Genomic DNA, 115,343 nt, shown 5'->3' with positions numbered 1-115,343 from the left:
TTACTAAAAATACGCCTTTACATATTGCTTCAGTAAGCAAGGTTATTACAGCAACCGCTATTTTAAAACTCGTAAATGCAAAAAGACTTGACTTAGATCAAAAGGTAAATACCATCTTGATAGAGTTTCCGTATCCTGATGTTACGATACAAACATTGCTGAATCACAGAAGTGGTATGCGTAATTATGCCTATTTTACGGATCGTGACAAAACCATCTGGGATAGACATAACATATTGACCAATCAAGATATCCTGACTATCATGGCCACAAAGGATATTGGTTTAGAATTCAAAACCGACACTCGTTTTAGTTATTGTAATACTAATTATGCCATGTTGGCATTAATTATTGAAAAAATTACAAAACTCCCTTACAAAGATGCCATGAAACAAATCATTTTTGAACCATTAGGCATGAAAAACACCTATGTTTTTGATTATGAAAGAGATAAAGACACTGCTGTTACTTCCTATAAAGGCAATAAAGTCGAAATTGGAAAGGATTATTTAGATGCTATTTATGGAGATAAAAACATCTACTCTACGCCTGGTGATTTATTAAAATTTGATAGAGCAAGAAATAGTTCCGCTTTCCTAACACCAAAGTTGCTAAATCTAGTATATAAAGGCTACAGCAACGAACGCAAAGGGACAAAAAACTACGGTCTTGGTATCAGAATGATCAACTGGGAAACGGGTCAAAACTTTTATTTTCATAATGGCTGGTGGCATGGCAATACCTCAACATACATTACTTTGAAAAAAGAAAGTGTTACCATAATTGCGTTATCCAATAAATTTACCCGAAAAACATACGATGTAAGGAAGTTAGCTGTTTTATTTGGTGATTATCCGTTCAAAATAAGTGATGAATAGTCTTTTAGGAATGATTTTTGAAATAGAGTTAGAAGTTTAGCAGTCGTAATTCAAGTTTAAAAGTGTACATTTGCAAACTCAAAATTCAAATTTTGGATTTTTAAATAAAAAAGGGGTCGACTGGTTTTGACAGCAAGTCGAATTGAGAAGTAAGCACGTCGAGAACTGGGACAATTCTCGTTAATAAAAGGTTTCAAAACACATACACGGCGAAGGAAACTACGCTCTTGCTGCATAATCTGAATCATAGTAAGATTAGCCTCGTCCCTATCAGATAGGGAAGCAGGATTTACCTCGAAAGCTTTGGTTTATAGCGGTCGATAAAGGTGAATCGTAAATTTAAACCTAGATTTCCATAAGCTTCGGGTGGATTTCGAAATTAAGAAGATAAGTATTGTGTGGCTGTTTCTGGCCTAGCACTCTATCGAAAACCCAATCAGGAAATAAGCGCGTAGAAAGCTTTTTAGTTGCTTGTTTGGACCCGGGTTCGATTCCCGGCGACTCCACAGAAAACCTTGTAATCAATTAAATTACAAGGTTTTTTATTTTTAGCTGCAATTTTGTTGATTATTTAAGTGTTAAAAACTCTTTCTTTTATAAGCATCTTATGCCTTATTTATATAAGAAAGTCCGTACTTCCTTAATTCATATGAATGAGGTAACGACAAAAAAAATCACTAAAGACAAAAGCCAATAGAAATTTGAATTTTCTTACAATACTATCTTTTATTTATTTACATGAAAAGATTTAGGATCTATCACCGGTAGAATGGCATTATGCAAATAAGTGCCTTTAAATGTCGAAAACATAATACCTCTAAGCGTTGAAATAGATATTGAATTCATAGCTATTATTATATCAGAAGGCAATTTTACTTCTTTTTCAATCGCATAATTTGCTAAATCTTCAATTTCAAATACCAAGTTAACCGAAAGATTGGCTAAAATAGATTGCTCATCTTCTACAAAAATGGCAACGGTTGGTTTAATAACATTCAAATTTTGATCGATATTAACCAAATGCTCTATATTGATATTGAATTTAAAAATAACATCATCCGGAAGTGCATAATCTATAGCCGTTAAACTTGACTGAGCAATTTCGATGTTCTTTAATCTAAAATTGATATTTTGTGATATATCCATGTTTACGCTGTTAATGAATAAGAATGCGCTATATCTAGCTTTGTAAAATTAAGCAAGCTGGAAAAATTAAAACTTCTCTTAAGTCCACCAGAAGATGCAACTTCAATATGCACATTTTTTATGGCTATCTTTTCATTAAGTTCTGAATCCACCAATTTAATAGGCAACACATCTTCCAATAACAACAGTGTGTCGGTAGTAAAATTATGTGTACCGCTTAGCCATTTACTTATTTCTGAATTGTTCTTATTTATTTTTTTGGCAAATTCCGATTTTTTTAAGCCAGTAGCTTCAATAGCCTCTGCAATTTTAATTGCCAATCTCATTTTACGCTCTGTTCTTTCTAATTCTTCATTAGAAATAGTTGCTATAAGAGAATCTAATAAGGGGCTATTGTAGGTTTTGGGTGTGTTTTTAGATTTCATACGAAGTTACTATTTGTTTTTTATTGGAATATGGTATCCTCATTTTCCGTTTTTATTTATTTTTACTGAATCTTGGTGATTTCATAATCTTCAAAATTAAAGGTTAAATCCCCTTCAAAATCCATAAAGTTGGGTTTAGTAATATCTTTATCTTTTAATCTTTGAGTAATTTCTTTTGAAAGATGTCTTAAAAAATAATTTTCTGCTTCTAGTTTTTTATCTTCTTGTAATGCTCTTATTGTTTTAGGTTTAAAACCACCTCCACCTAAAATAACAATATCATTACCATATCTAATACAATACAATCTTAATTTAGAATTTGGGTCGTCATATAACGCACAAACACCGTCTCCAGGAACACCCTCGTTTATTTTGAAAAACTGCTCCCTTGCTCCTGTTTTCTTTCCAATGGTAAGTAGCCTTTGAACGATGTCTTTTATTTCAAGATTATACGCTGAAATATTCTCTTCAATGAATTTGTCAAATAATGTTTTTTCTTCCTCTTCAATATACACGGAATATATGGATGAATGTGTTCCACTAAAGTTTTCAAGTTTTACTACTGTACATTCCATAGTTGTATTGAGAGTGCAAAGATAAATAAATATTTCACTTATAAGTGAAATTTAATAGTAATTAACAGTATTAGTAAAATAAGAATAAAACAATATTCTTTTGAAAATCCCTTTACTAAAACGGATTGTAAATCCGCTACATAAGGATTTTGGGTGTCTTTTTAGATTTCATACTAAATTAATATTTGTTTTTTATCGGAATATGGAATCACGTTTTTGACCACTTTCAACATCAAGAATATAAACGTGTTTACCAAAGTTGTCTTTGACATATTCGTTTTGTTCTATTGGTGATGCTTGTTGTGTTTTATTCATCTTTTAAAAAACACTTGGAGTATTAGAATCGGGTTTAATATTTGGCTCTGTGATTTTCAAAATCATTGGCATTGGAAAATCAACTCCGGTAAGCATTGCTTCACCAGAACTTAGGATTGGTAAAAATGACAAGGCACTTTTATTAGCATCAGAACAAGCAAACTCAATAGCCTCTCTGTCTTGTTGGTTGATTAATCGATGAACAATGAATGTTCCCATCTGGCTTAAAACCCCCCGTGGAATATCTCTTGGCATTTGTGTTGAAATAACTAAAAACAAACCAAACTTTCTACATTCTTTTGCAATTCTATCAAATGAATCTAACTCAACTTCTATAGAATATTCATCTTTAATTCTTTTATTTAAAAATAAATGCGCTTCATCTAAAAACAACAAAAGGCTTTTTTTACTATTGTCTTTAAATTTTTTGTTCAATGCACTTTCTAGTAAATATCTACCAATTGCATTTACTAATATTTCACGAAGATTTCCTTCAGTTGAAACTTTCTCAACTGAAATTATTAAAATATTTTCCTCAGATTTATCATCAAAAAAATTTTCAAATTCAGAAGTTATTTCTAAAAAAGGACTGCCCATCTTTCTGAATCCTAATGTTTTTGAAAAATTTTTATTTAACAATAATGATTTAATCCTAGCAATTAAAGAATGACAGTTTCCTAAATCTCTATCATTTATATTTCCAAAGTCTCTAATTGTTGGTTTTTTTCCTGTTATTAGTGATATGTTATTCATCTCATTGCTAAATGGATATTCATACACACATTCTAAATTTATTTGTCTATTTAAATGGTTTATATCAAATCTACAATCTTCATTGTTTACTTCTGGGTACTTTTCAAAAGCTAGAGAAAATGTACTACGTTCTCTATGTTGCTTTGAAAAGCACTTATTACTACCGCCACTTGTTATATCAGTATATGAAAGTATTTCTTTGATGATTGGCTCGTCCTTTGTTAATGAAGTATCGCTTAATATTAATTCTCTTAATCTAAGTGATCTAATTGCATCTTGAAACTTTGGTAATTGAACTTGACCTGCAGGACGGAACATTGCAATCAAATCGCTTTCTCTCATTGATTTGTAATCAAAATAAGTTGGATTTGTTCCATCAATAAAAGATAAATACTTAATTTTTTTATTTCCATTACTCAATGTTTCATACTCCCCTGTAGCATCAATTAAAATTGCTTTTCCATTTTGCTCAACAACTTGCTCAATTAGTTTTGCAATTGTCCAACTTTTTCCACCACCTGTAGTTCCAACTACTGCGCAATGTCTTCCAAACAAGGCTTGTGAAGAAACATTTATTTTATGATTTTCATTATCGGGTAAACTAGCTAATGGAATTGTAATTGGTTTTAAGCCATCTTTAACTCCAAACTCAGTAAGTAATGAACCTAAAAATTCATCTGAACATAAATATACTTTTGCACTAACTGGAGGCAATTGGTCTAATCCCTTTTTTGCTTTTAGTTTATAGTTGTCAAAGCAAAGTAAAATTTCGACTTTTCCTGTTGGGTGAAAAACTTCTTTTTCAAATTTAGCTTCGGTTAATTCAAAACGTTCTTTTTCAGGCAAAGCAATCTCAGTTATTTTTCCCAAAAAACCTACTCCGGTTCCTTCAATTACAATATATTTTCCTGTAATTGCATGATATCCTTTGTCTGCATTAAAAAATTTCTTTAATAATACAGAAGATGGGAAATGAACTTTTGTTTGTAATGGAGAAACCATTGAGACAAAACCGATAAATCTACTTTCTGAATATGGATTCATTTACTTTTTTGATTTTAAAACTTTAGCTAATTCTTCAATAATATCGTTTCTTTTATGTGCATTGTTTTTAGGATATTCATTTGCTAAATCTTCAAACTTTTCAGCAACAAGTGTAACATGTTCATAATGTTCCGCTATTGTATTTAATTCTTTTTGATATTCATTACCATTTGGAATAACTTCTGGATAACTAAAAGCCATTAGATTTAATGAAGGGTTTTGTTTTAAAGACTCTAATATTACTGATGATATATGCTTATCTATAAAACTGAATCCTATTGTAATCAATAATGTGTTTTCAGTTCGCAAAGCTTGCTGAAAACGTGCCATCATTTCAAAATAAGGTTGTTCATAAGAGTGCTCATATTTACTGTCCTGAGGAAACACCATTACTCTATTATCAATTTTGATACTTTTTTCATCAGCCTGAGTAATTTTATTATCAACTTTTTGCCAACTCAAAGAGCCATGCATTTTAAAAAGATAGAAAAGTTTTGAAATTGTACTATCCTTTTTATCTTGCCTATTATGACGCGTTTCTATAATATCATAGTCGAAATATTTTCCGTTAAACTCTCTAGGATTAGAAAATGTAAAACCATCAATAACGGTAAACATACTTTCTCTTGCAGCTTGTTCAAACAATGTATCATAATTTAGAGTAAAAATTTTGACTCTTGGATATTTCTGTGATCTTAATGTAATTTTATCTAAAAATTTTCTATGAGGAGAATTATTGGGTAATTTAAGAGTACACTTCTCGACAATAAAATTTTTTACTTCTAAAATTTCTTTGTCAAGATTTCTTTTAACACTATTAAACTTTCCTGCTTCAGATAGAAGTAACTCCAAATTTTTACTGGTACTATCAAACCCAGTTTCTTGAATTAATGTATCTAATTCAGTTTTTTTTTCTTTTTCAAATGCAGCCCATAAATCAGACATTATTAAACCTTTATTAATCTCTCCAATTTCAACTGAAGAACCTGCTCCTGAAAGAATAACAATATTTTCTATTTCACTATACTGATTTTGGAGTAGGTTAGTATAAAAGTCTCGTTTTTCTTTTTCCACATACTCTTCTAAAGTCATTTTTCTACTACCATTAGATAATTCAAGTTTTGGATTATCATCTTTAATTATTTCGCCATTAATATTTGCTGAAATAATTTTTGATTTATCTAATTCAATTTCAATACTTTTCTTTTTGTTTTTTAGTATAATCATATTATTTCTTTTTACCATTATTACCCTTCTCCTTTACAAACAACCCAGCCGTATATTTCTCATACAACTCAAACAAAAACTCCATACGTTTGGCTTCACTGCTAAAGGTTTGTTTACTGTAAGCTGCATCTACAGCTTTGTCTAATTCATTATGCGCTTTTACTAATGCTGGCGGCATTGTTAACGGACTGTATAAATCAGCTAAGGAACTAGCAGGAAATGAAGCTCGAACATCTAAAACGTTTTGCGCTTTTTCTTCAATACTTTTTATTTGCTTTTCAGTTGGATTTTCTGGCCAAGCATAGTTATTGTAAACTATTTCATTTGAATATCTAAAATCACTTTTTATTCTACCACAAGTTGTTTTAATCCAAGATAAATGCATTATTGAATGTAAAATTCCAAAATGATAAAGTGTTGCATTTGGAATAGACAAGCAGGAATTATTTAGAATGTCATTTTCGGTCATAAAACCCATTGGAATATACTTTCTGTTTTCAGATGAATGTGAAGGAATTAAAATATATTTACTTTTTGGTTGTCTATTTTCTGTGAATAGAGTCGGTTGATCAGCCCATTTTACAGTAGCTTGTTTTGTGCTTTTTAATCTCATCGATCTAACACCTTCAATTCTATTTAGCAAATGAGGCATTTGCTTCAATTCACTCGGCTCGGCATTTACTAACCACAAGCAATATCTTTTCTCCCCATTTATGAATTCATGTGCAGAAATTAAAGGTTTAATGAAGTTTATAGCTTTAGGTTCTTTCAATAGAAATTCATTTTTTTCATTTTCTGTAAAAAGAAAATAGCCTCCATCTGTAGGTTGGCTTCCTTTATACATTTTGGGAACGTTACAAAGTGGATTTGTTCTTTTAGTGATAAAAGAATCTTTTGCGTCGATTAAATAAGGATTAATATTCTTGGCTTTTATTTCGTGAGCTTCTCCTTTGATATTCTCATATTCAAATATTCGTTTATCATTAGTATCAAAGTTAGCAAAACCTATAATCACGCAATATACAGCCGCATTTCCTTTCGCTTCATTGCTCCATCTAAAAGTACGGTGCGTAAAATGAATTTTGATAGCATATTTATTTAGCATTTGCCCCCAGAGGATGCTGGTTTGTTCTCCTTGAACAATAGAATTAGTGGAGACGAAAGCTACTTTTATTTTAGTATCCTGAATGTATTTAGCAGCTTTTAAATACCAACCTGTTACATAATCTAAAACACCACATCCTTGAATGTTATCAAATTCTTTTACAATTTGGTTCCTCTGAAATTGGCTCATTATTTTTGAACCAATAAATGGAGGATTACCAATGATAAAAGATAGTTTGTCTTTAGCAATCACTTCTTCCCAATTAACTTCAAGTGCATTTCCATGAATAATTCTTGCTGATTTTTTCAATGGCAAACGCGCAAAGTATTGTCCAAATTCATTGCTAATCATCATATTCATCTGGTGATCCATCAACCACATGGCTACTTCGGCAATACGAGCGGGGAATTCCTCGTATTCAATTCCTGCCATCATATCTACATCGAGCCATATAATCTCTCGAATATCCAAAACTCCTTGTCCAGATTTATAAGTCGCCCGCAATACTTCCAGTTCTAATAAACGCAATTCACGGTAGGTAATCACAAGGAAGTTACCACAACCACAGGCGGGATCTAAAAATTTTAATTGGCTGATTTTTTTATGAAATTCAGGTAATTTGTTTTTGTTTCCTTTGATACTTTCAAATTCTGTCCAAAGTTCGTCTAAAAACAAAGGTTTTATTAGTTTCAGGATGTTGCTTTCGCTGGTGTAATGCGCTCCTAAGTTTCTACGTTCTTTAGGGTTCATTACACTTTGAAACATCGAACCAAAAATAGCGGGCGAAATTTTACTCCAATCGATATAACAACAATCCAAAAGAGCCAATCGCATTTTAGTATCAAAACTGGCAGAAGGTAAGACTTCTTCAAACAGCTTCCCATTTACATACGGGAAATCATTTAATTGTTCGTCTAGATTTTTAAAGCGTTTTTCTTTGGGTGTATTCAACACTTGAAACAGTTCTTGAATTTTTCCGGCTAAATCGCTTCCATCATCGGCAGTTCTATTTTCTATGAAATCTTGAAATTGTTGTTTGTCAAAAATGGTAGTATCCTCTGCAAACAAACAGAATAATATTCGAACCAAATATACTTCAAGCGGGTGTCCTTCATAACCAATTTCTTCCAAGCGGTCATGCAGTTTTCCCATCAATTCTGCCGCTTTTATATTGGCAGGGTCTTGTTCTTTGTACGTTTTCTTTTGATAACCCAATAAATAGCCAAAACTTTGGATGTTTTGGACTAAGTTATTTAGCGTAAATTCTAATGTCGTTTGTTCTTCTGTATCATACAATCTAAAATAATAGAAGTCACATACTAAAACGTATTTTGGTAATTCGTTTTGTTTTAATCCATGAGTATAATCAATGGCTTGCTGAAAAGCTTTGTCCAGGTTCTTTCCTCGGCTTTTCATTTCTACAAGTATCGTTCCTTTCCAGAGTAGGTCAATATAACCATCCGCATCAGAAAGTTTTTTTACTCTATGTTCAAAGGTTCCAATCTTTTTTCGGGAAATACCAAATACATCAAAAAAAGCATCTAAGAAGGGTTTAGCATCAGCTTCTTCGTTGGTAGTATTTTCCCATTCTTTAGAAAATCGTAGTGCACGATCTTTTATTTCATTCCAGCTTAAAGCCATAGTATGTATTGCAATTTGTTAATTATCCTTATCAAGAGTTCAAAATGTGTGTTTAGGCACAAAAAAAGGATTTCAATTCTTGATTCGCTTTATTTATCAAACCTACCAAATATAAATGATTTTAACACGATTATTTATACGTAGATACGCCTGATTATGAACAAATGTAAAGACTAAATAATTTATAAATTTACGGAAAGCCGTAAAAAACAAGTAAATATTTAGAATCTCTTTATCCGATTATCCAATACCTTGAGGTACTTCTCTTTCATAGTATCAGATAAATTCACCCTGTACAACAATCAGGGAACCAAAATAGTCAACTACTCTATCTCTTAAATATATCCTAAATATTTTACAATAAATTGATATATCGGGAAAAGTCGATATATTTGTACCATGGATCACATAGAACTATTTAAGGCGTTGTCAAACAAGTCGAGATTACTGATGCTCGAATGGTTAAAAGAACCTGAAATAAACTTTCCGGAACAACTAGCTTCCGGTTTTGAACACGGTGTTTGCGTAGGACAAATTCAGGCTAAAGCAGGACTAACCCAATCAACCGTTTCAGAATATTTATCAATTCTACAACGTGCTGGATTTATAGAATCTACTCGTGTTGGACAATGGACCTATTACAAGCGCAACGAAAAAGCATTTACAGCACTCAGCAAAATAATCGAATCTAATCTATAAAATAATATGAATACAAATAGTTTGTTTACGCCCTTCCAATTGAAGACGCTAAACCTTAAAAATAGAATTGTAATGGCGCCTATGACGCGCTCATTTTCTCCAAATGGAGTACCAACAGATGCTGTAGCAGCTTATTATCAAAAAAGAGCTGAAGGCGAAGTAGGTTTACTATTATCTGAAGGAACTGTAATTAATAGACCTTCTTCATCTAATGATGCCAATGTACCCCACTTTTATGGTGATCAATCTCTGGCAGGATGGAAACAAGTGATTGATGGCGTACATTCTGCAGGCGGACAGATGGGACCACAATTATGGCACATGGGAATTATGGACAATCACCATTCCGGTTGGGTTCCATCAGTACCTTTTGAAGGACCATCAGGACTAAATAGACCAGGTTTTAACAATGGTACTACGATGACAACAAATGATATCGAAAATACAATCATAGCTTTTGGAAAAGCTGCCGCTGATGCCAAGAGATTAGGTTTTGACTGTATCGAAATTCATGGTGCTCACGATTATTTGATTGATCAATTTTTCTGGGATGCCACAAATCAGCGTACTGATAATTATGGTGGAAAAACATTAGCAGAACGTACTCGTTTTGCCGTAGAAGTGATTAGAGAAATAAGAAAACAAGTAGGTGAAGATTTTGCTGTAATTATGAGACTCTCTCAGTTTAAGCCATCGGATTATAACTTCAAACTGGCAAAAACACCTCAAGAAATGGAAGCTTGGCTTAGTCCTTTGATTGATGCGGGTGTCGATATTTTACATTGTTCACAGCGCCGTTTTTGGGAACCGGAATTTGAAGAAAATGATCTTAATTTTGCAGGCTGGGCTAAAAAAATCACAGGAAAACCAACTATTACAGTAGGTTCTGTTGGACTTTCTGGAGATTTCTTTGGAGCTTTTACAGGCGAAAGTTCACAACCTACTTCTTTGGATGAATTAACAAGACGTTTAGACAGAGGTGATTTTGACCTTGTAGCTGTAGGAAGACCTCTTTTATCAGACCCGAATTGGGTTAGTAAAATAAAAGCCGGAAACAACGATCAACTAAAAGGCTTTAGCAAAGAAGCATTAAGTGAATTGGTATTGGAATAAATTATAATCCAAAAAATATTTACAGGAAAGTTTTCTAAAAATTTAATTGACTAAAAAATTACTTCATTGGATTCCAAATGATTACTTGCAACAAATAGGTCAACATTATTTTACCAACTATCTTAATCACAACAACTAAAAGAGAGACTTCATAGTAATTTCTCTCTTTTTTATGTTTTGCGAATAGCTCCATTAACATTATAGGGTATACTCTTTTAAAACATAGTTGTTTTATAAAATGAATAACAAAAAGATCACTGACTTTATAAACGAAATACACTTGAAACAAACCCTGTCAAATTTAGAAATATTTGATTTTTTGTAAACAATATTTTTTATTCCACTAATAATCAAACTATTTACTAAATTTAATTAAAAATGATAAGGTCAACCAAAAATTATAAATACTATTTTTAATAAAACTCTTTAAAAATGAACACAACGACAAATGTAAAAGCTTACGGTACAGAAGCAGCTGATGCTCCTTTAAAACAAATGGATATACAACGTAGAAATGCTACTGCAAAAGACATTGAAATCGAAATTTTGTATTGTGGTGTTTGTCACTCTGATTTACACACGGCAAAAAATGATTGGGGATTTACCACTTATCCTGCGGTTCCGGGTCATGAAATTGTGGGAAAAGTAACCAAAGTAGGAAATGAAGTTACTAAACTAAAAGTAGGTGATTTTGCTGCGGTAGGTTGTTTAGTAGACTCCTGCAAGACCTGCGATAATTGCAAACAAGATCTGGAACAATATTGCTCTAACGGGTGGATTGGCACTTACAATGGAGAAGATAAGCATTTGGGCGGAATGACTTTTGGAGGCTATTCTGAAAATATTGTAGTAGACGAAGATTTCGTTTTAAAAGTACCCGCTAATCTTGACTTGGCTGCTACAGCTCCTTTATTATGTGCGGGAATAACCACTTGGTCACCACTTCGCCACTGGAAAGTTGGAAAAGGAAGTAAAGTTGCGGTTGTAGGTTTAGGCGGATTAGGGCATATGGCTATAAAACTTGCCAAAGGATTAGGCGCTGAAGTTACCCTTTTCTCCAGAACACCAGATAAAGAAAAAGACGCTTTCGAATTGGGTGCAGATGCTGTTGTTATTTCAACTAATGAAAATCACATGAATGCTGTAAACGGAAAATTTGATTTAATCATAGACACTGTTCCTTATGTTCATGATATCAATCCGTATGTGGAAACTTTAAACACTAATGGAACTTTAGTTTTAGTAGGTTATTTAGGTGGCTTGGAACCTATTTTGAATACTGTTCCGATGATTATGGGTAGAAAATCCGTAGCAGGTTCCTTAATTGGCGGAATCGCAGAAACTCAGGAAATGCTTGATTTCTGTGGGCAACATAATATTGTCTCTGAAATTGAAGTGATCAAAATCCAGGATATCAACGAAGCTTACGAAAGAATGCTAAAAAGCGATGTTCGCTATCGTTTTGTAATTGATATGGCTTCTTTAAAAAGCTAAAACACAAACTACTTTTAGCCTTACGCTATAATAGAATTATAAAGAGAACGACGGTATTTATTTGTATCAACGTTCTCTTTTTATTTATAAAACAAATGCTTTTTAAAGTTATTAATTGTTTGATTTTATTAATATATCATTTGAATTTAAGCTATCAGAAACAGATTTATTGTTGCCTTTTAGAAACGGAAAAAACATTCTGTCTTTAATTCCGTAAAAACATAAGTATAAATAGAAGCTCTAGGAGATCAATTCATCACAGTAGTTGAAAAATTAACCCTTTTCAATTACAAAACAAAAGAATAATTAGTATTAGAGAATAATTGATTTTATTTGCAACTTACGCCTATTAAAATTTAGCACAATGAATACATTTAAAAAATGTGCCGAAAATGTCGTTTTTCATAAGATAAAACGCAAACCGGGTAAACCATTATTATTTGGAACAAAAGCAAATAAAGTTATTTTTGGGCTTCCTGGAAATCTAGCTTCTGTATTAACCTGTTTTTATGAGTATGTGCTTCGCGCTATTGGAATTATGACCAAACGTAACGTTACATTGCAGACAAAAAAAATGATTTTACACAAGAATATCAAAAACTGGCAGGCATGACACATTTTTTAAAAGCGTCGTATAAAGATGGTTTAGTTGCTCTTGAAACAGGTCAGTAATCCTATAAAATTTCTTCGTTTACTAACGCTTATTGTCTGGTAATAATTCCAGAAAACACATCAAAAATTGAATCAGGTCAGGAAATAGAAGTATATTTATTTCCTTTTTTAAAATTACCAAATGACATTATCCTTATCCTTTTTTTTATTACTGTTTATTATTGCATTTTTATACGCAGCGGTTGGTCATGGTGGAGCAAGTGGTTATTTAGCGTTAATGGCTATTTTCAGCTTTGATCCAAATTTCATGAAACCAACAGCCTTGATATTAAACTTGTTTGTATCACTGGTTTCCTTTACACTGTTTTTTCGAGAAGGACATTTCAAATGGAAACTTTTTCTGCCCTTTGCCCTAGCCTCAATTCCTTTTTCGTTTTTAGGAGGTATGATATCATTAGACGGCGATATATATAAAAAAGTTTTGGGGTTAATTCTCTTAATACCCGTTATAAAATTTTCTGTATATCCGAATACGGACGATTCTGAGTTGAAAAAAAACACGATTGGATTGACACTTATTATCGGTGCCAGTATAGGATTTCTTTCTGGTTTAATTGGTATTGGAGGAGGTATTTTACTTTCTCCATTATTGTTAATGTTACATTGGTCAAACCAAAAACAAACTGCGGCTATTAGCGCATTATTTATTTTTGTGAATTCAGCATCTGGTTTAGCGGGACAATTATCAAAGGGTATTAAATTTGAAACCGACATGCTTACTTTTGTTACTGTCGCTTTTATTGGCGGGATATTGGGCGCATGGTTAGGGGCTAAAAAGTTTAATCAATCGATCCTTAAATATATTTTAGCAACAGCATTATTAGTTGCTTCAATCAAATTATTACTTACCTGATTAATTTTATTTTACGAAATAAAAGTACTTTTTTTAAAGTATCCTTTAACGTGTATGCACTTATACCATAGTATTGGAATTGTAAAATTAGGTTAAATTTGTCTTTTTGTATTCACATCATCGGCACAAAGAAAAACCGCAATAGATGCTTGAAGTAAATGTATTGAAAGCATTAAAGCAGAAATCCCTATATGGGGTAAAGAACAATTTGAAGGCGATTCCTATCAGTGGAAGGTCAATCCTTTATAATTTATTATGATTAGCAATCTAAACTTCCAAAAATTATTGCTGTTAGGGCTTATTATCCAATGAATTATTTACATCACAAGCTACTTTAAATTATAAATTTTGTAGTTTTACCCGCCTATATTCTACCCTTAATGAAACTGAAACAGATCAATATTCCTCCATTACCTGCCGTACTTTTAGCAATAATAAGCGTGCAATCTGGTGCAGCTATAGCGAAAGGTCTTTTCCCTGCTATTGGTGCTGCCGGAACAGCTTCTTTAAGAATTGGCATCTCCGCATTAATATTATTTGCTGTTTACAGGCCAAACCTAAAAAAAATAACAATTGAGCAATGGAAATTAGTAACTCCCTATGGCTTGTCTTTAGGTGCAATGAATTTGATTTTTTATCTTTCCATTGAGAGAATTCCCATTGGACTTGCAGTCACGCTGGAATTCATAGGTCCTTTATTAGTCGCTGTTTTAGGCTCAAAACGCACAATAGATTTTTTCTGGGTACTTCTTGCTGCAGCCGGAATCGTTTTGATTGCTCCATGGTCAAATAATGGATTAGACATTCTAGGTGTAGTATTTGCTCTTTTGGCTGGTGCACTTTGGGCGGCTTATATAATATTAGGAGGGAAAATTTCAAAAATAATGAAAGGTGGAGATGCTGTTACTATAGGAATGTTATTTGCTTCTATACTAATTGTCCCTTTTGGAATTCTAGGAAATGGGCTAATCAACCTTACACCTCAACTTTTAGGATTAGGAGTAGCTCTCGCTTTATTATCAAGTGCAATTCCTTTTACATTAGAAATGAAAGCACTGGGACAACTTCCAGCACGTACTTTCAGTATTTTAATGAGTTTAGAACCAGCTGCCGCATCTATTTGTGCTTTTCTTTTTTTACAAGAATACCTTACTTTTAATGAAATTTTAGCGGTAATTTTTGTGGTAATAGCTTCTGCAGGTTCTACAATTACCTCAAAAACGCAAGAACATTAAAAATTTCAGTGCTGTTTTAAAATACCTTCGCTGATTTATTTTTTGAAAAAAAAAATTAGCAATGGGAGAAATATTACTGTGTATGCAATTTTAACTGACAATCTTTGCAGTATAAAATTTTACTACTTATGGAATATATCGGTTATTTTACATCAATAATCATTGGCGCTGCACTAGGATTAATCGGTGGTGGCAGCTGTATCCTTACCCTACCCGTTTTAGTCTATTTATTTGCTATCGAACCCGTTTTAGCAACTACTTATTCCTTAATTTATTGTAGGATTTGCAAGTGCTGTGAATCCTGTGGGCTATTTCAAAAAAGGGTTGGTAAATATCAAAACAGCATTTTTTTTGGCATTCCGTCAATCATTGCAGTTTTTACCTCGAGAGCTTTTATTGTACCTACAATCCCAAAAGAAGTGTTTTCCATTGGAGAATTTATAGTTACAAAAACCTATTGATGATGTTACTCTTTGCTGTAATTATGATTGCTGTTTCGTATAGCATCATCAAAAAAAATAGACGAAAAGTCCGAAGAACAAAAATTCAATTACCCTCTCATACTTATCGAAGGTGCTATTGTTGGTGTTATTACAGGATTAGTTGGAGCCGGCGGCGGTTTCTTAATTATACCGGCATTAGTCGTATTAAGTAAGCTTCCTATGAAAGAAGCAGTTGGAACATCATTGGTAATTATAGCTGCCAAATCATTGATTGGTTTCTTTGGAGAAAATGGAATTAATAGGCAATTTCTTCTTACCATTTCAGCATTTGTTGGGATTTTCATTAGCACTGCATTATCTAAAAAATAATGAAAACAAACTGAAACCCGCATTTGGTTTATTGGTTTTAGTTATGGGAATCTACAAAATAATAACCAAAGACCTTTTATAAAATAAAATTCGATAAAAATCTAAACTAAATTGAATTTTAAAAGTTGCATTAGGAATTAATATCTATCTTTTTTAACACCAAAATGGACTTGATATTTTAGTTTTAATTGTATTTAAACTTAAAATTAAGTGTTCTATTTAAGAAGAAAAACATAGTAATAAACCTATTTCCTAAATAAATAATTAAAAAAAATATTTGTTTTAGTTCACTCATTCAGAGAACTATAAATAACTGAACAATTGTAAAAGCATTTTTTAACAGAATGCAAAAAGCAACCTTTCATTCTCTTTAACATCCTTTAAGTAACAAATAAATTTAATAATTATGAAAAATTTTAGATTACAAGCAGCAGTTATTCTACTATTAGTTTCAACAGCTTTCGCATCATGCAGCGATGAGGACAACAAACCAAATACAGTTACTAAAACCTCATTGGTAACAAAAGTTGAAGGCGCTGTAACCGGAGACATAAATGTTGAAGTTCCATTAACTGTCACTTTTTCAGTTGACAATAATTGTGGTTCTTACAACAAGTATATCGAAACTGCAGCTGCCAACACTAAAACGATTGAAGTAGAATCAAAGTATGAAGGAACAGATTGTGGAACGACTCCAGTAAGCAAAACTGTAGTTTACAAGTTTAAATCTACAGCTGTGGGAACTTACAATTTAAAATTTAAAAAAACGGCTACTGAGTTTATAACACACACTATAGTTATTGATTAGTTTTTTTGGTTTGTTTAATTAATGATAGAAACACCAGTTGAATAGCTGGTGTTTTTTCATTTTTTAAAAGTAGTTATGCGTTGGAATTACCAGAAAACACAAATTTATATTTTAAAAATTTACAATTATGGCAACTTTTTATGTTGTGTAACATTTGTCACTATCTTCCTTAAATTCATGCTATATCTTTGTAGCATACGTTTATTAAGAAATTTAAGGATATGAAAGACACAAAAGCAATAAACAAAGACTTGATTTTAAGAGAACGATTAGCGTTACAAAGGACAGTGCTAGCGAATCAATCTACTTTTCTTGCATTCCTGAGAACGGCAATGTACTTTTTAATTGCAGGATTGAGTTTGCGAAATTTATTAAAAGTAGAAAATAGTTTCCTGATTGAAATAGCACTTTTTGTCATTTCATTCGTGATACTTTTACTTGGCACTTTTAACTATTTCAAGCATAAAAAATCCATTTTTAAAAATAAAACACACATTGGCGATTATCAATTAGAATACTATGAGTGATGTTAGTCTAAATGTTTTCAAGGCCTGACATCGCATTCTCGTCTCCAGGATAAGCCACCATGAAACTTATAGTTCATACATTTTCGTTTAATATACAGAGAGTCTGCAAGGCTAAATTTGAACAGAAAAATTAAATCTTAATTTCGCAAATTAAACACATCAAAATTGAATGAATAATTTGGACTAAATTTTTTAGCAGCTAAAGCAAAATATACTAAAGTGCATCCTTTTAAACTAAAATTTAAAACCAATAAAAATGATCTGGAAAACACCTAAAAAATCTACTCTTCAAAATGTTGCTTTTATGCTATTTATTGCCCTGTTGCTGTTTAGTCCTTTGGGCACTTTTGTAAAAATACAAGTAAACCGCTTAATCGTTTTTTCGCCTAAAACAATTGCAGTAACGGATCAAAAAATGCTGTCCAGTTACCAATGGCAATTAGTCGATGCTACCGGGCAGCGTGTAACTTTGGAAGACTATAAAGGAAAAATGATATTCATTAATTTCTGGGCCACATGGTGTCCGCCTTGCATTGCCGAAATGCCAAGTATACAAAAATTATATGCTGATTATCATGACAAAATTGTCTTTTTGTTTGTTACAACAGATTCTTTTGAAAAAGCAAAAACATTTATGGTCAGAGAAAATTTAACGCTTCCTGTCTACCAATCGGTTACAAATCCTCCGTTAGAAATGGACTCAACTACAATTCCTGCCACGTACCTCATTGATAAACAAGGATATTTAATTTTAGCCAAAATTGGAACTGCAAATTGGAATAGTGATTCGTTCCGAGAAAAGTTAGATCATTATATTAGAAAATAAAATCAATGTGATTTTTTAAATTTTTTTTGTTGTGTGACAAAAGTAACACAACTACTCATTTAGAAGTTGAATCTTTGCGGTACTAAATCAACAAAAATGGAAATTTTAGAATTCATCAAACAACCTTGGCCTTGGTATATAGCGGGGCCATTAGTTGGACTTACCGTACCCGCATTATTAATTATTGGAAATAAATCTTTTGGAATTAGTGCTTCATTACGTCACACTTGTGCGATGTGCTTACCGGCAAATATTAAATTTTTCAAATACGATTGGAAAAAAGAAATCTGGAATATGTTTTTTGTATTCGGAATAGTAGTGGGTGGTGTTATTGCTTTCAATTTTTTGTCAAATCCAAATCCAATTATTATAAACGATGCTCTAAGAACAGAATTAGCTTCTTATGGAGTTACAAATATCGACGGAATGTTACCCGCACAACTCTTCTCGTGGGCAAATTTAATCACACTCAAAGGATTTTTTATGATGGTTACAGGTGGTTTTTTTATTGGTTTCGGTTCTCGTTATGCGGGAGGTTGTACCAGTGGTCATTCTATTTCCGGTTTGTCTAATTTACAATTGCCTTCGTTGATTGCCACCTCTAGTTTCTACATAGGCGGATTGATTATGGCAAATATCATTTTACCTTTAATACTTTCTATTTAATACTATCAAACATGCAAAATAAAGATCAAAATACAGATTTCGAAACACGTTCTTTAGACACCGTTTGTATCAACGAGAGTCAATTAGAACACAAGTGGTATCATAATTTAAAATACGTAATCGTAGGTATAGCTTTTGGAATTGTTTTCATCAAAGCCGAGGTTATCAGCTGGTACCGCATTCAGGAAATGTTCCGTTTTCAATCCTTTCACATGTATGGGATCATAGGAAGTGCGGTTGTGGTTGGAATAATATCTATTTTGCTGATAAAAGAATTCAATATTAAAACCATTTATGGGGAAAAAATTGAATTTCACAACAAAACCTTCAACAAAGGACAAATCTACGGCGGGCTTATCTTTGGATTGGGTTGGGCCATAACTGGAGCGTGCCCGGGACCATTATTTGCCCAGATTGGAACTGGCGCGACAGTAATGATTGTTACCTTATTATCGGCAGTAGTGGGGACTTGGCTATATGGCTATTTTAGAGATAAACTACCTCATTAATAATTATGAATCCAGAAAAACAAAATATAGTACAATTAAATCGATAGTAAAAAATGATTTAGCAAAATGAAACGCATTTGAGTTCTATCCATTTTAATCCAAGTGATAAAATTTCATTATCAAATAATTCAGTAGTAGATACAAAAAGGTTCCTATCACAGCAAGTGTAATGGCAAAGCTAATCAGGTTGAGAACGATATTAGGAATAAACTTCAATCTAGGGTGTGTGATGAAAGGCTCCCGATGCAGTCTTTCATGAAAGTTTTCCTTTGCTATTTTGAGTTTCTTTTTGATAGCCCTTGCGTTTTACAGACAATAGCGATGTATAGTCACTATTGATTTTTGGTTTCCTATTTTGAACACTCTAAATTACACAATATATTTAAGATAAATAGGTTATACAATATATTTAATCTGATTAGGCAGTAACAGTATCAGAAATACTGCCGTTTATATCCCTTTAATATTCCCTTTATTCTTCAAAAAAATCACTTCAATGATTTTACTGGTCATATCAGCATCAATTTTTAATCGATTTGATAAAACTTCAATTAGGTTTTTTTCTTCTTTTTCTAATGTTCCATCCGCCAGTAACACTTCTAATGCAAGAGCAAATACAGTTTCTTTATCTTCTTCTTCTATTAGTTCACAACAGGCCGAAATATATTTTAACTGTCCCAGTTCTGTTCTTAAATTAAATGATCTTACATAAAGAGGTGAAATATCAATTCCAATAAATTTCTGTTTTGAATGCAATATTCTTGATAACGATGCTGTTTCCGAATCCTTAATTTGATTATCCGCAGAAATACAAGAATATAAAATTCCAACCCAAGCTTCAAACTCCGAGTTTACTGGATTGTGGTCACTATTATTTTTATTTTCAAATAAACTCATGTTTTTATTTTTTTCTAAAGTTACTGTTTACCTTCCAACTCGTTGCTTGAGTTTGGCAATAAATTACTATTTATTTTTGTAGCATCAGTAAATTTCTAAATATAGACCTACTTATTCCAGAAATCAATTCCTTAATTTAAAAAAGAAAGTATATCCATATTAAAAATAAAAAAATTTAAGGACAACGATTCTCACTTATTTATTAATTTAATATTGGCTTAATAATATCCTCATGAACTGATGTTCATTTAATTAAATATTTTTAGTAGTTTTATTAATCACTAATATTATCTATAACTATAGTTTTTATCTATTAAAAATAAAATTAGGTACGAATAGTTTTTAGTAAATTCGCTTCAAGTAAATAAAAAATCAATCATATTATGGAAAATAACACAAACCAAACATCCTACAACGTCAACGGAGAAAGTAAATGCCCGTTTTCTGGTGGAGTTGCTCCAAACCAAAGTTCTGCATCAGGAACAAGTAATCGCGACTGGTGGCCAAATCAATTGAAATTGAATATTCTGCGCCAAAACTCCTCTCTATCAAATCCTATGGGAGAAACTTTTAATTACGCGCAGGAATTCAAATCTCTAGATTTTGAAGCTTTAAAAAAAGACATTATGGATGTCATTACTACCTCTCAGGATTGGTGGCCTGCTGATTATGGCAGCTATGGTCCGTTTTTCATTAGAATGGCTTGGCACAGTGCAGGTACGTATCGTATTGCTGACGGTCGTGGTGGTTCAGGTTTTGGTACACAGCGTTTTGCTCCCCTAAATAGCTGGCCAGATAATGCAAACTTAGACAAGGCTCGTTTATTGTTATGGCCAATAAAACAAAAATACGGTAAGAAAATTTCATGGGCAGATTTAATGGTTCTAACAGGTAACTGCGCACTTGAGTCCGCTGGTTTTGAAACCTTTGGCTTCGCTGGTGGACGAGAAGATGTCTGGGAACCACAAGAAGATATTTATTGGGGTTCTGAAAAAGAATGGTTGGCACTTAGTAACACTCCAAACAGCCGTTATTCAGGTGATCGTGAGTTAGAAAACCCTCTAGCTGCTGTACAAATGGGACTTATTTATGTAAATCCTGAAGGTCCTGACGGTAATCCTGATCCGCTATTAGCAGCTCGCGACATTCGTGAAACCTTTGCCCGTATGGCTATGAATGACGAAGAGACAGTTGCCCTTATTGCCGGTGGACATACATTGGGCAAAACCCATGGTGCTGCTGATCCAAATAAATACGTGGGTCCAGAACCAGCTGCAGCGTCTATTGTAGAGCAAGGTTTAGGTTGGAAAAACACTTATGGTACTGGAAATGCTGGTGATACAATTACAAGTGGTCTTGAAGGTGCTTGGACCACAACGCCGATAAAATGGAGTAATAACTACTTTGAAAACTTGTTCGGGTTCGAATGGGAATTGACAAAAAGTCCAGCCGGTGCACATCAATGGAAACCAAAAAACAATGCAGGAGCAGGTACAGTACCGGATGCTCACGACCCTGCAAAAAGCCATCAACCTTTTATGTTGACTACCGACTTATCATTACGAGTAGATCCTATTTACGAGAAAATTTCTAGACACTTTTTTGAAAATCCAGCCGAATTTAATGATGCATTTGCAAGAGCATGGTTCAAGCTAACACATAGAGATATGGGACCAAAAGTGCGCTATTTAGGATCAGAAGTTCCTGCTGAAGAACTAATTTGGCAAGACCCGGTTCCTGCTGTTACACATCCCTTAATTGATGACCAGGATATTGCCACGCTTAAAGCAAAAATTCTAGCTTCAGGATTGTCTGTATCTGAACTTGTAACTACTGCTTGGGCATCAGCATCTACTTTCCGTGGCTCTGATAAACGTGGTGGCGCAAACGGTGCCCGCATTCGTTTAGAACCTCAAAAAGATTGGAAAGTAAACAACCCATCTCAACTTGAAAAAGTCCTTAACAAACTTGAAAATATCAAAAATGAGTTCAACAGCACACAATCTAACTTAAAATACGTTTCAATTGCTGACTTGATTGTTTTAGGTGGTAGTGCAGGAATTGAAAAAGCTGCTTCAAATGCAGGACATTATGTTTCAGTGCCTTTCATACCGGGACGTACAGATGCTTCACAAGAGCAAACTGATGTAGAATCATTTGCAGTTCTGGAACCACAAGCAGATGGATTCCGTAATTATGTTAAAACAAAATATACGGTTTCAGCAGAGGAAATGTTAATCGACAAAGCTCAATTATTAAACTTGACTACACCAGAAATGACAGTTCTTGTAGGTGGCATGCGTGTGTTAAACACTAACTTTGATCAGTCTCAAAACGGTGTTTTCACAAAACGTCCTGAGACTCTTACAAATGATTTCTTTGTTAATTTACTTGATTTAGGTACGAATTGGAAAGCTGTTTCAGAATCTGATGATGCATTTGTAGGAAGTGATCGTATGGTAGGCGGATTAAAGTGGATTGGAACTCGTGTCGATCTAATTTTTGGTTCTAACTCAGAGTTAAGAGCTCTAGCCGAAGTATATGGCTATAGTGATGGTCAAGAAAAGTTTGTAAAAGACTTTATTGCAGCTTGGACTAAAGTAATGAACTTAGACCGTTTCGACTTAGTTTAATATTAGAATTTATAATTTGTTCGAAAAGGTGGTCTGGTAACGGATCACCTTTTTTGTTTTATTATTTGATTAGCATACTAATTATAGCTAAATAAAACTTGTTGCTTAATTCAAAATTATTACTTTTCAATAATTTATATACCAGTAATAAAGTGACACTAGTCCCAATTTCTGGAAGGCTTAGTGCCATTAAATGACTTCTGCTAATATAGATAACTAACCAAAAATTAATCTATACGAACAAATCTAAATGATTCCATTTTCAATGTTTTACTGTTTCCCGTAAAGCATTGAAAATTTATATTTTTTTAAAAATACTTAGACATATTACATAATTTTTTGAACATAAAAATCTTGTAGTAAACTCAACTCCACAAAAAAGCCGTGTCGAAAAAAACGAGACGGCTTTAATTTATAATTAAAAAGAGATTACAAAATATAATCGGTATTGATGAAGTTAGATTCTTTACTGCTTAATAATTCCTGTAAAATAGCATTATTATACTCATTGTCTTTAGACGCTACAAAGGTTCTAATTGAAAACGAACGCAAAGCATCATGAATACTCAATGTTCCTACAGCTGAATCTTTTCGTCCTGTAAAAGGGAAAACATCCGGTCCTCTTTGACAAGAGCTGTTCAAGTTTACTCTACACACTAAATTTACCAAGGCATCAATAAGCGGTGCAATCGTTTTAATGTCTTTTCCAAACAAACTTACTTGTTGCCCGTAATTTGATTCGGCCATATCGTTCAAAGGTTCTTGAATGTCTTTGAAAGAAATAATAGGCACAACTGGACCAAATTGCTCTTCGTGATACACACGCATTTCTTTATTTATAGGAAATAAAACTGCCGGAAAAATATAATTAGAAGAATGCTTTCCTCCTTTTTCATTGATTATAACAGCACCTTTACTGGTCGCATCATCAATAAGTTCCTGAATATAAGCCGGTTTCTCTTTTTCTGGCAAAGGTGTCAGAAACACGGATGCATCCCACGGATTACCAAAAACCAACGCATCCACTTTAGCAGCAAAACGTTTGTTGAACTCATCAACAATAGACTCATGCACATACAATACTTTCAAAGCCGTACAACGCTGTCCATTGAACGATAAAGAGCCAGCAATACATTCTTGGATAGCCAAATCTAAATCAGCATCCGGAAGGATTATCGCAGGGTTTTTTGCCTCCAGCCCTAATATCAAACGCAATCTGTTTTTATTTGGATGTTGGTCTTGTAATGCAATCGCTGATTTACTGTTTCCTATCAATGCCAAAATATCTACTTTTCCGGATTTCATTATTGGAGAAGCTACTTCACGTCCACGACCGTATACAATATTGATGGCTCCTTTTGGAAAACTGCTTCTGAAAGCTTCCAATAAAGGAGAAATCAATAAAACACCGTGTTTAGCAGGTTTAAAAATCACTGGATTCCCCATAATCAAAGCAGGAATCAACAACGAAAAAGTCTCATTTAACGGATAATTATAAGGTCCTAGACAGAGAACTACACCAAGCGGTCCTCTACGAACCATGGCATTTATTCCTTGCACTTTAGAAAAATGAGCACTACGACTGTTTAATTCTTTTAAACTGTCGATTGTATCATAGATGTATTCTACCGTTCTGTCAAATTCTTTTTCAGAATCACCCAATGATTTTCCAATTTCCCACATCAATAATTTAACAACTTCTTTACGGGTTGTTTTCATTTGAGTAACAAAATTTTCCATGCACTTGATACGATCCGCTACTTTCATCGTAGGCCACAATCCCTGTCCATTATTATAGGCCTCACTTGCCGCATTTACTGCTTCTATCGCTTCAGCCTCTCCCATAAACGGGATTGAACCTAAAATAGTTGGGCCGTATTCTTCGGTAGATGAAATTGTTGAAAAAACAGGAGTGGTCTGACCAGTCCATTTTTTTAATTCTCCGTCAACTAAATACGTATCTTGATTTAACAAGGTGCTAATTTGAAATTCTTCTGGTATTACATTCATACTAAAGTATTTTATGTTTTTAATTTAATTTTAAATAAACAAAGAGGCTGTTGCCTCTTTGTGTTTTATGGAGCAACAACCTCTCCATCCCATTCTATAATGCCTCCAACTAAGTTAAATGCATTTTCAAAACCCAGCTCATTCATTATTTCGCAGGCTTTTCCGCTTCGCATTCCGGAGCGACAATACACATAATAATTTTTTGTTTTGTCTAACGCTTCAATTTCAGAAATAAAACCTTGTCCTAAATGAATATCAATATTAATAGCATTGGCTATAATTCCTTCGTTAAATTCGGCTTCGGTTCTCACGTCTAAAATCACTGCGTTTTCATCAGCTTCAAACTGAGAAACCCAATCTTCTTGTGTTAAGTTCATAATAGTGTTTTTTGTAAAAATACAACGTTTTTACCGAACACTAATAGCAACAATTGTTAATTAGATAATAATCTTTAGAAAACGTTTTCGCAAAACATTAACTATCAATAAACTATAAAATAGGCATATATTTTTACGAAAAACAGCCTATTAAATCCATAGGAAATGAGTAAATAATTCATACCTAACCAAGGACTTGTATTTTTATTAAGTCCAAAAAATCCCATTCTATTTTGAGTTTTTTAAACTACATTTACACTACTAACGATAGAAAAAAGACTAAAAATGCTTGACCCAATAAAGAAATTTTTTCCTTCATTTTCTAATGAATTAGTGAAAGAAATAGAAGCTAGTGCAACTATTCATTCCTATCAGTCAGGTGATGTAATTATACGAACAGGACAGTATATCAAAAACACGGTTTTAGTAATTAGCGGAAAAATAAAAATTTACCGGGAAGATGAAAATGGAGGCGAATTTTTTATGTATTATTTACTATCTGGACAAGCCTGCGCCATTTCTATGATTTGTGCCACCAAAAACGAAAAAAGCCAGATAATGGCTAAAGTTGTGGAAGATGTTGAATTAATAATGGTTCCGCTTCCATTAATGGACAAGTGGATGATGCAGCACCGCAGTTGGTATGAATTTGTGATTGGTTCTTATCGCAGTCGTTTTGAAGAAGTCTTAGAAGTGATTGACAGTGTGGCCTTCAGAGCAATGGATGAGCGCTTAGAATTTTATTTAAAACGCCATGCTGATGCTTGTGGCTGTAAAGAGTTAAAACTGTCCCATCAGGAAATCGCATCTGAACTTAATACATCAAGAGAAGTAATTTCCCGTTTGTTAAAAAAAATGGAACAACGAGGATTGGTCAATTTACAGCGTAATAACATTGAACTTTTGAAATAAATCTTCTCAATGTGATAAATGTTACTGTTTGTAAAAAAATTACAAACAACCTTTGCAGTAAAATTTTTTTAAAATGGAATATTTAGGCTATTTTGCTTCAATTATTATTGGACTTTCATTAGGATTAATTGGAGGCGGAGGATCTATACTTACTGTTCCTATTCTAGTTTATCTATTTAAAATAGATCCAGAAACTGCTACCAGTTATTCACTATTTATAGTGGGAATCACCGCTTTATTTGGCTGTATCAGTCACTATAAAATGGGAAATCTTAAAATTAAATCGGCATTATATTTTGCAATTCCTTCGGTTTTTTCTATCCTAATCATTCGAGAAGTGATTTTCCCAAAAATAGCAGCAACAATTTTTTCCGTTGCTTCTTACCAAGTATCAAAAAATTTCCTAATAATGATTGTTTTTTCAGTACTCATGATAGCTGCCGCTATAGCTATGATACGTAAAACAAAAACAGTAATAAATCCTCCAAAAACAAATTATACACAGCTTGGGTTAATTGGATTTTTAATTGGAATTGTAACTGGATTTTTAGGAGCTGGAGGTGGATTTTTAATCATTCCTTCCTTATTGTTTTTTGCTAATTTACCAATGAAACAGGCCGTTGGCACTTCATTATTGATTATCTTTATAAACTCAAGTATCGGTTTTGGAGGTGATTTATATATTGGTACACCTATAGACTATTTGTTTTTACTGATGATTTCAAGTATGGCATTTATAGGAATGATTATTGGCATCAAACTGTCAAAAAAAATAGATGCAGCTAAACTAAAACCAATCTTTGGTTGGTTTGTATTAGTAATGGGAATTTATATTATTATCAAAGAATTTTTCTTTAATTAAAAAATGGAATGTAACAATTGTCACTGTTTATCCTAAAAAACAGAAGTACATTTGTACTGTAAAATTAAAAAAAGCAATCATGCAAATAGAACAAATATATACAGGATGTTTAGCCCAAGGTGCTTACTATATAACCTCAAATGGAGAAGCAGCAATTATTGACCCGCTACGTGAAACCCAACCTTATCTGGACCGATTGGAGAGAGATGGTGTAAAATTAAAGTACATTTTCGAAACCCATTTCCATGCTGATTTTGTATCTGGTCACGTTGATTTGAGCAGAGAAACCGCCGCTCCAATTGTTTATGGTCCAAATGCAACTTGTGAATTTGAATGTATTTCTGCTAAAGACGGACAGGAATTCTCCATTGGAAATATCAAAATAAAAGTATTGCATACTCCGGGACATACTATGGAAAGTTCTACTTTTTTATTGATTGACGAAAACGGAAAAAACCATGCCATTTTCTCAGGAGATACTTTGTTTATTGGAGATGTGGGAAGACCGGATTTAGCCCAAAAAGCGGCACACATGACACAAGAGCAATTAGCGGGGCTTTTATTTCATTCTTTAAGAGATAAAGTGATGACTTTGGCCGATGATGTTATTGTTTATCCGGCTCACGGTGCGGGAAGTGCCTGCGGAAAAAATATGAGTAAGGAAACAGTATCTACTATTGGCGATCAAAAAGCGACAAATTATGCGTTGCGAGCCAATATGACTGAAACCGAATTTATACAAGAAGTTACTGAGGGTCTATTGCCTCCTCCAGCCTATTTTGGAATGAATGTGGCGATGAATAAAAAAGGATATGACAGTTTTGAAAACGTATTGCATTTAGGAATGCGCGCGTTATCTGTAGGAGAATTTGAAGTGGCTGCCGAAGAAACCGGAGCCTTAATTCTAGATACTCGAAAAAACGGTGAATTTGCCAAAGGATTTATTCCTCAATCGATAAACATTGGAATTAATGGTGATTTTGCTCCTTGGGTAGGTGCTTTAATTGCCGATGTAAAACAACCTATTTTAATTGTTTGTGAACTGGGTCAAGAAGAAGAAACAGTAACACGTTTAAGCCGTGTAGGTTTTGATAAGTTGATTGGCCATCTTGATGGTGGTTTTAATGCTTGGGCAAAAGCCGGAAAAGAAGTTGATACCGTAAATAGAATCACAGCCGAACAATTTGCTGCAGCTGTGAAAATTGGCGAAAGCAACGTAATCGATATCCGTAAAGAAAGTGAATATTGTGCAGAGCATGTTGAAGAAGCCTATAGCAAGCCTTTAGCGGCAATAAATGAATGGATAAAAGATATAAATCCAAAAGAACATTTTTATTTGCATTGCGCAGGCGGATACCGCAGTATGATTGCGGCTTCGATACTGGAAGCTCGCGGATTTAGAAATTTTACAGAAATTGAAGGTGGCTTTAATGCTATTGCAAAAACGACTGTTCCAAAAACTAATTTTGTTTGCCAAAGTAAAGTTTTGAAATAAAAGCAATTAAAAAAAATGAAATTATGGAAGATATAAAATGTTGTGTAGTTTCCTGCGATAAACCACTAGACGCATCTTATTGGGAATCGCAATACGAAGCCAAAACTACCGGTTGGGATTTGGGCAAGGTATCGCCGCCCATACAAACATATGTAGATACGATTGCCGATAAAAACTGTAGTATTTTGATTCCCGGTTGTGGAAACAGTTATGAAGCCGAATATCTATTGGAACAAGGGTTTACAAACCTAACCGTTATAGATATTGCGGCAACACCTGTGGCAGTTTTAAAAGAAAAGTTCAAAAACAATCCTAATATTCAAATCATACTGGGTGATTTCTTTGAACATAAAGGGAGCTATGATTTGGTTCTTGAGCAAACTTTTTTCTGTGCTTTACCCCCAACAATGCGTCAAAAATATATGTGGAAAATGCATCAAATTTTAGCTGATGAAGGAATTTTGGCGGGATTATTCTTCAATAGAATGTTTGAATCCGGACCTCCCTTTGGTGGATGCAAAGAAGAATATGAACTGCTTTTTGCGGCCGCTTTTAACTTTTTGAAAATGGATGTTTCTGAAAATTCAATTGCACCAAGAGCAAATTCTGAATTGTTTTTCAAATTGAGAAAGAACAATCAGGTAGTGGTTAATTTATATGAATTTGTAGGGATTACCTGTAATGGCTGTATGGAAAATGTTTCAGAAAAACTGCTAACGATTGACGGTATTTTTAATGTAAGTATGAGCAGTAATTTTGCTGAAGTATTAATTGTCAGTAAAAATGAAATTGCAATCAAAGCATTGCAACAAGTGATTTCTTATGATGAGAAATATAAAATCAAAAAAATAAATCCATAAAACTAAATTCTTTTGTAGAAAAAAAATGAAATTTAAAATTTAATTATAAATTTCAGTTATTTATGAAACCTTATTACTGTTGATTAATTAAAATTAATCGTAAACCATTTTAAACGTAAAAAAAAATTACAAACAAACAAAAAGCTAAATAGATAAACATTCCATAAAAAAGCTACAAGCGAGGCTACTATATCTTAATTTTAAAAATTTAATTTTCATAAAAAAGGTGAACATCATGAACACCCTTTATATTCATAAAAAACAGAATCAATTCTTACCTAACCATTTGTATAATACTTTTTCTAAATCCAATTGAATAATGGGTTTAGGCAAATAATCATTCATTCCGGCTTCAAGACATTTTTCTTTATCTCCAACCATTATCCCAGCAGTGATTGCAATTATAGGAATACTTTCAGAATCTTTTATCTGTCTAATTTCGTCTGTTGCTTCATATCCATTTTTATTTGGCATTTGAATGTCCATTAATATTACATCTGGCGATTCTTTTTTATAAAGTTCAACAGCCTCATTGCCATCCTTAGCTTCAAAAATAATACAATCAGAGATGATTCTTTTGACCAATGTTTTAGCTAAAAGCATATTAATCTTATTGTCCTCAACTATTAAAACCTTATAATCACTTAAAGTGTTTACTGGTGCAATGGCAACCGCTTGAATCGTTTTAGCAAATAATGCATCTGCATTTTTTTTATGATTTGCCTTTTTGAATTTAATAACAAAGAAGAAATCACTTCCATCACCATACTTACTGATTAACTGCAACTTACTATCCATCAAAGCCAGTAACTGATTTGAAATTGCCAACCCCAATCCGGTACCGCCAAATTTTCTATTGGTAGAATTATCTTCTTGAACGAACGAATTGAATATTTTTTCGTTATTATCTGTTTTTATTCCTACTCCGGTATCTTTTACAGAAAACTTTATAGTTGACCATTTTTTATCTGAAACATCTATCTCATTAATATCTAATCTTATCTCTCCAAAACTGGTGAATTTTATGGCATTGCTTAATAAATTTACCAATATCTGTTTCAATCGTACTGAATCAGCAAGAATATGTTGTGGAACACTTTTATCAATATCAAGTTTTAAATCTATCTTTTTTTGGTCTGCTTGAAATTTAAATAAATCGATGACCTGATTTGTCAATTTAAACAGATTTACTTCTTTAATATCTAACTCTAATTTCCCGGATTCAATTTTGGAAAAATCCAAAACATCATTAACAATTTCCATCAACGATGTTGCTGATTCATTGACCGTAGTCATATAATCTGCTTGATTTTTTTTCAAATTTGATTTCATTAATAAATGAGTAAAACCAATTATACCGTTTAATGGAGTTCTAATTTCATGACTCATATTAGCTAGGAAATCAGTCTTTGCTTTATTTGCGGCTTCAGCTAATTCTTTGGCTTTTACCAGCTCCATTTCCATCATAGTTTGCTCAGTGATATCAATAAAACTTATAACAATTTCATTTATATTACCATTAGCATCAATATCAGGAAAGCCATTGATTAAAAGCCATACAATGTCATTATTTGCAGGACGATTAATGCCTGCTTTAAAATTTTTGATTGCTTGCTTTTTAGCTATAATTTGGTTTACAGGATAATTTTCAAAGTGCATTACAGAGTTGTCTTCATTTAAAAAATTCCAAGTCGAATCAAAAGCCGTAATACCCTTCATCTGATCGTCGGTTAAGCCTAATAATTCTGAAGCCTTAAGATTATTTACAATAATTGAAGTATCAGGTGCATGAACTACAATTCCAGCGTCTAGATTATTTAACAAACCACGGTATCTTTCCTCGCTTTTGAAGAGCGCATAGTCTGACTGTTTCGCATTAGTAATATCCCGAGAAAGACATATAAAATGGATGTCATGATCCATGCTTTCCTGCATAGGTGCTACAGAAATTTCAAACCAATGCAAACCCGTTTCTAATTGTAATGAATACTGTCTTCCTGCTGAAAAGCCTTTTTCTGATGCTTCTCGTATAGCTGATAGACACAAATTTGCAGCATCTGTAGGTAATATTTCGGTAAAGTTTTTACCAAGGAATAGATTGGCTGGCATTGCCAATAAATCATTTCGACGAGAATGATAATTATAAATTTCACCTTTCAAATCTACTTCAAACAATAAATCTGGAATGGCTCCAAGTATAGCTTCCAGTTTTTTATGCATTTTCTTAAACTCGTCATCTATTTTTTTACGCTCACTTACATCCCTGACGATAGCAACAATTCGGCCGTCACCAATCATTTTAGCCGTAATTTCTACTGAAATAAGAGAGAGATTCTTATGAAGCATATTGCGTTCAATCATCGTTTGTTCACCGTTAAGCAATTCTTTATACATTATAGGCTTTCTTTTAAGTTCTGCCTCAGTGTATAAATCTGTAATGTTTTTGACACACAATTCCTCATTGGTATATCCAAGCATAACGCAGGCACTTTCGTTTACCTCAAGTAAATTTCCTGAGATATCATTAATAAAAATAGCATCTGAAGCTTGTTCTATAAGGCTTTTATACTTTTTCTCACTATCTATTAATTGCTCTTTTATATTGATTAACTCGGTAATTTCAGTCATGGAACTAATAAAACGTTTTGCAATCCCTGATTCATCTCTTAAAATAACAGCACGATCATAAAAATTACCATAACTGCCATCCGCTTTTTGAAAACGAAATTCATCTGACCATACATTAGTAGTCCCGGCATAAGTTTCTTCAAGCTTACTAATAACTCTTTCCTTATCATCTGGGTGAAGTTTTGATCGCCATACTATTTTATCATCAATAGCACTTGACTCACTATTATTACCGAAATTAAAAAGTTCAATAAATGCTTTATTATTCCAACTTTGACCGGTAAACAAATCAACTTCTGATATGGCATCATTTGTAGCTACAGAAATTCGCTCAAATCGTTCATTAGCAATCCGTATTTTTTCTTCCGCTTTCTTAATATCAGTTAAATCTAAGCCCATTCCTAGGATACATTTTTTGCCTTCATATTCGATAGCAAGGGAATTGATATAATAAGGGATTTTATTTTTTACTTTTGTGTAAAACTCAATTTCAATTCCCGGCAATTTATTTTCAACTCGTTTTAAACTATTTTCTAATACTGTCTTTATTCTTATTCTAACTTTTTCTTTTTCTTCTTTATCAAAGAAATCAAGTGGACTCATTTGGGCTATATCTACTTCATCGTACCCTGTCACATGTTCAAAATTTTTATTCCATTTGACAAATTTCCCAAATTCGTCATAGAGATAGAAAACGCCTGGAAGATTATTAATTACTGTTTCTGAAAGCTGTTTTTCTTTTAAAATTAGATCTTCTGCAATTTTACGTTCCGTGATATCCGTTATAGTACCAATATATCCCACAATCTCATTTCTAACATTTCTTTCAGGAATGGCCTTACCCATCACCCAGGCTACAGAACCGTCAGGTCGAACAAAACGGTATTCTGATAATGATTTTTCTTGATTATTGGTTGCATTCTCCCATCCTTCAAACAGTGTTTTTTTATCATCTTCATGAACCGCTTTAAACCAACCATTTCCTATGGATTCTTCAAAAGATAATCCGGAAATTTGACTCCAGTATGGATTAACATAAGTAGTATATCCCGCTGCATCCGTGCGGAAAATTCCTACGGGAGAAACTTCTGTAAGTGTAAGGTATCTTTGCTCACTTTCAAATATGGCTTCTTCTGCTTTTTTGCGTAAAGCTTCTTTTTCAAAAATTTCTAATGCAAAAGCAACATCGCCGGTAGCCTCTTCTAATAAGGCAATTTCCTCTTCGTCAAAAAAGTTTTTCTCATTTGCATAAAAAGAAAAAGCGCCTATTACCTTTCCGATTTTTTTTATTGGAACTGCCATTACAGAAAGGTATCCCCGTTCCATAGCTTCTTTTCGCCAAGGTAACATTAAAGGATCATTTTCAACATCATTACAAATGACTGATCTGAGTTCTCTAATTGCTACACCTACTGGGCCCTTTCCTTCGGGTTTGTCCTCTATTGAAATTGTTTTAATTTTAGAAAAATAACTATTATCATTCCCTGCAATCATTGCCGGAAATACTTTGTGAGTACTTTCATCAATTAATCCTATCCATGCCATTCCAAACTTTCCTAAATCAACTGCAATAGTACAAGCTTCTCTAAATAAAGTTTCTTGATCAGTAGTACGAACGATCATCTGGTTTATCTGACTGATAAATAAATAAAGTCGATTGGCTTTAAGGATTTTCTGTTTTGCCAAAATTCTTTCAGTAACATCCGTAATAATTCCATGACAGATCACTGTTCCTCCCGGTTCCACCACCGGTAAAGAATTTACTTCATGCCAAACCATTCCTTTTGTTGGATGAAAATAACGGTATTCACCTTTGAGAGGAATTAATTTTGTGTTAGTTAAAATAATACGCTTGATGACAAAATCTGCATCATCTGGATGAATGAGATTAAAAACTCTATCTGCATCATTCTCAATCTCTTCAAAAGTAAAACCGTAGATTTCCTCAACAGCATTACTGGCATATGGATAACATAAACTGCCATCTTTGTTTTGACGCATGGAATAGATTAATCCTGGAGAAGTTTCGGCAATTTTAGAAAACTTATCTCTTTCAGATAGGAGTAGTTCTTGCGCATATTTAGTTTCGGTAACATCGCGCATATTAGTTACAACACCTCTTATTTGAGGATCAAGTAACAAATTATTAACAAAACCTTCCATCCAGATATAATGCCCTTTTTTATGTTTTACCTGAAGAGAAATAGGAAAAGGAACCCCAGGATTAGCAATGGCTTGCTCCATAAATCTATGTACATTTTCAATATGGTCCGGATGAACAAATTCTATGGCTGATATTATTTCAAACTCATCATGAGACCAACCCGTAATTCTGTTTGCTGATTCGCTTCGAAAAAGAACATTTAGCTTTTCGTCCACTAATGAGATAATATCCTGATTATTTTCTAATAAAGCTCTAAACCTTCTCTCATTTTTTAGTATTAACTCTTCCGCATCTTTCTTTTCAGTAATATCTTTCACGAATCCTAAAAAACGATTTTCAGACACTTTAATAGCCTCTACAGACCACCATCTTAAATGCCCTAATTTATGCCTAGCTCTCAATTCCTTTTTACCTACTCCATCACGAAGTAGGTTCTTGTAATCCTGAAAATAGGCCTCATAATTAGGCGTTACAGACAAATCTCCAAACTTCATAGTCAAAAGCTCCTCTCTTGAATAACCTGACAAGACGGTAGCAGCCTCATTGACCTCTAAATACTTTCCTAATTCATTTAAAACAAAAACACCATCAGGGGCATTTTCTATGTAATACTTAAATTTAGCATTGCTTTCTTCTTCAATTGATTTTAACTTATCTTCAATTACTGCAGCTTCTTGATCTTTTATAGATTCCTCTATTTGCTTTTTTACAGTGATATCTTGTGTATTTCCTCTTAATGCAAAAACATCTCCATTATTGTCAACCAATGGAACTACTATTGCATGTATCCATTTTTTTCTATTATTTGATAAAATGACACTTTGTTCAACTTCAAATTGTTTTTTATTGTCAATGGATTCATCAATTTTGTTTAGAAAAAATGCTACATCTTCTTTTGAAAAGAGATTTAAAAAATCTTGGAATAAATTCTGGTTCGGTTTCATATCGATTTCATAAATCGAATACAATTCCTTAGACAAAATCATTTTTTTTGTTAGTAAATTAAATTCCCAACTTCCAATCTTAGCAATTTTTTGCGCGTCGTTTAATAATTTTTCGTTTGCTACTAAACTTTCCTGAGTTTCCCTTATTTCAGTTATATCTCTTCCGATTGCATAAATAAATTGTCCCGTTAAATCTACACTAGTTGTCCACTGTATTACAACAATTTCACCAGTTTTTTTTAAAAATCTATTTTCAAAATTTATCGAAGTAATCCTTTTTGACAACCTTTCGATTTCTAAAATAGTTGTTTTTACATCTTCTGGATGAAGAAATGAGGTCACCAAATTAGCAAGCAATTCCTTTTCAGTATATCCTAATTTTTTTATAAATGCTGGATTTATTTCTTTGAAATAGCCATCAGTACCAGAGATACATAGCAAATCTTGAGATTCTTTCACATAGAATTCAAAATTGGTTAAAGTATTTCTCTTTTTATCTAACCGACTTATTTCTAATTCTAGCTCTTTTACTTTAAGAAGTAGAGCGTCGTAAGATATATTGTCTTTATTCATACTAGCTAAATTCAAATATGTTTTAAATATAATGAATTTATAAGTACAAAAAAACTTTGCTGTAAAAAAAAAAACTCTAAGACATTCAATACTATTGTTTTAACTCAAATCACTTCCCTGCATTTTATTTTTTTACACAACTGTTAAAATATTTAATGATTTCAAAAAATCATTCCTGAACAAACGAATATATTTCACTCCTTAAAAAGGATAAATTAAAAAATGTATTTCGGCTTAATATTTGGTAACATTTATTAAAATAAAGAACACTGATTTGTTTTGAACGCATACCAATCAAAAAAATTGCTCTTAACCATCTAATGATTTTTTAACAAAAAATTAATACATATTTGTATATACAAATAAAAAATATGTTACATTTGTACCAACAAATTACATATATACAAATATGAAAATTGAAGAGATAATAAAATCAACTGTACCGATGGATAATTCAAAAAAAATTATCCTTAACGTTCTGTATACGCAAAACGTGATAACAGATAATTTTAATGAATTATTAAAACCTTATGACCTATCCGGAGAACAATATAATGTTTTGCGCATATTGAGAGGCCAAAAAGGAAACCCAGCAAACATGTGTGTAATTCAAGAACGAATGTTAGCCAAGACAAGTAATACAACTCGATTAGTAGATAAACTATTGCTAAAAAATTTTGTAACTCGAAAAGTCTGTCCAGAAAACAGACGAAAAATAGAGGTCCTGATTACACAAAAAGGGCTGGATGTTTTAAAGGAATTAGATCCTAAAGTAATTGCACACGAAGAGTTGTTTTCAAAAAACTTAGATGCTGACGAAATAGACCAATTAAATCAATTATTAGAAAAATATAGAAATCAATAAACAAAACAAATTATGAGTACTTTCCTAGAAAATCAAAATTGGAGATATGCAACAAAGAAATTTGATGCTACAAAAAAAATAACTATTGAAGATTTAAATACTTTAAAAGAAGCCATTCGTTTGAGTTCATCATCCTATGGTTTGCAACCATATAAAGTTATTATAGTTGAAAATCCAGAACTAAGAGCGAATATCCAACCGGCGGCATGGGGACAATCACAAATTACTGAAGCCTCACATCTAATTATCTTTGCAAATGAAACTAAACTTGATGAGGTAGCTATAGATGAATATATTAAAAATATAAGTCTAACCAGAAATACACCAATTGAAGCTTTAGCAGGTTATGGTGACTTCATGAAATCTAAAATTACTTCTCTTACTCCTGAAGAAAAAAATATTTGGACAGCAAAACAAACTTATTTAGCTTTGGGAAATCTATTGAACGTAGCGGCAGAACTTAAGATTGATGCTACTCCAATGGAAGGTTTTGTTCCTACTCAGGTCAATGAAATATTAGGGCTTGACAAATTAGGATTGAATGCAACTTTAATCGCTACTCTAGGTTACAGACATGATGAAGACGCAACGCAACATTATAAAAAAGTTAGAAAATCAAACGAAGACTTATTCATTACATTATAAATAACTAATTCAATATATTAATATTAATCTAAATTCAAATTCAAACACATGAAAAATTTCAAAACAATCGCATTAGCTTTAGTAGTAGTTTTGTCTACTTTATCTGTAACTGCACAAACTAAAAAAATTAACACTGCTGGAAGCTCAATCACTTGGACTGGAAAAAAAGTAACTGGACAACATGAAGGTACTATCAATATTAAAGATGGTGCATTAGTTTTCAAAGGAAAAAAATTAGTTGGTGGTACATTCAATGTAGACATGAATTCAATCGTAGTTACTGACTTGAAAGCAGGTCAAGGTAAAGAAAAACTAGAAGGTCACTTGAAAGCTGATGACTTTTTTGGAACTGATAAATTTGCATCAGCGACTTTAGTTTTCAAAAAATTAGTTACTAAAGCTCCTAACACATATACTGTAACTGGAGATTTAACAATTAAAGGGATAACTAAACCAGTTACTTTTGATTTAACTACAACTGCTAATACAGCTACAACTAACGTAAAAATTGACAGAACAAAATACGATATTAAATATGGTTCTGGAAGTTTCTTTGACAGCTTAGGAGACAAAGCAATCAATGACGACTTCAATTTAGCAGTAGCCTTGAAATTCTAATTTCATCTCATAAAAAATATATTAAAACCCTAACAAGCAATTGTTGGGGTTTTATCTTTAATAAACCGGGCTCATTAGTTTATTTAACAAAAAAATAAAAAAAACATTAATTTTTTTATTTAATTCTATTTGGAAAACCAAAATACCTTCCTATATTTGTTCTAATAAACAAAACATGAAAACAATTTTAAACAATACTTGGTGGTGGAACAATTTACGTCAATCGTCGTGAACTAAGCTCCTATAGTATTATTAAAACTATAAATATAAAAGGCTTGTCATCACGACAGGCCTTTTTTTTGTGGCAATTTCAACAGTAAAACACAACATTAAAAACATAGCAATTGAAATCATTTAACTTAAAGACAAATTATAAGCAAATCCTTGCAGATACGATTACTCCGGTGAGTGTGTATTTCAAAATTCGAGATAAATTTCCCAATAGTCTGCTGCTAGAAAGTAGCGATTATCATGGGAATGACAACAGTTTCTCCTACATTTGTTGTAATCCCATAGCTTCTATCAAGATAGAAAACGAAATTATTCACAAGACTTTCCCTGATGGAAGTTCTGTTAAAATTGCAATTGATGCAACAAATAATATTCCAGAAGTCATTCAAGAATTTTCAGGTCAGTTTAAATCCGAGAAAAACGATTTTAAATTCATTAATAATGGCCTTTTTGGATATATTTCATACGATGCTGTTCGTTATTTCGAAAAAGTATCAATTGCTAAAAAAGAAAATAGCAATACCATTCCAGATGTTTATTATGCCGTTTACCAAAACATCATTGCCATTAATCATTTCAAGAATGAAGCCTATATTTTCTGTCACAGTTTAGACGGAAAAAATAACATTTCGGAAATCGAGCAATTATTACAATCTAGAAATATTGCTTCTTATAAATTCTCTAAAGAAGGAGAAGGTTTTTCAAATCTGACAGATGAAGAATTTAAGCATAATGTGGCTTTGGCCAAAAAACATTGCTTTAGAGGTGATGTGTTCCAATTAGTTTTATCCAGAAGGTTTACCCAAGGTTTCAAAGGTGATGAATTTAATGTTTACAGAGCATTGAGAAGTATTAATCCTTCGCCGTATTTATTCTTTTTTGACTATGGCGATTTCAAAATATTTGGTTCTTCGCCTGAAGCTCAAATTATTGTCAAAAACCGTAAAGCCGAGATTCATCCTATTGCTGGAACTTTTAAACGAACGGGTGATGATGAAAAAGATGCTATTCTTGCCAAAGAATTGTCAGTAGATAAGAAAGAAAATAGTGAGCATGTGATGTTAGTAGATTTAGCTCGAAATGATTTAAGCAGAAACGGTCATAATGTCAATGTAGAGAAATATAGAGAAGTACAGTTCTTCTCACACGTAATTCACTTGGTTTCAAAAGTAACGGGACATTTGCATGAAAATGCGACAACGATGCAAGTTGTAGCTGATACTTTTCCGGCTGGAACATTAAGCGGTGCACCAAAACACCGAGCGATGCAACTGATTGAAGAGTATGAAAAAACCAATAGAAATTTCTACGGAGGCGCGATTGGTTTTATGGATTTTGAAGGCAATTTTAATCACGCCATTATGATTCGGACTTTCCTGAGTAAAAATCACCAATTACATTCTCAAGCGGGAGCCGGGATTGTCGCCAGTTCAGATGAAGAAAGCGAAATGCAGGAAGTATACAATAAATTGAGAGCACTAAATGCAGCTTTGGATTTAGCGGAGACAATATAAAATAATTTAAAGATTCAATAATTTAAGAATTTAAAGATTGCTGAAACACTCGAATTTTTCAATCTTTTAATCTTTTAATTTTTCAATAATAAAAATGAAAAAAATACTAGTCATAGACAATTACGATAGTTTCACTTATAATTTAGTGCATTATCTGGAAGATTTAGATTGCGAGGTAACCGTTTATAGAAACGATGAATTTGACATTGACGAAATAGCAATCTTCGACAAAATTCTTCTTTCTCCCGGACCTGGAATTCCGGATGAAGCCGGATTATTGAAAGACGTAATTAGAAAATACGGTTCAACCAAAAGTATTTTTGGAGTATGTCTGGGACAACAAGCTATAGGCGAAGTATATGGAGGAACGCTTTCAAACTTAGATAAAGTATATCATGGTGTTGCCACCAATGTAAAAACAGCAGTAAATGATGAGCTTTTATTCGAAGGGTTAGGAAGTGAGTTTGAAGTAGGTCGTTACCATTCTTGGGTGGTAGACACCAATTTACCTGATGTTCTGGAAGCGACTTCATTCGACGAAAATGGCCAAGTAATGTCCTTGCGACACAAAACGTATGATGTGCGCGGTGTACAATTTCATCCTGAAAGTGTTTTAACTCCAAACGGGAAAAAGATATTAGAAAATTGGGTGAAAAATTAGTCATAAAGTCAAATGTCATAATGTCGAAAGACTTTTAAGACCTTCAACTTTAAACTTTAAGACATATTATAAAAATGAAAAATATATTAAACAGATTAATCAATCACGAAATGCTTTCGGCGGCAGAAGCAAAAGAGGTATTGGTTAATATATCAAACGGGAGTTACAACACGAGCCAAATTGCTTCTTTTCTGACCGTTTATATGATGCGCAGCATAAGCATAGATGAACTTTCGGGTTTTCGTGAAGCCTTGTTAGAATTGTGCATCCGAGTTGATTTATCAGCTTACAATACCATCGATTTATGCGGAACCGGTGGTGATGGAAAAGATACTTTCAATATCTCAACTTTGGCTTCATTTGTAGCTGCCGGAGCTGGAATAAAAGTAGCTAAACACGGAAATTACGGAGTATCTTCAATATCTGGATCAAGTAATGTAATGGAGAAACTAGGAATCAAGTTCAGTAATAATACTGATTTCTTGGAAAAATGCATGGACAAAGCAGGAATTTGTGTTTTACACGCGCCATTATTTCACCCCGCTATGAAAAATGTGGGACCAATTAGAAAAGAATTGGCAGTAAAAACCTTTTTCAATATGTTGGGACCAATGGTAAATCCATCATTTCCACAAAATCAGTTGGTTGGTGTTTTCAACTTAGAACTGGCCAGAATGTATGCGTATTTGTATCAAAACACAAATACTAATTTCACTATCCTACATTCGCTTGACGGTTATGACGAAGTTTCCTTGACGGGTCCTACAAAAACAATTACCAGTTCCATGGAAGGAATGCTTCATCCGGAAGATTTTGGTGTTCGTCTTTTGCTGCAAAGCGAAATCGAAGGAGGAACAACCATCGAAGAATCGGCTCAAATGTTTACCGATATTATTTCAGGAAAAGGAAATGAAGCCCAGAATAATGTGGTTTGTGCCAATGCTGCAATGGCAATTGCTACCGTTACAAAATGTTCTCCTTTAGAAGGATTTCAAATAGCGAAAGAAAGTTTATTATCCGGAAAAGGACTTGTAGCTTTGAACAAATTGAAAGATTTAAGTAAATAAAAATAGTTTAAAGTTCAAGGCTTAAAGTTGTTGGAATTTCGAACAACTTTAAACTTGAAACAAAGAAAACTTGAAACAAAAAAATAAATGAATATTTTAGACAAAATCATAGTTGACAAAAAAAGAGAAGTGATTCTCAAGAAATCAATCATTCCGGTTTCACAATTGGAAACTTCTGTTTTCTTTGAGAAAAAGACTATTTCTTTGAGTGATAATTTAAGAAACAGCACATCAGGAATTATTGCGGAACACAAACGCCGTTCGCCTTCTAAAGCAGAAATCAATTACAGCTTTACGGTAGAAGAAGTTACTAAAGGATATGAAAATGCTGGTGCTTGTGGAATTTCGGTTTTGACAGATGGAAAATATTTTGGTGGTTCATTAGACGACTTGCTTTTGGCAAGAGCCACTGTAAACATTCCATTATTGAGAAAGGAATTCATTGTCGATGAATACCAAATATTAGAAGCAAAAGCCCATGGAGCCGATTTAATTCTGCTAATTGCAGCGGTTTTAACGAGAGAAGAAATCAAATCATTATCTGAATTTGCCAAAAATTTAGGCCTCGAAGTTTTACTGGAAGTGCACAATCAGGAAGAACTGGAAAAATCGATTATGCCCACATTAGACATGATTGGTGTGAACAATAGAAACCTAAAAACATTTGAAGTTAGTTTGGATTTCAGCAAGCAATTGGCAGCACAAATTCCAGATGATTTTGTAAAAGTTTCTGAAAGCGGAATTTCATCCATAGAAGCTATTAACGAATTAAAACCTTTTGGTTATAAAGGATTTTTAATTGGAGAAAACTTTATGAAAACGGATAATGCCGGTAAAGCAGCAACGGAATTTATATCAAAATTATAAAGATGAAACTCAAGATCTGCGGTATGAAATATCCCGATAATATTCTCGAAGTGGGCGCGCTCCTACCCGATTATATGGGATTTATTTTCTGGGAGAAATCGTCTCGATATTTTGATGGTGTGATTCCAGATTTACCAAAATCAATTAAAAAAGTAGGCGTTTTTGTAAACGAAACTGCAGAAATAATTTTGGCGAAAGCCCAGAAATATGATTTACAAGCCATTCAATTGCACGGACATGAATCAGTTGCATTTTGTCAGGATTTGAGAGAGAATCTGAAACAAGTTCAGATTGAAATTATCAAAGTATTCTCTGTCGATGATGATTTTGATTTTGAAGTATTAAAACCATTTGAAGCGGTTTGTGACTATTTCCTTTTTGACACCAAAGGAAAATTACCAGGCGGAAACGGAACCACATTTGACTGGAAAGTTTTAGAAAAGTATCCTTCAAGCAAACCGTTTTTCCTGAGTGGCGGAATCGGAATTGAGGAAATGGATGCCGTGAAAGAAATAACAAAAACCAATTTACCGCTTTACGCCATTGATTTAAACAGTAAATTTGAAATAGAACCGGGATTAAAAAACATAGAATTATGTAAAAATATACGTAGAGACGCACTGCAGTGCATCTCTACCGATAACAAAATAAAAAAATAAATTATGTCATACAACGTCAACGAAAAAGGCTATTACGGAGAATTTGGAGGCGCTTTCATTCCGGAAATGTTATATCCAAATGTGGAAGAATTACGTCAAAATTATTTAAAAATTACAGCAGAGCCAGAATTCCAAGCTGAATTTGACGCTTTGCTAAAAGAATATGTAGGTCGTCCTACGCCGCTTTATTTTGCCAAACGTTTATCTGAGCAATACAACACTAAAATCTACCTAAAAAGAGAAGATTTATGTCACACTGGTGCGCACAAAGTCAACAACACGATTGGTCAAATTTTGTTAGCCAAACGCTTGGGTAAAAAACGAATCATTGCTGAAACCGGTGCTGGTCAGCATGGCGTAGCAACAGCTACAGTTTGTGCGCTAATGGGACTGGAATGCATCGTTTATATGGGTGAAGTCGACATTAAACGTCAGGCGCCAAATGTGGCTCGTATGAAAATGTTGGGTGCCGAAGTTCGTCCGGCAATGTCAGGTTCAAAAACCTTAAAAGACGCCACAAACGAAGCCATTCGCGACTGGATTAACAATCCCGTTGACACCTATTATATCATTGGATCTGTCGTGGGACCACATCCTTATCCGGATATGGTAGCGCGTTTCCAAAGTGTTATTTCAAAGGAAATCAAAGAACAATTACTGGAAAAAGAAGGTCGTGAAAATCCGGATTATGTGATTGCCTGCGTAGGTGGCGGAAGCAACGCTGCCGGGACGTACTATCATTTTCTGGACGATCAGGATGTGAATATTATTGCCGTTGAAGCAGCAGGATTAGGTGTAGATTCAGGCGAAAGTGCCGCAACTTCAGCATTAGGAAAAGTGGGTGTTATTCACGGAAGTAAAACCTTATTGATGCAAACTACGGATGGCCAAATCACCGAGCCGTATTCCATTTCAGCAGGACTGGATTATCCGGGAGTTGGTCCTATGCATGCCAATTTATATGCCACCGGAAGAGCGCAATTCATCTCAATTACCGATGATCAAGCGATGCAATGGGGAATCAAATTATCTCAAATGGAAGGACTAATTCCTGCCATTGAAAGTGCGCATGCCTTTGCGGTTTTAGACGAAATGAAATTCAAACCGGAAGATGTGGTAGTCATCAATCTTTCCGGTCGTGGCGACAAAGATTTGAATACGTATATCGATTATTTTAAATTATAACAAAAGCATAATTTGGGCGTTCCCAAAGGGTCGGGCTGTCCGCTATATCTTTTTCATGGCAGAAAAAGCCATAAAAAAGGATGCCGCTTCCATCCCTAACGCAGACAAATAACTAGAAAACACTATTTATGGAACAGCTATTCTCTTACGGTACATTGCAATCAAAAGAAATTCAGATGCAGGTTTTTAATAAACTATTAAGCGGAACTGAGGACAAGCTTTTAGGATACAAACTAAAAGATTTTCAAATAGAAGAAGAATTTGGAATGGAAGATTATTTTGTAGCCATTCCAAGTGAAAATCCTTCGGATGCAATAAATGGTATCGCTTTTACTGTAACCAACGAAGATCTCATAAAAGCAGATCAATTCGAATCTAATGCATATAAAAGAATTCAAATAACATTACAATCTGGACTAACGGCCTGGATTTATATTGAAAGTTAATAATCCAGAAAAATAGTTCCGATTTAAACAACCTACTAGCTTTCTAAAACCAAATTTTGAATACAAAATTAATACCCACAAGGTTATGGAAACCTAGCAGGAATAAATAAAATTATACTAAAATGAACAGAATAAATCAAAAATTACAAGAAGACAAAAAGATACTTTCCATCTATTTCTCTGCTGGATATCCTAACTTAAATGATACCGTACAAATCATACAGGATTTAGAAAAAAATGGTGTTGACATGATTGAAATTGGATTGCCTTTCAGTGATCCATTGGCTGATGGACCTACGATTCAAGCGAGTTCCACACAAGCTTTGCATAACGGAATGACCACACAATTTTTGTTTGACCAATTAAAAGATATCCGTAAAACGGTTGCTATTCCATTGGTGATTATGGGGTATTTCAACCCAATGTTGCAATACGGAATTGAGAATTTCTGTCAGAAATGTGCCGAGATTGGTATCGATGGATTAATTATTCCTGATCTTCCCGTTGATGTGTATGCCGATGAATACAAAGCGACTTTCGAGAAATACGGCTTGAAAAATATATTTTTGATTACGCCACAAACTTCTGTAGAACGCATCCATTTTATAGACAGCGTATCCGATGGATTTATCTATATGGTAAGTTCAGCGAGTGTTACGGGATCGCAAACTGGTTTTGGAAGCGCTCAAGAAGACTATTTCAAACGCATTGCCGACATGAATCTAAAGAATCCCCAAGTAATTGGTTTTGGAATCAACAACAAAGAAACCTTCAACCAAGCCACGCAATTTGCCAAAGGAGCAATTATAGGAAGTGCCTTCATTCAGCATCTAACCGAAAACGGTACCGGAAAAACTGAAGAGTTTGTAAAAGCGATTCGATAAAACAACTTCTTAATATATTAGTAAACGGCGTTTAAAGTTGATTTAAACGCCGTTTTTTTATGTTCACAATTTATAAAATGTTAAAATAACTTGTAAGTTTTTATTCATACATTAGCAAAACAAAAGGATGGCACTTATCAAACTTATCTACCTAAAAATGGGTAAATTGAAATGATTTTGTCAGACCATTTTATAAATTAAATGACATTTTAAAAAACTTCTGAGTGAAAGAATATTACTTTATCAACCTAAAATTTAAAGATGAAGAAATTACATCTAAAACTCTTCACGCTCATTTATTCGTTTCTGACAAAGAAATGTATTTTCAAATAATTGATAACGAAGTAAATTCTCAAATTGACACTAAATTCTCAATGTCAAAAGGAGGAGTTTTTGGCCTTTTTGAAGATACGTTTGAAATAATTGATACGGAAGTCTCACTTTTCTTTGACGAAAGTAGGATATATAAAATGGTATCATTTCAGAGTGATTCAAAAAACACTTATTTTACAATATATGTCAGCAAAATAGCTTTAATATTCCCTAATATTCATAAAGAATCAATTAATCAAGGAAAAGCTTTTTTAAATAATAATGGGTTAAAGGTTGTCAATTTATTCTATTCTTTTTTTTCAAATCTAAGTGATAAAAATAACTTTTCAATTTCGAGAATGAATGGCATGTCTGACTTTTATGATACTCCCCATATGTCTTTCAGACCTGAATTAGAATTTCGAAATAATGAACAAAGAGGAAGTGAAAAATTTACCATAAAGAAAATTCCAACGATTAATTATAAATTTGAGGGTTTAAACTTCGAACAAATAAAAAAAGCAAATGAAATAATTTGTAGCTTTTTATCTTTTTGTTTTGGAATTAGAATTAATATCCAGAAACTTACCTATCAAACAAAAGAAGATTTTTTTATCTACCGCGATACATCGCCTAATAACAAAATATTTATATCGGATCTTTCAATGGTCTTCGATTTATTAGAAACTAATTACCGAATCGAAAAAATTCTAAAAACCTGTTGGTATGATAATTATATCCTCAAAGAAAACCAACTAAATAAGGCAATTGACAATTACTTACATTCGAGAGAGGTCGATTTAAGTTCATCTTTTTTACTTCTCTTTAATATTATTGAAATTTTTAATATAAAACAGGATATAGAAAAATTTGAATTTGACAATTTAAAACAAGAAAAAATAAATAAAGCGTTTGAGTTAATTTCAGAATCATTACTAGATAATAAAGATTTCGATTCATTAAAAAATAAATGGGATGGATTAATTCATAAAATTTCTATAAAACCTTTAAAAAGTCCACTTGAAGAAACTTTAAGACTTAGCAACATAAATCCATTAGATTTTGGATATGCTTTCAAAAAACTGAAAGAAACACGTGATAAATTGACTCACGGAAGTGTGAACTCTATCAAAGAGAAAGATTTAAAATCACAAATCTATTGTTTAAGAAAAATTTCAATGAGTCTAATATTAGCTAATTTGGGATTAAAAGATGATTTAAAAATTCACTGATAGTGAGAGTCCCATCTGCGCAAACTATTCTTCTAAAAAATAAATTTCTCGCGAATGCTGCGCATTCTATAATACAGATTATCCAAAATTTAAAGTTTGTTTTGTACTTTTAAAACATACTCATTTACTGAAAACTTAAATTACAATAATGAATTACACCCTGCTAGCGCGATTGTTAAAGTCATTATAGTGCAACGCTACAAGTAACAACAAACTGGAAATGAAAAACACAATTAATCACGATGAGCGTATTGCTAAAATGACATTCTCTTCCGTATACCCTCTTTATCTCGCAAAAGTGGAGAAGAAAGGCAAAACGAAAGAAGAATTACATCAAGTAATTGAATGGCTTACTGGTTATGATGACAAAAGTCTTCAAAAACAGATTGATGAAAAAGTAACTTTTGAAAAATTCTTTAAAAATGCTACAATAAACCCTAACGCTCAACTTATAACGGGTGTAATCTGTGGTTATCGGGTTGAAGAAATTGCAAATCCACTAACACAACAGGTCAGATATTTAGACAAATTAGTAGATGAATTAGCAAAAGGAAAGACTCTAGATAAAATTTTAAGAAAGTAAACAATTAATCAACTTAAAAGATTAAAATTATGGCACTTATCAATCCACACATTAACTTCAACGGAAATGCCGAAGAAGCATTCAATTTTTACAAATCTGTATTTGGCGGAGAATTCGCAAAGATTATGCGTTTCAAAGACTTGGCAAGTACTGAATTTCAGGTATCAGAAAATGAAGCGAATAAAATAATGCACATTGCTTTGCCTATTGGCCAAAATATTTTAATGGGCAATGACGTTCCAGAAAGTATGGGTCCGGTAAATGAAAATGAAAACAGATCTAAAATATCCATTAGCGCAGAAAGTCGTGAAGAAGCCAACAAGTTGTTTAGCGGACTTTCAGCAGGCGGAAATATTGAAGTGCCAATTGACGACAGCCCTTGGGGTTCCTATTTTGGGATGTTTAGAGATAAATTCGGTATCGAATGGATGATAGATTTTGACCCAAATTATAACGGAAAAGTATAATGAATTATCACTTTAAAAAAGCGGAACTATCTGAAATAGCTCCGGTATGGGAAATTTTACAACAAGCTATACAACGCAGAAAAGAAGATGGCAGTACCCAATGGCAAGACGGTTATCCAAATCCAGAAGTCATACAAAAAGACATTGAAAAAGGAGAAGGATTTGTTTTGGCAGACGGAGAAACAATCATCGGTTACAGTGCGGTACTTATCAATGACGAACCTGCCTATGAGAAAATTGAAGGAAAGTGGCTGACGAATGATGATTTTGTAGTACTGCACCGCGTTGCCATTTCGGAGAAGCACTTGGGTAAAGGCTTGGCTAAAATGATTCTCAAATACATAGAAGAATTTGCGGTAAGCAACAACATTTACAGCATAAAAGCAGACACCAATTTTGACAACATCGCCATGATGAAAATTTTTGAAAGTTCGGGTTATACGTATTGTGGGGAAGTTTTTTTTAGAGGAAGTCCTAGAAAAGCATACGAGAAAGTATTACACAAACAAGACTGATTGAAATTAAAAAACCGCAAATTTGCAAATAAAAACAGCTGACAACTGTTTCTATAATTTGCAAATTTGCGGTGAGTTTTTTTTTAAAACAATCTTAAACTGCAGCTTCTTTTTCTGGAGCAGTTTCAAATTCCATGTAATCCACAATTTCTACTGCTGCTTCCGGTTTAGAACCTTTGAGCGCATTGAACCGTTCTAATTGTTCTAGCTCCCCTTCTTCCCCACTGAAATAAGGAAAAACATCCATAATAGGTGATTCTGAAATGGCTGGTATGGTATAATCGCCCATCGTACCTTTCATCACACTAGTGGTGTTATCATAAGCTTCTTTTACATCATTAGCCTGCACTAATAAATACATATTGGTCTTGCGCTCTTTACCGCTTTCTTCATCATACGCAAGTAATGAAACTTTAGATCTAAACCAACGATCCGCATTTTCGAAAGGATGAATCTCAGCATAATTAGCCACTTTTATATTGGTGATTTTGAATTCTTCACTGATATACGCCGACATTTCTTCATTAATTCTACTTTCTGCTTCTGTGTAGGATAACGCGTCTACCAAATACGGTTCTGTCGTAATCTTTTGTCCTCCAGTTTCATCTGTTTTTCTATATTTTACCTTGCATTCGTACCAAATTGTGCTCATCTCTTTTTTTTTAAGGATGTCAAAGATAGATTTTAGAGGTTAAAAAAAGCAGCATTCCTAAAATAGATATTCACAATTTCGGAAGAGGATTAGTGTTGTTATAAACTTTATTCTGGCCCTATATAAAATGTTAAAACAATGTTAAATAAAAACTAAACAGTTATTTAAATTAAACACTTGTTTAGTTTTGTTTTTTGAAAAATTAGATTCCATTGAAAAGTAATTTTAACGACAAACAAATTCAAATTCTTGAGGTAGCAGAAACACTTTTTGCAGAGAAAGGATTTGACGGTACTTCTATCCGAAACATAGCAAAAGTGGCAAAAATCAACATTGCCATGGTTTCCTACTACTTTGGTTCCAAAGAGCGATTATTGGAATCGCTTATTGTTTACAGAACTTCAGATCTTAAAAACCAATTAGAAAATTTATTACAGGAAGATCTGGAACCTATTGAAAAAATCAATAAGCTGATTGAACTGTACATCAATAGAATCAATAGCAACCGAGGAATATATAGAATTTTACACTTCGAATTTACCTCCAAAAAGAGAGAACAAAATCTCCAGGCTTTTTCTGAATTAAAAAAAGGAAATTTAAAATCCCTTGAAACCATTATCGAGGAAGGCCAGAAAAAAGGCATTTTCAGAAAAGACGTTATTATTCCGCTTATCACACCTACCATTCTTGGGACTTTCTTTCATTTTCATATGAATAAACCTTTCTTCGAAAATTTATTAAACTTGAAAACTGAAGATTTATACAACAATTACATCAAAACCAATTTGACAAAGCACATTCAACAAACTATAAAAGCACTTCTGATATATGAAAGTTAGTCAACTCATGCTCTTTGGGATTTTCTTTATTGGAATTTCATCCGTAGCAGCACAAGAAAAAACAAGTTTAACATTGAACGAAGCCATTAATTTGGCTTGGACCAAGAGCAATGAAGTTACTCTGGCCAATACAAAAGTGAAAACTAAAAAGTACGAGCTGCAATCCACAAAAAACAATCAATATCCTGATTTGAAACTATCTGGTCAATACCAAAGATTGGCGAATGCATCGGTAGATTTTAAAATAAATCAAAATAATTCCGGTTCACAAGAACCGCTTCCTATAGTAAATCAATTGATGATTGGACAGTTGAACGCCAGTGTTCCTGTATTTTCTGGTTTTAAAATCCAAAACAGTATCAAGGTTTATGAGAATCTTTATGAAGCTGAAATGGCAACAGCATCACAAACCAAAGAAGAAATCGCTTTGCGCGTAATTGATTATTATGCTAGTTTGTACAAAGCGCAAAAAACAATTGAACTGCTGAAAGAAAATCAAAAAAGTGCACAACAACGTGTAACCGATTTTATAGAGTTAGAAAAAAATGGAATTATTCCTAAAAACGACCTTTTAAAATCACAATTACAAGCCTCTAAAATCCAATTATCATTAGACGAAACAAATAATAATTTAAAAATTATTAATTTTTATTTGGTTACACTTTTAAAATTAAATCCAGATACCAAACTGGAGATTCGTGAAAGTGATTTTGCCGATTTCCAAATGACGAATGTCCCAACAAATGAGTTGCCGGCATTAGAAAATCGTAAAGATTTAGAAGCAATTCGTTTCCAAGGAAAAGCAAGCGAAGCCAATATCAAAATAGCTAAAGGTTCCTATTATCCTGCAATTGCAATCATTGGCGGTTATACTGCATTAGACCTGAGTAATGTTATCACCGTACAAAATGCAATGAATATTGGTGTGGGTATTTCATACGACCTAAGTGCCATTCTTAAAAATGGAACGCTGGTAAAACTGGCTGAAAATAAATTTCTTGAAGTACAAAACTCCGAAGCTATATTAACGGATTATATTAAAGTTCAGGTTCAAAAAGCAATTGAAGATTACGATTTAGCTTTGAAACAAAATGTTGTTTACGGACAGGCTGTAGAACAATCTTCGGAAAATTACCGAATCATAAAAGATAAATATGACAACGGACTTTCGGATACGAATGATTTACTGGAAGCTGATGTAGAGCAACTAAGTTCAAAAATCAATAAAGCATTGGCGCATGCAAGTACCATTCAAAAATACTACGAGTTACTGTCGGTAACTGGACAATTATCTCAAACCTTTACTATTTCAAAAAACTAATCATACCTACCATGGAAAAGAAAAAAACAAATACAAAATTTATTATTATCCTAGTGGCTTTGGTAGTTTTAGGTGGAACTTACGGAACTTATAAATACATGCATTCCTTGGCTCACGAAGAAACAGACGATGCACAAATTGAAAAAAACATGAATCCTATTATTCCAAGAGTTTCAGGATATGTGGATAAAGTGTACATCAAAGACAATGATTTTGTAAAGAAAGGCGATACCCTTTTTACGATCGATAAAAGAGATTACCAACTAAAAATTGAAGAAGCTAATGCTGCAATGGTTGGCGCTGAAGGCAGTTTTGAAGTTTCTAAAGCGGATATTGGGAGTGCTTTGGCTAACATTTCAGTTTCTGATGCTAATGTGCAATCTGCGGGTGGAAATATCGAATCGGCAAAAATTAGATTGGATCGTATTACGAGTGATTACAACAGATACAACAATTTGTACAAAAGTCATTCGATTACAAAACAACAATACGAGCAAGCTTTGGCTGCAAAACTGGAAGCAGAAAGCCAAGTACGCGTTTTACAACAACAACAAAGAGCGAGTGCTTTTCAAAAATCAGTAATTGTAGCTAAATCTAAAGTTTCAGACAAACAAACTGAAGTGGCTGCTGCCAATATCAAAAGAGCCAAAGCATTACTTGATGCAGCAAAATTAAATTTGACTTACACCGCTGTAACAGCTGCTATTGATGGTCAGGTTTCAAAAATTGACATTCAACCAGGACAATTAGTGCAACCGGGACAATCTTTATTTTATATTATCAACAACAAAGAAGCTTGGGTAATTGCTAATTTCAAAGAAACGCAATTGAACAAAATGGTAATTGGTCAAAAAGTTACCGTAAAAGTAGATGCGTATCCCGGATATGATTTTCAAGGTTCAATCACTTCATTCTCACCTGCTACAGGTTCTCGCTTTTCATTGCTTCCTCCTGATAATGCTACAGGAAACTTTGTGAAAACAATCCAAAGATTGCCCGTTAAAATAAGTTTGAACGCCTCTAATGATCCTGAAAAAATAAAATTACTTCGCCCGGGAATGAATGTGGATGTAGATGTACATTTAAAATAAATTCATCCTTTTGGTGATTTCCAAAATGACAAAAACGGCAATACTTTTAAGAAAATGATAGTTTACACTTTAGTATAAAATGGTACAAACAGGAGAAGATGATTTAGTAGAATATGGCTTTAGAAGAGTCATAATTACCATTACAGCCGTTCTTTGTGCTATGCTTGAAATTGTAGATACTACAATTGTAAATGTGGCATTAAACAATATGCGAGGCAGCCTGGGTGCATCACTTACTGATGTGGCTTGGGTAATCACAGCTTATGCTATTGCAAATGTGATTGTGATTCCTATGACGAGTTGGCTGTCACAACAATTTGGACGTCGGAATTATTTTGCGGTTTCTATTATTATTTTTACGGTCGCTTCATTTTTATGTGGTAATGCCAATAATATTTGGGAATTAGTTGCTTTTAGATTCATACAAGGATTAGGCGGTGGCGCTTTATTAGTTACTGCACAAACCATTATTACCGAAAGTTATCCTGTTGCAAAAAGAGGAATGGCGCAAGCTATTTATGGAATGGGAGTTATTGTAGGACCTACTCTTGGTCCGCCTTTGGGAGGTTATATTGTAGATCATTTTTCATGGCCGTATATCTTTTACATCAACATTCCTATCGGAATTATTGCTACTTTATTGACGCTTTCTTTTGTAAAAAGCCCTAAATATGGTGACAAACTAAAAGCCAGTCAGGTCGATTGGTGGGGCATATTTCTCTTAACGGCTTTTATTGGTTCGTTACAATATGTTTTGGAACATGGACAACAAGACGATTGGTTTAATAATAGTACGATTGTATTGTTATCTGTCATTTCTGTTTTTGGTTTATTGCTATTTATTTGGAGAGAACTTACTTATAAACATCCCATTGTCAACTTAAGAGTTTTAAAAGATACCAACTTAAGAATAGGAACCATTATGTGTTTTATACTTGGTTTCGGATTGTATGGTTCTACCTTTATCATTCCTATTTACACCCAATCCGTTTTAGGTTGGAGTGCTTTGGATGCCGGTTTGTTGTTAATTCCAAGTTCCATTACGACTGGGATTATGATGCCATTCATTGGTAAAATGATTCAGCGTGGTGTACCCCAAGCGTATATGGTAGCTGCTGGATTTTTGTTGTTTTTCTTTTTTACGTATTGGATGCAACAAGTCATTACACCAGATTCTGGAGAAGAACATTTATATTGGCCGTTGATATTAAGAGGAATTGGATTGGGATTGTTATTTGTTCCTATTTCTACACTTTCTTTATCAACCTTAAAAGGAAAAAGTATTGGTGAAGGAGCCGCTTTTACGGGAATGATGCGACAATTGGGAGGATCTTTTGGTATTGCTATCATCACCACTTTTATTGCCCGATTCAATCAGGAACACCGAGTAAATCTTATTTCGCATCTTAATGTGACTTCTTATGAAGTACAAAAAACGGTGCAACAACTGAAAATGGGATTCATGTCCAAAGGCTATTCTGAGAATGAAGCTTTGGCAAAAGCCTACAAAGCCATTGAATACAAAGTAATGGTACAAAGTTCCGTACTCTCCTATATGGACATCTTTTTATACTTAGGCGCGCTGTTTTTATTTTGTATTCCTTTTATACTTTTGATAAAAAAAGGGAAAAACAAAATCAATCCTGCCGACGCAATGCATTAATATTAAAACATAAAAAAAAGCCGTTATCATTATGAAAACGGCATTTTTTTTATTTGTTTAAAATATATTAGCGGGTAAAAACCAAATGATTTCCTTCAGATAAATTAGCGTCAAATTGATAGCCATCGTAATTGAAACCTCTTAAATCATCTATCGTTTGAGCATTGGTATCGATAATATAACGCACCATCATTCCCCTCGCCTTCTTAGCAAAAAAACTGATTATTTTAAGTTTTCCATTTTTGTAATCTTTGAATTCTGGAGTAATTACTGGAACTTTCAACGCCTTAACATCAATTGCCGAGAAATATTCATTACTCGCCAAATTGACAAACAACTCACCCTTTTCAAGCTCTTTATTTAAAGCTTTTGTAACGGTTGGCTTCCAAAATTCATATAAGTTTTTGCTTTCGCCAATGGGTAATTTGGTTCCCATTTCCAGTCGATACGCTTGAATCAAGTCTAATGGTTTTAGTAATCCGTACAAACCGGAAAGGATTCTTAAACGATCTTGTAAAACTTCTATCTTTTTTTCAGGAATCGAATAGGCATCTAATCCAATGTACACATCTCCGTCAAAAGTATACATTGCCGGACGTGCATTTGAAGTTGTAAAAGGTGTTTTCCAATCTTGATTTCGTTTCCAATTTAAATCGGCTAGTTTATCCGAAATGCTCATTAAATCCGATAAATCAGTGGGCTTTTTTTCTTTTAAAACTTTGTGAACTTGTCGCGATTCTTTTAAAAATAAAGATTCTGTGTGCAATTGAGTGGGTAACTCTTTTTCAAAATTTAAAGACTTGGCTGGCGATATTATAATTTTCATACACAATACTCTTTCGAGTTCTTTTTATTAATTTTCTCAAAAGTACTAATTGAAATCAAGAAATCAAGAATCTTTAAATTGATTTGTTTAATAGTGCCATAGATAATGAAAATTGTTTATTAATTTAATTATTTTTGAGTTACAAATAAAACAAATAATCTTTCTTTAACTATGAACCCTATTGAAATTAGAAAAGCAACACTATCAGATTTGGAAACAATTCAAAAGATAAGTATTCAAACTTTTACAGAGACTTTTGCAGCTGTAAATACACCCGAAAATATTGACAATTATATAAAAGACAGCTTAAATACGGAACGGTTAACGGCTGAATTAAACAATCTAAACTCACAGTTTTATATCGCGTACTCAAATGATGATGTAGTGGGTTATCTAAAAATAAACTTTGGTGACGCGCAAACCGAATCTTTCAATGAAAATGCTTTAGAAGTACAACGGATTTATGTTTTGCAAAATTTTCACGGAAAAAATATTGGACAGGTTTTACTAGACGAAGTAAAAAAAATTGCGAAAAGTACTGGTGTTGATTCTGTGTGGCTGGGAGTTTGGGAAGAAAATCATAGAGCAATTCGATTTTATACCAAAAATGGATTTGTTGTCTTTGACAAACACGTTTTTATCATGGGAAATGATGAGCAAACCGATTTATTGATGCAACTTTTAATACAATAATACATGACCAAAACGTTATCCTCTGAAACAGAAAAGCCAGTCCGAATCCTAAATGCTGCCGTAATTGTAGCTGCACTAGGATATTTTGTTGATATTTATGATTTGTTGCTTTTTGGAATCGTTCGTACCGATAGTCTAAAAGATTTAGGAATAACTGGTGATGCTATCAGGAATCAAGGAGAATTTTTGATTAGCATGCAAATGTTCGGGATGCTTTTTGGCGGTATTCTTTGGGGGATATTAGGCGATAAAAAAGGACGAATTTCTGTTTTATTTGGTTCTATTTTGATTTATTCGGTGGCCAATATTGCTAACGGAATGGTAACTACCGTTGATGGATATGCGTTCTGGAGATTGATAGCGGGAATTGGTCTTGCTGGAGAATTAGGCGCTGGAATCACTTTGGTAACCGAAAGTTTACCCAAAGAAAAACGAGGGTACGGAACGATGATTGTAGCATCTGTAGGTGTTTCTGGAGCGGTGGTTGCTTATTTAGTCTACCAGATTTTCCAAGATTGGCGTTTGTGTTATTATGCAGGAGGCGTTTTAGGACTGCTATTATTATTCTTACGAATCAGTATTTCTGAATCGGGTATGTTCAAAAAAGTACAGGAAAGCGATGAGAAAAAAGGCGACTTTCTTTCTTTATTTACCGATAAAAAACGTTTTTCAAAATACATACAATGTATTCTTATCGGAATTCCATTGTGGTTTTTGGTTGGCGTGTTGATTACTTTCTCCCCAGAATTTGCCAAAGCATTAGGCGTTCAAGACTTCGAAACGATTGCCGCAGGAAAAGCAATCGCTTGGTGTTACGGCGGATTGGTTTTTGGAGATATTGCCAGCGGATTATTAAGTCAGTGGCTGAAAAGTCGAAAAAAAGTGATGTACTTATTTCTGACTTTTAATCTGATTATGGTTTTTATGTTCCTAAATGCATTTGGAATTTCAGCATCCACTTTTTATCTCCTTTGTTTTATTATGGGCTTCTCCGTAGGATATTGGGTACTGTTTGTCATTATTGCTGCAGAGCAGTTTGGAACCAATATTCGTGCAACAGTAACTACAACGGTTCCAAATTTTGTTCGGGGTTCGTTGCCACTGATTATTATCATTTATGGCTTTTTCAGAGACACTGTTTTTGAAGGCGACATCTTGAAATCTGCCATGATTGTTGGAACACTCTTATCGATAATTTCAATTTTGGCTCTTTGGAAATTAAAAGAAACTTTCCATACGGATTTGAATTATTCAGAACAGGAATCACAAACTTTTGTATAGCCATAATTCAAATAGTATTATTTAATATCAAAAAATTAAACATTAATTGATTAAAATTCATTGAGCAATAAAACTTAATTTCTTGATGCTAAAAAATAATTTATAATTTTAAATTGTTACTTTTTTTAGCAACTTAAAAAACCTATTTGGCTTATTTTTGTACCAAACAGTATCAAAAACTATGAAACAGGATATAATTATCGTTGGAGCTGGACTAGCGGGATTATCTGCAGCAGTTCATTTACAACATCAAGGACGAAGTGTACTCCTTTTAGAAGCAAGTGATCGTGCGGGTGGAAGAATAAAAACTGATTTACATGAAGGTTTTCTTTTAGACAGAGGCTTCCAAGTACTGCTGACGGCTTATCCTGAAACTAAAGCGTTACTCAATTATAGCAATTTAAAATTAAAAAAAATGTTGCCAGGAGCGACCGTACTTTATGACGGCGGCAGTTTTGAAATTGCAGATCCATTCAGAAGACCTTCTGCAGCATTGGCAACGCTTTTTGCTCCCGTTGGTACTTTAAAAGATAAAATTAATACTCTTTGGTTAAAGAATAAACTTCAAAAATTAACGATTGACGAAATTTTCGAACAACCGGAACAAACTACTCTAAAACAACTGGCTGATTATGGTTTTAGCACAAAAATGATTCAACGTTTTTATGCTCCATTTCTTTCTGGAATCTTTCTGGAAAATGAGTTAAGTACTTCCCGAAGAATGTTCGACTTTGTGATGAAAATGTTTTCAGATGGTGATGTAGCTGTTCCTGCTTTAGGAATGGAAGAAATACCAAAACAGTTAGTCGCCATGCTTCCCGAAGGCAGTATTCAATGCAATACAAAAGTGATTTCTATTGACGGAAATAAAGTAATTACTGAAAATGGAACCGTTATGGAAGCCAACCAAATCCTTTTGGCAACGACCGCAAATAACCTTACCCAGAAATTCTTACCGAAACAAAAAATGACTTCGCACCAGGTCACTAACATCTATTTTGAAGCAAATGAAGCGCCTACTAAAAAAGCAGTTGTCATATTGAATGCTTCAACCACAAAGAAATGGGTGAATAATTTGACTGTTATGTCTAATGTTTCTAAAGCTTATGCTCCAAAAGGAAAAGTACTTATTTCCATTTCCTATAATGGAATCTCAACTCTTGATGACGCGACTTTAGCTGCAAACATGAAACATGAATTGAAACAATGGTACGGCGAAAAAGTAAATTCATGGAAAATGCTGAAGGCGTATCGTATTGAATATGCTTTGCCAAATCAGAAAAGTGTGCAGAATGAAATTGCTAATTCAGAGATTAAAATCTCTGATACGCTATTTATTTGTGGAGATAACTTGCTGAATGGCTCTATCAATGCCGCGATGAAAACGGGACGATTAGCTGCTGAAGCGATGAAAAAATATAATTCATAGGATTCTTTAAACGCCAATAAAACATGTATTATAATTTTGGTTCAGACTTAAAGTACATGAAATATTCAAAAAATGGAATACTTTATTTTAGTACGGGTCGGAGCTAGATTTTTTTAACCACTACTTAATTTGGCAAAAATTAATGCTTATGTTTAAAAAAATAAGAGTTTTTACACTAAATTTTTAGATTCCATCAAAAATATTCATCTTTGCACAATTTTAATTTTTTGAAAATTAAGAAAATAAAATAAAAACCCAATTTGGATATCAAGAACTATCCCTTCAATAAAAAATATTTATGAAATTATTTCTCACCTTTTTTCTTTCAATCTTATTAAATGTTGGTTATTCGCAATCAACCAATACTTATTTTGAAAAGATTAGAGACAATGAAGCGGAACTAACCGCTTTCTTTTCCCAAATGCCAAAAGGAGGCGATTTACACCATCATTATTCAGGTTCTATTTATGCCGAGCCATTATTACAACATGCTATTGCTGATAATTTTTATCTCAATATCGAAACAATGGATGTTTTAAAGGAAAGACCATCAACAGGAAACTGGCAGCAATTTTCAACATTAAAAAGCAACGGAACATTAGACGTTTACAAGCAAAAAATCATGCAGAAATGGTCTGTAAAAGACTATAATTATGTGGATTACCCATCAGATAAATTGTTTTTTGAGTCCTTTATGAAGTTTGAACCGGCCATCAAAGGGAATTTTGGACAAGGATTATTGGAACTAAAAAATAGAGCTATTTCAGAGAATGTCAGTTATATTGAAACCCAACTTTCTACGATTCCAACTGCAATGAACACGGATGATTTAACACAATTTAATTTCAGATTGCGAAAATTAGCTTTGGCAAAAAACGAAAAAGCCATTACTAAATCCCTTGATTCGCTATACAATTCATTAGTAAAGAAAGATGCTGAATCCTATGCCAAAACATTCAATACTGATTTTATAGCAAAGCTTCACAACGACCTTAAAATTGATGATAAACAATTTACAATGCGTTATCAAAATTTTGTCTTGCGTTTCATGGAACCTGTAGATTTATTCAAAAATTTAGTAATCGCATTTATTTCGGCAGATGGAAGTCCGCTGATGGCGGGAGTCAACATTGTTTCTCCGGAAGATGGCGAAACCTCGATGAAAGATTATTGGTTGCACATGATGATGTTTAAATACTGTCATTCCCGTTATCCAAATGTAAAATACACGATGCATGCCGGTGAGCTGACGCTAGGTTTAGTGCAACCTGAAGAATTGACATGGCACATTGGAGCAGCCGTTTATACAGCTGGAGCTAATCGTATCGGTCATGGAGTTGATATGGCGTACGAGAAAGATTCGTATAATTTATTGCGCTACATGGCTGAAAAAACCATTCCTATCGAAATTAACTTAGTGAGTAACGAATTCATTTTAAAAGTGAAAGAAAGCCGTCATCCCTTAAAATTGTATAAAGAATTTGGCGTACCAATTGTAATCAGTACAGATGACGCGGGGATTTTGCGAACGAATATGACTGAACAATATGTTTTGTTAGCCAAAAGATATAAGGACGTTTCATACACCGATATCAAGCAATATGTATACAATAGCATAGATTATAGTTTTATAAAAGATAAAACTGTAAAAAAACAATTGTTACTTGATTTAGACAAACGTTTTATACTCTTTGAAAATCAATTTTCAAAAATGTAAAATTTACTTTTTCATTATCAACTAAAGGTTACTTTTATATCAAATTCTGGCATTTGGGAATCGTTAAAATTAAATTACATCCTGCACCTTCTTGGCTCTTGATGTATTCAACACCTCCTTTTTCCTCGACTATTTTTTTACTATTGACCAGAATTGATTGCAGAGAAAACTTTAGATTCTGAAATGAATATTATGAATGAATTAAAATTCAAAAAACTAAAAAAACAGTACAATGAAAATACATAAATGAACAGCGAATCAAACTAAAATACTTCAGGGAATGGATAAATTTTATGAAAAACTAATCGAATACAAAATGAGCCCGATACAATATCGAGCTCATTATTATCAAAATCAATAATAAATTTGTTTAAACTTTTGGGTGCAGTCCAATCCGGAGCTTTTCATATTTTATTCTTCTACTTCGTCTGTACCATGGGATTTTGAATAGCCTCTCCATTTCTCGATACAATCCTGAAAATCCTGCGGAAGTTTCGTATCAAAACGCATCATCTCTTTAGTCGTAGGATGCACAAAGCCTAATGTTTTAGCATGTAAAGCCTGTCTTGGTAAAGCTTTAAAACAGTTGTCAATAAATTGTTTGTATTTTGTAAACGTAGTTCCTTTCAAAATCAAATGACCGCCATAACGCTCGTCATTAAAAAGCGGATGACCTATGTGTTTCAAGTGCGCACGAATCTGGTGCGTTCTTCCGGTTTCCAGTTGGCATGAAATCAATGTTACGTATCCAAAACGCTCCAAAACTTTATAATGCGTCACGGCAAGTTTCCCTATTTCCGGATCAGCAAAAACCGCCATTTGCATACGATCTTTCAAATGTCTTGCTAAGTTTCCTTCAATGGTTCCTTTCTCTTCGGCTACATTTCCCCAAACCAAAGCCACATACTCTCTTTCAGAAGTTTTGGCTTCAAATTGCTTAGCAAGATGCGTCATAGCCGCTTCGGTTTTGGCAATTACCAATAAACCAGAAGTGTCTTTATCAATTCGATGCACTAATCCGGGACGTTCACTGCTGTTCATGGGTAAATTCTCAAAATGAAAAGCCAACGCATTCACTAATGTTCCCGTATAATTCCCGTAACCGGGATGTACCACCAATCCCGGCGGTTTATTAATCAATAAAAGCGTAGCATCTTCATAGACAATATCTAATGGAATATCTTCAGGGTCTACCCTATTTTCAAAAGGAGGATGCGATAACATAACTCGAACCACATCACTGCCTTTTACTTTGTAATTCGACTTTACCGTAGCGTCGTTTACAAAAATATTCCCTTCGGTAGCTGCAGTTTGTATTTTATTTCGAGTTGCATTTTGAATCAAGCTCATCAAATATTTATCAATTCGCAAAGACGTTTGGCCTTTAGGAACTTCAAATCTGAAATGTTCAAATAATTCGTCTTCTAAATCTATTGTATCTATATTATTGTTCATCAACTGGTGTTTCTTCTATTGGTGCAACCAGAGTATCCGCAGCACTTTCTTCTTCTTCATAACTCATTTTTCCGTCTCCTAAAACCAAATCAATTTTGGATGATTTCAAGACTCTGTCTCCTACTTTGAGGTTTCTTCCTTTGAAACGCATTTCCAACACCATATCTTTTCCAAGATTTGGAACATACGTAACCGTTCCTTCCTCAAGGCCTAACGCTTTCAAAGTTGGCACCGCTTCACGATATGTTTTTTCTATCAAATCAGGAATTCGTACAGATGAAAATCCTGAAGTATTTATTTTGATATATATTTTTCTACCAACTTTTACCTTCGTACCTGGCGTCGGATCTTGCTCAACCACACTAAATTGCGGAAAATCACTTCTATAATCCACACTATCCAAAAGCACATAATCTAAATCCAACTCATCCAGCTTTTCTTCCACTTGCTCTTCAGTCAATTTACTCAAATTCGGAACTGCAATTTCATGTCCATGATCTGTTGTAAAAGTCAACCAATGCATAAACAAATAGCCCAAAGCGGCAATAATGGCAACAGCAATTACTACTTGTACTAAAAAGACACGGCTTGTAAGATACTTACGTAAACTCATAAATTTATTTTTATATGTGGCAAAGATAAAGCTATTTCGTTTCAAAAAAAATGATAATTTTGTTTAATGCTTTTTGAAGCTATTTCCCGCTATTCGTTGCAATCTTTTTATCCGCAAAAAAGGCTGATAAAAAGGATTTCCACTGCTATCGGGGCTAGAATCTAGTGCTAAAAACACCTTATTATTTATTCGAACAACTAAGAACAAAACGATACAAAATGAAAAACATTGCCATCATCATGGGCGGATATTCCAGCGAGTATAAAATCTCACTTATCAGCGGAAACGTCGTATATCAATTTCTGGACAAAACGAAATACAACGGATTTCGAATCCATATTTTCAAAGAAAAATGGGTCTATGTTGATGCTAATGACGCTGAATTTCCTATCGATAAAAATGATTTTTCAGTAACTGTTGATGGTAATAAAATCACTTTTGATTGCGTTTTCAATGCCATTCACGGAACTCCCGGTGAAGACGGATTGATGCAGGCGTATTTCGAATTATTGCATATTGCGCAAACTTCCTGCGATTATTACCAAGCAGCATTAACGTTCAACAAACGCGATTTATTATCCGTTTTAAAACCATACGGCATAAAAACCGCCACTTCCTATTACTTAAACAAAGGCGATGCTATCAATACAGACGAAATTGTAGCTAAAGTTGGTTTACCTTGTTTTGTAAAACCAAATAAAGCGGGTTCCAGTTTTGGAATTTCCAAAGTAAAAACCATTGATGAATTGCCTATCGCAATAGAAGTTGCTTACAAAGAAGACAACGAAATCATCATAGAAAGTTTCCTTGACGGAACCGAAGTTTCTGTGGGAGTGATCAATTATAAAGGAAAAGTAACCGTTTTGCCAATTACTGAAATCGTTTCTGATAATGATTTCTTCGATTATGAAGCTAAATATTTGGGTAAATCACAAGAAATCACACCGGCAAGAATCTCAGATGAAATGACCCAAAAAGTAAGTGATATAGCCAAACGCGCTTACGAAGTCCTCAAAATGAAAGGTTTCTCCCGAAGCGAATTTATATTGGTAAACGGAGAACCACACATGTTAGAAATGAACACCATTCCGGGATTAACCACGGAAAGTTTGATTCCGCAGCAAGCCAAAGCCGCCGGAATTTCATTAGAAGATTTGTTTACTAATGCGATAGAATTGGCATTAAATAACTAACTTTCTATTATGACAGAAATCTTTGAATGGAACCGATTATTATACAATGATTTACCAGAATCCTTTCTTTTAGAAGTCATTTTCCGTTCCACCATAATGTTCACAGTTTTACTATTGACATTAAAAGTCGCAGGAAAACGTGGCGTGAAACAATTATCGGTATTTGAAACGGTCATCATAATTGCTTTGGGATCAGCAGCCGGAGATCCCATGTTTTATGAAGAAGTTGGAATAATCCCTCCTATAACAGTATTTCTGGTCATTATCCTTTTATACCGATTAGTAACGTGGCTGACAGGAAAAAGTAAACGGTTTGAAGAATTTATAGAAGGCAAAACCGAATGTATTATCAGCGAAGGGAAATTTTCAATTGCTACTTTCAAAAAGGAAAGTTTGGCACAAGATGAATTTTTTTCGGAACTCCGATTGAAATCGGTAGAGCATTTAGGGCAGGTAAAAAATGCCTTTATGGAAACCAGTGGCGAAATCAGTGTTTTCTATTATGAAGACCATGAAGTTCAACTAGGATTGCCAATTCTGCCTTTTTTATTTAAACAAAAAAGTAAAACGATCCCAACAGAAGGTATCTATTCCTGCACCTTTTGCGGAAATACTGAAAGCCACAAACCAGGAAATGCGGAGTGTAGAGTTTGTGAAAAATCTGAATGGGTCGAAGCAATACAAACACTTCGAAAAACCTAATTGAACAAAACATAAGTTCAATTTAATTATATCTTATAAAATGAGAAAAGCTATATTTCCGGGTTCTTTTGACCCAATAACATTAGGACATGAAGACATCATCAAAAGAAGCATTTCGTTGTTTGATGAAATCGTAATCGCTATTGGTGTCAATGCCGAAAAAAAATACATGTTTTCTCTGGAAAACAGAAAACGTTTTATCGAAGAAACATTCAAAAACGAACCTAAAGTTTCGGTGATCACCTATGAAGGTTTAACTATTGATTTGTGTCATAAAATAAAAGCCGATTTTATCCTTCGTGGTTTGCGCAATCCTGCCGATTTCGAATTTGAAAAAGCAATCGCGCATACCAATCGCCGTTTATCAAAAATCGAAACTGTATTTTTACTAACCGCAGCAAAAACTTCTTATATCAGTTCCAGCATCGTGAGAGATGTAATCCGTAATGGAGGACAATATGAAATGCTGGTTCCAGATGCCGTTCGAGTGAAATAATTTTAAGAGATTTTGTCAAGTAGAGCGCAGTCGAGACTAAATGATAAGTCTCGACTGCGCTCGACTTGACAAATAAACAGTAATAATATAAATTTGTGAAACGAGGCAATAAGCCATAATTTCGCCTAAAAATAAAAGCCATCAAACAATGAGTATAGAAAGAGAATTAAGCAAGCGTAGCGGATCGAAATGTGAACTTTGTGGTGCAACCGAAAACTTAAAAGTATATCAAGTTTTACCAACCAAAAAAGGTGGACTTGATGAAAGTATCATGGCTTGCAGCACGTGTATCGATCAAATCGAAAATCCGGATAACGTAGATTTAAATCATTGGAGATGTTTAAATGATAGTATGTGGAGCGAACATACTGCCGTGCAGGTTGTCGCGTGGAGAATGTTAAGCCGCATGCGTGCAGCGGGATGGCCTCAAGAATTATTAGACCAAATGTATTTTGACGAAGATACTTTTGCTTGGGCACAAGAAACTGGCGAAGGTGAAGACGATGAAAATAAAGTGATTCACCGTGACAGTAATGGCGTAATTTTAGAACATGGAGATTCAGTCGTTTTAATCAAAGATTTAAAAGTAAAAGGTTCCAGTATGGTAGCTAAACAAGGAACTGCAGTACGTAACATTAGACTGGATCACGAAAATGCCGAATACATTGAAGGAAAAGTAGATGGTCAGCAGATTGTTATCATTACACAATACGTTAAGAAAATATAATTCTTTTTTAGTGAAAAGTGAGAAGTGAATAGTGAGTGATTCAGATTTACACTGACCTCCAAAAGAATCATTTTTTAATATAAAAAAAATCGTTAGTAGTAAATTTACCACTAACGATTTTTTTATAAACACTAGAAAAGGAATCAGTATTTTTTCCACTATTCACTACTCACCATTCACTACTCTTCCTCTTTCTTAATCACTTTTCTGGCGACTTCAATTTTAAATTTTTTGCCTTTCATTTTTTCGTCTTTAATGGCATGCAGCAAATCTTTCACTTTGTTGAATTTCACGGCAGCAAACGAGATAAAATCTTTCACTTCGATTAATCCTAAATCGCCTTTCTCGAGTTTTCCTTTTTGGGAAAAGAAACCTACGATATCAATTTTATTCAATTTATTTTTCTTTCCGCCACTAATATAAATGGTTTGAAATTCGGGTGGTTTTGGTAATGAATTAGCATTTTCTACTTTCAAAACAGTCATACCATAATCGATATAATCCATTTTTTTCTCACTTTCATGAGCAATAATATACGCCGTTCCAGAAGCTAACATACGTGCTGTACGTCCGTTCCTGTGGGTAAATTCATCTTCTTTGGATGGCAAATGATAATGAATTACGTGATTCATTTCGGGGATATCAAGACCACGGGCAGCCAAATCAGTTGTGATTAAATAGCTTACACTTCCGTTTCTGAACTGGATTAAAGCCCGTTCTCTTTCGTCCTGATCCATTCCGCCATGATAATACGTGGCATAAATCCCTTTTTCGTTCAATGTATCACTGATGCGTTCTGCAGCATCACGATGATTGCAAAAAACAATTGCCGATTGGGATTTCAACGAACAAATCAAGTTGAACAGACTTCCTATTTTGTCTTTTTCTTTTGAAACGACCATTTTCATGGAAAGATTCGTTTCGTCCACGTTTTCTGGAATGAAATCTAAAATCGTTGGGTTTACGACTCTTGTATATCTTGGAATCTCTATATCGGAAGTTGCTGAAACCAAAACACGTTTGTTAAGTTTCGTTAATTTTCCAATGATAAATGACATTTGCTCATGGAAACCCAATTGCAAGGATTTATCAAATTCATCCAAAATCAGCGTTTGGATTTTATCCACACGAAAAGTTCCTCTGTCGATATGATCTGCAATTCTTCCCGGAGTTCCTACTAAAACCGCTGGAGGATTGCTTAAATTCTTAATCTCGGTATCTATGGAATGCCCGCCGTAGCATACATTTACTTTATAATCAGTTCCCATTTTTTTCCAAACTTGCTCAATCTGTAATCCTAATTCACGTGATGGAACCAGAATCAAGCATTGAACCGATTGAATTTCAGGCTGTAACATTTCTAAAATAGGCAACAAAAAAGCCAAAGTTTTTCCGGAACCTGTTGGCGAAAGCAATAAAACATTATTGTCGTTCAGGATGGTATCTTGTGCTACTTCCTGCATTTCGTTCAGGCTTTCGATGCCTAAATTCAAAAGTATATTATTGGAATGGTGTTTCTTATTCATTTTGCAAAGGTAATTTTTAATTCTGAGTTATGAATTTTGAATTAAAAATTTTCATTTTTTAAAATTGGGAGCTTCCTTTTTTTGCTATCTTTTCTATACCAATCGAAAAAAAGCTACATTTGATATTCCATTTAAAAACCGAAATATGAGATTTTTCACATTCCTTTTTTTACTATTCTCCATCAGTACTTTTGCACAAAAAACGAATAAATACGATACTTTTTTCGAAAAAGGAAATGGAAATCAATCAGCATCCTACCAAGAAACAATCGCTTATTATAAACTTCTGGCAGATGATTTCCTTACTATCGAAATGCAAAAAATGGGATTAACAGACAGCGGTGAACCGTTGCACATGGTTGTTTTCAATCCTGAAAAGCAATTTGATTTTGGAATCATCAAAAAAAACAAAGCCGTAATCCTACTCAATAATGGTATTCACGCAGGAGAACCAGACGGAATTGACGCTTCAATGCAATTGTTTAGAGATTTAGCTTTGGGCAAAATAAAAGCACCAAAAAATACCGTTATCGTTTGTATTCCTGTGTATAATATTGGAGGCGCTTTAAACAGAAATTCGACTTCAAGAGCCAATCAGGACGGACCGGAAATTTATGGTTTTCGTGGTAATGCCAGAAACTACGATTTGAATCGCGATTTCATCAAATCTGATACGAGAAACACGAAAAGTTTTGTGGATATTTTCCATAAAATAAATGCCGATGTTTTTATTGATAATCACGTTAGCAATGGCGCAGATTATCAATACAAACTTACCTACATTATGACCCAGCACAACAAATTAGGAACTGTTTTAGGGGATTTTTCAAATACCGAAATGATGCCTGCTTTGGTCAAAGATTTACAAAAAAAGGACATTGAAACTACTCCTTATGTCAATGCTTTTCAGGATACTCCGGATAAAGGTTTTGGTCAATTTTTTGAAAGCCCACGATTTGCTACGGGCTATACTTCATTATTCAATACCATTGGGTTTGTGGTGGAAACACACATGCTGAAAAAATACGCTGATCGTGTGAAAGTAACATACGAATACATGCGTTCCGCAATCGATTTTACGGATGCAAATTATCAAAAAATCAAACAACTACGATTGAAAAATGAGGAGCAGTACCAACCTAACAAAGCGTACACGCTAAAATGGGAAATAGACAGTACCAAAACGGTTCCTTTTTCGTTTTTAGGCTATGAAGCCAGTTATAAGAAAAGTGACGTAACGTCTGGAAATCGCTTGTTTTATGACCGTACAAAACCATTCAAAAAGGACATTCCGTATAGCAAGGAATTCAAATCAATAAAAGAAATAATCATTCCGGAAGCGTATATAATTCCAAGGGGATTTTGGCCAATAATTGATTTATTAAAAAGTAATACGATTATCTATACCCAACTAAAAAAAGACACCATAATTGAAGTAGAAAGCTATAAAATTGCGGATTTTAAAACGACAAATTCTGCTTATGAAGGACATTATTTGCACCGAAACACTTCGGTAACCTCTAAAATGGAGAAAGTGGCTTTCGCCAAAGGAGATTACATAATTCCTACGCAACAAAAGGGAATCAAATATTTATTGGAAACATTAGAACCAGAAGCAATCGATTCTTTCTTCAACTGGAACTTTTTCGATACGATGTTGCAACAAAAAGAAGGGTATTCAGATTATGTTTTTGAAGATTCAGCAACACAGATTTTAAAAGAAAATCCAAAACTGAAAACCGAATTCGATCTAAAAAAACAAAGCGACGTAAACTTCATCAATAATCCAGAAGCGCAACTGGACTGGATTTACAAACATTCTGTTTATTATGAAAAGGCACATTTACAATATCCTATATATCGCATCTTAAAATAAAAAAAACTCCTATTTCAGGAGCTTTTCTTCTTCAAATAATAATTTTATATTCTCGTAAGAGTTTTTTAACGCCTCTTTTATTTGTTCTGGATTCATCCAAGCTACTTTTTCGATTCCTTCTTCTAATTGCCCTTGTGGCGTTCCTTCGAAATCAGATTGCATTTCGAACCAATGTGTAATTTTCAATTTGTATTTTCCATTACGTCTAAAAACATGATAGGTTTTTTGAAGTTTATGGGATATTGTCAAGCCATTTACACCAGTCTCCTCCTCTACTTCACGCATGGCTGTGGCATCAATTTCTTCTCCTTTTTCGATTCCACCTTTTGGTAAATCCCATTTTCCATTTCTAAAAATGAACAAAACTTCGCCTTTTTTATTGTAAACTAAACCGCCGCCAGCTTTGGTAACAGGTATTTTTGCTTTCAAAGTCTTCAAAATAACGCTTTCATCAGGATGATATAGGTAGGCTTTTTGAATTTTATTTTGAAATATTTTTACTATAAGTTGCTCTATGTCAATACTTTCTAATAAAAACAATTGAAAATCCGTCTCCTTAGAGATGTGATTTGTCAAAAAAAGTGGTTTGTCGTTAACAAAAACTTTATACATTTGTACTATGATTTTTAATAAAGATACAGCCGAAAAAACAGCCGAATTTCTTTTGCAAATAAATGCAATTAAATTGAATCCAAGAAATCCTTTTACATGGGCTTCTGGATGGAAATCGCCTATTTATTGTGATAACCGATTAATCCTCTCATTTCCAGCCGTAAGGAATTACGTCCGGGATGAATTTTCCAAAAATATTGAGAAACAATTTGGTAAACCAGATGTTATTGCTGGTGTTGCCACTGGAGCAATAGGAATTGGAATGCTCGTAGCGGAAAGTTTGGGATTGCCATTTGTGTATGTTCGTCCAGAAGCAAAAAAACACGGAAGACTAAACCAAGTAGAAGGTTTTTTACAAAAAGGACAAAATGTAATTGTTGTAGAAGATTTGATTAGTACTGGAAACAGCAGCTTGCTTGCTGTTGAAGCTTTACGTGAAGCTGGAGCTAATGTAAAAGGAATGGCAGCAATCTTTACCTACGGTTTTGATGTTGCTGATGAAAATTTCAAAAATGCGCATCTGGATTTATACACGCTAAGTAATTATCAAAATTTATTGAATTTAGCCGTTGCCAAAAGATATATTACAGACGAGGAAGAACAAACTTTAAGAGAATGGAATGTGAGTCCATCCACTTGGAACATTGAAGTTTAAAAAAATAAAAAAAATACTGGAAATATGAACTTAGAAAGTCCAAAAGTTAGCGTCCCAAAATCAGCTCAAGAATTATTTGACTTGTTAAGTGATGTCAAAAATTTTGAAAAATTAATGCCCGAAAACATTGCTAAATTTGAAGTTATTGGTGACGATGCTTTTATTTTTGGATTAAAAGGAATGCCAGAAATTAAGCTAAAAATGAAAGAAAAAGTAGCTCCAAGCAAAATTGTTCTAGGAGCGGCAAGTGATAAACTTCCATTTACATTGATAGCGAACATCGATACAGTTTCTGAGAACTCCAGTGATGTAAAACTTGATTTCGAAGGTGATTTTAATCCTATGATGGCAATGATGATAAAAGGACCAATTGGAAAATTTATCGAAACTTTAGCCGGAAATATGACTAAATTGTAAACAACACATTAAATAAATATAGGAAACCCTTTCAGTTCAAACCTGAAAGGGTTTTTTATTTAATTGTTACAATCAGCCATTAATATAACATTTGAATTTCTTTGATATCAAATTCAGCAATAGTGTCATCTTCCAGAAGAACCTGCAGTTTCCCAACTGAAGAAACGCCTTGAATTATCCCCATAAAATTTTGTTTCATTTGATTTGAAAAAGGCATTGGCAACCCTTTTTTATATAATTTATCACTATAATCTGACCACAAAACGGCAGCATTGTGTTTACATACCTTCACATTTTTTTCTATTGCATCACAAATGGAAAAAAGAAGTTCGTCTTTATCAAATTTTGCATCACAAATCACCGCCAAAGAAGAGGCTTTTGGTAGATTTTCAAAATTGGTTTGATTCACATTTAGTCCTAAACCTACAATAGAAACAATAGTTCCGTCACTTTTGATGCTATTTTCAATCAAAATGCCACCTATTTTTTTGTTGTATGACATTATGTCGTTAGGCCATTTTATACTAAGATCGGGAATCTTAAATGATTCTAAAACTTCAATTACAGCAAGTGAAACTGCAATATTCAGGTTGAAAATCTGACAAATATCTACCAAAAAATCTTTAACCAAAATACTCATTATTAAGTTTTTACTCGTCTCAGAGGCCCAAACAGCACCCATTTGACCTTTCCCCTTTGTTTGATTCTCAGCAGTTACAACAGTAAAGTTTTCCAACTCTTGTTTATTCGATAAGCCTTTAAGGAATTCGTTTGTAGAATCTATGGCATCGAGTTTGATTAGTTTCATATACAGTTTTTTGTGAAACAGAATTTAATATTGTGTTAAGGTTCAAAAATAATCACAAAAAATGGTAACTTTACAAACTTATATATAAAAATAATTCATGGCGAAAAAGACTATAAATAATGACGTTCTATTAGCGAACATTATTAAGGGGATAGAAGAAGTAAAAGGAAATGATATTACCATCCTTGATTTAAGAGAAATAGATACAGCGGTTTGCGACTATTTTGTAATTTGTAACGGTAATTCAAATACACAAGTTAACGCCATAGTAAACTCCATACAAAAAACCGTTTCCAAAGAATTAAAAGACAAGCCATGGCATGTTGAAGGAACTGATAATGCAGAATGGGTACTAATGGATTATGTAAATATTGTGGTTCATGTATTCCAAAAACACATCCGTGAATATTACAACATCGAAAGTTTATGGGGCGATGCAAAAATAACTACCATTGAAAACAAATACTAAAGAAACATAACTCCTAGTAATGGCTAAAGATAATAATCCAAATTCGAATAAGTTTAAAATAAGCCCTTGGTTAATTTACACTGCAATATTATTAATTTTCTTGTTTATAAGTTTTATAACTGGCGGTTCTAGTTTAAACGAACCAGGTCAATTAACTTCTTCTAAATTTAACGATTATTTAGAAAAAGGCCAGATCGAGAAAGTTATAGTTTACAACAAAACTGAAGCTGAAGTTTTTCTTAATGCAGCAGCATTGAAAGATGCAGCACACAAAAAAGTTTCTAAAGACGTATTTGACAGACCGAACAAAGGTCCTCATTATACTTTTGACATTGGTAACGATCAAATTTTCCAAAATAAACTGGAAAAAGCGGTTGCTGACGGTAAATTGAAAGATTTTAACTTCTTGCCAAAAAATAATTGGTCTGATATTTTAATCAGTTTATTACCAATCATTATCATTATTGCCGTTTGGATATTTATCATGAGAAAAATGTCTGGGGGCGGTGCTGGGGGCGGTGGAGGCCAGATTTTTAACATTGGAAAATCTAAAGCTAAACTTTTTGACGAAAAAACAGACATCAAAACTACTTTTAAAGATGTAGCTGGTTTAGAAGGAGCAAAAGAAGAGATACAAGAAATTGTTGAATTCCTGAAAAATCCTGAAAAATACACTAATCTGGGTGGTAAAATACCAAAAGGAGCATTACTAGTAGGGCCTCCTGGAACTGGAAAAACCTTATTGGCAAAAGCTGTAGCAGGTGAAGCCCAAGTACCATTCTTCTCTTTATCTGGTTCTGATTTTGTTGAAATGTTTGTAGGTGTAGGTGCTTCTCGTGTGCGTGATTTATTCAAACAAGCCAAAGAAAAATCTCCTGCGATCATATTCATTGATGAAATTGATGCGGTAGGTAGAGCCAGAGGAAAAAGCAATATGTCCGGTGGAAATGACGAACGTGAGAATACATTGAACCAATTACTGACAGAAATGGACGGTTTTGGAACTAATTCTAATGTAATTGTTTTAGCTGCTACAAACAGAGCTGATGTATTGGACAAAGCATTAATGCGTGCAGGTCGTTTTGACAGACAAATTTTTGTAGACCTACCAGACATTCGTGAACGTGCTGAGATTTTTAAAGTACACTTAGCTCCTTTGAAAAAAATTGAAGGATTAGATACTGACTTTTTAGCCAAACAAACTCCTGGGTTTTCTGGTGCGGATATTGCAAATGTGTGTAATGAAGCAGCTTTAATTGCCGCAAGAAACAACAAGACTGCAGTTGATAAACAAGATTTCCTTGATGCTGTAGACAGAATTGTAGGTGGACTTGAAAAGAAAAATAAAATTGTAACTCCTGATGAGAAGAAAGCAATCGCTATTCATGAAGCAGGACACGCAACCGTTAGTTGGATGCTGGAACATGCAGCTCCATTAATTAAAGTTACTATTGTTCCTAGAGGACAAAGTCTAGGAGCCGCTTGGTATTTGCCAGAAGAACGTTTAATTGTTCGTCCGGATCAAATGCTAGACGAAATGTGTGCAACTATGGGCGGAAGAGCTGCTGAAAAAGTAACTTTTAACAGAATTTCTACTGGTGCTTTAAGTGACTTAGAAAAAGTTACTAAACAGGCTCGTGCTATGGTAACCGTTTATGGTTTGAATGAAAAAATTGGTAATGTAACCTATTACGATTCAACAGGACAAAGCGAATACAACTTTTCTAAACCGTATTCAGAAGAAACAGCCAGAGTTATTGATGAAGAAATTTCATTACTGATTGAAGGCCAATACCAAAGAGCGATTCAAATATTAGAAGAGAACAAAGATAAACTAGATCAACTGGCAAATATCTTAATCGAGAAAGAAGTGATTTTTAAAGATGACTTAGAAGCTATTTTCGGAAAAAGAACATTTGATAAAAATCTAGAGGAAGTAGTATCTTAGAAAACACACAAATTATTTAATAATTTTTAAAATCTTAATTCAAAATCTACTTTTGAATTAAGATTTTTTTATCTTTGGACGTTTTCAAATAACAAATTATAGTATTTTACAAAAATATGAGTCTTTTTAGAAAAATTTTTGGTTCCAATAATCCGGCTTCTGATGAAGATCAAGAAAGTGAATTTAGTAAATCCCATACTGATAATACAACCTCTATAGATGAAAGATTTATCTACAATTTCAAAAAAAATGGAGGTAAATTTTTGTACTGCGAAAACGCTGAAGAATTAAAAGAACAATTTGAAAACATACTAGAAGAAAATGATTGGTTTGAGAGTGAAGTTTTGTGCTATGAACCAAATCTTTTTGGAATGCTTGATGATAACAAACTAACTTACAACAAGCCTACTAATCCAAAATTTCTTCTTGCGAGCTGTGAAAATTTAATTGCAGAAGAAGGTTCTATATTATTTTCCTCCAAACAAATTAAACAGAACAAACCAAACGAGCTACCCACTAATATTATTATTATAGCGAATACAAGCCAAATCCTTGCTGCAAAAAGCGATGGACTTAGTGCTATAAAAAAGAAATATGAAAGAGATTATCCTACCAATATTACTACAATAAAATATTTCGAGAAAGCTAAAGAAGAAGATTTCACACAATACGGAAGTTCAGCAAAAAATCTATATTTATTGCTTTTAGAAGATCTTTAAGATGAATGAAACTCTAAAACGAGGTATATCAGGAGCTGTTTATATTATACTATTACTCGCTTCTATTTTATATTCTACTGAAAGCTTTTTTATCCTTTTTGGTATATTTCTCATTATTGCAGTTTATGAATTTTGTAATTTAATCCAAATACAAAAAATATTTCCAATACTTTTTGGAACGGCTTTATATACAATAGTAACTTTAGTAAGCCATTACAATAAAATCACTACAGATACTATCAATCAGACATTCGATACTGATTTAGAGATAGCAATAAATATCCAACAATTAGATGTCGTTTTATTAGTCATAGCATTAGTCGTATCTATAAAATGTATTCTTTTTTTATTTTATGACAACATTCAAAAAATAAGCACTTCATCAAAATACCTTTATTTATTGGGATATATTATTCTTCCTTTTGTATTTATCACAAAAATTTCGTTTGGAATAAATGATTACAATCCAAAAATTATAATTGGATTATTTATCTTAATTTGGACCAATGACACTTTTGCCTATATTGCAGGTAAATCCATAGGTCGAACTAAATTATTTGAAAAAATATCTCCTAAAAAAACAATTGAAGGGTTCTTAGGCGGAATACTTTTTGCAATCTTAGCGGGTTATTTAATCTCTAAATACTACATAAAGGCTAATCCTGAATTTAGTGACAGATCCATTTTAATTTGGACTTCAATAGCCGTTATTGTTGGAATCGCAGGTACAATTGGAGACTTAATTGAATCTAAATTTAAGCGTATAGCAGGCGTAAAAGACAGCGGAAGTATAATGCCTGGTCATGGAGGTATACTAGATCGACTAGATAGTGTTATATTTGTAGCACCAATAATATTTTTATTTTATAAAATTTTAAACTATGTTTCATAAAGAAGGAACCCAATCTATTTTATTAGGCACTATTTTCACTGCTGTTGTCCTTTTATTGTCTGACAATTTCATAGACATCAACTGGATCAAAATGGCTATACAAATAGCTACTTTATTGCTTTTGATTATTATCCTACAATTTTTCAGAAATCCAAAAAGAACAGTGATAATCACTGAAAATCATATCCTTGCTCCTGTAGACGGTAAAGTTGTGGTTATTGAAGAAGTGTTTGAAAACGAATATTTCAAAGATAAACGCTTGCAAATCTCCATTTTTATGTCTCCAATAAACGTACATGTTACGCGTTATGGATTAAGTGGAATTGTAAAATTCAGTAAATATCATCCAGGAAAATTCTTAGTGGCATGGCATCCTAAGGCCAGTGAAGAAAATGAAAGAACTACGGTTGTTATCGAAAACAAAACATTTGGTGAAATTTTATACCGTCAAATAGCTGGAGCTTTAGCTCGGAGAATCGTAAATTACGCCGAAGAAGGAATGCAAGTAATTCAGGGAACTGATGCTGGCTTTATAAAATTTGGTTCAAGAGTAGATATCTTTTTACCATTAGGAACACCCGTAAATGTAGTATTGAATCAAAAAGCAATTGGAGGTAAAACTATTATCGCTACAAAATAAGCATGATCAAAAAAGATTTAGATACTCGGTTTTTAGAAGCAGTAGAAATAGCTTCTGAAATGACGCAGGCATCTTTACCTCAAGATGTCCAATTGCGGCTTTATGCTTTTTACAAACAAGCAACTTTTGGAACTTTAGATTTAAAACAAACTTCATCATACCATTTGAGAGATGCTTTTAAAACTAATGCCTGGATGCAAATTAGCCATCTGACAGCTGAACAAGCCAAGGAACAATACATAGAAACAATTAACATACTGATCGAAAAATAATACAAATTATGAAATCGCTATGATTCCAAATCACAAATAGGAATGAAGAATGGCGATACCATATTCCGCTAAAAACAAATATTATCTTCATATGAAAAAGCTGAATTTTTTAATTTCTGTTTTATTTTTATTTATCACTTTACTTTCTTGCAACAATAAGAAATTAACTGAGGTAGTGGAAGTACCGTTACCTACAACAGAACAAACTGTTGCCATAATGGGATCTCCCGATGACGTAAAAGCAGAAGAAGGTTCTTTTCAACTTGAAAAATTACCTTACGCATACAATGCGTTGGCACCAAGTATATCAGCTACTACTTTAGAAATGCATTATTCCAAGCATTATCTGACCTACACAAACAATTTGAATAAAGCGGTATTAGGAACGCCTTTAGAAAATTTAACAATCGAAGAAGTATTGTCAAAATTAGATCCTAATGATGCTGCTCTTCGTAACAATGCCGGTGGATTTTACAATCATTCTTTATACTGGAAATGTATGGCTCCAAAAGCTGGAGGAGAACCAACAAATGCATTAGCAGAAGCTATTATCAAAGATTTTGGATCTTTTGATAACTTTACGTCACTATTTAAAAACGAAGCAACAAAACAATTTGGTTCCGGTTGGGCGTGGCTTATAGTGGACAGAACTGGAAAACTACAAGTAACCAGTACTCCTAATCAAGACAATCCTTTGATGCGTAATGCACTTATTCCCGGAACTCCAATATTAGCTTTAGACGTTTGGGAACATGCGTATTATTTAGATTACCAATACAGAAGAAAAAATTATATCGATGCGTTTTTTAATGTCATCAATTGGAGAAAAGTAGAAGAAAATTATGATGCTATTGCAAAAAAATAACTTTCGCTTTTAATCATAAAAAATGCTGATATAAATTTATATCAGCATTTTTTTTTATCCTTTTGTTAGTACAAAAAAATTCTTTTTACAATTGATAAATGAATGATTCTGAAGGTGCGATGGTAATTTGTGCTTTCCCTTCACCATTCAAAACCTGCAGCTGAATAGCATTTTTATGGTATAATTGATCCGTTATTGTATAATTTCCATCATTCAAATTCCATTTTTGAATGATATCTGAAGGAATTTTTAATTCGAAATTACTAGTGGTAAGCCAAGAAAAATTAGTGACAACTATTAGTTTTTCAGTATCAGACCAGCGTGTGAAAGCATAAATTCCAGGATCGTAACCTTGAGTTGTTTGGCGGTTCACTGTTTGAATTTCTTGGTATTTACCCATTAAAGCAGTACTATTCAAAGAGAAATTCAATAATTTTTTATAAAAATCACGCAGTTCCTTTTCATCCTTTGTCAACTGACCACCATCAAATTTACCGCCGTTCATCCAGCGTTGATGACTTGGAACTCCAACATAATCAAAAATTGATGTTCTGGAATGAGTACCAAATCCTGCATTTTCATTCCCAGCCTCACCTACTTCCTGACCAAAATAAACCATCGTAGGCGAAGTGCTTATAGTAGTCGAAACCACCATCAAAGGCTTTCCTTTTTGTGGTGTTCCTGCAAATTCCGGGCTTGCTAAACGCTGTTCATCATGATTATCCAGAAAATGCAACATGTGATGCTCAATATCAGCCATTCCGTTTTGTATATCTGATAGTCCATCAGGCAAAGATCTTCCTTGAATAACATCTTTCAATTTATCATAGGTTTCTACTTTATCATACAAATAATCCATTTTACCCAGATGAATATAATTTCTATATTCTTTAGGATTATAGACTTCGGCTAATAAAAAAGCATCCGGATTATTTACTTTAATGGCTGAATTCATGTAGCTCCAAAATTCATACGGCACCATTTCGGCCATATCAAATCTAAAACCATCCACTCCTTTTGCAGTCCAATACAAGGCAATATCTTTGAATTTATCCCAAGAATCCGGAACGTCTTTTCCTTTCCAAAAATCGAAATGTTCCTGATACGATTTGGTATCAAAACCAGCTGGGAGTTCCGGAAAATCCTTGGAGCCATCCGGACGAATACCATAATTTACTTTTACGGTCTCGTACCAATCATTACGATCTGGTTTTGCCATACGGGAACCATTACCAGTCCATTTTGCAGGACTTTCTGCGAATTTACCATCAATTAATGGATTCTTTTCTCCATTTAATGGTTTGTCCGTATCCGGGATTTCAAAGTGTGTATTTGGAATATAATAGAAGTTATTATCTCTTTTGTATTCAACAGTTGTATCATCATCAGCACCAAAATCTCTAACACCTACCGGATTGATCTTCCCTTCATATTTGCGCGCAATGTGATTGGGAACAATATCGATAATCACTTTTAATCCTGCTTTGTGCGTTCGCGCAATTAAAGCTTCAAATTCCTGCAATCGATTCTCAGGATTTACGGCCAAATCTGGGTTTACATTGTAATAATCTTTTACGGCATAAGGAGAGCCAGCTCGTCCTTTTACCACTTCAGGATCATCATTAGAAATCCCAATAGCGGAATAATCCCGAATCAAAGCATGATGCGGAACTCCGGTGTACCAAACATAAGTAACTCCCAAGTCCTTGATTTCCTGCAAAGCTGTTTCCGTAAAATCATTGAACTTCCCTACTCCATTTTCCTCAATAGTCCCCCATGGTTTATTGGTGGTATTTTTATTTCCAAACAATCGGGTAAAAACCTGATATACAACTTCTTTTTTATTATTGACTAACTGTTTCTGTTCTACGTTCATTTTTAAATCTTTCGTTTTACAAGCCGTTGCAAAAAGCATCGCGCTTATCCCTGCAACAATAGTTATTTTTTTCATCATAAAAAATTATTTATACTGATTTCAATTCTTTTTATAGCAAAATGAATATCAATTTTTAAATTTAATATTTTTTAAATAAAAGAAGTCTATATCGTTTGAAATTAAATAATTCTGTTTTTAAAAAAGAACACTACAACGAAGGAGTTACGGCATTTGTTGATAACTTTAAGGAAGAAAGGTCATAGCTTTGACTCCCCATTGACTAATTATAAATAAATCCTAATATGGATTAGGATTGTTTCCTTTTTCATAAATTTGACAAAAATTAAATCCATTGAAGAAATCACTGTTTTTCCTTCGTTATTGTTTCCTACTGTTTGTCACTAATTTGGTTTTGGCGCAAGCCCCCAAAAAAATTATTGTAGAAAACTCTGATTTTGCCGATGTAAATCAAGTAGAAGTTCCTGATGCTTTATTACTTATGGGAAACGTACGTATCAATCATGATGGCGTTGTAATGACATGTAACAAAGCTTATTATTTCCAAAAAGAAAACTACATAAAAGCTTTTGGAAATGTACAAATGGTCCAAGGTGACACTTTATTTTTGAACAGTAAATATGCGGAATACAACGGAAATGTAAAAAAAGCGTATGCTTCCGGAGATGCCGTAATGAGTTCCCCAGATGCAACTTTGACCACAGAAATAATTAATTTTGACCGAAACATTCAAGAAGTATTTTACGATACTCCAGGGACAATTACGAACAAAGACAATACGCTTAAAAGTAATTCAGGAAGATATTACGTTAAACAAAAAAAATTCCAGTTCCTGACTGCGGTTACCATCACAAATCCAACGTATGTAATTAAATCAAATCACTTGGATTATTTCAGTAATTCCGGGCATTCGTATCTTTTTGGACCTTCAACAATTACCAGTAAAGCCAATTATATTTATACCGAAAAAGGTTTTTATGACACCAAAAAAAATCTGGCGCATTTCCTGAACAAATCCTACATCAGATACGATGATCGAGTGATTAAAGGCGATAGTTTGTATTATGATCGAAACCGGGAATTTGCATCGGCAACACGAAATGTAAAAATAACGGATTCTATCAATCGCGGAATTGTAAAAGGACATTATGCCGAAGTGTATAAAAAACTGGATTCGATGTACGTTACCAAAAGAGCCCTTGCAGTGAATTTTGTCGAAAATGACTCGGTTTACATCCACGGAAAAAAATTAATGGTTACAGGAAAAGAAGGAAACCGAATTATAAGAGCGTTCAATAATGTCCGATTTTTTAAAACTGATATGAGTGGCAAATGCGATTCGATTCATTCGAGTTCTAAAACTGCATTGACAAAAATGATTGGTAATCCAATACTTTGGAACGCAGAAAATCAAATTACAGGTGATGTAATGCATCTTATAGGAAACAATAACACCAAAAAACTAGATTCGCTCAAAGTCCTCAATAATACGTTTATAGTCTCCAAAGACACGATAGGAACCGGCTATAATCAAGTCAAGGGACAAAATCTCTATGGTAAATTTGAGGAAGGAAAACTTCATGATGTCGATATTGTAAAAAATGCCGAAGTCATCTATTACATGCGGAACGAAGCGCAAGAACTCATTGGTATCAATAAGAATGTGAGCAGTAAAATCAATCTTATTTTAGAAAAAAATGAAATCGAAACTATCACCTTTTTTCAGCAAGTAGATGGCGAAATCTATCCCGAAAAAGAATTGCCAGAAAATGCCCGTAAACTGCGAGGATTAGTCTGGCGGGGTGAAGAACGAATAAAATCCAAGGACGATATTTTTCCTCCAGAAGAAAATGAAGACAACGACAAAATAGCAAAAGCTGCTGAGGCGGCTGAAGCCAAAGAGGATATTCCTATGAAAATCAGGAAAGAAACCCTGAATTACGATAAAAAGAAAGGGAAAAAATAGTGTTCAGTCGCAGTATTCAGTTTTTCTGAAAACGACTAATCCAATAAACGATTAAAAAAATAAATTTTGAATACCGATTTCTTAAAATACCAAGCGCAAACCTCACCGTATCCATTGGGTGTGGAAGTATCGCATGCTGTAGGTTCTTACATTTACGATACTAATGCTAAGAAATACTTGGATTTTGTGGCTGGAGTTTCCGCTTGCGCTTTGGGACACCAACACCCAAGAGTCAATCAAGCTATCAAAGATCAGTTAGACAAATATTCTCACGTCATGGTTTATGGCGAATATTCACAAAGTCCTGCGGTACAATATTGCAAATTATTAGCCTCACTCCTACCTGCACCTTTAGACAAAACCTATTTAGTCAATTCAGGAACAGAAGCTATTGAAGGCGCCTTAAAACTGGCCCGAAGAACTACTGGAAGAAGCCAGTTGATTTCGTGTCATAATGCATATCATGGCAATACTATGGGTTCTATGAGCGTCATGGGATTTGAAGAACGCAAACAAATCTTTCGCCCGTTGATTCCTGATGTTGATTTCATCACCTTTAACAACGAAGAAGATTTACAAAAAATAACGACTAAAACGGCTGGAATTATTCTGGAAACCATTCAAGGTGGCGCCGGATTTATTCAGCCGCACAATGATTTCCTTAAAAAAGTGCGCGAGCGCTGTACCGAAGTTGGTGCGATGATGATTCTTGACGAAATCCAACCAGGCTTTGGGAGAACCGGAAAACTTTTTGGATTCCAAAATTATGATGTCGTTCCTGATATCGTAGTCATGGGAAAAGGAATGGGCGGCGGTATGCCAGTAGGCGCTTTTACAGCTTCATCAGCAATGATGGATTTATTGAGCGATAATCCAAAACTGGGGCATATCACCACTTTTGGAGGTCACCCTGTCATTGCGTCAGCCTGCTTGGCAACTTTGCAGGAAATAACTGAGACCAATCTCATGGCCGAAGCGATGGAGAAAGAAAAGCTATTCAGATCACTTTTGGTACATCCTTTGATACAAGAAGTAAGAGGAAAAGGATTGATGCTAGCAGCAATGACCAAAAGTGCCGATATAACAAACGAAGTTATTCTTAAATGTCAAGACAAAGGACTCATTTTATTCTGGTTACTGTTTGAAGGTTGCGCCATTAGAATAACACCTCCTCTAACCATTTCTGAAGGAGAAATACGAGAAGGTTGCAGTATCATACTTGAAGTAATGGATGAAATAATGATTGAAGAATGATGATTAACGATTTTTGATTTCAGAAGTAGTAAGATGGAAATCACATCAAAATACCTAATCAAAATAATTAGAAAAATTGGGAGCTATTTACTTCGTCAGTTCGCTTCGCTCGTGTCCTGCTATCCGTTAAAATCTTTTACTTTTTGCTGCCAAAAGTAAAAGAATTTCCACTCTTATCAGGGCTATGAGATCAGTTTAAACCTATCCTTTTTTGTTAATTAAATTGTTCACAACAATTCTAACTTTCCCTCACAGTACACCCACGATTACCTAAATTTATTTAGGCCGAATTAAAAAAACACAGTATGCAATTAAGCAACGAAGAAGAAGACTATAACTTATCCCTGTCTAAATTTGAGTCCATGTTGAAAACCAACAAAGTGCTCTTTTTCGACTCCGAAGAATTTGAAGAAATCATTCTTCATTATCTCGATATGGGTAAGTCCGCTTTAGCAAAAAAAGCACTCAAACTAGCATTGGAACAACACCCAAAATCTACCGGACTAAAATTAGTTCAAGTGGAAATGCTGGTCTATGATGACAAACTCGAATTAGCCGAAAAGCTATTAAATGAGTTGTATGCCATTGAACCAACCAATGAAGAAATTTATATTCAAAAAGCTAATATCTGTTCTAAAAGAGACCAACACGAAAAGGCAGTTGAATTATTAAAAATAGCTTTAAAATATACCGATGATTTTGCTGATGTTTATAATTTAATAGGCATGGAATACCTTTTTATGGACAATCTTGAAATGGCAAAACAAAGCTTTATCAAGTGTTTAGAAGAAGATTTGGAAGATCAATCAGCATTGTACAACGTAGTGTATTGTTTTGAGTTTTTAGATCAAAACCAAGAAGCAATCAGTTATTTAAAAAAATACATTGAGAAAAACCCATACAGCGAAATCGCCTGGCATCAATTAGGGCGTTTGCATTATGGAGTTAAAGAATATGAAAATGCGATTCGCGCCTTTGATTATGCTACTTTAATCGATGATGAATTCCTTGGCGCTTTCATGGAAAAAGCAAAAGCTTTTGAGCGATTAAAAAAATACGATGAAGCCATAGAAAGCTACAGCAGAACAATCGAATTAGATGATGCAACTTCGTACGCTTTACTTCGAATGGGAAAATGTTATGAAAGACTGGGCAACAAAGCGCTGGCATTAAAATATTTCAACCAAACCGTTCATGAAGATCCGCTTTTAGATAAAGGTTGGATTGCCATCACTGACTTTTACGTGCGTCAAAAAAATTACCAAAAAGCGTTGTTTTATGTCAACAAAGCATTAACTATTGACAACCAAAACCGCTTGTATTGGAAACGCTTTGCGACTATCAATAAACAAATGAACTTCTTTGAAGAAGCAGAATTTGGATACCGAAAAGCAGTGGAATTTGGTGATTATAGTTTAGACACTTGGTTATTCTGGGTGGATATTCTTCAGTTTTTAGGAGAATTCGAAAGCGCTATACAAACGTTATTACAAGCTTCAGAGTATTTTCCGGAAGAGAATGAAATTGAATATCGTTTGGCAGGATTCTATTTTATGCTAACTGATAACACAAAAGCAAAATTCCATTTGAGCAATGCCTTACGATTAAATTTTGATAATTACATTCTTTTAGAAGATTTATTTCCAGTAGTTTGGGCAAAAAAAATGGTGCAGAATTATATTGCAAAACATAAAAAACAATAATGGTTGATACAGTTATAAAACGCTTTGGATTATTAGGACGCAACATTAGTTATTCCTTTTCTAAAGGATATTTTACAGATAAATTCAATAGCGAAAACTTTGCCGGTTGTACTTATGAAAATTTTGATATTCCCGAAATAGCAGCCTTTCCAGAGGTAATTAAAAACACTTCGGATTTAAAAGGAATGAATGTTACCATTCCGTACAAAGAGACGGTTATTCCATTTTTGGATAAATTATCTAAAAAAGCGGAGCTAATTGGTGCTGTCAATACCATTAAAATTACCAAAAAAGGCAAGTTGAAAGGCTACAATACAGATTATTATGGTTTCAAAAAATCATTACAACCGTTATTACAACCGCACCATAAAAAAGCTTTGATTTTAGGCACTGGCGGCGCTTCAAAAGGAGTAGCTTTTGCTTTGGACGAGCTTGATATTCCGTATACTTTTGTTTCGAGAGAAGCCAAAGAAAATGGAATTGATTACGACCGAATCAACGCAACAACATTTGATAATTACCAAATTATCATAAATGCTACTCCGGTAGGAACAAGCCCTAATGTAGATGCGTTTCCGTTAATTCCATACGAATTTTTCACAGAGAAGCATATTGCTTATGATTTGATTTATAATCCTGCTGAAACACAATTCCTAAAAAAAGCCAAACAACAAGGCGCCCAAATCAAAAACGGCTTAGACATGCTTATTTTTCAAGCAGAGAAAGCTTGGAAGATTTGGAATAAGTAAGTAGAAAAATAATTTAAGAATATTTGAATCGTCTTGTTTTAAAATTAGCGTTACTCGTTTTGGGTCATGTTGTTTTAAAACAAGACGTTTTTTTTTTATGTCAGTAATTTAAAAGACAAATTGAGGTTTCCCGTAAAACAGTTGGTTATTTATTGTGTTAATTTGACTGATAATCAAATTCTTGAATTTAATTTAACACTTTAAATTATGATAAAAAGAACAATCCTCGTCGAAAACAAATCCTCAATCACGACGAAAAATCAACAATTAGTACTCAAATCCGAAGTTAGGGAAAATACAATACCAATAGAAGACATTGGTTTCCTAGTTCTCGATCATGCTGAAATTTATCTCAGTATTCCCGCCATGAATTTGATTGTAGAAAACAATACTGCAATTATTATTTGTGGCAATAACCATCTGCCTAACGGAATGTTTCTTAACCTCAACAGCCACCACATTCAACAAGAAATATTTAAAAATCAAATAGAAGCTTCGATTCCACTAAAAAAACAATTATGGCAACAAACTATTATTGAGAAAATTAAAAATCAAGGAGAATTATTAGAAAAAATCACTAAAAATAAGAACACCTTTGAATTTCTGGCCAGTAAAGTTTTAAGCGGTGATACTACAAATATGGAAGGCGTTGCGGCACAACAATATTGGAAAAATTTCCCTTTACCCAATCATGAAAAAGACGGTATCAAAAGAGAACGTTATGGCGATTATCCCAACAATTTTTTAAACTATGGATATGCTATTTTAAGAGCCGCTACTGCCCGTGCGCTATCAGGTAGTGGATTATTGAATACACTTGGTATTCATCACAAAAGTAAATACAATGCTTTTGCTCTTGCAGACGATATTATGGAACCTTTTCGTCCCATTGTTGACGAAAAAGTTTTTGATATTATGAAACGATATCAAGAACAAGAACTCAACACGGCAATAAAAGCGGAACTATTACAAATGCTTACCCAAACTGTTTATTTTAAGGATGAGAAAAGCCCATTAATGGTAGGATTACAAAAAACGGCAAGTTCACTCCAGCAATGTTTTACAGGAGACCGTAAAAAAATTAAATATCCTAAATTATGGAACTTAACGGATACCGAATAGTGTGGTTGTTCGTATTTTTCGATTTACCTACAGAAACCAAAAAAGACAGAAGAAATGCCTCTCAGTTTCGAGGAAATTTATTGAAAGATGGTTTCAGTATGATGCAATATTCGGTTTATATTAGGCATTGTGCAAGTGGCGAAAGTGCCGATGTCCATGAAAAACGCATTAACAGACTTGTTCCGCCATTAGGAAAAGTAAGTGTTCTGCGCATTACCGACAAACAATTTGGGATGATTATCAACTATTTAGGCAAAGCCAAACAAGAAAATATTGATGCACCAACACAGTTGGAATTATTTTAAAATAGTATTTTTTTAGTTTTCAAAAAATGTATCTGTATTCCATCTTTCCTGATTTGTTTCGATATAGTTAGAAATTCTTTCATAAGATGCAACGTTTCTAATAATATGATCGTGAAAGGAACGTTGCCATGCAAAACCTGACAAACCGGCTAAATGAATTTGTTTTGAAGATGTGGTTTTATAAGCACCTACTAATTCTGATAATGATTTTATTTTAATCGATTGCTCTGATGTCCTGTCTGAATCTATTTCAATTATAGCATGAACATGATTTGGCATGACGATATACGAATGTAAAAAAACATATACGTATTGATTTTCTAACCATACTAAACGATCGTGCGCTATTGTACCATATTGATTTCTTTGCATGATTTTGGTAATAGCATTCGCAGAACAATTTCCATTATGTGCAGGATTTTGATTGTGCGCAGGATTTTGATTGGGTACGGACAGTACGGACAGGTCGCGACCTGTCCCTACGATTGCACCAAAACAACATTTCCTATCTTGAACACAAATCGTAACAAAATATAAATTATTTTGCGAATAATCATATCCCAACATTCTATTTCGCTTTCTATTTTTCATTGCTATTTTATTACATTATTCATAATTATTGTGTACGGACAGGTCGCGACCTGTCCCTACGATTGCACCAAAAATAAAACATAGATTCCTGCACATTAATATAATTTCTAATACTAATTTATCGAATTTTTGATGACAGAAACAAAAAAAATGCCTCAATATTGGGTTATCAATCCAAAAAAGAGGCATTTTTTTATACGATATTCATTCATAATCACTTAAAAATCAGAAGGTAACAAGCCAACTAATATCGTGTTTTCTAATCTTTAATCAAACCACAACAAAGTTCGTTCACTCCATCCCTGAGACACGAATATCGTGTTTTCTAATCTTTAATCAAACCACAACAGTTTCCACCGCTAGAATAATTATTATTAAAATATCGTGTTTTCTAATCTTTAATCAAACCACAACCTTCCAACCGCTATTAGCTATTTTTCTAGCAATATCGTGTTTTCTAATCTTTAATCAAACCACAACTCTTTCTTTATTGTAAATACAAATTTCTATAATATCGTGTTTTCTAATCTTTAATCAAACCACAACTAATTAATATTTATCTTTAATATCCGTCCAAATATCGTGTTTTCTAATCTTTAATCAAACCACAACCTAATCCAATCATAAACAAATCCATCTGTTAATATCGTGTTTTCTAATCTTTAATCAAACCACAACAGAACGACAGCCTTAACACTTTCTACATCGAATATCGTGTTTTCTAATCTTTAATCAAACCACAACACATCATATCCAAGCGTTAAATTTTCAGTAAATATCGTGTTTTCTAATCTTTAATCAAACCACAACAGTTAGGTAGGCTAATCCACCCGCTAAAGAAATATCGTGTTTTCTAATCTTTAATCAAACCACAACTTCGCTTGATCCGCTATCGCTTTGGTATTAAATATCGTGTTTTCTAATCTTTAATCAAACCACAACTGTTTAGGATTGTCCCTGATTAGTCAATATAATATCGTGTTTTCTAATCTTTAATCAAACCACAACATGCGAAATTCGCATAGTCAATAATCTTTTAATATCGTGTTTTCTAATCTTTAATCAAACCACAACAATTAAATGGAAGTTTCAAAACCGATCCTGAATATCGTGTTTTCTAATCTTTAATCAAACCACAACATAGGTTCTTTTTGGTCGGAAGTTAAACAAAATATCGTGTTTTCTAATCTTTAATCAAACCACAACTAATCCATATTCTAATAAATTCAAGCAATTAATATCGTGTTTTCTAATCTTTAATCAAACCACAACAATTCATTCATTTGGTATATTTTTATTATTAATATCGTGTTTTCTAATCTTTAATCAAACCACAACTAAAAGAACATATTTAGCTTGCTGAATTATAATATCGTGTTTTCTAATCTTTAATCAAACCACAACAATTGCTTCGTGGTTTTCCTCTAATGCTTTAATATCGTGTTTTCTAATCTTTAATCAAACCACAACGCTATAAGCACAACATTGCGTATATCTGCTAATATCGTGTTTTCTAATCTTTAATCAAACCACAACTTTCGGAGCAACAAAAGAAAGAGGAGGAAAAATATCGTGTTTTCTAATCTTTAATCAAACCACAACAAATATAGAATACTACAACAGTTATTAATAAATATCGTGTTTTCTAATCTTTAATCAAACCACAACTCAGCAACTGTTTTTAAAACATAAACGTCTAATATCGTGTTTTCTAATCTTTAATCAAACCACAACTAGTAGCTGTTATAGGCTGTGGCGGGTAAAATATCGTGTTTTCTAATCTTTAATCAAACCACAACTTTGTGCGTCTACTGTTGCTGTGTTTACGTAATATCGTGTTTTCTAATCTTTAATCAAACCACAACTACTTGGATTTATTAGTTATTAATTTGGTGAATATCGTGTTTTCTAATCTTTAATCAAACCACAACTAATTTCCTCTTTCGTATTCGCTTTTACTAATATCGTGTTTTCTAATCTTTAATCAAACCACAACAGTCAAAAAGCACAAATTGAAGAGCCTGTTAATATCGTGTTTTCTAATCTTTAATCAAACCACAACCAAATGGAACGTTTTTAATTAACCATTCATAATATCGTGTTTTCTAATCTTTAATCAAACCACAACTAGTTATGGTAAATATCAGACTCTACCATTAATATCGTGTTTTCTAATCTTTAATCAAACCACAACTTAAACGTAACGGTTGTAGCCGATTGCGTAAATATCGTGTTTTCTAATCTTTAATCAAACCACAACTAAGCAGTTGACATACGTGTCTGAAACTAAAATATCGTGTTTTCTAATCTTTAATCAAACCACAACTGAAAGCTACTGCATCCCTGCTGGGCGGATGCCATACCTTTCAGTTGTGGTTTGGCTGTTTAAGATGTCGAACGAAATGTCAAAGAACATTCAAATTTACAATTTTTCAATTTTTCCTGAAACTGAAATTTTTACTTTTATTGGATTGAAAGTAAACCATCCTGTTTTACCTTCTCCAAAACCTCTTATTTGTTTGTAATCATCATCTGTAACTGTTGAAGATTTATGTTTTCTAAAAAAATAATCCCCCGATGTTAATTTTTGCACCCTATATAAATGCTCTTTCAAAACACCGTAATCTGGATTTTCCCAGTTTATCTCATCATCATTTAAACCTAACAAAAACATATCGTTTATATGCAAGGTTGTTACTATTTCTTTTCCTTCAGCTGGCAATTGATACGTTGGAAATCCTTTGCTTTTTCTTTCTACAACAGTCCAAAATGTAACTACTTCTTCTTTGAGATTTCCTTTTTCATCTTTGTAAATCAATACGTGATGGTTATTTCTAGGATTTACCCATTGGTTTACATTATCTTTTAATTTTTCTGCTCCACCAATATTTTCCTTCATTCTAATTTTCAAAATAGGAACTGGCGCACCATTTTTATTAGGTAAGAAAATTTGTGGCTGTTTCACTCCATTTTCATCAACAATAAAAAAAGTACCTGCAGGAATTGTGCCTTTCACAAATCCACCTAGTTCATAAATTCTTTTAAAAATTAATTTTTTAATAGATTCATCAACCACTTTTTCAAGTTGTTTTTCGGTTGTTAAACTATCTATCGATTTTCTAACGTGAAATGCTTCATCACCATTAAAATTTCGTTTACCGAAAACGGTTTCTTTATGCAATTGTCCTCGTGCAGCAACCCCTTTATTGATATGCGTTTTTCCATTTTTCTCTACTTTTGTGTATCGAATAGTTATATCATTGGCTATACGCTTATGCGAAATCAATATTTTATCGACTGCTTTTTCAGCATCAAATCGGAAGGTTTCCCAAGGCATTGGAAAATCTTTTAAATCATAGTTTCTGTTGTAACGATTCCATTTTGATAATTCTTGCAAATAACTTGTTTTACCACAAGCCATAACCAAAGCATCAATAGCATGATGACGATGGTCTTCACGTGTTTTGGCATTTTCATCATTCAAAACGGTATTTAAACCCCATTTTTGACGCAAGTTGGCAGTCATTTGCCCTGGAGAAACAGTTACTTTTTTACAAATTTGCGTTAAATATGTTGCTGCTTCTTTACTAATAAATCGTGTATCGTTTAATTGTCTTGAAGAAAAATCATCATCAAATTTTATTTGCACAAATCGTTTGAATTTTTGATAGGCGTTTGGATATTCTTTAGTGTCCGAAAATAATTTCAAGGCACGTTCTTTTCTTGCGCTCCAATCTAATTCATCATTACCATAAAATTCAAAAGGTGTTTTGTCTCCTTTTCGACGGTTTTCATTAGCATAACACAATGTTTTATTATTAAAACTATCGTTAAGCGAACGACTCCAGGGATGAATATGTTCTATTTGGATTTCGCCTGTAAATAATTTAGATACCGGAATTGCAACACCCGTATATGGACAAGTTTGTTTACATTCTTCCCAAAGTTTGAATTTTAAAATGTTATCGTGCGAAACCCTTATATATTTTTCAACCTCCCTTTTTACCCTATCATTTTCTCGTTCTAATCGTTTTTGATCTCTACGAATTCTATTTCGCTGTGATTTAGAGATTTTCAAATCACGAGCCATTTCTACTTTTATTTCGTCAAGCTGTCCGTGTTCTTCGATTAATTCATTTACTAATTTTCGCAAGTCAAACAACGCTGTAATTACAATAGGATTCCTAATAGTTTGAATTTCTTTATCAGCTTCTTTTCCTATTGGTAATTTTTCTAACAAATCAACAATGTCAATTGTTGCTGAATGATGATAAAGTTTCTTTAATTGCCTTTCATCGAAACCAAAATCTTTCCTAATTAAATCTTTAATCGTATCAATAAAACCACCAGAGATTTTAGACCTAACTATTGCTTCAACATTATCAATTAAATCTAATTGCTTTTGATTATTTTCTAAAGTGTCATTTTGCCATTTGGTTCCAAAAGCATTTTTAATTCCGCCCATAACGACTGCAACATCATAAGTATATTCTTGCTGTAGAAACGGTAAAATATTTGCAATTGCTTTTCTACTCAAGCTTGCATAACCATCTTTTACATTAAATTTTGAAATTGCAATAGCTTGTTCTTCGGCAAAATTCCAATTATTAATAGCGTATTCTTTGAGATTCGATTTACTATCAAAAAAATACAAAACGTGCCAAATATCTTCTTGTTCTTTATCTGAAAACTCAAACCATCGTTTACCAAAGAATTTTTTGTTTGACAAATTAGAAATTGTATGCGTTCCAACAATTTTATCATCGTCTTTATAATTGAATTTGAATTCGGCACTTTCTTTACCAATTGTTTTTCGCAATTTTTTAAATTCAATTTTATCTGATACAAGTAATTGCTCAATAAGTTTTTCTTTTTCGGAATGAGAAATTTTATTTCCGTTATATTCAACAGTATTTACCCATTGCCAAATTCGGAACATTTCAACAGGAATAGCACTAATTGGACATTTAGTTTTTGTGGGTTCAAACGAACAATTACCAACCAAATGTTTTTGTGAACGCAATGGTCGTTGATGAAACAAAATACCATCTGCTTCGTAATTATCTTGTTTTCTTCCTCCAAATTTTGTTTTTAAATCATGATTTAGAACCGAATGAAATTGTGCTTGTTTGTCCCAAATCAATTCAAATTCGTCAATATACATTTTACGAGTGGTATATCTGTTTCTGATTCTTTCCAAACCGTCTTCAAAAGGTTGATTTTCCTTTGGATAAATCTCATACAAATAAGAACCTAGCGTTTTACCCTCGATACTATCTAATGTATCATCAATCCCAATTTTGCCTTCTTTTACATTTCCTTTGAAAATTGCTCCATCATCAGTTCCACCTTTTCTACTATTGCTTAAAAATCCACGTCTTTGAATTAAATGGTAAAAAATTCTACCAATTTCTTCTAGAGATAGTTTTTCATTCAACGCTTTTTGACGTAACTCATAAGGATTTAATGCAAACCAAGAAGATAATGTATCCGAAGGAAATAATTTTGTTTTTTTCCAATCTTCAAAATCATTTGCATCCATAGGACACATTTTATTTTCTGAAAGTGCTTTTAACAAAATTTTCTTCCTTAATCGTCTTCTAAAAAACTGACGGCGAACGCCTCTTGCTCCTGTTCGACTCGCATTTTTAGACATTTCATTATCACCATCACCTAAATTCTCAACTCCCATTGGAAATATCCTGCTTCCAATTCCTATAATTTCATTTAATTTATCATCAATCAAAGCCCACCCAATCGAGTTTGTACCTAAATCTAATCCTAATATTTTTGCCATGTCAATCTCTATTTTGTAAGAATTTTTAAAACTACGAAGAAAATAATTAACCACTTTACGGTTTTCCACATTGCAACATAACTTTTTTTTGTTTAGGTTTGTAACTGATTAAAATTTCTAATCTTTAATCTTATCACAATAAGGCTATATGCCGTAGATGAAAATCTTTAGTCCTGCTTCGGTGGGACTTTTTTTTGGATAAAACTCACAATTAAAACCCCAGAACCCTAGCCCTGATGGCAGCGGCATCCTTTTTTGTTCGTCTTTTCGGCAAACAAAAAAGATACAGCGAACAGCAGGAAATTGCTTCAAAAAGAGCTGATTCCTAACCTAAAACGACTATAAATAAAAGATTTGTTTTGAAATTTCGTGCTCCTTTACTATCTTTCGAGTTCGATAAAAAAATAGAAACCTTACACATTGAAAAAATGTTAGAAGAAAAGAATGATAACCTGCTTGAGGCAGATGGAAATTTAGAACACAATTCTGTTGAATCTACTCCAATAGAATCAGAAGTTTTGGAAACGGAAACTAGTGACACTGTTACTACTATTCCTGCAGAAGATAATGCTGTAACGCTAAGTGATGAAGAGTTGCTAGCGAACGATCCTATTACAGAGACTGAAAACCAGACTGTGCTAGATGCGATTGCCGAAACAAATGCTGCCGAAAGTGAGGACGAAACGTTGAAGGAACGTCATGAAATTCCTATGCAGGATTATGATACCTTGTCTCTTGAAGCACTGGTAGATGAACTGAAAAGTTTAGTTTCCAATGAGAAAGTGATGTCTTTTAAGGAACATATTGAAGAAATCAAAAAAGCATTTTTGGCTAAATACAACCACCTTCTTGAAGAGAAAAAAGAGGAGTTTTTAGCAGAAAATCAAGATCCAAATGAAGAATTTCAATATCATTCTCCACTAAAAACAAATTTTGATAAATATTATTCTCTTTTTAGAGATACTAAAAATACCCATTTCAAGAGTTTACAAACGAATCTAAAAACAAATTTAGAAAACCGTTTGGCTATTGTTGAGGAATTGAAAGAGTTGATTAACCCACAGGAAAACATCAAAGACACTTTAAAACATTTTAATGATTTAAGAGAACGATGGAAAACTGCCGGACCAATTCCGAAGGATAAATACAACCACGTTTGGAACAATTTCCATTTTCATGTGGAAAATTTCTATGATTACCTGCATTTAGACAGAGAAGCCAGAGATTTAGATTTCAAACATAATTTAGATCAAAAACAAAAAATTGTAGCGCGTGTTGAAGAATTGGTGAATGAAGCCGATATCAACAAAGCATTCAGAGAACTACAGGATTTACATAGAATTTGGAAAGAAGACATTGGTCCTGTTTCTAGAGAACATCGTGATGCGATTTGGAACAAGTTTAGCGATTTGACCAAACAAATGCATGATAAACGTGAAGTTTTGTTCGAAAATCAAAGAGGAACAGAACTTGAGAATTTAGAAAAGAAAAAAGAAATCATTGCCAAGATTGAAGTTTTGGCTACTGAAAAAGTAAATGCACATACACAATGGCTGGCTCAAATAGAAAAAGTAGAAGCCTTGCGTACAGCTTTTTTCTCTGCCGGAAAAGTTCCTTCGGATGTGAATGAGGAAACTTGGGCTAGTTTTAAAACTGCTGTCAGAAATTTTAATTCTTTCAAAAATTCATTTTACAAAGACATAAAGAAAGATCAAAACGACAATTTAAGCAAGAAAACGGCTCTTGTTGCCAAAGCCAAAGAATTGCAAGAGAGTCTTGATTTTGCTGCTACTACTCCTATCATGAAACAAATTCAGGATGAGTGGAAACAGATAGGACATGTACCAAGGAAATATTCGGATAAAATCTGGAAAGAGTTTAAAGATGCCTGCAATCATTATTTTGATAAGTTAAAAGAGCAAAAGAATGAGGAAAACGGTGAAGAAGTAGCCGCTTTTGATAATAAAAAAGCCTACTTGGAAACGTTGAGAGAATTTCAGTTGACCGGAGATCACAAAACAGATTTGGATGCTATCAAATTGCATATCGAAACTTGGAAAAACTTTGGAAAAGTACCTTTCCCAAGAAGACATATTGAAGGGAAATTCAATAAAATCCTGGACGCCCTTTTTGAAAAATTGAGTTTGAGTAAGAAAGATACGGATATGATGCGTTTTGCTAATAGAATGGATCATTTATCTGAAAGCAACGACACTCGAAAACTGGATAACGAAAAGATTTTCCTAATGCGTAAGATTGATGAAGTTCAGAATGAAATTTTCCAATTGGAAAACAACATTCAATTCTTTACCAATACGAGAAATGCCAAAAAAGAAAATTCTATTGTATTAGAAGTTCGTAAAAACATCGCTATCCACAAAGAAAGTCTTGATGTTTGGAAAGAAAAACTAAAACAACTGAGAAATCTAAACCAAGAGTAAATTTCAAATTTTCATCAAAAATAATCACGAGGCTGTCTTTATTGGACAGCCTCTTTTTTTATAAAAGGTTTCTTCAATATGATAATTATCATTTTAATAGTTGAGTAGTCGTTCTACTTTTGAACAACGATAAATGATATTGCCATGAAAAATTCCTTGATACAAAAATACAATGTTCCAGGACCAAGATACACCAGTTATCCTACAGTTCCGTATTGGGATGAAACGGATTTTACGGATGAAATCTGGGCTGAAACATTAAAAAAATCCTTTCAAGCGAGTAATTCTTCAGAAGGTATTAGTTTGTATATCCATTTGCCTTTTTGCGAAAGCTTATGTACTTTTTGTGGCTGTAACAAGCGTATCACCAAAAATCATGGTGTTGAAAATCCGTATATAGAAGCAGTTTTAAAAGAATGGACCTTATATTGTAAAATTCTTGGAGAAAAGCCAACTATAAAAGAGATTCATTTGGGCGGAGGAACTCCCACATTTTTTTCTACTAAAAATTTAGAGGATTTAATAAATGGTATTTTTGTTCATGCCAAAAAAGCCAAAGACTATGAGTTTAGTTTTGAAGGTCATCCAAATAACACTTCACACGAACATTTGCAAAAGCTTTACGATTTAGGTTTTAGAAGAGTGAGTTTTGGTGTTCAGGATTATTCCGAGAAAGTGCAAAAAGCAATTCATCGTTTACAGCCATTTCATAATGTGGCAAAAGTTACGTTTTGGGCTCGAGAAATTGGGTATACTTCCATAGGTCACGATATTATTTTTGGATTACCTTTTCAGGAAATAGAGGATATAATTGATACGATTGAGAAAACAAAATCATTACAACCCGACCGATTGGCATTTTATAGTTACGCTCACGTTCCTTGGATTAAAGGCAATGGACAGCGCGGTTTTAATGACGAAGACATTCCAAAAGATGATAAAAAAAGAATCCTGTATGAAACCGGTAAAAAATTATTGTATGAAAACGGATATCATGAAATAGGAATGGATCATTTTGCTTTGGAGACTGACAGTTTATATGAAGCTTTTCAAAACGGCACATTGCACCGAAATTTCATGGGATACAGCTCTTCAAAAACACAATTGATGATTGGATTGGGCGTTTCTTCCATCAGTGACAGTTGGTACAGTTTTGCACAGAATGTAAAAAATTTAGAAGATTATTATCAAATATTAGAATGGAATAAATTACCCATTTTCAGAGGACATTTATTGACTGATGAAGACCTCATCATCCGAAAACACATTCTGAATTTAATGTGCCAATTTGAAACTTCCTGGAAAAACAAAGAAGGTTATTTCAACGAAATTCTAGACGTATTAATTCAATTGAAAGAAATGGAAAATGATGGGTTAGTAATCATTAAAAACAATAGCATTGTCGTTACAGAAAAAGGGAAACCTTATGTTCGAAATATTTGTATGGCATTTGATTTACGTTTGAAAAGAAAAGCACCGGAAACCGAATTATTTTCGATGACAATCTAATGCTCCCCAATCTTACAAAATATAAAAGCACGCTAATTGGCGTGCTTTTTTATACAAAACTATTAGAATATTAATGACAATTAGGATCAGCTTGAATAAATAAACTCATATTTGACGGGGAAATATAAGGAATCCCCAATCCCAATCCCCTTAAGATAAATAAACAACCAATGCATACCGCTACATAAGGAATCGCTTTCTGAATTCGGTTTCGAATAGGCACCGTTAAGAATGAATTGATATACACTACGCTGCTCATCATGGGAACGGTTCCTAATCCGAATAGAATCATATACAGAACACCCAAACTTTCACTTTGCATGACAATAGCACCAAACAAGGCCACATAAACCATTCCGCAAGGCAAAAAGCCATTCAGTAAACCAATAATAAAAAGGGATTTGTAACTCTTGTTTCTAAACTGACTTCCTAAAGCCGTTTTAATTCTGGAGATTAATTTAAAAACGGGTTTTGAAAAATTGTATTTCGCAAAAATTTTCTCCGGAGTCAAAACTACTAAGATCATGGCTACACCAATAAATATGGATAAATTCTGTTGTAAACCGGCCAAGAAGAAACCTTTTCCAAGCAGCCCAAAAACGAAGCCTATTGTCCCATACGCAGTTAATCTTCCTAAATGATAGGTGATAATTTGAGTTGCTTTTTTAGTCTGATTCGTTCTGTCTACGGGCAACATCATAGCGATAGGACCGCACATACCAATGCAGTGAAAACTACTTATTAAACCGAAAATGAAGGCAGTGTAAAGCATTTTTTTATTTTAATGTCATAAAACCGAAAGTCTTAAAGTCACTTACTGGACTTTCTGACTTTTGACTTTATGCCTAATTGATATATATCGTTTCTTTAGACAAATACGATTTTCCATCATATTGCCATTCCATATTAATGTCCCATCGACCGTCTGCCAAACTTTTTTTAGGTATGAGCAAAGTAGTAGCATCAGATAGTGAAATTGGAATTTCAAAATCTAATTTTTTGTTAGACGGTCTGTAAAGGGACACTTTACCTTTGATATTTTTTGGAACAAATACTTTTGGGAATACTATTTCAACTCCATTTGAAACACTATTTATTGTTGGCTTTTGAGCCAAATTTGCAACATTCTGAACACGAGCCATTTCATCTCCAAAATGAGCATCATGTTTGTAATATTCTTCTACCACTAACTCATTGTCATATTTTGAATCGGATTGAACCGTAAAAACAAAATACAAAATGAAGGTTATAAACAACCCAAAAGCGATTACGATTCCTGTTCCCCAATTAATCCGAAGCCCCCTAACCCCCAAAGGGGGAACTCCAATTGAAGTATTCAAATTATCCGAATCATTATTTTTTTTTGTCATTATATAAATATTTTTTTTATTCAACACTCTGCTCTTTCCCTCTTTTGGGGTTAGAGGATATTAATCAAAACTACGCGGACTCAAAAAATTAGTGGTCGCCGTTTGAATTTTTTTGTTTCCATTAAACACCTCAATTTTCAATTTTTTTTTATCGCTGTCCAATAAATTTTGATTGATTTCAACAAACAGCGTTCCACCATTCATACCTTGTTTAGGCACTTTTAAATCTTGCTTCCCAACCACTTTTAAAGTTCCTTTTATTCCAACAAGTTTAAAATGAATATCATCAAAGTCATTATTTGTTTTATTGATGATTTTAAAAGTATAAATGTTGCTAATATTATCGCCTTTGTGCTGAAACAATTGTCCTGGCAATCTTAAAATACTTGCTTCAACATCCGAACGCAAGAACAATAATCCAATCAAAATTCCTGTCAAAATGAATAAAACGGCTGAATAGCCTTTCATTCTAGGCGTAAACTTGAACGTTACTTTTTTCTCAATTTCATCTTCAGAAGCGTATCTAATAAGTCCTTTTGGTAAACCAACGCTATCCATAATCGTATCACATTCATCAATGCAAGCGGTGCAATTGATACATTCCATTTGTGTCCCGTTGCGGATGTCAATCCCGGTTGGACAAACATTAACACATTGTTTACAATCTATGCAATCGCCTTTTCCAGTAGTCGCCCTGTCTTCTTGCTTATTGAATTTAGCACGGCCTACTTCTTTTTCGCCACGAACAAAATCGTACGCAACATTTATAGATTTATCGTCTAATAAAACGCCTTGCAATCTTCCGTAAGGACAGGCTATAATACAAACTTGTTCTCTAAACCATGCAAAAATAAAATAGAAGACTCCTGTAAAAATCAATAATGAAATCAAAGTGCTCACATGGTTTTCAGGCCCTTCTTCAATCATTAAAAGCAACTTGTCACTACTGATGAGATACGCCAGAAAGACATTGGCAATAAAAAAAGAAATGATTAAGAAAATTGTCCATTTGAAGACTTTTTTTCTAATTTTTTCCCCATTCCATTCCTGTTTTTCCAAACGAATTTGAGCACCACGATCGCCTTCTATCCAGTATTCTATTCTGCGGAAAACCATTTCTAAAAAGATGGTCTGCGGACAAATCCATCCGCAAAATATCCGTCCAAAAATTACCGTAAAAAGGATGACGAAAACGACTCCAATAATCATAAAAAGAACAAACAGATAAATATCCTGAGGCCAAAATGGAAATCCGAAAATATTAAATCGGCGCTCCAGTATATTGAACATCATGAACTGGTTTCCATTTATCTTTATAAAAGGATTCGCAACAAGTACAATCAGTAAAAAATAACTCACCCATTTCCTGTAATCATAAAACTTTCCTGAAGGCTTTTTAGGAAAAATAAATTTTCTGTTTCCTTCTTCATCAATCGTTCCGATAGTATCTCTAAAAGTTTCGTCTGGTAATTTTGACATTTTTTTTTATTTAAAACACAAGTTCAAAATAATTATTAAAATTCTTAAGCTAAATAAAAACGTGTGTTTCTAATTGTTATTTAACTGCAACAGTAACATTTTCTTCTACCCAGACTTCGCCTTCCGGAGCTTTAGCATCAGGAGGATTACTTCCTTTTAAGGATAAGATATAACTGGCAACTTTCTGCATTTCTTTAGGTTTCAATGTGCCTTTCCAAGAAATCATTCCTTTTCCGTCACGTCCTCCATTTACCAAAGTATGAAATACATTTTTTATTCCGCCGCCTAAAATCCATTTATCATCCGTGAGATTTGGACCAATTTGTCCTCCTGCATCAGCTCTGTGACAAGCCGCACAATTTGTTGTGAAAATTTCTTTTCCAGCGGCTAAATCGGCAGGATCTGTCAGTAAGGTCACCGTTTTTTCATCCATCATATCCGGTGCAGTTTTCATGTATTCTGCAATATCAATTTTGGCTTGAGCCACTTCTTTCTTAAGCTCCATTTCTTGATTATCAGCTCCTAAAACTTCGTATCGGACCATGTAAACAACCCCAAAAACGATACATGCATAGAATAAATACACCCACCAAGGCGGTAAATTGTTGTCTAATTCTTTAATACCATCGTAATCGTGGTCCAATAACAACTGATCTTCATTATCCAATGACTCTGTTTTAGTCAATTTCGCCATCAATTTCTTGTACCATTCACTATCCTTGAAACTTAAATTATTTGCTTCATTTAATTGGATTTTTTGTTCCTCGGTCAATAATTGATAGGTAATATTATCAACTGCCTTCATCGTGATTTCTATGGCAATCAAAAGAAAAAGGAACACGAATAAGAATACGGAAACCATTGGAAATTTTATAAAAGCAGGACGATCTCCTGAGTCTATGAAATATTCCATTGCCATCATTACAGCAAAGAAAATAACAGGTACTCTAACGTATACTGGAATTAATTTTTTCATTTTCTAAATTTTAAAAAATTATACTATTTGATTGTCTCTCAATGGAATTTGACTCAATTCATTTATCGTTTCTTTCTTATAAGAGAACACCCACAGACCAAGGCCCAAGAAAAAGACGAAAAAAATTAATAATGATAAGATGGGATATATTGCCACACCTTCTATCGTTTCCATATTGTGTTTTATTTGTTCGAACATGACTTTTATTTTTTAGCGATATCTTTTACTTTAATATCTGTTCCCAGTCTTTGCATATAAGCAATTAAGGCAACGATTTCCCTTTCGTTCATTGGAACAAATTTTTCTCCTCTGGCTTCGGCTTTTTTCTTGCTTTCGTCATAACTTTTCACAAAGTCAGGATCATTTTTCAAGTTTTCTTCAATTGCAATCGCTTGTTTTCTTAAATCATCTAAACCACTAGCAATCTGAGCTTCAGTATAAGGAACTCCAAGCGTCACCATGACCTGCATTTTCTTTTGAGTCAAAGAAACATCCATCGGTTTATTATCAAACAGCCATTTGTAACCCGGCATAATGGAGCCTGCGGATATACTTTGCGGATTCCAAAAGTGGTTAAAATGCCAATTGTCATTATACTTAGCACCCACTCTTAATAAATCCGGACCGGTACGTTTTGATCCCCAAAGGAATGGATGATCATACACAAATTCCCCAGCTTTAGATTGTGGTCCATAACGTTCCACTTCACTACGGAAAGGACGAACAGACTGTGAGTGACAACCTACACAACCTTCACGAATGTATAAATCACGTCCTTCTAATTCTAATGGAGAATACGGTTTTACACTCGCAATGGTTGGAATATTAGATTTAACCATAATTGTAGGTACGATTTGGATAACACCACCAATTAAAATAGCAACAGTTGCCAAAATGGTTAACTGAATCGGTTTTCTTTCTAACCAAGGGTGAAATTTCTCTCCTTTTACTCTTCCTGCACTAATTTTTAATAATTCAGGAGCTTCAGCCAATTCATCTTCAATTTTAGAACCTGCTCTAACCGTTTGGATAATGTTATACACCAAAGTAAACATCCCAATTAAATAAAGGGTTCCACCAATAGCTCTCATCCAATACATTGGCATGATTTGAGTTACTGTTTCAAGGAAGTTACCATAGGTTAAAGTTCCGTCCGGGTTGAATTGTTTCCACATAGATGCTTGTAAAAAACCAGCAACATACATTGGAATCGTGTATAATATAATTCCTAAAGTACCAATCCAGAAGTGAAAATTAGCCAACTTAACTGAGAACAAATTGCTTTTGGTCATTCTAGGAACCAACCAATAAATCATACCAAAAGCCATAAATCCGTTCCAAGCCAATGCACCAACGTGAACGTGAGCAATAATCCAATCTGTATAATGCGCGATAGCATTTACATTTTTTAAGGATAACATTGGACCTTCAAAAGTCGCCATTCCGTAACCTGTTATCGCTACCACAAAGAATTTCAAAACGGGTTCCACACGCACTTTATCCCAAACCCCTCTCAAGGTTAAAAGTCCGTTTATCATTCCACCCCAAGATGGCGCAATCAACATAATAGAAAAAGCAACTCCTAAATTTTGAGCCCAGTTAGGCAAAGCCGAATATAATAAATGGTGAGGTCCAGCCCAGATATAAATAAAGATTAATGACCAAAAGTGAACAATTGACAGTCTGTAAGAATACACGGGACGATTCGCCGCCTTTGGAATAAAATAATACATTAATCCTAAGAAAGGTGTAGTCAAGAAAAACGCAACTGCATTATGACCGTACCACCATTGTACTAAAGCATCTTGAACTCCTGCGTAAACAGAATAACTTTTCATTCCAGAAACCGGCAATGATAAACTATTGAAAATATGTAAAACTGCCACAGTAACGAATGTTGCCAGGTAAAACCAAATCGCGACATATAAATGGCGCTCTCTACGTTTTATAATAGTTCCAATCATATTGATACCAAAAACAACCCAAATCAATGCGATTGCAATATCTATTGGCCATTCTAATTCGGCATATTCTTTAGAAGAACTATAGCCTAATGGTAATGATATGGCTGCAGCAACAATGATTAATTGCCAACCCCAGAAATTAAGATTACTCAAAAAATCACTGTACATTCTGGCTTTTAACAATCGTTGCAACGAGTAATAAATACCCGCAAACATTGCATTTCCTACGAAAGCAAAAATAACTGCATTGGTGTGTAAAGGTCTTAATCGACCATAACTCAACCACGAAATACCATCAGTAATATTTGGAAAAAGGAACATAAAGGCCAATGTAAGCCCTACTAACATCCCTACCACTCCAAAGACAATGGTTGCGTAAATGAATTTTTTTACAATTTTGTTGTCATAATAAAACTGCTGCATTTCCATATTTATAATTATTTTTAAAGTTGTTTATTATTTGTTTTGTTGAAAGTCATAAAATTGAATATTACAAAGTCGTTGAACTTTCTTTTTTCGGTTTTTTAACTTTCGACTGAATTAGCTCATCGTCAAATAACATTCTGACTGATGGCGTATAATCGTCGTCATACTGGCCTGTTTTTACTGCTCGTATGAAAGCAATAAAGAAACCAATGGCTACTATTATACTGATGGAGATTAATAAATAAATGACACTCATACCTTAATTTGTGTTAACAAAGTTACTTTGACGTTTTGGAGTAAAATATGACATTTGTCATACTTATTGATATATGTTAAATTTATGTGAAAGCGCAACTCAAAACGTATACAATTCTATTTTTTATTTGCATAATAACTACTCATCACCGTTACAAAACTCACAATCGTTATTGTACTCAAAGGCATTATAATGGCCGCAACCAGAGGCAATAAATTCCCAGTAATCGCAAATGATAATCCCACTACATTGTACAATAAGGAAAGTCCAAAACTCATTTTGATAGTCGTAATGGAATTCTTGGATAATTTCAAGAAATAGTTCAATTTTTGAAACTCACCAGCATCCAAAATAGCATCACAAGCCGGTGAAAAAACATTCACATTCTCAGAAATGGAGATTCCTACATTGCTTTGCGCCAAAGCTCCGGCATCGTTCAATCCATCGCCAACCATCATTACATTTTTACCTTTTTCCTGTAAATTTTTAAAGAATTCTAATTTTTGTTCTGGTTTCTGATTGAAAATCAATTCCGTGCCTTTCGGCAAAAGTTGTTCAAGAGTAGCGCGTTCGCCTTCATTGTCACCAGATAAAACCTTGATTTGATATTTACTGCTTAAGTTCTTAAAAAGCTCCTCAAGTCCTTCTCTATATTGATTATTGAAAATAAATTTTCCGTAATAAACATCATTTACCTTTATGTGAACCGACGTTTGCTGAATGTTATTTTCTTCTGTTTTATCTACAAAAGCTGCAGAACCTATTTTAATTTGGTAACCAAAAATCTGAGCTTGGATTCCTTTTCCCGTAATTTCTTCAAAAGCATCTACTTTCAACTTTTTGGTGTCATTTTCTGATTTATTTTGCAAAATTGGAATTGGCAAATAATCATACAACATTCTGCTCAACGGATGATTTGAAGCCCGAAGCACATTTTTTATCAGCAACAAATTCTCATCGGAAAGAACGGTTCCTTCATAGGAAATATTCGATTTTTTATTGGTGGTAATCGTTCCCGTTTTGTCAAAAACAATCGTATCTACTTTCGCCAATTGCTCAATAACCAAAGCATTTTTGAGATAGAATTTCTGTTTTCCTAAAATTCGTAATACGTTCCCAAAAGTGAATGGCGCCGTCAATGCCAAAGCACAAGGACAAGCAACAATAAGCACTGCTGTAAACACATTGAAAGCGGTATTAGCATCAATAAAAATCCAGTATCCAAATCCTGCAAAAGCAATCAATAATAAAATAGGTGTAAAATAACGACTAATGCTATCGGTAATCGTTTTGTGTTTTTGCTCCACATTTTTTTGGAACACATCATTACTCCACAATTGCGTCAAGTAACTTTGGGAAACTGAATGTAAAACTTCCATTTCGATTACTTTCCCTATTTGTTTTCCTCCGGCAAATACTTTATCTCCAGAATGTTTCGTAATAGGAATTGCTTCTCCCGTGACAAAACTATAATCGATTTCCGCTTTTTCCGAAATTAAAATCCCATCAACCGGAATGAGTTCTTGGTTTCTAATAAGTAGTCTGTCGCCTTTTTCAACTTCGTAAATCGCAACACTTTCTTCGGAAGCATCCGCATTAATTTTAGTAATTGCTATTGGAAAATAGGATTTAAAATCCCTTTCGAAACTCAAAAAACTATAGGTTTTTATTTGGAACATTTTCCCTAATAGCATAAAGAAAATCAATCCGGTTAAGCTGTCGAAAAAACCAGAACCGTAATCCATGACGATATCAAACGTACTTCGCACAAACATTACAACAATTCCTAAAGCAATGGGAATATCAATGTTCGCTCCCGAAACTTCGGGATTGGTTTTGATACTTTTATAGGCTGAAACATAATACCCACTCGCCGAGTAAAAGAAACTGGGTAACGATAAAGCAAAAATCAACCAACGGAAAAAGCCACGGTATTGGTCTAACCAATATTCTTTTACTTCAAAATATTCCGGAAACGAAAGCAACATAATGTTCCCAAAACAGAAGAAAGCAACGCCTAGTTTATAAGTCAAACTTCTATCTACATCATTACTTCCCGTTTCATAGTTTTCTAAACTAATGTAGGGTTCATAACCAATAGAACTCAATAAATAAACAATCGTTTTAATAGAAACAACTTCAGGATTGAATGTGATTCGGACTCTTTTTTCAGGAAAATTAACCTGCGAAGTGCTTATTCCTTTTTGAAGACGCTGTAGATTTTCCAGAATCCAAATGCACGAGCTACAATGAATATGAGGAATACTAAGTGAAATAATTGCGGTTGAATTTTCTTGAAATTCCAATAATTTGGATACAATACTCTCATTGTCTAAAAAATCATATTTACCATTAATATCTTGCGGGGTTGCTCCAGGGGATTTTTCAAAATCATAATAACACGTCAAATCATTTATACTGAAAATTTCGTAGACCGTTTTACAACCGTTACAACAGAAATTTTTAGCATCAAAAATAATTTCGTCTTCTTTAATAATGTCTAACCCACAATGGAAACAGTTTTGTGTGTCCATAACTTTGCTCATTTTACCTGGAACAAAGGTGATTAATTGAATAATTTAAAAATATGATATTTGTCATATTAAAGAGTTAGTTTTGTAATTCCAATAAATCACAAATACTATGAGCAAATGCGAACAATGTATCGTCAGACAATTTAGCTCTTTAAAAGCCTTAACTAAAGACGAATTACTAAAACTCTCCGACTGTAAAACATCCCACATAATTAAAAAGGGTGAAGTTATATTTGAAGAAGGAGAAAATGTAAATGGTATTTATTGTATTAAATATGGTGTTTGTAAACTGACTAAATTGAGTGCAAACGGCAAAGACCATATTGTAAAATTAGTTACTAAAGGAGAATTACTAGGACAACGCTCGATGATTAGTGATGAACCGGTCAACTTGAGTGCCGTAGCTCTAGAAGATATGCAGGTTTGTTTCATTCCAAAGTCGGAAGTGATGAGTTTCTTTGACAAAAACAATCAGTTTTCGATGAACGTAATGAAAACTATTTGCGGTGACCTAAAAGAAGCCGATGATCACATGGTCAATTTAGCCCAAAAAACTGTCAAAGAAAGATTAGCAGAAACGCTTCTTCATTTACACGATACCTTTGGGAAAAACGAGGATAATTCGTTAAAAATACAACTTTCCAGAGATGAACTGGCCAGCATTATTGGCACTGCCACAGAAAGTTGCATCCGTTTACTTTCTGATTTTAATAAATTAGGACTTATTGAATTAACAGGTAAAAAAATTATTTTAAAAGACATTATTGCGCTAAAAAAATTAGCAGATTAGATACATTAATTTTACTCTTTTTTATTCATTATAAAATAATACACCGGAATCCCTAACGCCACAATACACAATCCTAAGCCCGTATTGAACGTATCATAAATCAATAAAGTGAGACAAATTGCTACTGTAACCACAATATAAAGTGCAGGTACAAATGGATAACCAAACGCTTTATAAGGTCTATCTGTATCAGGTTCTTTTTTTCTAAGAATGAAAACACCCAAAATAGTTAGGATGTAAAACAACAACGATGCAAAAGTGGCGTACGTCAATAAATCACCGAATTTTCCCGAAATACAAAGCACACAAGCCCAAATACATTGCACCCATAGTGCTTTTGCAGGAACCTGATTTTTATTCAGTTCTGTAGCTCCTTTAAAAAATAATCCATCTTTTGCCATGGCAAAAAATAATCTTCCTCCCGAAAGAATCAAACCACTATTACATCCAAAAGTGGAAACCATGATTAATGCAGCCATCACAAATACACCTACATTTCCCATAATCATACTTGCGGCCGCCGCTCCTACTCTATCATTACTGGCAAACATGATTCCGTTACCGGAAATATCAGCAGCGTTAGGAGTTCCTTGCATTGGCAACAAAGCCAAATAAGCTAGATTTGCCAAAACATAAATAACAGTCACAATCAGGGTTCCAAGAAACAAACTTCGAGGAATATTCTTTTTGGGCTCTTTAATTTCTCCCGCAATAAAAGTAACATTATTCCAGGCATCACTAGAAAATAATGAGTTGATAATCGTTGCTCCTGCAGCACCCACAATTGCCATTCCTGCTAATTTTGTAACCGTAATTGTTCCGTCAGGATTTACAACCGTTTTACTGGCTTCCCACATATTTGCAAAATTATTAGACAAAACATCAGTTTGTAAACCAACATACAATCCTAAAACAATCAATGCAAAAAGTGCAATCAATTTAGCCGAGGTAAAAATCAATTGAACTGTTTTTCCGCTTTCAACTCCTTTGGTATTGATATACGTTAGCAGAATTATACTAAAAATAGCCAAAACTTTTTGGTACGAAAAAACAAAACCACTACCAACTGTAAACAGCGTTTGATCTAAAACTGGAAAGAAGATAGCGGCATAATTAGCAAAAGTAACCGCAATAGCGGCGATAACACCTGTTTGAATTACCGTAAAAACAGTCCAACCGTACAAGAAAGAAACTAATCTTCCATAAGCGCGTTGAATGTAAACGAATTGTCCGCCAGCATTGGGCATCATTCCTGCCAATTCTCCGTAACTCAATGCCGCAGCAACAGTGATCAATCCCGTTACCAACCAAATTACCAATAACCAGGCAGCAGATCCAATATCTCTTGCCATAGCTGATGTAACTATGAAAATCCCGGATCCTATCATGGAACCAGCAACTAAACTCGTGGCATCTATTAATCCTAGAGAACGTTTTAACTCGGTTTTATTTTCTGACATTTGTTAATTAATTATTTAAAAACTGAACACTAATCCCGAAGTATCAGGACTGAAATATGAGCACTGATTACTATAAAAACTGAATACTATAACTTCTTCGCTTCTTCCCAAAAAATGTCCATTTCAGCTAAAGTCATCTCCATTAAAGGTTTTCCTAATTCTCCTGCTTTACTTTCTAGATATTGAAATCGCTTGATGAATTTTTTATTGGTTCGTTCCAAAGCATCTTCGGGATTTACGTTAAGAAATCGTGCGTAATTGATCATCGAAAATAAAACATCCCCAAATTCAGCTTCAATTTTATCTTGGTCACCTGCTTCAACCTCAACTTGCAATTCTTCCAATTCTTCTTGAACCTTATCCCAAACCTGATGTGATTCCTCCCAATCAAAACCTACTCCTTTTACTTTATCCTGAATTCGGCTTGCTTTTACTAATGCAGGTAAACTTTTTGGAACACCTTCTAGAACAGATTTTTTACCTTCTTTGAGTTTCAATTTTTCCCAATTCTGCTTTACTTCTTCCTCGTCTTTTACCACAACATCACTATAAATATGGGGATGACGGTGAATTAGCTTTTCACAAATTTCATTACACACATCGGTCATATCAAAATCGTTCGTCTCGCTTCCTATTTTTGCATAAAAAACAATATGCAATAACAAATCCCCAAGTTCTTTTTTGACTTCGTTCAAATCATTATCCAGAATTGCATCACCTAATTCATAGGTTTCTTCAATAGTCAAATGACGTAAGGTTTGCATGGTTTGCTTTTTGTCCCAAGGGCATTTTTCACGCAAATCATCCATAATGTCTAATAATCTTTCGAAAGCTTGGAGTTGGTTTTGTCTTGAATCCATCAGAAATTGTTTTTTGTAAAAATAAAAAAATCCTGTTCAGAAAAATAGCTGAACAGGATTAAATATTATTGTAGTGTAAAATTACTCTTTTTTAGCTTTTACTTTTTTAGAAGGAGCTTCTACTTCTGCAACTAGAATTTCCTCTGCAACGGCAGCAAGCTCTTCTGTCACATCTGCTGCTGGAACTTCATCAGTAACTAATCCTTTTGCTTGCAACATATTATACCAGTTTAAAACTTTTTTGATATCAGAAGGATAGACTCTTTCTTCATCATAATCTGGTAAAATTTCTTTGAAATAAGCCGTCAATGTAGCATTATCTTCTTTATGTGAAATCGCTTGACCTTTATTTTCTTTATCAGCAATTTTCTGCATGATTTCAGCTAATGGTTTTTCGCCTTCATACGTGTAAATTGAAATTTCCGACAATAAACTCACATTACTTTTTAAGTTTACTGTGATTTTTTTTCCATCCAATAATGATTCAGCAACAAACCCAGTACGTGTTTGTACTCTTAATACATATAAACCCGGTTTCCCAGAAATGGCTAATATTTTTTCTAAATTCATGTTTTGTGTAATTATTATTAAGAATTTGACTTATTTATTTTTTCATTTAAAACCAAAAATCATACCAAGATGAAGCTATAAAAACTGTTTTATCTTCCTTTTTTAGCAAAAAATTTCATTCGGTAGTCTTGGAATGTTTTTCCTTCCAAAATGTTTTTCAATTTCTTTTGAATTAATCGTTTTTTTAATGACGAAATTTTATCTGTGAATAATACTCCTTCAATATGATCGTATTCATGTTGGATTACTCTGGCGATTAATCCATCAAAAACTTCGGTTTTCATTACAAAATCCTCTTCACAGTATTCAATTGTTATGGTAGGATTTCTATAAACATCTTCTCTAACGTCTGGAATACTCAAGCAACCTTCATTAAAACTCCATTCTTCACCTTCTTCTTTTATCATTTTTGCATTGATAAAAGTTCTTTTGAATCCTTTTAATTCTTTTTGCTCTTTATCCTCTAATTCATCATCATCACTAAAAGGCGTCGTATCGATTACAAATAAACGAAGTGCCAATCCTACTTGTGGTGCAGCAAGTCCTACACCATAGGCATTATACATCGTTTCGTACATGTTAGCAATCGTTTCTTTCAAATTAGGATGCTCTGGTGAAAGAACCTCGCCTACTTTTCTTAAAACTGGATCACCGTATCCTATAATTGGTAAAATCATTGTTTTTGTATTAAGTATTTTGTAATAAAAGTGAAAATAAATTTCCCTTTAATTCAGTCTGCAAAAATAGTAAAAAAATAGACAATGAATAATCCTGTATCGATAATTAGTGTTTTTTTACCAATTAGGCAAAAACAGAGCAAATTATGCTTTGAATGAGTCACTCAATTCTTACCTTTGTTTGCAATACAATTGTATGATTCACAAAATCCGAAGATTTACCGACAGTACTTATTTTACTAATGCTCTAAAAGTAACAATAGCCGCAGTTATTCCAGTTGTAGTGCTTTCTTTTTTAGGCAAATTTGAAATAGGCTTTACCATCGCATTAGGAGCTTTTTTCACTTATCCAAGCGATATTCCAAGTAATCTAAAACATAAAATAAACGGCATTCTGGTTACCGCTTTACTTGTTGCAGGTGTCAATTTGTTAGTGAATATTGTCTATCCTTATTCCTTAATTTTCTATCCTTTTTTAGCAATATTAATTTTTCTGATGTCGATGGTATCTGTGTATGGACAACGAGCAACAATGGTCTCTTTCTCTGCGCTGATTTCTATTTCATTAGCATTTGCTAGCATCAATACCGGTTGGGCAATGGTCCAACACTCCCTTTTAATATTATCCGGAGGATTATTTTATCTAATGATTTCCCTCATTTTTCATTATGTAAGACCTCATCGCTATATCGAATTACAAATTGCAGAATGTATTAAACTTACGGCTAAATATTTAAAATTAAGAGGTGATTTATGGACGATTAATGCTGATAGAAAAGCAATTATTGAAAAACAATTACACCTTCAAGTAGAACTGAACACCATTCGACAAAACATACGAGAAGTATTAATTAGCAGTTATACGACTTCTGGATCTTCCAATCAAAACCGAAAAATGTTAATCGTTTTTATTTCATTGATGGAAATTCTAGAGCTTGCATTAGCTACTTCATTCGACCATGATAAATTGCATCAAAAATTTGACGACCATCCAAAGGTGTTGTTGACGTATCAAAAATTAGCCTACAATCTTGCCACAAGTTTAAAAAAACTGTCCAAAAGCGTACAAAACCGAACTAAATATATTTCTAAACATACTTTACGAGGTGACTTGAATGCTTTACAACTTGCTATCACGGATTATGAAGATAATTTAGGAAAAATTCCCGCTTCCGAAGGTGTTTTTATGCTGACCACCATGCTACAGTATGCTGAAAAACAAGTGGAGAAAATAAAAATTGTAGAGCGTGCTTTTACGCTAGCCTTCAATTCACAGGACTTTAAAGAAAAGGATAAAGACTTAGAAAAATTCCTGACGCCACAATACTATCCTTTAAGCACTTTGATTCAAAATCTGAGTTTCTCTTCCACAATTTTCAGACATTCGCTACGACTAACCATAACATTGTTGATTGGTTTTATCATTGGAAACATACTGCCTTTTCACAATGTCTATTGGATTTTATTGACTATTATAGTTATTATGCGACCTGGATACGGCTTGACAAAACAACGTTCTTTTCATAGAATTTTTGGTACTATTATAGGAGGATTAATCGCTTTTGGGATTCTTTCTGTAGTACACGATAATTTTACAATCAGTATACTTTCCATTTTAAGCATGCTTTTAGGATTTTCATTTACCCAAATAAATTATAAAGTCAGCGCCACATTTGTGACAATGTATGTAGTTTTTATTTACGGAATATTAACTCCTAATATTATTGATGTAGTTCAATACAGAATACTTGATACGGTTGTAGGTTCTGCTTTAGCTTTTCTAGCCAATCACTTTTTATGGCCTTCTTGGGAGTTTTTAAATATTCCGTCACACATAGAAAAATCGATTATTGCAAATCAAAATTATTTGAAAGAAATTTCGCTTTTTTACAATAAAAAAGGGACTATTTCTACTTCGTATCGTATAGCTCGAAAAAATGCTTTTATCGAAATAGGAAATTTAATGGCTTCTTTCCAAAGAATGGTACAAGAACCTAAATCGAAACAAAAGCAATTACCACAGGTATATAAATTAGCGGTGCTGAATCATTCATTACTATCATCATCAGCTTCGTTAGGAACCTACATCCAATCGCACAAAACAACATCAGCTTCTGAAGCGTTTAACGTTGTAGTGGATACAGTCATTAGAAATTTGGATAATGCAATTGCACTTTTGAAAGAAAGTGATTTATATCTAAAAGAAAATCTCCCAAAAGAAGATTTGGCTATGCGATTTACGGAATTAAAAAATATTCGAGCCAAAGAATTAAAAGAAGGAATTCCTATTGATGAAGAAGCGTTTAAATTGAAAATGCAGGAAGCGCAATTGGTTATAGAACAATTAATCTGGTTGACTAATCTCTCTGAAAACATTTTAAAAACCACAAAGGAATTAATGGAGTTTTAAAAAAGTGATCAGTAATCAGTGATTCGTAGCTTACTGAACACCGATTACTGAACACTGTATCTAATTATTCAATTTTAAAACAGAAGCAGTATCTTTTCTTATTTCAGTTAATAAATCTGGATTATCATTCAAAGTCTGACCATAAGAAGGAATCATAACTTTCAATTTTTCCTGCCATTCTGGCGTTTCAATTTCATCTTTGAAACATCTTCCTAATAAATCTACCATAATAGAAACTGCGGTTGAAGCACCAGGAGAAGCACCAAGTAAAACAGCGAGAGTTCCATCAGCAGTTGTGATGACTTCAGTACCAAACTCTAATATTCCACCTTCTTTTTCATCTTTTTTTATTACTTGAACACGTTGTCCTGCACGTTCTAATTTCCAATCTTTAGATCTTGCACCTGGAACATACTCTCTCAATGCATTAATCCTGTCTTTAGGAGACTGACGTACTTGCTCAATCAAATATTTTGTAAGTGGTATATTTTTAATACCGGCAGCAAGCATCGGAATGATATTATCCGGTTTTATGGATAATGGCAAATCAGAATACGAACCATTTTTTAAGAATCGAGTTGAAAAACCTGCAAAAGGTCCAAAAAGTAGTTGTCTTTCTCCATTTATCATTCGGGAATCAATATGTGGAACTGACATTGGAGGCGCACCCACACTCGCTTTTCCATATACTTTTGCTTGATGTTTAGCAATCACCTCAGGATTGGTGCATTTTAACCACTGTCCGCTCACAGGGAAACCGCCATAACCTTTTCCTTCTGGAACATTTGCTTTTTCTAGTAACGGCAATGAACCGCCACCAGCACCTATAAAAACAAATTTAGTATATGCTTTTCTTTTTTGGCCTGTAGCCAAATCAGTGATTTTTATTCTCCATGATTTATCTTCACGTTGTCTCATTTTTTGAACTTCATGATTAAAATACATCGTAACTCCATCCAATTTAGCTAGATAACTAAAAATATTTCGTGTCAGTTCTCCAAAATTTACATCGGTACCAATAGCCATTGAGGTTGCTGCAACTTTCTCAGATTCATTTCTACCTTCCATAACCAAAGGCATCCATTCTTTTAATTGCGTAAAATCAGTGCTGAAAACCATTTGTTTAAAAAGAGGATTCGAATGCAAAGCCTCATATCTTGTTTTAAGATATTCTACATTTTTTTCACCCCAAACAAAACTCAAATGAGGAATACTTTTAATGAAATTTTCAGGTGATGAAACTTTATTCTGTTGCACTAAATAGGCCCAAAATTGTCTGGAAACCTCGAAAGATTCCGCAATACCGATTGCTTTTTTTGGGTTGATGCTTCCATCTTCACTTTCAGGAGTGTAATTAAGCTCACAAAAAGCAGAATGTCCAGTTCCTGCATTATTCCATGCATCAGAACTTTCGGCAGCAGCCATATCTAATCTTTCGTATATTTCAATCTTTATATCTGGTCGTAACTCTTTTAGAATTAAGCCAAGAGTGGCGCTCATTATTCCAGCTCCTATAAGAACTACATCACTTTGCGAACGAATGGTTGTATCGGGCATAACAAAATTTTAAAGTGCAAATATACTTTATATAAGCAAAAAAAATGTAACAAATTATTGTTAAAAAGTAAGGAATTTCAAATCTATTTTAGTCAATTGAAAAGCTTTGCAGTTGAATTTCTAAAACATCTTCCGAGTCAAATAATCCTGAAGCATTATCGTTGCCGAAATCTCATCGATAAGTGCTTTATTTTGACGCTGTTTCTTACTAAGTCCACTGTCAATCATGGTTTGAAAAGCCATTTTTGAAGTAAAACGTTCATCAACCCGAATAACTTTCATATCCGGAAAATGATTGGTAAAATGCGTTACAAATCCTTTAATGATAGAAGCGCTTTCTGAAGGTTCTCCATTCATTTGTTTGGGCTCACCAATAAGTACGGCTTCTACTTTCTCTTTGGAGAAATAGTCCTTCAAAAAAGCAATTGCAGTTAGTGATGGAATAGTAGTTAATCCCGAGGCTATGATTTGCATTTCATCGGTAACGGCTATTCCTGTTCGTTTTTGACCGTAATCTATGGAGAGAATTCTTGGCATTTGTTTATTTTTTCCAAAGGTAGCTATTTTAATTTTCCAATTCTTAGCACTAAGAGAAAAGTCCCTTTGACACCATTTTTTTTGTGTTTACTAATTTAACATTTCAACACTAAAGAATTTTGTCATTTCAAATTAAATAATAAAACAAGAAGTTAAATATGTAACATTTTCTAATTATTTTGCTTTTTTGCTTTTGCCTAAAAATCCTATCTTTGTCAAAAATTAAACTAAAATGAATCCATTACAAACAATTATAGAACAAGCTTGGGAAAATCGTGCTTTGTTGCAAGAAACCACAACAACTGATGCTATCAGAGAAGTTATTGAATTATTAGACACTGGAAAATTACGTGTTGCCGAGCCAGTTGGTGAAGAATGGCAAGTAAACGAATGGGTTAAGAAAGCGGTAGTGATGTATTTCCCTATTCAAAAAATGGAAACATGGGAATCTGGAATCTTCGAATACCATGACAAAATGTTGCTAAAAAGAGGCTATGCCGAAAAAGGAATTCGCGTAGTTCCTAATGCTGTAGCGCGTTACGGTGCTTATATTTCTAGTGGTGTTATTTTGATGCCAAGTTATGTAAACATTGGAGCTTATGTTGATGAAGGTACAATGGTAGACACATGGGCTACAGTAGGAAGTTGTGCTCAAATTGGCAAACACGTTCACTTAAGCGGTGGTGTTGGTATCGGTGGAGTTTTAGAACCCTTGCAAGCTGCTCCGGTAATTATTGAGGATGGTGCATTTATTGGTTCTCGTTGTATTGTAGTTGAAGGCGTTCATGTTGGAAAAGAAGCTGTTCTTGGCGCTAATGTTTGTTTGACTGCCTCTACAAAAATTATTGATGTTACAGGTAAAACTCCAGTTGAAATGAAAGGATACGTTCCGGCACGTTCAGTTGTAATTCCGGGAAGTTATACCAAATCATTTCCTGCAGGTGATTTCCAAGTTCCTTGTGCATTAATTATCGGACAAAGAAAAGCCTCTACTGACTTGAAAACATCTTTAAATGATGCCTTACGTGAATATAACGTAGCGGTTTAAAACTTCTTCTTTGTTAAAAAGGAAAAAATAACCAACTTAAAAAAAAAAAATGCACTTTTATAAGTGCATTTTTTTCTAATCCTTAAATCGGGTTCTAGTGATTGTTTTTGTATTTATCCATTTTACAAAATCGATATACAAAAATGAAATTTCAAAAAGTTTCTTACCGTTTGGTGTACACGTCTTAAACTGATTATATTGCTTGTATACATTTACATGTTGCTGATTATTTAGCCCTTCAATATCAAAAGCAGAGAATGATAATTTATTTT

102 protein-coding genes, 1 other RNA gene, 1 pseudogene and 1 CRISPR repeat array (2 of these 105 running past the window's edge) are annotated in these 115,343 nt (G+C 33.6%); of the genes and pseudogenes, 68 read left to right on the top strand and 36 right to left on the bottom strand.

Going from position 1 to position 115,343, the window contains the following annotated elements:
* Positions 1–878, top strand: the 3' portion of a protein-coding gene (locus tag ACNQF6_RS06260) for a serine hydrolase domain-containing protein (RefSeq protein WP_417964240.1). Its footprint begins 322 nt before the window's first position; the window shows 878 of its 1,200 coding nt (coding positions 323–1,200); its start codon lies off the left edge, out of view; the stop codon is at positions 876–878.
* Positions 879–990: 112 nt separating this feature from the next.
* Positions 991–1,387, top strand: a transfer-messenger RNA (tmRNA) gene (gene ssrA / locus ACNQF6_RS06255).
* Positions 1,388–1,604: 217 nt separating this feature from the next.
* Here the strand turns inward: ssrA and ACNQF6_RS06250 are convergent.
* The 7 genes from ACNQF6_RS06250 to ACNQF6_RS06220 form a co-directional block, all read right to left on the bottom strand.
* Positions 1,605–2,024 (bottom strand): hypothetical protein, encoded by a 420-nt coding sequence (locus ACNQF6_RS06250; protein WP_417964238.1) that lies wholly within the window; start codon positions 2,022–2,024, stop codon positions 1,605–1,607.
* 2 nt (positions 2,025–2,026) lie between these two features.
* Complete coding sequence (locus ACNQF6_RS06245) at positions 2,027–2,449, bottom strand: helix-turn-helix domain-containing protein (protein ID WP_417964236.1); 423 nt, start codon at positions 2,447–2,449, stop codon at positions 2,027–2,029.
* 62 nt (positions 2,450–2,511) lie between these two features.
* Positions 2,512–3,024 carry a hypothetical protein gene (locus ACNQF6_RS06240; RefSeq protein WP_417964234.1) on the bottom strand — a complete coding sequence of 171 codons (513 nt, stop codon included), beginning with the start codon at positions 3,022–3,024 and terminating at the stop codon, positions 2,512–2,514.
* Positions 3,025–3,216: 192 nt separating this feature from the next.
* Positions 3,217–3,339: a hypothetical protein gene (locus tag ACNQF6_RS06235; RefSeq protein WP_417964232.1), complete on the bottom strand. Its 123-nt coding sequence runs from the start codon at positions 3,337–3,339 to the stop codon at positions 3,217–3,219.
* 3 nt (positions 3,340–3,342) lie between these two features.
* Positions 3,343–4,962, bottom strand: coding sequence for an ATP-binding protein (locus tag ACNQF6_RS06230; protein WP_417964230.1), 1,620 nt, complete (start codon positions 4,960–4,962; stop codon positions 3,343–3,345).
* A gap of 174 nt (positions 4,963–5,136) precedes the next feature.
* Entirely contained in the window at positions 5,137–6,363 is a 1,227-nt protein-coding gene (locus tag ACNQF6_RS06225) for an SIR2 family protein (RefSeq protein WP_417964227.1), read from the bottom strand.
* 1 nt (position 6,364) lies between these two features.
* Positions 6,365–9,109 (bottom strand): DNA methyltransferase, encoded by a 2,745-nt coding sequence (locus ACNQF6_RS06220; protein WP_417964225.1) that lies wholly within the window; start codon positions 9,107–9,109, stop codon positions 6,365–6,367.
* Positions 9,110–9,508: 399 nt separating this feature from the next.
* Between ACNQF6_RS06220 and ACNQF6_RS06215 the strand changes: the two genes are divergently transcribed.
* The 13 genes and pseudogenes from ACNQF6_RS06215 (at position 9,509) to ACNQF6_RS06155 (ending at position 19,323) form a co-directional block, all read left to right on the top strand.
* A complete protein-coding gene (locus tag ACNQF6_RS06215; protein ID WP_417964223.1) occupies positions 9,509–9,808 on the top strand; it encodes an ArsR/SmtB family transcription factor in 300 nt (99 codons plus the stop codon).
* 6 nt (positions 9,809–9,814) lie between these two features.
* Complete coding sequence (locus ACNQF6_RS06210; RefSeq protein WP_417964221.1) at positions 9,815–10,921, top strand: NADH:flavin oxidoreductase; 1,107 nt, start codon at positions 9,815–9,817, stop codon at positions 10,919–10,921.
* A gap of 432 nt (positions 10,922–11,353) precedes the next feature.
* Positions 11,354–12,415: an NAD(P)-dependent alcohol dehydrogenase gene (locus tag ACNQF6_RS06205; RefSeq protein WP_417964219.1), complete on the top strand. Its 1,062-nt coding sequence runs from the start codon at positions 11,354–11,356 to the stop codon at positions 12,413–12,415.
* A gap of 364 nt (positions 12,416–12,779) precedes the next feature.
* Positions 12,780–13,028 carry a molybdopterin-binding protein gene (locus ACNQF6_RS06200; RefSeq protein WP_417964217.1) on the top strand — a complete coding sequence of 83 codons (249 nt, stop codon included), beginning with the start codon at positions 12,780–12,782 and terminating at the stop codon, positions 13,026–13,028.
* Positions 13,029–13,096: 68 nt separating this feature from the next.
* Complete coding sequence (locus ACNQF6_RS06195) at positions 13,097–13,324, top strand: hypothetical protein (RefSeq protein WP_417964495.1); 228 nt, start codon at positions 13,097–13,099, stop codon at positions 13,322–13,324.
* Entirely contained in the window at positions 13,239–13,940 is a 702-nt protein-coding gene (locus tag ACNQF6_RS06190; RefSeq protein WP_417964493.1) for a sulfite exporter TauE/SafE family protein, read from the top strand. The genes ACNQF6_RS06195 and ACNQF6_RS06190 overlap by 86 nt, the downstream gene beginning before the upstream one ends.
* 380 nt (positions 13,941–14,320) lie before the next feature.
* Complete coding sequence (locus ACNQF6_RS06185) at positions 14,321–15,175, top strand: EamA family transporter (protein ID WP_417964215.1); 855 nt, start codon at positions 14,321–14,323, stop codon at positions 15,173–15,175.
* 128 nt (positions 15,176–15,303) lie between these two features.
* Positions 15,304–16,069: pseudogene (locus tag ACNQF6_RS06180) on the top strand (sulfite exporter TauE/SafE family protein).
* A gap of 324 nt (positions 16,070–16,393) precedes the next feature.
* Positions 16,394–16,795, top strand: a complete 402-nt coding sequence (locus ACNQF6_RS06175; RefSeq protein ID WP_417964213.1) for a hypothetical protein — start codon at positions 16,394–16,396, stop codon at positions 16,793–16,795.
* 221 nt (positions 16,796–17,016) lie between these two features.
* Complete coding sequence (locus ACNQF6_RS06170) at positions 17,017–17,322, top strand: DUF202 domain-containing protein (protein WP_417964211.1); 306 nt, start codon at positions 17,017–17,019, stop codon at positions 17,320–17,322.
* Positions 17,323–17,578: 256 nt separating this feature from the next.
* Complete coding sequence (locus tag ACNQF6_RS06165; RefSeq protein WP_417964209.1) at positions 17,579–18,148, top strand: TlpA family protein disulfide reductase; 570 nt, start codon at positions 17,579–17,581, stop codon at positions 18,146–18,148.
* A 102-nt stretch (positions 18,149–18,250) separates the two neighbouring features.
* A complete protein-coding gene (locus tag ACNQF6_RS06160) occupies positions 18,251–18,814 on the top strand; it encodes a YeeE/YedE family protein (protein WP_417964491.1) in 564 nt (187 codons plus the stop codon).
* 11 nt (positions 18,815–18,825) lie between these two features.
* Positions 18,826–19,323, top strand: a complete 498-nt coding sequence (locus tag ACNQF6_RS06155; RefSeq protein ID WP_417964207.1) for a DUF6691 family protein — start codon at positions 18,826–18,828, stop codon at positions 19,321–19,323.
* Positions 19,324–19,773: 450 nt separating this feature from the next.
* On the opposite strand, the gene ACNQF6_RS06150 is transcribed toward ACNQF6_RS06155, so the two are convergent.
* A complete protein-coding gene (locus ACNQF6_RS06150) occupies positions 19,774–20,220 on the bottom strand; it encodes a TerB family tellurite resistance protein (protein WP_282716772.1) in 447 nt (148 codons plus the stop codon).
* Positions 20,221–20,603: 383 nt separating this feature from the next.
* Between ACNQF6_RS06150 and katG the strand changes: the two genes are divergently transcribed.
* On the top strand, positions 20,604–22,853 hold the full coding sequence (katG, locus tag ACNQF6_RS06145) for a catalase/peroxidase HPI (RefSeq protein ID WP_417964205.1): 2,250 nt from the start codon (positions 20,604–20,606) through the stop codon (positions 22,851–22,853).
* 429 nt (positions 22,854–23,282) lie between these two features.
* On the opposite strand, the gene ACNQF6_RS06140 is transcribed toward katG, so the two are convergent.
* Together ACNQF6_RS06140 and ACNQF6_RS06135 are read right to left on the bottom strand one after the other, a co-directional pair.
* Positions 23,283–24,863: an NADP-dependent glyceraldehyde-3-phosphate dehydrogenase gene (locus ACNQF6_RS06140; RefSeq protein WP_417964203.1), complete on the bottom strand. Its 1,581-nt coding sequence runs from the start codon at positions 24,861–24,863 to the stop codon at positions 23,283–23,285.
* 65 nt (positions 24,864–24,928) lie between these two features.
* Positions 24,929–25,240: a rhodanese-like domain-containing protein gene (locus tag ACNQF6_RS06135; protein WP_417964201.1), complete on the bottom strand. Its 312-nt coding sequence runs from the start codon at positions 25,238–25,240 to the stop codon at positions 24,929–24,931.
* Between the two features lie 285 nt (positions 25,241–25,525).
* Here ACNQF6_RS06135 and ACNQF6_RS06130 point away from each other — a divergent pair, with 285 nt between their 5' ends.
* The 4 genes from ACNQF6_RS06130 to ACNQF6_RS06115 all read left to right on the top strand — a co-directional run bounded on the left by ACNQF6_RS06130 (position 25,526) and on the right by ACNQF6_RS06115 (position 29,369).
* A complete protein-coding gene (locus ACNQF6_RS06130; RefSeq protein WP_417964199.1) occupies positions 25,526–26,152 on the top strand; it encodes a Crp/Fnr family transcriptional regulator in 627 nt (208 codons plus the stop codon).
* 73 nt (positions 26,153–26,225) lie between these two features.
* The gene (locus tag ACNQF6_RS06125) at positions 26,226–27,014 is read left to right on the top strand and encodes a sulfite exporter TauE/SafE family protein (protein ID WP_282712043.1); all 789 of its coding nucleotides are present in this window, start codon (positions 26,226–26,228) and stop codon (positions 27,012–27,014) included.
* A gap of 79 nt (positions 27,015–27,093) precedes the next feature.
* A complete protein-coding gene (locus ACNQF6_RS06120) occupies positions 27,094–28,509 on the top strand; it encodes an MBL fold metallo-hydrolase (protein ID WP_417964196.1) in 1,416 nt (471 codons plus the stop codon).
* A gap of 23 nt (positions 28,510–28,532) precedes the next feature.
* Positions 28,533–29,369 carry a methyltransferase domain-containing protein gene (locus ACNQF6_RS06115; RefSeq protein WP_417964194.1) on the top strand — a complete coding sequence of 279 codons (837 nt, stop codon included), beginning with the start codon at positions 28,533–28,535 and terminating at the stop codon, positions 29,367–29,369.
* A gap of 267 nt (positions 29,370–29,636) precedes the next feature.
* Here the strand turns inward: ACNQF6_RS06115 and ACNQF6_RS06110 are convergent, their stop codons facing one another.
* Complete coding sequence (locus ACNQF6_RS06110) at positions 29,637–35,678, bottom strand: PAS domain S-box protein (RefSeq protein ID WP_417964192.1); 6,042 nt, start codon at positions 35,676–35,678, stop codon at positions 29,637–29,639.
* A 409-nt stretch (positions 35,679–36,087) separates the two neighbouring features.
* Here ACNQF6_RS06110 and ACNQF6_RS06105 point away from each other — a divergent pair, with 409 nt between their 5' ends.
* The 15 genes from ACNQF6_RS06105 to ACNQF6_RS06035 all read left to right on the top strand — a co-directional run bounded on the left by ACNQF6_RS06105 (position 36,088) and on the right by ACNQF6_RS06035 (position 48,429).
* Positions 36,088–36,543, top strand: coding sequence for a MarR family winged helix-turn-helix transcriptional regulator (locus ACNQF6_RS06105; protein ID WP_417964190.1), 456 nt, complete (start codon positions 36,088–36,090; stop codon positions 36,541–36,543).
* Positions 36,544–36,555: 12 nt separating this feature from the next.
* Positions 36,556–37,188 carry an NAD(P)H-dependent oxidoreductase gene (locus ACNQF6_RS06100; RefSeq protein WP_417964189.1) on the top strand — a complete coding sequence of 211 codons (633 nt, stop codon included), beginning with the start codon at positions 36,556–36,558 and terminating at the stop codon, positions 37,186–37,188.
* 48 nt (positions 37,189–37,236) lie between these two features.
* Entirely contained in the window at positions 37,237–37,806 is a 570-nt protein-coding gene (locus ACNQF6_RS06095) for a YceI family protein (RefSeq protein WP_417964187.1), read from the top strand.
* Between the two features lie 344 nt (positions 37,807–38,150).
* Positions 38,151–39,551, top strand: coding sequence for an anthranilate synthase component I family protein (locus tag ACNQF6_RS06090; RefSeq protein WP_417964185.1), 1,401 nt, complete (start codon positions 38,151–38,153; stop codon positions 39,549–39,551).
* 94 nt (positions 39,552–39,645) lie between these two features.
* On the top strand, positions 39,646–40,212 hold the full coding sequence (locus ACNQF6_RS06085) for an anthranilate synthase component II (RefSeq protein ID WP_417964183.1): 567 nt from the start codon (positions 39,646–39,648) through the stop codon (positions 40,210–40,212).
* Between the two features lie 74 nt (positions 40,213–40,286).
* On the top strand, positions 40,287–41,279 hold the full coding sequence (gene trpD, locus ACNQF6_RS06080; RefSeq protein ID WP_417964181.1) for an anthranilate phosphoribosyltransferase: 993 nt from the start codon (positions 40,287–40,289) through the stop codon (positions 41,277–41,279).
* Between the two features lie 87 nt (positions 41,280–41,366).
* Positions 41,367–42,146, top strand: a complete 780-nt coding sequence (gene trpC, locus ACNQF6_RS06075) for an indole-3-glycerol phosphate synthase TrpC (RefSeq protein WP_417964179.1) — start codon at positions 41,367–41,369, stop codon at positions 42,144–42,146.
* A gap of 2 nt (positions 42,147–42,148) precedes the next feature.
* On the top strand, positions 42,149–42,805 hold the full coding sequence (locus ACNQF6_RS06070; RefSeq protein ID WP_417964177.1) for a phosphoribosylanthranilate isomerase: 657 nt from the start codon (positions 42,149–42,151) through the stop codon (positions 42,803–42,805).
* Positions 42,806–42,808: 3 nt separating this feature from the next.
* Positions 42,809–43,990 carry a tryptophan synthase subunit beta gene (trpB, locus tag ACNQF6_RS06065; protein ID WP_417964175.1) on the top strand — a complete coding sequence of 394 codons (1,182 nt, stop codon included), beginning with the start codon at positions 42,809–42,811 and terminating at the stop codon, positions 43,988–43,990.
* A 128-nt stretch (positions 43,991–44,118) separates the two neighbouring features.
* Positions 44,119–44,436, top strand: a complete 318-nt coding sequence (locus ACNQF6_RS06060) for a gamma-glutamylcyclotransferase family protein (protein WP_282712061.1) — start codon at positions 44,119–44,121, stop codon at positions 44,434–44,436.
* Between the two features lie 122 nt (positions 44,437–44,558).
* A complete protein-coding gene (trpA, locus tag ACNQF6_RS06055; protein ID WP_417964173.1) occupies positions 44,559–45,320 on the top strand; it encodes a tryptophan synthase subunit alpha in 762 nt (253 codons plus the stop codon).
* Between the two features lie 224 nt (positions 45,321–45,544).
* Entirely contained in the window at positions 45,545–46,864 is a 1,320-nt protein-coding gene (locus tag ACNQF6_RS06050) for a hypothetical protein (RefSeq protein WP_417964171.1), read from the top strand.
* Positions 46,865–47,084: 220 nt separating this feature from the next.
* Positions 47,085–47,447 (top strand): DUF2200 domain-containing protein, encoded by a 363-nt coding sequence (locus ACNQF6_RS06045; protein WP_417964169.1) that lies wholly within the window; start codon positions 47,085–47,087, stop codon positions 47,445–47,447.
* A gap of 29 nt (positions 47,448–47,476) precedes the next feature.
* A complete protein-coding gene (locus ACNQF6_RS06040; protein WP_417964167.1) occupies positions 47,477–47,914 on the top strand; it encodes a VOC family protein in 438 nt (145 codons plus the stop codon).
* Positions 47,914–48,429: a GNAT family N-acetyltransferase gene (locus tag ACNQF6_RS06035; RefSeq protein ID WP_417964165.1), complete on the top strand. Its 516-nt coding sequence runs from the start codon at positions 47,914–47,916 to the stop codon at positions 48,427–48,429. The genes ACNQF6_RS06040 and ACNQF6_RS06035 overlap by 1 nt, the downstream gene beginning before the upstream one ends.
* A 94-nt stretch (positions 48,430–48,523) precedes the next feature.
* On the opposite strand, the gene ACNQF6_RS06030 is transcribed toward ACNQF6_RS06035, so the two are convergent.
* A complete protein-coding gene (locus tag ACNQF6_RS06030; RefSeq protein WP_417964163.1) occupies positions 48,524–49,081 on the bottom strand; it encodes a DUF4494 domain-containing protein in 558 nt (185 codons plus the stop codon).
* A 212-nt stretch (positions 49,082–49,293) separates the two neighbouring features.
* Between ACNQF6_RS06030 and ACNQF6_RS06025 the strand changes: the two genes are divergently transcribed.
* The 4 genes from ACNQF6_RS06025 to ACNQF6_RS06010 all read left to right on the top strand — a co-directional run bounded on the left by ACNQF6_RS06025 (position 49,294) and on the right by ACNQF6_RS06010 (position 53,995).
* Entirely contained in the window at positions 49,294–49,920 is a 627-nt protein-coding gene (locus ACNQF6_RS06025) for a TetR/AcrR family transcriptional regulator (protein WP_371134742.1), read from the top strand.
* A complete protein-coding gene (locus tag ACNQF6_RS06020) occupies positions 49,910–51,241 on the top strand; it encodes a TolC family protein (protein ID WP_417964160.1) in 1,332 nt (443 codons plus the stop codon). The genes ACNQF6_RS06025 and ACNQF6_RS06020 overlap by 11 nt, the downstream gene beginning before the upstream one ends.
* Before the next feature lie 11 nt (positions 51,242–51,252).
* Complete coding sequence (locus ACNQF6_RS06015; protein WP_417964159.1) at positions 51,253–52,332, top strand: HlyD family secretion protein; 1,080 nt, start codon at positions 51,253–51,255, stop codon at positions 52,330–52,332.
* Between the two features lie 79 nt (positions 52,333–52,411).
* Positions 52,412–53,995, top strand: a complete 1,584-nt coding sequence (locus ACNQF6_RS06010; RefSeq protein WP_099715822.1) for a DHA2 family efflux MFS transporter permease subunit — start codon at positions 52,412–52,414, stop codon at positions 53,993–53,995.
* Between the two features lie 67 nt (positions 53,996–54,062).
* Here ACNQF6_RS06010 and yaaA read toward each other — a convergent pair whose 3' ends face one another.
* A complete protein-coding gene (yaaA, locus tag ACNQF6_RS06005; protein ID WP_417964157.1) occupies positions 54,063–54,821 on the bottom strand; it encodes a peroxide stress protein YaaA in 759 nt (252 codons plus the stop codon).
* A 171-nt stretch (positions 54,822–54,992) separates the two neighbouring features.
* Between yaaA and ACNQF6_RS06000 the strand changes: the two genes are divergently transcribed.
* The 4 genes from ACNQF6_RS06000 to ACNQF6_RS05985 all read left to right on the top strand — a co-directional run bounded on the left by ACNQF6_RS06000 (position 54,993) and on the right by ACNQF6_RS05985 (position 59,941).
* Complete coding sequence (locus ACNQF6_RS06000) at positions 54,993–55,514, top strand: GNAT family N-acetyltransferase (protein WP_417964155.1); 522 nt, start codon at positions 54,993–54,995, stop codon at positions 55,512–55,514.
* 3 nt (positions 55,515–55,517) lie between these two features.
* Positions 55,518–56,795 carry an MFS transporter gene (locus ACNQF6_RS05995; RefSeq protein ID WP_417964153.1) on the top strand — a complete coding sequence of 426 codons (1,278 nt, stop codon included), beginning with the start codon at positions 55,518–55,520 and terminating at the stop codon, positions 56,793–56,795.
* A 181-nt stretch (positions 56,796–56,976) separates the two neighbouring features.
* Complete coding sequence (locus tag ACNQF6_RS05990; protein ID WP_417964151.1) at positions 56,977–58,224, top strand: NAD(P)/FAD-dependent oxidoreductase; 1,248 nt, start codon at positions 56,977–56,979, stop codon at positions 58,222–58,224.
* Between the two features lie 298 nt (positions 58,225–58,522).
* Positions 58,523–59,941, top strand: a complete 1,419-nt coding sequence (locus ACNQF6_RS05985) for an adenosine deaminase (RefSeq protein ID WP_417964149.1) — start codon at positions 58,523–58,525, stop codon at positions 59,939–59,941.
* A 411-nt stretch (positions 59,942–60,352) separates the two neighbouring features.
* Here ACNQF6_RS05985 and ACNQF6_RS05980 read toward each other — a convergent pair whose 3' ends face one another.
* Positions 60,353–61,396: an RluA family pseudouridine synthase gene (locus tag ACNQF6_RS05980; protein ID WP_417964147.1), complete on the bottom strand. Its 1,044-nt coding sequence runs from the start codon at positions 61,394–61,396 to the stop codon at positions 60,353–60,355.
* Positions 61,386–62,009, bottom strand: coding sequence for a PASTA domain-containing protein (locus ACNQF6_RS05975; protein ID WP_417964145.1), 624 nt, complete (start codon positions 62,007–62,009; stop codon positions 61,386–61,388). Before ACNQF6_RS05975 ends, ACNQF6_RS05980 begins: the two co-directional genes overlap by 11 nt.
* Before the next feature lie 218 nt (positions 62,010–62,227).
* On the opposite strand from ACNQF6_RS05975, the gene ACNQF6_RS05970 reads away from it, so the two are divergent.
* The 4 genes from ACNQF6_RS05970 to ACNQF6_RS05955 all read left to right on the top strand — a co-directional run bounded on the left by ACNQF6_RS05970 (position 62,228) and on the right by ACNQF6_RS05955 (position 65,127).
* Positions 62,228–63,202 carry a D-alanine--D-alanine ligase gene (locus ACNQF6_RS05970; RefSeq protein ID WP_417964143.1) on the top strand — a complete coding sequence of 325 codons (975 nt, stop codon included), beginning with the start codon at positions 62,228–62,230 and terminating at the stop codon, positions 63,200–63,202.
* Between the two features lie 9 nt (positions 63,203–63,211).
* Complete coding sequence (locus ACNQF6_RS05965) at positions 63,212–63,904, top strand: DUF421 domain-containing protein (RefSeq protein WP_417964141.1); 693 nt, start codon at positions 63,212–63,214, stop codon at positions 63,902–63,904.
* 40 nt (positions 63,905–63,944) lie between these two features.
* Positions 63,945–64,400 (top strand): pantetheine-phosphate adenylyltransferase, encoded by a 456-nt coding sequence (coaD, locus tag ACNQF6_RS05960; protein ID WP_417964139.1) that lies wholly within the window; start codon positions 63,945–63,947, stop codon positions 64,398–64,400.
* Positions 64,401–64,548: 148 nt separating this feature from the next.
* The gene (locus ACNQF6_RS05955) at positions 64,549–65,127 is read left to right on the top strand and encodes a PhnA domain-containing protein (protein WP_417964137.1); all 579 of its coding nucleotides are present in this window, start codon (positions 64,549–64,551) and stop codon (positions 65,125–65,127) included.
* Between the two features lie 179 nt (positions 65,128–65,306).
* On the opposite strand, the gene ACNQF6_RS05950 is transcribed toward ACNQF6_RS05955, so the two are convergent.
* The gene (locus tag ACNQF6_RS05950) at positions 65,307–66,653 is read right to left on the bottom strand and encodes a DEAD/DEAH box helicase (RefSeq protein ID WP_282743842.1); all 1,347 of its coding nucleotides are present in this window, start codon (positions 66,651–66,653) and stop codon (positions 65,307–65,309) included.
* A 145-nt stretch (positions 66,654–66,798) separates the two neighbouring features.
* On the opposite strand from ACNQF6_RS05950, the gene ACNQF6_RS05945 reads away from it, so the two are divergent.
* A complete protein-coding gene (locus tag ACNQF6_RS05945) occupies positions 66,799–68,529 on the top strand; it encodes a M14 family metallopeptidase (protein WP_417964135.1) in 1,731 nt (576 codons plus the stop codon).
* A 9-nt stretch (positions 68,530–68,538) separates the two neighbouring features.
* Here the strand turns inward: ACNQF6_RS05945 and ACNQF6_RS05940 are convergent, their stop codons facing one another.
* Positions 68,539–69,141, bottom strand: coding sequence for an NUDIX hydrolase (locus ACNQF6_RS05940; RefSeq protein ID WP_282743840.1), 603 nt, complete (start codon positions 69,139–69,141; stop codon positions 68,539–68,541).
* Between the two features lie 7 nt (positions 69,142–69,148).
* Between ACNQF6_RS05940 and pyrE the strand changes: the two genes are divergently transcribed.
* Together pyrE and ACNQF6_RS05930 are read left to right on the top strand one after the other, a co-directional pair.
* Positions 69,149–69,796 carry an orotate phosphoribosyltransferase gene (gene pyrE, locus ACNQF6_RS05935; RefSeq protein WP_417953317.1) on the top strand — a complete coding sequence of 216 codons (648 nt, stop codon included), beginning with the start codon at positions 69,149–69,151 and terminating at the stop codon, positions 69,794–69,796.
* Positions 69,797–69,820: 24 nt separating this feature from the next.
* Entirely contained in the window at positions 69,821–70,213 is a 393-nt protein-coding gene (locus ACNQF6_RS05930) for an SRPBCC family protein (RefSeq protein WP_417964133.1), read from the top strand.
* A gap of 79 nt (positions 70,214–70,292) precedes the next feature.
* Here the strand turns inward: ACNQF6_RS05930 and ACNQF6_RS05925 are convergent, their stop codons facing one another.
* Positions 70,293–71,021 (bottom strand): biotin--[acetyl-CoA-carboxylase] ligase, encoded by a 729-nt coding sequence (locus tag ACNQF6_RS05925; protein WP_417964131.1) that lies wholly within the window; start codon positions 71,019–71,021, stop codon positions 70,293–70,295.
* Between the two features lie 97 nt (positions 71,022–71,118).
* Between ACNQF6_RS05925 and rsfS the strand changes: the two genes are divergently transcribed.
* From rsfS to ACNQF6_RS05890, 7 genes are all read left to right on the top strand, one after another.
* Positions 71,119–71,490, top strand: coding sequence for a ribosome silencing factor (rsfS, locus tag ACNQF6_RS05920; RefSeq protein ID WP_126455820.1), 372 nt, complete (start codon positions 71,119–71,121; stop codon positions 71,488–71,490).
* A gap of 19 nt (positions 71,491–71,509) precedes the next feature.
* Positions 71,510–73,438 (top strand): ATP-dependent zinc metalloprotease FtsH, encoded by a 1,929-nt coding sequence (ftsH, locus tag ACNQF6_RS05915; RefSeq protein ID WP_417964129.1) that lies wholly within the window; start codon positions 71,510–71,512, stop codon positions 73,436–73,438.
* A gap of 116 nt (positions 73,439–73,554) precedes the next feature.
* Positions 73,555–74,157: a lactate utilization protein B/C gene (locus tag ACNQF6_RS05910; protein ID WP_417964127.1), complete on the top strand. Its 603-nt coding sequence runs from the start codon at positions 73,555–73,557 to the stop codon at positions 74,155–74,157.
* A gap of 1 nt (position 74,158) precedes the next feature.
* The gene (locus ACNQF6_RS05905) at positions 74,159–75,049 is read left to right on the top strand and encodes a phosphatidate cytidylyltransferase (RefSeq protein ID WP_417964125.1); all 891 of its coding nucleotides are present in this window, start codon (positions 74,159–74,161) and stop codon (positions 75,047–75,049) included.
* A complete protein-coding gene (locus tag ACNQF6_RS05900) occupies positions 75,039–75,689 on the top strand; it encodes a phosphatidylserine decarboxylase family protein (RefSeq protein ID WP_417964123.1) in 651 nt (216 codons plus the stop codon). The genes ACNQF6_RS05905 and ACNQF6_RS05900 overlap by 11 nt, the downstream gene beginning before the upstream one ends.
* Positions 75,690–75,691: 2 nt before the next feature.
* A complete protein-coding gene (locus ACNQF6_RS05895; protein ID WP_417964121.1) occupies positions 75,692–75,961 on the top strand; it encodes an acyl-CoA-binding protein in 270 nt (89 codons plus the stop codon).
* A 91-nt stretch (positions 75,962–76,052) separates the two neighbouring features.
* On the top strand, positions 76,053–76,826 hold the full coding sequence (locus tag ACNQF6_RS05890) for a superoxide dismutase (RefSeq protein ID WP_417964119.1): 774 nt from the start codon (positions 76,053–76,055) through the stop codon (positions 76,824–76,826).
* 85 nt (positions 76,827–76,911) lie between these two features.
* Here the strand turns inward: ACNQF6_RS05890 and ACNQF6_RS05885 are convergent, their stop codons facing one another.
* Positions 76,912–78,780, bottom strand: coding sequence for an alpha-amylase family glycosyl hydrolase (locus ACNQF6_RS05885; RefSeq protein ID WP_417964117.1), 1,869 nt, complete (start codon positions 78,778–78,780; stop codon positions 76,912–76,914).
* Positions 78,781–79,054: 274 nt separating this feature from the next.
* Between ACNQF6_RS05885 and ACNQF6_RS05880 the strand changes: the two genes are divergently transcribed.
* The 6 genes from ACNQF6_RS05880 to cas2 all read left to right on the top strand — a co-directional run bounded on the left by ACNQF6_RS05880 (position 79,055) and on the right by cas2 (position 85,819).
* A complete protein-coding gene (locus ACNQF6_RS05880; protein ID WP_417964115.1) occupies positions 79,055–80,686 on the top strand; it encodes an OstA-like protein in 1,632 nt (543 codons plus the stop codon).
* Between the two features lie 66 nt (positions 80,687–80,752).
* The gene (locus ACNQF6_RS05875; RefSeq protein ID WP_417964113.1) at positions 80,753–81,940 is read left to right on the top strand and encodes an aspartate aminotransferase family protein; all 1,188 of its coding nucleotides are present in this window, start codon (positions 80,753–80,755) and stop codon (positions 81,938–81,940) included.
* Positions 81,941–82,245: 305 nt separating this feature from the next.
* The gene (locus ACNQF6_RS05870; RefSeq protein ID WP_417964111.1) at positions 82,246–83,643 is read left to right on the top strand and encodes a tetratricopeptide repeat protein; all 1,398 of its coding nucleotides are present in this window, start codon (positions 82,246–82,248) and stop codon (positions 83,641–83,643) included.
* Complete coding sequence (locus ACNQF6_RS05865) at positions 83,643–84,392, top strand: shikimate dehydrogenase family protein (protein WP_417964109.1); 750 nt, start codon at positions 83,643–83,645, stop codon at positions 84,390–84,392. The genes ACNQF6_RS05870 and ACNQF6_RS05865 overlap by 1 nt, the downstream gene beginning before the upstream one ends.
* 207 nt (positions 84,393–84,599) lie before the next feature.
* Positions 84,600–85,514, top strand: coding sequence for a type II CRISPR-associated endonuclease Cas1 (gene cas1, locus ACNQF6_RS05860; RefSeq protein WP_417964107.1), 915 nt, complete (start codon positions 84,600–84,602; stop codon positions 85,512–85,514).
* Entirely contained in the window at positions 85,490–85,819 is a 330-nt protein-coding gene (gene cas2, locus ACNQF6_RS05855; protein ID WP_417964105.1) for a CRISPR-associated endonuclease Cas2, read from the top strand. The genes cas1 and cas2 overlap by 25 nt, the downstream gene beginning before the upstream one ends.
* Positions 85,820–85,831: 12 nt before the next feature.
* Here the strand turns inward: cas2 and ACNQF6_RS05850 are convergent, their stop codons facing one another.
* Together ACNQF6_RS05850 and cas9 are read right to left on the bottom strand one after the other, a co-directional pair.
* Positions 85,832–86,410, bottom strand: coding sequence for a transposase (locus tag ACNQF6_RS05850; protein WP_417964103.1), 579 nt, complete (start codon positions 86,408–86,410; stop codon positions 85,832–85,834).
* 246 nt (positions 86,411–86,656) lie between these two features.
* A CRISPR array of direct repeats spans positions 86,657–88,736; the repeat unit is 36 nt; unit sequence AATATCGTGTTTTCTAATCTTTAATCAAACCACAAC.
* 96 nt (positions 88,737–88,832) lie between these two features.
* Positions 88,833–92,207, bottom strand: a complete 3,375-nt coding sequence (gene cas9, locus ACNQF6_RS05845; protein ID WP_417964101.1) for a type II CRISPR RNA-guided endonuclease Cas9 — start codon at positions 92,205–92,207, stop codon at positions 88,833–88,835.
* Positions 92,208–92,635: 428 nt separating this feature from the next.
* On the opposite strand from cas9, the gene ACNQF6_RS05840 reads away from it, so the two are divergent.
* Both ACNQF6_RS05840 and hemN read left to right on the top strand, forming a co-directional pair.
* The gene (locus ACNQF6_RS05840; protein WP_417964099.1) at positions 92,636–94,648 is read left to right on the top strand and encodes a DUF349 domain-containing protein; all 2,013 of its coding nucleotides are present in this window, start codon (positions 92,636–92,638) and stop codon (positions 94,646–94,648) included.
* 144 nt (positions 94,649–94,792) lie between these two features.
* Positions 94,793–96,157 carry an oxygen-independent coproporphyrinogen III oxidase gene (gene hemN, locus ACNQF6_RS05835; protein ID WP_417964097.1) on the top strand — a complete coding sequence of 455 codons (1,365 nt, stop codon included), beginning with the start codon at positions 94,793–94,795 and terminating at the stop codon, positions 96,155–96,157.
* Between the two features lie 70 nt (positions 96,158–96,227).
* Here hemN and ACNQF6_RS05830 read toward each other — a convergent pair whose 3' ends face one another.
* The 8 genes from ACNQF6_RS05830 to ACNQF6_RS05795 form a co-directional block, all read right to left on the bottom strand.
* The gene (locus ACNQF6_RS05830; protein WP_417964095.1) at positions 96,228–96,929 is read right to left on the bottom strand and encodes a sulfite exporter TauE/SafE family protein; all 702 of its coding nucleotides are present in this window, start codon (positions 96,927–96,929) and stop codon (positions 96,228–96,230) included.
* A gap of 73 nt (positions 96,930–97,002) precedes the next feature.
* A complete protein-coding gene (locus tag ACNQF6_RS05825) occupies positions 97,003–97,527 on the bottom strand; it encodes a FixH family protein (RefSeq protein ID WP_417964093.1) in 525 nt (174 codons plus the stop codon).
* A 60-nt stretch (positions 97,528–97,587) separates the two neighbouring features.
* Positions 97,588–99,006, bottom strand: coding sequence for a cytochrome c oxidase accessory protein CcoG (gene ccoG, locus ACNQF6_RS05820; RefSeq protein ID WP_417964091.1), 1,419 nt, complete (start codon positions 99,004–99,006; stop codon positions 97,588–97,590).
* A gap of 76 nt (positions 99,007–99,082) precedes the next feature.
* Complete coding sequence (locus ACNQF6_RS05815; protein ID WP_315211112.1) at positions 99,083–99,982, bottom strand: cbb3-type cytochrome c oxidase N-terminal domain-containing protein; 900 nt, start codon at positions 99,980–99,982, stop codon at positions 99,083–99,085.
* Between the two features lie 18 nt (positions 99,983–100,000).
* The gene (locus tag ACNQF6_RS05810; protein ID WP_417964090.1) at positions 100,001–100,180 is read right to left on the bottom strand and encodes a cbb3-type cytochrome oxidase subunit 3; all 180 of its coding nucleotides are present in this window, start codon (positions 100,178–100,180) and stop codon (positions 100,001–100,003) included.
* 5 nt (positions 100,181–100,185) lie between these two features.
* A complete protein-coding gene (ccoN, locus tag ACNQF6_RS05805) occupies positions 100,186–102,375 on the bottom strand; it encodes a cytochrome-c oxidase, cbb3-type subunit I (protein WP_417964088.1) in 2,190 nt (729 codons plus the stop codon).
* Positions 102,376–102,436: 61 nt separating this feature from the next.
* Complete coding sequence (gene ccoS, locus ACNQF6_RS05800) at positions 102,437–102,628, bottom strand: cbb3-type cytochrome oxidase assembly protein CcoS (RefSeq protein ID WP_417964087.1); 192 nt, start codon at positions 102,626–102,628, stop codon at positions 102,437–102,439.
* A gap of 116 nt (positions 102,629–102,744) precedes the next feature.
* The gene (locus ACNQF6_RS05795) at positions 102,745–105,162 is read right to left on the bottom strand and encodes a heavy metal translocating P-type ATPase (RefSeq protein WP_417964085.1); all 2,418 of its coding nucleotides are present in this window, start codon (positions 105,160–105,162) and stop codon (positions 102,745–102,747) included.
* A gap of 109 nt (positions 105,163–105,271) precedes the next feature.
* On the opposite strand from ACNQF6_RS05795, the gene ACNQF6_RS05790 reads away from it, so the two are divergent.
* On the top strand, positions 105,272–105,952 hold the full coding sequence (locus tag ACNQF6_RS05790; RefSeq protein WP_417964083.1) for a Crp/Fnr family transcriptional regulator: 681 nt from the start codon (positions 105,272–105,274) through the stop codon (positions 105,950–105,952).
* 11 nt (positions 105,953–105,963) lie between these two features.
* On the opposite strand, the gene ACNQF6_RS05785 is transcribed toward ACNQF6_RS05790, so the two are convergent.
* From ACNQF6_RS05785 to def, 4 genes are all read right to left on the bottom strand, one after another.
* The gene (locus ACNQF6_RS05785; RefSeq protein ID WP_417964081.1) at positions 105,964–107,412 is read right to left on the bottom strand and encodes an APC family permease; all 1,449 of its coding nucleotides are present in this window, start codon (positions 107,410–107,412) and stop codon (positions 105,964–105,966) included.
* 86 nt (positions 107,413–107,498) lie between these two features.
* Positions 107,499–108,272 (bottom strand): nucleoside triphosphate pyrophosphohydrolase, encoded by a 774-nt coding sequence (mazG, locus tag ACNQF6_RS05780; protein ID WP_417964079.1) that lies wholly within the window; start codon positions 108,270–108,272, stop codon positions 107,499–107,501.
* An 81-nt stretch (positions 108,273–108,353) separates the two neighbouring features.
* Positions 108,354–108,842: a DUF5606 family protein gene (locus tag ACNQF6_RS05775; protein ID WP_417964077.1), complete on the bottom strand. Its 489-nt coding sequence runs from the start codon at positions 108,840–108,842 to the stop codon at positions 108,354–108,356.
* 89 nt (positions 108,843–108,931) lie between these two features.
* Positions 108,932–109,519, bottom strand: coding sequence for a peptide deformylase (gene def / locus ACNQF6_RS05770; protein WP_417964075.1), 588 nt, complete (start codon positions 109,517–109,519; stop codon positions 108,932–108,934).
* Between the two features lie 196 nt (positions 109,520–109,715).
* Between def and ACNQF6_RS05765 the strand changes: the two genes are divergently transcribed.
* On the top strand, positions 109,716–111,929 hold the full coding sequence (locus ACNQF6_RS05765; protein WP_417964073.1) for an FUSC family protein: 2,214 nt from the start codon (positions 109,716–109,718) through the stop codon (positions 111,927–111,929).
* A gap of 60 nt (positions 111,930–111,989) precedes the next feature.
* Here ACNQF6_RS05765 and ACNQF6_RS05760 read toward each other — a convergent pair whose 3' ends face one another.
* Both ACNQF6_RS05760 and ruvX read right to left on the bottom strand, forming a co-directional pair.
* A complete protein-coding gene (locus tag ACNQF6_RS05760; RefSeq protein ID WP_417964071.1) occupies positions 111,990–113,486 on the bottom strand; it encodes a malate:quinone oxidoreductase in 1,497 nt (498 codons plus the stop codon).
* Positions 113,487–113,606: 120 nt separating this feature from the next.
* Positions 113,607–114,023, bottom strand: a complete 417-nt coding sequence (gene ruvX, locus ACNQF6_RS05755; protein WP_417964069.1) for a Holliday junction resolvase RuvX — start codon at positions 114,021–114,023, stop codon at positions 113,607–113,609.
* A 232-nt stretch (positions 114,024–114,255) separates the two neighbouring features.
* Here ruvX and ACNQF6_RS05750 point away from each other — a divergent pair, with 232 nt between their 5' ends.
* On the top strand, positions 114,256–115,071 hold the full coding sequence (locus tag ACNQF6_RS05750; RefSeq protein WP_417964067.1) for a 2,3,4,5-tetrahydropyridine-2,6-dicarboxylate N-succinyltransferase: 816 nt from the start codon (positions 114,256–114,258) through the stop codon (positions 115,069–115,071).
* 75 nt (positions 115,072–115,146) lie between these two features.
* Here ACNQF6_RS05750 and ACNQF6_RS05745 read toward each other — a convergent pair whose 3' ends face one another.
* On the bottom strand, positions 115,147–115,343 hold the 3' end of the coding sequence (locus ACNQF6_RS05745) for a DUF1919 domain-containing protein (protein ID WP_417964065.1). Its footprint extends 535 nt past the window's final position; 197 of the gene's 732 nt are visible here — the last part of the coding sequence; the start codon falls outside the window, past its right edge — the gene reads right to left on this strand; the stop codon is at positions 115,147–115,149.

Source organism: Flavobacterium pasteuri, from assembly GCF_048286615.1.
Taxonomy (GTDB): Bacteria; Bacteroidota; Bacteroidia; order Flavobacteriales; family Flavobacteriaceae; genus Flavobacterium.
This window is presented reverse-complemented; position numbering and strand designations above follow the sequence as displayed.

Bases quoted from the DNA above. Each gene is read 5' to 3' on its own strand.
- ACNQF6_RS06250 (WP_417964238.1), bottom strand. From the start codon at position 2,024: ATGGATATATCACAAAATATCAATTTTAGATTAAAGAACATCGAAATT.
- ACNQF6_RS06245 (WP_417964236.1), bottom strand. From the start codon at position 2,449: ATGAAATCTAAAAACACACCCAAAACCTACAATAGCCCCTTATTAGAT.
- ACNQF6_RS06240 (WP_417964234.1), bottom strand. From the start codon at position 3,024: ATGGAATGTACAGTAGTAAAACTTGAAAACTTTAGTGGAACACATTCA.
- ACNQF6_RS06235 (WP_417964232.1), bottom strand. From the start codon at position 3,339: ATGAATAAAACACAACAAGCATCACCAATAGAACAAAACGAATATGTC.
- ACNQF6_RS06225 (WP_417964227.1), bottom strand. From the start codon at position 6,363: ATGATTATACTAAAAAACAAAAAGAAAAGTATTGAAATTGAATTAGAT.
- ACNQF6_RS06220 (WP_417964225.1), bottom strand. From the start codon at position 9,109: ATGGCTTTAAGCTGGAATGAAATAAAAGATCGTGCACTACGATTTTCT.
- ACNQF6_RS06215 (WP_417964223.1), top strand. From the start codon at position 9,509: ATGGATCACATAGAACTATTTAAGGCGTTGTCAAACAAGTCGAGATTA.
- ACNQF6_RS06210 (WP_417964221.1), top strand. From the start codon at position 9,815: ATGAATACAAATAGTTTGTTTACGCCCTTCCAATTGAAGACGCTAAAC.
- ACNQF6_RS06205 (WP_417964219.1), top strand. From the start codon at position 11,354: ATGAACACAACGACAAATGTAAAAGCTTACGGTACAGAAGCAGCTGAT.
- ACNQF6_RS06200 (WP_417964217.1), top strand. From the start codon at position 12,780: ATGAATACATTTAAAAAATGTGCCGAAAATGTCGTTTTTCATAAGATA.
- ACNQF6_RS06185 (WP_417964215.1), top strand. From the start codon at position 14,321: ATGAAACTGAAACAGATCAATATTCCTCCATTACCTGCCGTACTTTTA.
- ACNQF6_RS06175 (WP_417964213.1), top strand. From the start codon at position 16,394: ATGAAAAATTTTAGATTACAAGCAGCAGTTATTCTACTATTAGTTTCA.
- ACNQF6_RS06170 (WP_417964211.1), top strand. From the start codon at position 17,017: ATGAAAGACACAAAAGCAATAAACAAAGACTTGATTTTAAGAGAACGA.
- ACNQF6_RS06165 (WP_417964209.1), top strand. From the start codon at position 17,579: ATGATCTGGAAAACACCTAAAAAATCTACTCTTCAAAATGTTGCTTTT.
- ACNQF6_RS06155 (WP_417964207.1), top strand. From the start codon at position 18,826: ATGCAAAATAAAGATCAAAATACAGATTTCGAAACACGTTCTTTAGAC.
- ACNQF6_RS06150 (WP_282716772.1), bottom strand. From the start codon at position 20,220: ATGAGTTTATTTGAAAATAAAAATAATAGTGACCACAATCCAGTAAAC.
- katG (WP_417964205.1), top strand. From the start codon at position 20,604: ATGGAAAATAACACAAACCAAACATCCTACAACGTCAACGGAGAAAGT.
- ACNQF6_RS06140 (WP_417964203.1), bottom strand. From the start codon at position 24,863: ATGAATGTAATACCAGAAGAATTTCAAATTAGCACCTTGTTAAATCAA.
- ACNQF6_RS06135 (WP_417964201.1), bottom strand. From the start codon at position 25,240: ATGAACTTAACACAAGAAGATTGGGTTTCTCAGTTTGAAGCTGATGAA.
- ACNQF6_RS06130 (WP_417964199.1), top strand. From the start codon at position 25,526: ATGCTTGACCCAATAAAGAAATTTTTTCCTTCATTTTCTAATGAATTA.
- ACNQF6_RS06125 (WP_282712043.1), top strand. From the start codon at position 26,226: ATGGAATATTTAGGCTATTTTGCTTCAATTATTATTGGACTTTCATTA.
- ACNQF6_RS06120 (WP_417964196.1), top strand. From the start codon at position 27,094: ATGCAAATAGAACAAATATATACAGGATGTTTAGCCCAAGGTGCTTAC.
- ACNQF6_RS06115 (WP_417964194.1), top strand. From the start codon at position 28,533: ATGGAAGATATAAAATGTTGTGTAGTTTCCTGCGATAAACCACTAGAC.
- ACNQF6_RS06110 (WP_417964192.1), bottom strand. From the start codon at position 35,678: ATGAATAAAGACAATATATCTTACGACGCTCTACTTCTTAAAGTAAAA.
- ACNQF6_RS06105 (WP_417964190.1), top strand. From the start codon at position 36,088: ATGAAAATTGAAGAGATAATAAAATCAACTGTACCGATGGATAATTCA.
- ACNQF6_RS06100 (WP_417964189.1), top strand. From the start codon at position 36,556: ATGAGTACTTTCCTAGAAAATCAAAATTGGAGATATGCAACAAAGAAA.
- ACNQF6_RS06095 (WP_417964187.1), top strand. From the start codon at position 37,237: ATGAAAAATTTCAAAACAATCGCATTAGCTTTAGTAGTAGTTTTGTCT.
- ACNQF6_RS06085 (WP_417964183.1), top strand. From the start codon at position 39,646: ATGAAAAAAATACTAGTCATAGACAATTACGATAGTTTCACTTATAAT.
- trpD (WP_417964181.1), top strand. From the start codon at position 40,287: ATGAAAAATATATTAAACAGATTAATCAATCACGAAATGCTTTCGGCG.
- trpC (WP_417964179.1), top strand. From the start codon at position 41,367: ATGAATATTTTAGACAAAATCATAGTTGACAAAAAAAGAGAAGTGATT.
- ACNQF6_RS06070 (WP_417964177.1), top strand. From the start codon at position 42,149: ATGAAACTCAAGATCTGCGGTATGAAATATCCCGATAATATTCTCGAA.
- trpB (WP_417964175.1), top strand. From the start codon at position 42,809: ATGTCATACAACGTCAACGAAAAAGGCTATTACGGAGAATTTGGAGGC.
- ACNQF6_RS06060 (WP_282712061.1), top strand. From the start codon at position 44,119: ATGGAACAGCTATTCTCTTACGGTACATTGCAATCAAAAGAAATTCAG.
- trpA (WP_417964173.1), top strand. From the start codon at position 44,559: ATGAACAGAATAAATCAAAAATTACAAGAAGACAAAAAGATACTTTCC.
- ACNQF6_RS06045 (WP_417964169.1), top strand. From the start codon at position 47,085: ATGAAAAACACAATTAATCACGATGAGCGTATTGCTAAAATGACATTC.
- ACNQF6_RS06040 (WP_417964167.1), top strand. From the start codon at position 47,477: ATGGCACTTATCAATCCACACATTAACTTCAACGGAAATGCCGAAGAA.
- ACNQF6_RS06035 (WP_417964165.1), top strand. From the start codon at position 47,914: ATGAATTATCACTTTAAAAAAGCGGAACTATCTGAAATAGCTCCGGTA.
- ACNQF6_RS06030 (WP_417964163.1), bottom strand. From the start codon at position 49,081: ATGAGCACAATTTGGTACGAATGCAAGGTAAAATATAGAAAAACAGAT.
- ACNQF6_RS06020 (WP_417964160.1), top strand. From the start codon at position 49,910: ATGAAAGTTAGTCAACTCATGCTCTTTGGGATTTTCTTTATTGGAATT.
- ACNQF6_RS06015 (WP_417964159.1), top strand. From the start codon at position 51,253: ATGGAAAAGAAAAAAACAAATACAAAATTTATTATTATCCTAGTGGCT.
- ACNQF6_RS06010 (WP_099715822.1), top strand. From the start codon at position 52,412: ATGGTACAAACAGGAGAAGATGATTTAGTAGAATATGGCTTTAGAAGA.
- yaaA (WP_417964157.1), bottom strand. From the start codon at position 54,821: ATGAAAATTATAATATCGCCAGCCAAGTCTTTAAATTTTGAAAAAGAG.
- ACNQF6_RS06000 (WP_417964155.1), top strand. From the start codon at position 54,993: ATGAACCCTATTGAAATTAGAAAAGCAACACTATCAGATTTGGAAACA.
- ACNQF6_RS05995 (WP_417964153.1), top strand. From the start codon at position 55,518: ATGACCAAAACGTTATCCTCTGAAACAGAAAAGCCAGTCCGAATCCTA.
- ACNQF6_RS05990 (WP_417964151.1), top strand. From the start codon at position 56,977: ATGAAACAGGATATAATTATCGTTGGAGCTGGACTAGCGGGATTATCT.
- ACNQF6_RS05985 (WP_417964149.1), top strand. From the start codon at position 58,523: ATGAAATTATTTCTCACCTTTTTTCTTTCAATCTTATTAAATGTTGGT.
- ACNQF6_RS05980 (WP_417964147.1), bottom strand. From the start codon at position 61,396: ATGAACAATAATATAGATACAATAGATTTAGAAGACGAATTATTTGAA.
- ACNQF6_RS05975 (WP_417964145.1), bottom strand. From the start codon at position 62,009: ATGAGTTTACGTAAGTATCTTACAAGCCGTGTCTTTTTAGTACAAGTA.
- ACNQF6_RS05970 (WP_417964143.1), top strand. From the start codon at position 62,228: ATGAAAAACATTGCCATCATCATGGGCGGATATTCCAGCGAGTATAAA.
- ACNQF6_RS05965 (WP_417964141.1), top strand. From the start codon at position 63,212: ATGACAGAAATCTTTGAATGGAACCGATTATTATACAATGATTTACCA.
- coaD (WP_417964139.1), top strand. From the start codon at position 63,945: ATGAGAAAAGCTATATTTCCGGGTTCTTTTGACCCAATAACATTAGGA.
- ACNQF6_RS05955 (WP_417964137.1), top strand. From the start codon at position 64,549: ATGAGTATAGAAAGAGAATTAAGCAAGCGTAGCGGATCGAAATGTGAA.
- ACNQF6_RS05950 (WP_282743842.1), bottom strand. From the start codon at position 66,653: ATGAATAAGAAACACCATTCCAATAATATACTTTTGAATTTAGGCATC.
- ACNQF6_RS05945 (WP_417964135.1), top strand. From the start codon at position 66,799: ATGAGATTTTTCACATTCCTTTTTTTACTATTCTCCATCAGTACTTTT.
- ACNQF6_RS05940 (WP_282743840.1), bottom strand. From the start codon at position 69,141: ATGTATAAAGTTTTTGTTAACGACAAACCACTTTTTTTGACAAATCAC.
- pyrE (WP_417953317.1), top strand. From the start codon at position 69,149: ATGATTTTTAATAAAGATACAGCCGAAAAAACAGCCGAATTTCTTTTG.
- ACNQF6_RS05930 (WP_417964133.1), top strand. From the start codon at position 69,821: ATGAACTTAGAAAGTCCAAAAGTTAGCGTCCCAAAATCAGCTCAAGAA.
- ACNQF6_RS05925 (WP_417964131.1), bottom strand. From the start codon at position 71,021: ATGAAACTAATCAAACTCGATGCCATAGATTCTACAAACGAATTCCTT.
- rsfS (WP_126455820.1), top strand. From the start codon at position 71,119: ATGGCGAAAAAGACTATAAATAATGACGTTCTATTAGCGAACATTATT.
- ftsH (WP_417964129.1), top strand. From the start codon at position 71,510: ATGGCTAAAGATAATAATCCAAATTCGAATAAGTTTAAAATAAGCCCT.
- ACNQF6_RS05910 (WP_417964127.1), top strand. From the start codon at position 73,555: ATGAGTCTTTTTAGAAAAATTTTTGGTTCCAATAATCCGGCTTCTGAT.
- ACNQF6_RS05905 (WP_417964125.1), top strand. From the start codon at position 74,159: ATGAATGAAACTCTAAAACGAGGTATATCAGGAGCTGTTTATATTATA.
- ACNQF6_RS05900 (WP_417964123.1), top strand. From the start codon at position 75,039: ATGTTTCATAAAGAAGGAACCCAATCTATTTTATTAGGCACTATTTTC.
- ACNQF6_RS05895 (WP_417964121.1), top strand. From the start codon at position 75,692: ATGATCAAAAAAGATTTAGATACTCGGTTTTTAGAAGCAGTAGAAATA.
- ACNQF6_RS05890 (WP_417964119.1), top strand. From the start codon at position 76,053: ATGAAAAAGCTGAATTTTTTAATTTCTGTTTTATTTTTATTTATCACT.
- ACNQF6_RS05885 (WP_417964117.1), bottom strand. From the start codon at position 78,780: ATGATGAAAAAAATAACTATTGTTGCAGGGATAAGCGCGATGCTTTTT.
- ACNQF6_RS05870 (WP_417964111.1), top strand. From the start codon at position 82,246: ATGCAATTAAGCAACGAAGAAGAAGACTATAACTTATCCCTGTCTAAA.
- ACNQF6_RS05865 (WP_417964109.1), top strand. From the start codon at position 83,643: ATGGTTGATACAGTTATAAAACGCTTTGGATTATTAGGACGCAACATT.
- cas1 (WP_417964107.1), top strand. From the start codon at position 84,600: ATGATAAAAAGAACAATCCTCGTCGAAAACAAATCCTCAATCACGACG.
- cas2 (WP_417964105.1), top strand. From the start codon at position 85,490: ATGGAACTTAACGGATACCGAATAGTGTGGTTGTTCGTATTTTTCGAT.
- ACNQF6_RS05850 (WP_417964103.1), bottom strand. From the start codon at position 86,410: ATGAAAAATAGAAAGCGAAATAGAATGTTGGGATATGATTATTCGCAA.
- cas9 (WP_417964101.1), bottom strand. From the start codon at position 92,207: ATGGCAAAAATATTAGGATTAGATTTAGGTACAAACTCGATTGGGTGG.
- ACNQF6_RS05840 (WP_417964099.1), top strand. From the start codon at position 92,636: ATGTTAGAAGAAAAGAATGATAACCTGCTTGAGGCAGATGGAAATTTA.
- hemN (WP_417964097.1), top strand. From the start codon at position 94,793: ATGAAAAATTCCTTGATACAAAAATACAATGTTCCAGGACCAAGATAC.
- ACNQF6_RS05830 (WP_417964095.1), bottom strand. From the start codon at position 96,929: ATGCTTTACACTGCCTTCATTTTCGGTTTAATAAGTAGTTTTCACTGC.
- ACNQF6_RS05825 (WP_417964093.1), bottom strand. From the start codon at position 97,527: ATGACAAAAAAAAATAATGATTCGGATAATTTGAATACTTCAATTGGA.
- ccoG (WP_417964091.1), bottom strand. From the start codon at position 99,006: ATGTCAAAATTACCAGACGAAACTTTTAGAGATACTATCGGAACGATT.
- ACNQF6_RS05815 (WP_315211112.1), bottom strand. From the start codon at position 99,982: ATGAAAAAATTAATTCCAGTATACGTTAGAGTACCTGTTATTTTCTTT.
- ACNQF6_RS05810 (WP_417964090.1), bottom strand. From the start codon at position 100,180: ATGTTCGAACAAATAAAACACAATATGGAAACGATAGAAGGTGTGGCA.
- ccoN (WP_417964088.1), bottom strand. From the start codon at position 102,375: ATGGAAATGCAGCAGTTTTATTATGACAACAAAATTGTAAAAAAATTC.
- ccoS (WP_417964087.1), bottom strand. From the start codon at position 102,628: ATGAGTGTCATTTATTTATTAATCTCCATCAGTATAATAGTAGCCATT.
- ACNQF6_RS05795 (WP_417964085.1), bottom strand. From the start codon at position 105,162: ATGGACACACAAAACTGTTTCCATTGTGGGTTAGACATTATTAAAGAA.
- ACNQF6_RS05790 (WP_417964083.1), top strand. From the start codon at position 105,272: ATGAGCAAATGCGAACAATGTATCGTCAGACAATTTAGCTCTTTAAAA.
- ACNQF6_RS05785 (WP_417964081.1), bottom strand. From the start codon at position 107,412: ATGTCAGAAAATAAAACCGAGTTAAAACGTTCTCTAGGATTAATAGAT.
- mazG (WP_417964079.1), bottom strand. From the start codon at position 108,272: ATGGATTCAAGACAAAACCAACTCCAAGCTTTCGAAAGATTATTAGAC.
- ACNQF6_RS05775 (WP_417964077.1), bottom strand. From the start codon at position 108,842: ATGAATTTAGAAAAAATATTAGCCATTTCTGGGAAACCGGGTTTATAT.
- def (WP_417964075.1), bottom strand. From the start codon at position 109,519: ATGATTTTACCAATTATAGGATACGGTGATCCAGTTTTAAGAAAAGTA.
- ACNQF6_RS05765 (WP_417964073.1), top strand. From the start codon at position 109,716: ATGATTCACAAAATCCGAAGATTTACCGACAGTACTTATTTTACTAAT.
- ACNQF6_RS05760 (WP_417964071.1), bottom strand. From the start codon at position 113,486: ATGCCCGATACAACCATTCGTTCGCAAAGTGATGTAGTTCTTATAGGA.
- ruvX (WP_417964069.1), bottom strand. From the start codon at position 114,023: ATGCCAAGAATTCTCTCCATAGATTACGGTCAAAAACGAACAGGAATA.
- ACNQF6_RS05750 (WP_417964067.1), top strand. From the start codon at position 114,256: ATGAATCCATTACAAACAATTATAGAACAAGCTTGGGAAAATCGTGCT.